This is a genomic window from Micromonospora sp. WMMD729, from assembly GCF_049315225.1.
Classification (GTDB): Bacteria; Actinomycetota; Actinomycetes; order Mycobacteriales; family Micromonosporaceae; genus Micromonospora.
In genome coordinates, this window is the sequence record NZ_CP186059.1 from 400524 (window position 1) to 514796 (window position 114273).

Annotated in this window: 108 protein-coding genes, 1 tRNA gene and 3 pseudogenes (2 of these 112 running past the window's edge); 55 read left to right on the forward strand and 57 right to left on the reverse strand. The window is 69.8% G+C overall.

Going from position 1 to position 114273, the window contains the following annotated elements; translation table 11 throughout:
- From ACN263_RS01845 to ACN263_RS01860, 4 genes are all read right to left on the reverse strand, one after another.
- Positions 1–1968: the 5' portion of a Z1 domain-containing protein gene (locus tag ACN263_RS01845; RefSeq protein WP_422738099.1), read on the reverse strand. 936 nt of this gene lie to the left of the window's left edge; only the first 1968 of its 2904 coding nucleotides appear in the window; its start codon is at positions 1966–1968; the stop codon falls past the left edge of the window.
- The gene (locus ACN263_RS01850; RefSeq protein WP_422738100.1) at positions 1965–2789 is read right to left on the reverse strand and encodes a PD-(D/E)XK motif protein; all 825 of its coding nucleotides are present in this window, start codon (positions 2787–2789) and stop codon (positions 1965–1967) included. Before ACN263_RS01850 ends, ACN263_RS01845 begins: the two co-directional genes overlap by 4 nt.
- Positions 2790–2950: 161 nt before the next feature.
- On the reverse strand, positions 2951–4465 hold the full coding sequence (locus tag ACN263_RS01855) for an ATP-binding protein (protein ID WP_422738101.1): 1515 nt from the start codon (positions 4463–4465) through the stop codon (positions 2951–2953).
- A gap of 43 nt (positions 4466–4508) precedes the next feature.
- Positions 4509–6494: an AIPR family protein gene (locus tag ACN263_RS01860; RefSeq protein WP_422738102.1), complete on the reverse strand. Its 1986-nt coding sequence runs from the start codon at positions 6492–6494 to the stop codon at positions 4509–4511.
- 376 nt (positions 6495–6870) lie between these two features.
- Here ACN263_RS01860 and dcm point away from each other — a divergent pair, with 376 nt between their 5' ends.
- Positions 6871–8835 carry a DNA (cytosine-5-)-methyltransferase gene (gene dcm / locus ACN263_RS01865; RefSeq protein WP_422738103.1) on the forward strand — a complete coding sequence of 655 codons (1965 nt, stop codon included), beginning with the start codon at positions 6871–6873 and terminating at the stop codon, positions 8833–8835.
- Here dcm and ACN263_RS01870 read toward each other — a convergent pair.
- Positions 8825–10141, reverse strand: a complete 1317-nt coding sequence (locus ACN263_RS01870; protein ID WP_422738104.1) for an ATP-binding protein — start codon at positions 10139–10141, stop codon at positions 8825–8827. The genes dcm and ACN263_RS01870 overlap by 11 nt on opposite strands.
- Before the next feature lie 338 nt (positions 10142–10479).
- The gene (locus ACN263_RS01875; protein ID WP_422738105.1) at positions 10480–10995 is read right to left on the reverse strand and encodes a very short patch repair endonuclease; all 516 of its coding nucleotides are present in this window, start codon (positions 10993–10995) and stop codon (positions 10480–10482) included.
- Between the two features lie 1957 nt (positions 10996–12952).
- Here ACN263_RS01875 and ACN263_RS01880 point away from each other — a divergent pair.
- Positions 12953–14689 carry a Shedu anti-phage system protein SduA domain-containing protein gene (locus ACN263_RS01880; protein ID WP_422738106.1) on the forward strand — a complete coding sequence of 579 codons (1737 nt, stop codon included), beginning with the start codon at positions 12953–12955 and terminating at the stop codon, positions 14687–14689.
- 278 nt (positions 14690–14967) lie between these two features.
- Entirely contained in the window at positions 14968–15771 is an 804-nt protein-coding gene (locus ACN263_RS01885) for a DUF5677 domain-containing protein (protein ID WP_422740566.1), read from the forward strand.
- 176 nt (positions 15772–15947) lie between these two features.
- Here the strand turns inward: ACN263_RS01885 and ACN263_RS01890 are convergent, their stop codons facing one another.
- The 3 genes from ACN263_RS01890 to ACN263_RS01900 all read right to left on the reverse strand — a co-directional run bounded on the left by ACN263_RS01890 (position 15948) and on the right by ACN263_RS01900 (position 19706).
- A complete protein-coding gene (locus ACN263_RS01890) occupies positions 15948–16877 on the reverse strand; it encodes a replication-relaxation family protein (RefSeq protein WP_422738107.1) in 930 nt (309 codons plus the stop codon).
- A 583-nt stretch (positions 16878–17460) separates the two neighbouring features.
- On the reverse strand, positions 17461–18429 hold the full coding sequence (locus ACN263_RS01895) for a replication-relaxation family protein (protein WP_422738108.1): 969 nt from the start codon (positions 18427–18429) through the stop codon (positions 17461–17463).
- A gap of 410 nt (positions 18430–18839) precedes the next feature.
- Entirely contained in the window at positions 18840–19706 is an 867-nt protein-coding gene (locus tag ACN263_RS01900) for a hypothetical protein (protein ID WP_422738109.1), read from the reverse strand.
- Between the two features lie 1415 nt (positions 19707–21121).
- Here ACN263_RS01900 and ACN263_RS01905 point away from each other — a divergent pair.
- Together ACN263_RS01905 and ACN263_RS01910 are read left to right on the forward strand one after the other, a co-directional pair.
- Positions 21122–21445 carry a helix-turn-helix domain-containing protein gene (locus tag ACN263_RS01905; RefSeq protein WP_422738110.1) on the forward strand — a complete coding sequence of 108 codons (324 nt, stop codon included), beginning with the start codon at positions 21122–21124 and terminating at the stop codon, positions 21443–21445.
- Between the two features lie 200 nt (positions 21446–21645).
- Positions 21646–23115, forward strand: coding sequence for a tyrosine-type recombinase/integrase (locus tag ACN263_RS01910; protein WP_422738111.1), 1470 nt, complete (start codon positions 21646–21648; stop codon positions 23113–23115).
- A gap of 222 nt (positions 23116–23337) precedes the next feature.
- Here ACN263_RS01910 and ACN263_RS01915 read toward each other — a convergent pair whose 3' ends face one another.
- Entirely contained in the window at positions 23338–23736 is a 399-nt protein-coding gene (locus ACN263_RS01915) for a GNAT family N-acetyltransferase (protein ID WP_422738112.1), read from the reverse strand.
- Between the two features lie 325 nt (positions 23737–24061).
- Between ACN263_RS01915 and ACN263_RS01920 the strand changes: the two are divergent.
- Positions 24062–24591, forward strand: a pseudogene (locus tag ACN263_RS01920) (alpha/beta hydrolase family protein); the annotation flags it as partial.
- Here the strand turns inward: ACN263_RS01920 and ACN263_RS01925 are convergent.
- Positions 24564–25130, reverse strand: a pseudogene (locus ACN263_RS01925) (XRE family transcriptional regulator); the annotation flags it as partial. The pseudogenes ACN263_RS01920 and ACN263_RS01925 sit on opposite strands and share 28 nt — an antisense overlap.
- A gap of 602 nt (positions 25131–25732) precedes the next feature.
- Here ACN263_RS01925 and ACN263_RS01930 point away from each other — a divergent pair.
- The 5 genes and pseudogenes from ACN263_RS01930 to ACN263_RS01950 all read left to right on the forward strand — a co-directional run bounded on the left by ACN263_RS01930 (position 25733) and on the right by ACN263_RS01950 (position 35919).
- On the forward strand, positions 25733–27184 hold the full coding sequence (locus ACN263_RS01930) for a PD-(D/E)XK nuclease family protein (RefSeq protein ID WP_422738113.1): 1452 nt from the start codon (positions 25733–25735) through the stop codon (positions 27182–27184).
- The gene (locus ACN263_RS01935) at positions 27156–28313 is read left to right on the forward strand and encodes a hypothetical protein (protein WP_422738114.1); all 1158 of its coding nucleotides are present in this window, start codon (positions 27156–27158) and stop codon (positions 28311–28313) included. Before ACN263_RS01930 ends, ACN263_RS01935 begins: the two co-directional genes overlap by 29 nt.
- Entirely contained in the window at positions 28306–31821 is a 3516-nt protein-coding gene (locus tag ACN263_RS01940) for a signal recognition particle (RefSeq protein WP_422738115.1), read from the forward strand. Before ACN263_RS01935 ends, ACN263_RS01940 begins: the two co-directional genes overlap by 8 nt.
- 35 nt (positions 31822–31856) lie before the next feature.
- A pseudogene (locus ACN263_RS01945) lies at positions 31857–34735 on the forward strand (pPIWI_RE module domain-containing protein).
- Between the two features lie 737 nt (positions 34736–35472).
- A complete protein-coding gene (locus ACN263_RS01950; protein WP_422738116.1) occupies positions 35473–35919 on the forward strand; it encodes an NUDIX domain-containing protein in 447 nt (148 codons plus the stop codon).
- On the opposite strand, the gene ACN263_RS01955 is transcribed toward ACN263_RS01950, so the two are convergent.
- From ACN263_RS01955 to ACN263_RS02005, 11 genes are all read right to left on the reverse strand, one after another.
- Positions 35902–36489 (reverse strand): histidine phosphatase family protein, encoded by a 588-nt coding sequence (locus ACN263_RS01955; protein ID WP_422738117.1) that lies wholly within the window; start codon positions 36487–36489, stop codon positions 35902–35904. The genes ACN263_RS01950 and ACN263_RS01955 overlap by 18 nt on opposite strands.
- Complete coding sequence (locus ACN263_RS01960; protein WP_422738118.1) at positions 36486–37232, reverse strand: SDR family NAD(P)-dependent oxidoreductase; 747 nt, start codon at positions 37230–37232, stop codon at positions 36486–36488. Before ACN263_RS01960 ends, ACN263_RS01955 begins: the two co-directional genes overlap by 4 nt.
- A 1125-nt stretch (positions 37233–38357) precedes the next feature.
- Complete coding sequence (locus tag ACN263_RS01965; protein WP_422738119.1) at positions 38358–39434, reverse strand: glycosyltransferase family 9 protein; 1077 nt, start codon at positions 39432–39434, stop codon at positions 38358–38360.
- Positions 39431–39985, reverse strand: coding sequence for a phosphoribosyltransferase (locus tag ACN263_RS01970; RefSeq protein ID WP_422738120.1), 555 nt, complete (start codon positions 39983–39985; stop codon positions 39431–39433). The genes ACN263_RS01965 and ACN263_RS01970 overlap by 4 nt, the downstream gene beginning before the upstream one ends.
- Positions 39982–41889, reverse strand: coding sequence for a hypothetical protein (locus ACN263_RS01975; protein WP_422738121.1), 1908 nt, complete (start codon positions 41887–41889; stop codon positions 39982–39984). The genes ACN263_RS01970 and ACN263_RS01975 overlap by 4 nt, the downstream gene beginning before the upstream one ends.
- On the reverse strand, positions 41886–42326 hold the full coding sequence (locus ACN263_RS01980) for a DUF4254 domain-containing protein (RefSeq protein WP_422738122.1): 441 nt from the start codon (positions 42324–42326) through the stop codon (positions 41886–41888). The genes ACN263_RS01975 and ACN263_RS01980 overlap by 4 nt, the downstream gene beginning before the upstream one ends.
- Before the next feature lie 179 nt (positions 42327–42505).
- Complete coding sequence (locus ACN263_RS01985) at positions 42506–43543, reverse strand: hypothetical protein (protein WP_422738123.1); 1038 nt, start codon at positions 43541–43543, stop codon at positions 42506–42508.
- Positions 43515–44108, reverse strand: a complete 594-nt coding sequence (locus tag ACN263_RS01990; RefSeq protein ID WP_422738124.1) for an N-acetyltransferase — start codon at positions 44106–44108, stop codon at positions 43515–43517. The genes ACN263_RS01985 and ACN263_RS01990 overlap by 29 nt, the downstream gene beginning before the upstream one ends.
- A gap of 84 nt (positions 44109–44192) precedes the next feature.
- Complete coding sequence (locus ACN263_RS01995) at positions 44193–44873, reverse strand: GOLPH3/VPS74 family protein (RefSeq protein WP_422738125.1); 681 nt, start codon at positions 44871–44873, stop codon at positions 44193–44195.
- 9 nt (positions 44874–44882) lie between these two features.
- Entirely contained in the window at positions 44883–45887 is a 1005-nt protein-coding gene (locus tag ACN263_RS02000) for an acetamidase/formamidase family protein (protein WP_422740567.1), read from the reverse strand.
- Between the two features lie 5 nt (positions 45888–45892).
- A complete protein-coding gene (locus ACN263_RS02005; protein WP_422738126.1) occupies positions 45893–47299 on the reverse strand; it encodes an APC family permease in 1407 nt (468 codons plus the stop codon).
- Positions 47300–47674: 375 nt separating this feature from the next.
- Between ACN263_RS02005 and ACN263_RS02010 the strand changes: the two genes are divergently transcribed.
- The 12 genes from ACN263_RS02010 to ACN263_RS02065 all read left to right on the forward strand — a co-directional run bounded on the left by ACN263_RS02010 (position 47675) and on the right by ACN263_RS02065 (position 58476).
- Complete coding sequence (locus tag ACN263_RS02010; protein ID WP_422738127.1) at positions 47675–49144, forward strand: helix-turn-helix domain-containing protein; 1470 nt, start codon at positions 47675–47677, stop codon at positions 49142–49144.
- A 15-nt stretch (positions 49145–49159) separates the two neighbouring features.
- A complete protein-coding gene (locus ACN263_RS02015; protein ID WP_422738128.1) occupies positions 49160–49792 on the forward strand; it encodes a 2'-5' RNA ligase family protein in 633 nt (210 codons plus the stop codon).
- A gap of 381 nt (positions 49793–50173) precedes the next feature.
- Positions 50174–50593 (forward strand): hypothetical protein, encoded by a 420-nt coding sequence (locus tag ACN263_RS02020; RefSeq protein ID WP_422738129.1) that lies wholly within the window; start codon positions 50174–50176, stop codon positions 50591–50593.
- Positions 50574–51485 (forward strand): phosphotransferase family protein, encoded by a 912-nt coding sequence (locus tag ACN263_RS02025; protein WP_422738130.1) that lies wholly within the window; start codon positions 50574–50576, stop codon positions 51483–51485. The genes ACN263_RS02020 and ACN263_RS02025 overlap by 20 nt, the downstream gene beginning before the upstream one ends.
- A 287-nt stretch (positions 51486–51772) precedes the next feature.
- Entirely contained in the window at positions 51773–52300 is a 528-nt protein-coding gene (locus tag ACN263_RS02030) for a DUF6244 family protein (RefSeq protein ID WP_422738131.1), read from the forward strand.
- Positions 52301–52506: 206 nt separating this feature from the next.
- The gene (locus ACN263_RS02035) at positions 52507–52893 is read left to right on the forward strand and encodes a hypothetical protein (protein WP_422740568.1); all 387 of its coding nucleotides are present in this window, start codon (positions 52507–52509) and stop codon (positions 52891–52893) included.
- Positions 52894–52908: 15 nt separating this feature from the next.
- Entirely contained in the window at positions 52909–53361 is a 453-nt protein-coding gene (locus ACN263_RS02040; protein WP_422738132.1) for a SitI3 family protein, read from the forward strand.
- 536 nt (positions 53362–53897) lie between these two features.
- Complete coding sequence (locus ACN263_RS02045) at positions 53898–54347, forward strand: SitI3 family protein (RefSeq protein ID WP_422738133.1); 450 nt, start codon at positions 53898–53900, stop codon at positions 54345–54347.
- 33 nt (positions 54348–54380) lie between these two features.
- Entirely contained in the window at positions 54381–55115 is a 735-nt protein-coding gene (locus ACN263_RS02050) for a serine/threonine protein kinase (RefSeq protein WP_422738134.1), read from the forward strand.
- 239 nt (positions 55116–55354) lie between these two features.
- A tRNA-Arg gene (locus ACN263_RS02055) sits at positions 55355–55427 on the forward strand.
- Between the two features lie 398 nt (positions 55428–55825).
- Positions 55826–56278, forward strand: a complete 453-nt coding sequence (locus ACN263_RS02060; protein WP_422738135.1) for a hypothetical protein — start codon at positions 55826–55828, stop codon at positions 56276–56278.
- A 95-nt stretch (positions 56279–56373) separates the two neighbouring features.
- The gene (locus tag ACN263_RS02065) at positions 56374–58476 is read left to right on the forward strand and encodes a tetratricopeptide repeat protein (protein WP_422738136.1); all 2103 of its coding nucleotides are present in this window, start codon (positions 56374–56376) and stop codon (positions 58474–58476) included.
- Between the two features lie 47 nt (positions 58477–58523).
- Here the strand turns inward: ACN263_RS02065 and ACN263_RS02070 are convergent, their stop codons facing one another.
- From ACN263_RS02070 to ACN263_RS02095, 6 genes are all read right to left on the reverse strand, one after another.
- Complete coding sequence (locus tag ACN263_RS02070; RefSeq protein ID WP_422738137.1) at positions 58524–58829, reverse strand: alpha/beta fold hydrolase; 306 nt, start codon at positions 58827–58829, stop codon at positions 58524–58526.
- A gap of 34 nt (positions 58830–58863) precedes the next feature.
- Entirely contained in the window at positions 58864–59244 is a 381-nt protein-coding gene (locus tag ACN263_RS02075) for a VOC family protein (RefSeq protein ID WP_422738138.1), read from the reverse strand.
- Between the two features lie 101 nt (positions 59245–59345).
- Positions 59346–59696 carry a DoxX family protein gene (locus ACN263_RS02080; RefSeq protein ID WP_422738139.1) on the reverse strand — a complete coding sequence of 117 codons (351 nt, stop codon included), beginning with the start codon at positions 59694–59696 and terminating at the stop codon, positions 59346–59348.
- Between the two features lie 93 nt (positions 59697–59789).
- Complete coding sequence (locus ACN263_RS02085; protein ID WP_422738140.1) at positions 59790–60560, reverse strand: hypothetical protein; 771 nt, start codon at positions 60558–60560, stop codon at positions 59790–59792.
- 55 nt (positions 60561–60615) lie between these two features.
- On the reverse strand, positions 60616–61218 hold the full coding sequence (locus ACN263_RS02090) for a ClpP family protease (protein WP_422738141.1): 603 nt from the start codon (positions 61216–61218) through the stop codon (positions 60616–60618).
- Positions 61219–61354: 136 nt separating this feature from the next.
- Positions 61355–61942: a helix-turn-helix domain-containing protein gene (locus ACN263_RS02095; RefSeq protein WP_422738142.1), complete on the reverse strand. Its 588-nt coding sequence runs from the start codon at positions 61940–61942 to the stop codon at positions 61355–61357.
- A gap of 177 nt (positions 61943–62119) precedes the next feature.
- Here ACN263_RS02095 and ACN263_RS02100 point away from each other — a divergent pair, with 177 nt between their 5' ends.
- Positions 62120–63133 (forward strand): potassium channel family protein, encoded by a 1014-nt coding sequence (locus tag ACN263_RS02100; protein WP_422738143.1) that lies wholly within the window; start codon positions 62120–62122, stop codon positions 63131–63133.
- Between the two features lie 10 nt (positions 63134–63143).
- Here the strand turns inward: ACN263_RS02100 and ACN263_RS02105 are convergent, their stop codons facing one another.
- Complete coding sequence (locus ACN263_RS02105; protein ID WP_422738144.1) at positions 63144–63626, reverse strand: MarR family winged helix-turn-helix transcriptional regulator; 483 nt, start codon at positions 63624–63626, stop codon at positions 63144–63146.
- 82 nt (positions 63627–63708) lie between these two features.
- On the opposite strand from ACN263_RS02105, the gene ACN263_RS02110 reads away from it, so the two are divergent.
- Positions 63709–64353, forward strand: a complete 645-nt coding sequence (locus ACN263_RS02110) for an FMN-dependent NADH-azoreductase (protein WP_422738145.1) — start codon at positions 63709–63711, stop codon at positions 64351–64353.
- A gap of 70 nt (positions 64354–64423) precedes the next feature.
- On the opposite strand, the gene ACN263_RS02115 is transcribed toward ACN263_RS02110, so the two are convergent.
- The 3 genes from ACN263_RS02115 to ACN263_RS02125 form a co-directional block, all read right to left on the reverse strand.
- Positions 64424–65458 carry a 2-oxoacid:ferredoxin oxidoreductase subunit beta gene (locus tag ACN263_RS02115; protein WP_422738146.1) on the reverse strand — a complete coding sequence of 345 codons (1035 nt, stop codon included), beginning with the start codon at positions 65456–65458 and terminating at the stop codon, positions 64424–64426.
- On the reverse strand, positions 65451–67298 hold the full coding sequence (locus tag ACN263_RS02120; protein ID WP_422738147.1) for a 2-oxoacid:acceptor oxidoreductase subunit alpha: 1848 nt from the start codon (positions 67296–67298) through the stop codon (positions 65451–65453). Before ACN263_RS02120 ends, ACN263_RS02115 begins: the two co-directional genes overlap by 8 nt.
- Positions 67299–67522: 224 nt before the next feature.
- Positions 67523–68962, reverse strand: coding sequence for a hypothetical protein (locus tag ACN263_RS02125; RefSeq protein WP_422738148.1), 1440 nt, complete (start codon positions 68960–68962; stop codon positions 67523–67525).
- A 128-nt stretch (positions 68963–69090) separates the two neighbouring features.
- On the opposite strand from ACN263_RS02125, the gene ndhC reads away from it, so the two are divergent.
- Positions 69091–69468 (forward strand): NADH-quinone oxidoreductase subunit A, encoded by a 378-nt coding sequence (ndhC, locus tag ACN263_RS02130; RefSeq protein ID WP_421474373.1) that lies wholly within the window; start codon positions 69091–69093, stop codon positions 69466–69468.
- Positions 69469–69562: 94 nt separating this feature from the next.
- Here the strand turns inward: ndhC and folP are convergent, their stop codons facing one another.
- Positions 69563–70432, reverse strand: coding sequence for a dihydropteroate synthase (gene folP / locus ACN263_RS02135; RefSeq protein ID WP_422738149.1), 870 nt, complete (start codon positions 70430–70432; stop codon positions 69563–69565).
- A gap of 153 nt (positions 70433–70585) precedes the next feature.
- On the opposite strand from folP, the gene ACN263_RS02140 reads away from it, so the two are divergent.
- The 4 genes from ACN263_RS02140 to ACN263_RS02155 are packed head-to-tail and all read left to right on the forward strand — an operon-like array spanning position 70586 to position 73047.
- Positions 70586–71278 carry a DivIVA domain-containing protein gene (locus tag ACN263_RS02140; protein WP_422738150.1) on the forward strand — a complete coding sequence of 231 codons (693 nt, stop codon included), beginning with the start codon at positions 70586–70588 and terminating at the stop codon, positions 71276–71278.
- Positions 71275–71772, forward strand: coding sequence for an SRPBCC family protein (locus tag ACN263_RS02145; RefSeq protein ID WP_422738151.1), 498 nt, complete (start codon positions 71275–71277; stop codon positions 71770–71772). The genes ACN263_RS02140 and ACN263_RS02145 overlap by 4 nt, the downstream gene beginning before the upstream one ends.
- A gap of 56 nt (positions 71773–71828) precedes the next feature.
- Positions 71829–72398, forward strand: a complete 570-nt coding sequence (locus ACN263_RS02150) for a DNA-3-methyladenine glycosylase I (protein WP_422738152.1) — start codon at positions 71829–71831, stop codon at positions 72396–72398.
- Positions 72399–72423: 25 nt separating this feature from the next.
- The gene (locus ACN263_RS02155) at positions 72424–73047 is read left to right on the forward strand and encodes a hypothetical protein (RefSeq protein ID WP_422738153.1); all 624 of its coding nucleotides are present in this window, start codon (positions 72424–72426) and stop codon (positions 73045–73047) included.
- Here the strand turns inward: ACN263_RS02155 and ACN263_RS02160 are convergent.
- The 4 genes from ACN263_RS02160 to ACN263_RS02175 are packed head-to-tail and all read right to left on the reverse strand — an operon-like array spanning position 73044 to position 77275.
- Entirely contained in the window at positions 73044–74285 is a 1242-nt protein-coding gene (locus ACN263_RS02160; RefSeq protein WP_422738154.1) for a DUF1501 domain-containing protein, read from the reverse strand. The genes ACN263_RS02155 and ACN263_RS02160 overlap by 4 nt on opposite strands.
- A gap of 17 nt (positions 74286–74302) precedes the next feature.
- On the reverse strand, positions 74303–75601 hold the full coding sequence (locus ACN263_RS02165; protein ID WP_422738155.1) for a DUF1800 domain-containing protein: 1299 nt from the start codon (positions 75599–75601) through the stop codon (positions 74303–74305).
- A 59-nt stretch (positions 75602–75660) separates the two neighbouring features.
- Positions 75661–76452: an enoyl-CoA hydratase-related protein gene (locus tag ACN263_RS02170; RefSeq protein WP_422738156.1), complete on the reverse strand. Its 792-nt coding sequence runs from the start codon at positions 76450–76452 to the stop codon at positions 75661–75663.
- 4 nt (positions 76453–76456) lie between these two features.
- Positions 76457–77275 carry a PaaX family transcriptional regulator C-terminal domain-containing protein gene (locus ACN263_RS02175; protein ID WP_422738157.1) on the reverse strand — a complete coding sequence of 273 codons (819 nt, stop codon included), beginning with the start codon at positions 77273–77275 and terminating at the stop codon, positions 76457–76459.
- A 190-nt stretch (positions 77276–77465) separates the two neighbouring features.
- Here ACN263_RS02175 and ACN263_RS02180 point away from each other — a divergent pair, with 190 nt between their 5' ends.
- The gene (locus tag ACN263_RS02180; protein ID WP_007455245.1) at positions 77466–77633 is read left to right on the forward strand and encodes a DUF3117 domain-containing protein; all 168 of its coding nucleotides are present in this window, start codon (positions 77466–77468) and stop codon (positions 77631–77633) included.
- A 149-nt stretch (positions 77634–77782) separates the two neighbouring features.
- Positions 77783–79258 carry a leucyl aminopeptidase family protein gene (locus tag ACN263_RS02185; protein ID WP_422738158.1) on the forward strand — a complete coding sequence of 492 codons (1476 nt, stop codon included), beginning with the start codon at positions 77783–77785 and terminating at the stop codon, positions 79256–79258.
- 57 nt (positions 79259–79315) lie between these two features.
- Here the strand turns inward: ACN263_RS02185 and ACN263_RS02190 are convergent, their stop codons facing one another.
- Positions 79316–79903: an O-methyltransferase gene (locus ACN263_RS02190; protein WP_422738159.1), complete on the reverse strand. Its 588-nt coding sequence runs from the start codon at positions 79901–79903 to the stop codon at positions 79316–79318.
- Positions 79904–80201: 298 nt separating this feature from the next.
- Between ACN263_RS02190 and ACN263_RS02195 the strand changes: the two genes are divergently transcribed.
- Positions 80202–81596: a S1C family serine protease gene (locus ACN263_RS02195; RefSeq protein ID WP_422738160.1), complete on the forward strand. Its 1395-nt coding sequence runs from the start codon at positions 80202–80204 to the stop codon at positions 81594–81596.
- Positions 81597–81672: 76 nt separating this feature from the next.
- The gene (locus ACN263_RS02200) at positions 81673–82095 is read left to right on the forward strand and encodes a preprotein translocase subunit TatB (RefSeq protein ID WP_422738161.1); all 423 of its coding nucleotides are present in this window, start codon (positions 81673–81675) and stop codon (positions 82093–82095) included.
- 70 nt (positions 82096–82165) lie between these two features.
- Here ACN263_RS02200 and ACN263_RS02205 read toward each other — a convergent pair whose 3' ends face one another.
- The 3 genes from ACN263_RS02205 to ACN263_RS02215 form a co-directional block, all read right to left on the reverse strand.
- The gene (locus ACN263_RS02205; protein WP_422738162.1) at positions 82166–83314 is read right to left on the reverse strand and encodes an Mrp/NBP35 family ATP-binding protein; all 1149 of its coding nucleotides are present in this window, start codon (positions 83312–83314) and stop codon (positions 82166–82168) included.
- Positions 83315–83390: 76 nt separating this feature from the next.
- Positions 83391–83999 carry a DUF1003 domain-containing protein gene (locus tag ACN263_RS02210; RefSeq protein ID WP_422738163.1) on the reverse strand — a complete coding sequence of 203 codons (609 nt, stop codon included), beginning with the start codon at positions 83997–83999 and terminating at the stop codon, positions 83391–83393.
- Positions 83992–85278: a magnesium transporter MgtE N-terminal domain-containing protein gene (locus ACN263_RS02215; protein WP_422738164.1), complete on the reverse strand. Its 1287-nt coding sequence runs from the start codon at positions 85276–85278 to the stop codon at positions 83992–83994. The genes ACN263_RS02210 and ACN263_RS02215 overlap by 8 nt, the downstream gene beginning before the upstream one ends.
- Positions 85279–85311: 33 nt before the next feature.
- Between ACN263_RS02215 and ACN263_RS02220 the strand changes: the two genes are divergently transcribed.
- A complete protein-coding gene (locus ACN263_RS02220; RefSeq protein WP_422738165.1) occupies positions 85312–86187 on the forward strand; it encodes a PhzF family phenazine biosynthesis protein in 876 nt (291 codons plus the stop codon).
- Between the two features lie 12 nt (positions 86188–86199).
- The gene (locus ACN263_RS02225) at positions 86200–86730 is read left to right on the forward strand and encodes a hypothetical protein (RefSeq protein ID WP_422738166.1); all 531 of its coding nucleotides are present in this window, start codon (positions 86200–86202) and stop codon (positions 86728–86730) included.
- Between the two features lie 5 nt (positions 86731–86735).
- Here ACN263_RS02225 and ACN263_RS02230 read toward each other — a convergent pair whose 3' ends face one another.
- A complete protein-coding gene (locus tag ACN263_RS02230) occupies positions 86736–87449 on the reverse strand; it encodes an HAD family hydrolase (RefSeq protein ID WP_422738167.1) in 714 nt (237 codons plus the stop codon).
- 103 nt (positions 87450–87552) lie between these two features.
- Here ACN263_RS02230 and ACN263_RS02235 point away from each other — a divergent pair, with 103 nt between their 5' ends.
- Positions 87553–88509: a DMT family transporter gene (locus ACN263_RS02235; RefSeq protein WP_422738168.1), complete on the forward strand. Its 957-nt coding sequence runs from the start codon at positions 87553–87555 to the stop codon at positions 88507–88509.
- A gap of 6 nt (positions 88510–88515) precedes the next feature.
- Here the strand turns inward: ACN263_RS02235 and ACN263_RS02240 are convergent, their stop codons facing one another.
- From ACN263_RS02240 to ACN263_RS02250, 3 genes are all read right to left on the reverse strand, one after another.
- On the reverse strand, positions 88516–89160 hold the full coding sequence (locus ACN263_RS02240) for a hypothetical protein (protein WP_422738169.1): 645 nt from the start codon (positions 89158–89160) through the stop codon (positions 88516–88518).
- 78 nt (positions 89161–89238) lie between these two features.
- Entirely contained in the window at positions 89239–89514 is a 276-nt protein-coding gene (locus ACN263_RS02245; RefSeq protein ID WP_422738170.1) for a hypothetical protein, read from the reverse strand.
- 10 nt (positions 89515–89524) lie between these two features.
- Positions 89525–90349 (reverse strand): SDR family NAD(P)-dependent oxidoreductase, encoded by an 825-nt coding sequence (locus tag ACN263_RS02250; RefSeq protein WP_422738171.1) that lies wholly within the window; start codon positions 90347–90349, stop codon positions 89525–89527.
- 125 nt (positions 90350–90474) lie between these two features.
- Here ACN263_RS02250 and ACN263_RS02255 point away from each other — a divergent pair, with 125 nt between their 5' ends.
- A complete protein-coding gene (locus ACN263_RS02255) occupies positions 90475–91431 on the forward strand; it encodes an HpcH/HpaI aldolase/citrate lyase family protein (protein ID WP_422738172.1) in 957 nt (318 codons plus the stop codon).
- Positions 91432–91505: 74 nt separating this feature from the next.
- On the opposite strand, the gene ACN263_RS02260 is transcribed toward ACN263_RS02255, so the two are convergent.
- Entirely contained in the window at positions 91506–92051 is a 546-nt protein-coding gene (locus tag ACN263_RS02260; protein WP_422738173.1) for a DUF4190 domain-containing protein, read from the reverse strand.
- Between the two features lie 117 nt (positions 92052–92168).
- On the opposite strand from ACN263_RS02260, the gene ACN263_RS02265 reads away from it, so the two are divergent.
- Positions 92169–93065: an SDR family NAD(P)-dependent oxidoreductase gene (locus ACN263_RS02265; RefSeq protein ID WP_422738174.1), complete on the forward strand. Its 897-nt coding sequence runs from the start codon at positions 92169–92171 to the stop codon at positions 93063–93065.
- Between the two features lie 12 nt (positions 93066–93077).
- Here ACN263_RS02265 and ACN263_RS02270 read toward each other — a convergent pair whose 3' ends face one another.
- Positions 93078–93614, reverse strand: a complete 537-nt coding sequence (locus ACN263_RS02270) for a DUF4190 domain-containing protein (protein ID WP_422738175.1) — start codon at positions 93612–93614, stop codon at positions 93078–93080.
- Between the two features lie 175 nt (positions 93615–93789).
- Between ACN263_RS02270 and ACN263_RS02275 the strand changes: the two genes are divergently transcribed.
- Positions 93790–94986 carry an acyl-CoA dehydrogenase family protein gene (locus ACN263_RS02275; RefSeq protein ID WP_422738176.1) on the forward strand — a complete coding sequence of 399 codons (1197 nt, stop codon included), beginning with the start codon at positions 93790–93792 and terminating at the stop codon, positions 94984–94986.
- Between the two features lie 105 nt (positions 94987–95091).
- Here the strand turns inward: ACN263_RS02275 and ACN263_RS02280 are convergent, their stop codons facing one another.
- Complete coding sequence (locus tag ACN263_RS02280; protein ID WP_422738177.1) at positions 95092–95499, reverse strand: CoA-binding protein; 408 nt, start codon at positions 95497–95499, stop codon at positions 95092–95094.
- A 26-nt stretch (positions 95500–95525) separates the two neighbouring features.
- Positions 95526–96572 (reverse strand): Rv2578c family radical SAM protein, encoded by a 1047-nt coding sequence (locus ACN263_RS02285; protein WP_422740569.1) that lies wholly within the window; start codon positions 96570–96572, stop codon positions 95526–95528.
- 92 nt (positions 96573–96664) lie between these two features.
- Here ACN263_RS02285 and ACN263_RS02290 point away from each other — a divergent pair, with 92 nt between their 5' ends.
- Positions 96665–97084 (forward strand): thiol-disulfide oxidoreductase DCC family protein, encoded by a 420-nt coding sequence (locus ACN263_RS02290; RefSeq protein WP_422738178.1) that lies wholly within the window; start codon positions 96665–96667, stop codon positions 97082–97084.
- Here the strand turns inward: ACN263_RS02290 and ACN263_RS02295 are convergent.
- The 3 genes from ACN263_RS02295 to trxA all read right to left on the reverse strand — a co-directional run bounded on the left by ACN263_RS02295 (position 97048) and on the right by trxA (position 98933).
- Entirely contained in the window at positions 97048–97980 is a 933-nt protein-coding gene (locus tag ACN263_RS02295) for an MFS transporter permease (RefSeq protein WP_422738179.1), read from the reverse strand. The two genes, ACN263_RS02290 and ACN263_RS02295, sit on opposite strands and share 37 nt — an antisense overlap.
- Positions 97977–98417 (reverse strand): hypothetical protein, encoded by a 441-nt coding sequence (locus tag ACN263_RS02300; protein ID WP_422738180.1) that lies wholly within the window; start codon positions 98415–98417, stop codon positions 97977–97979. Before ACN263_RS02300 ends, ACN263_RS02295 begins: the two co-directional genes overlap by 4 nt.
- Positions 98418–98570: 153 nt before the next feature.
- The gene (gene trxA, locus ACN263_RS02305; RefSeq protein WP_387127714.1) at positions 98571–98933 is read right to left on the reverse strand and encodes a thioredoxin; all 363 of its coding nucleotides are present in this window, start codon (positions 98931–98933) and stop codon (positions 98571–98573) included.
- Positions 98934–99481: 548 nt separating this feature from the next.
- Between trxA and ACN263_RS02310 the strand changes: the two genes are divergently transcribed.
- The 11 genes from ACN263_RS02310 to ACN263_RS02360 all read left to right on the forward strand — a co-directional run bounded on the left by ACN263_RS02310 (position 99482) and on the right by ACN263_RS02360 (position 107930).
- Entirely contained in the window at positions 99482–99997 is a 516-nt protein-coding gene (locus ACN263_RS02310; protein ID WP_421474405.1) for a MaoC family dehydratase, read from the forward strand.
- A gap of 97 nt (positions 99998–100094) precedes the next feature.
- Entirely contained in the window at positions 100095–100619 is a 525-nt protein-coding gene (locus tag ACN263_RS02315; protein WP_422738181.1) for a hypothetical protein, read from the forward strand.
- A 39-nt stretch (positions 100620–100658) separates the two neighbouring features.
- Positions 100659–101282 carry a TrmH family RNA methyltransferase gene (locus tag ACN263_RS02320; RefSeq protein ID WP_422738182.1) on the forward strand — a complete coding sequence of 208 codons (624 nt, stop codon included), beginning with the start codon at positions 100659–100661 and terminating at the stop codon, positions 101280–101282.
- A gap of 47 nt (positions 101283–101329) precedes the next feature.
- The gene (locus tag ACN263_RS02325; RefSeq protein WP_422738183.1) at positions 101330–102040 is read left to right on the forward strand and encodes a DUF6758 family protein; all 711 of its coding nucleotides are present in this window, start codon (positions 101330–101332) and stop codon (positions 102038–102040) included.
- Between the two features lie 116 nt (positions 102041–102156).
- A complete protein-coding gene (locus ACN263_RS02330; RefSeq protein WP_007455302.1) occupies positions 102157–102315 on the forward strand; it encodes a hypothetical protein in 159 nt (52 codons plus the stop codon).
- Positions 102316–102321: 6 nt separating this feature from the next.
- Positions 102322–103197: a PH domain-containing protein gene (locus tag ACN263_RS02335; protein WP_422738184.1), complete on the forward strand. Its 876-nt coding sequence runs from the start codon at positions 102322–102324 to the stop codon at positions 103195–103197.
- Between the two features lie 103 nt (positions 103198–103300).
- Positions 103301–104098, forward strand: a complete 798-nt coding sequence (locus ACN263_RS02340; RefSeq protein ID WP_422738185.1) for a SigE family RNA polymerase sigma factor — start codon at positions 103301–103303, stop codon at positions 104096–104098.
- A 56-nt stretch (positions 104099–104154) separates the two neighbouring features.
- Complete coding sequence (locus tag ACN263_RS02345; RefSeq protein ID WP_422738186.1) at positions 104155–105357, forward strand: hypothetical protein; 1203 nt, start codon at positions 104155–104157, stop codon at positions 105355–105357.
- 79 nt (positions 105358–105436) lie between these two features.
- Positions 105437–106309 carry a PHP domain-containing protein gene (locus ACN263_RS02350; RefSeq protein ID WP_422738187.1) on the forward strand — a complete coding sequence of 291 codons (873 nt, stop codon included), beginning with the start codon at positions 105437–105439 and terminating at the stop codon, positions 106307–106309.
- A 41-nt stretch (positions 106310–106350) separates the two neighbouring features.
- The gene (locus ACN263_RS02355; RefSeq protein WP_421474411.1) at positions 106351–106965 is read left to right on the forward strand and encodes a MarC family protein; all 615 of its coding nucleotides are present in this window, start codon (positions 106351–106353) and stop codon (positions 106963–106965) included.
- 44 nt (positions 106966–107009) lie between these two features.
- On the forward strand, positions 107010–107930 hold the full coding sequence (locus ACN263_RS02360) for a RecB family exonuclease (protein ID WP_422738188.1): 921 nt from the start codon (positions 107010–107012) through the stop codon (positions 107928–107930).
- A 32-nt stretch (positions 107931–107962) separates the two neighbouring features.
- On the opposite strand, the gene ACN263_RS02365 is transcribed toward ACN263_RS02360, so the two are convergent.
- Together ACN263_RS02365 and ACN263_RS02370 are read right to left on the reverse strand one after the other, a co-directional pair.
- Positions 107963–108823, reverse strand: coding sequence for an oxygenase MpaB family protein (locus ACN263_RS02365; RefSeq protein WP_422738189.1), 861 nt, complete (start codon positions 108821–108823; stop codon positions 107963–107965).
- A 56-nt stretch (positions 108824–108879) separates the two neighbouring features.
- Entirely contained in the window at positions 108880–109308 is a 429-nt protein-coding gene (locus ACN263_RS02370) for a Fur family transcriptional regulator (RefSeq protein WP_422738190.1), read from the reverse strand.
- Positions 109309–109509: 201 nt separating this feature from the next.
- Between ACN263_RS02370 and ACN263_RS02375 the strand changes: the two genes are divergently transcribed.
- Positions 109510–109992 carry a DUF2231 domain-containing protein gene (locus ACN263_RS02375; RefSeq protein ID WP_422738191.1) on the forward strand — a complete coding sequence of 161 codons (483 nt, stop codon included), beginning with the start codon at positions 109510–109512 and terminating at the stop codon, positions 109990–109992.
- Positions 109993–110024: 32 nt separating this feature from the next.
- On the opposite strand, the gene ACN263_RS02380 is transcribed toward ACN263_RS02375, so the two are convergent.
- Positions 110025–110351, reverse strand: coding sequence for a hypothetical protein (locus ACN263_RS02380; RefSeq protein ID WP_422738192.1), 327 nt, complete (start codon positions 110349–110351; stop codon positions 110025–110027).
- Between the two features lie 106 nt (positions 110352–110457).
- On the opposite strand from ACN263_RS02380, the gene ACN263_RS02385 reads away from it, so the two are divergent.
- Positions 110458–110640, forward strand: a complete 183-nt coding sequence (locus ACN263_RS02385) for a hypothetical protein (RefSeq protein WP_422738193.1) — start codon at positions 110458–110460, stop codon at positions 110638–110640.
- Between the two features lie 55 nt (positions 110641–110695).
- On the opposite strand, the gene ACN263_RS02390 is transcribed toward ACN263_RS02385, so the two are convergent.
- Both ACN263_RS02390 and ACN263_RS02395 read right to left on the reverse strand, forming a co-directional pair.
- On the reverse strand, positions 110696–111076 hold the full coding sequence (locus ACN263_RS02390; RefSeq protein ID WP_422738194.1) for an FmdB family zinc ribbon protein: 381 nt from the start codon (positions 111074–111076) through the stop codon (positions 110696–110698).
- Positions 111077–111139: 63 nt separating this feature from the next.
- The gene (locus ACN263_RS02395; RefSeq protein ID WP_422740570.1) at positions 111140–111778 is read right to left on the reverse strand and encodes a 5-formyltetrahydrofolate cyclo-ligase; all 639 of its coding nucleotides are present in this window, start codon (positions 111776–111778) and stop codon (positions 111140–111142) included.
- A gap of 124 nt (positions 111779–111902) precedes the next feature.
- On the opposite strand from ACN263_RS02395, the gene ACN263_RS02400 reads away from it, so the two are divergent.
- Positions 111903–114273 carry the 5' portion of a diguanylate cyclase gene (locus tag ACN263_RS02400; RefSeq protein ID WP_422738195.1) on the forward strand. It continues 47 nt past the right edge of the window, so 2371 of the gene's 2418 nt are visible here — the first part of the coding sequence; the start codon lies at positions 111903–111905; its stop codon lies beyond the right edge, outside the window.

The following is a 114273-nucleotide window of genomic DNA, read 5'->3' on the forward strand; positions in this document are numbered from 1 at the left end:
GAACCAGCGGCCCATCTGCATGAGGGTGTCGACCTGTGACGTCGCGCGTCGATAGTAGGTCACCGTCAGCCCCTCCACGGTGAAGCCGCGTGCGAGCTTGTTACCACCGACCAGGATGCGCCAGATCTCTCGCTTGTCGAAGTCGAGACTCTCCTGCTGCCGCTCAAGGTCGGTGTCGCTGTTCACGACGATGACCGGGCTGCCGTCACGGTCAGCGGGGCTGATGAGCCCAAGCGCTGCGCCAATGTCGTCGCGCAGGTCGTCGAAGTCGGCGGGTGTAAGCAGTGCTGATGCCTGTGCGCGGGACACGGGCAGGACGTCGGTGAGGTACAGCTCCCGCAACCGGGCCAAGCCGCTGGCTCGGTAGTAGCCGGCGGTGTTCCACAGGTGGCTGATCAGCTCGGCTGTCTGCCGGTGGGAGTCCTTGCCCATGGCTTCATGGACGAGCATGGTGTGGTGCCGGTAGGTGGTTCCGTGTCGTTGGCGGTAGAGCTTGACGGCGCCGGTGAGGACGAACATGTCCATTGCGCGGCGTAGCTCGCCGTCGTCGGGCTCGTCGCCGAGGTGCCGCACGTGTGCCCGTTCCTTGGAAGTTTCGAGAGGGCGCTGCTTGACCGGCAGTTCGGAGTCGAAGTCGTGGAAGTCCTCCGCACCCATGTAGCCGTTGGGTCGCGGCAGGGAGATGAGGAAGTCGCGCGGGAAGATGTCCTCGACATCGGAGGGGTCGATGAACACGTTGGCGTACGGGGTGGCGGTGTAGCCGACGTACTGCGCGCGGGGCATCATCCGCAGTAGCTGGCCGATAAGCCGGTTTATCGCGGTGCGCTTCTTGCTGTCCTCCTTCCACTTCTTCGGGCTGACGGTGTTGACCGAGGCTTGGTCCGACTCGTCGTCGATGATGAGGACCGGCACCTCGCCGAGGCGGTCGCTGATGCGGCCTAGGTCCGCCACCAAGTCCTGAAGGACGCGCGCGTTCTTCTTGGCGACGACGAGACGGGCGTCGCTGGTGTGGAGGTTCACCGCGTCGTAGAACTTACGGTTTCGCTCGCGCCCCTTGAACTCGAGGGCAGAGAATCCCATCTGCAGCCCGCTGTAATCCCTGGCATGCTTGCTCAGGCGGTGGATGTCGGGGTAACCGGCGTCGGACGGTCTACCACCGTGGCGGACGAAGCGGTCGCGTTTCCAGTCGGGGTCGTCGTGGTACTCGTGAGCCTTCTGGTCGTGGGGGGAAATTTCCCGCTCGATGTTTTCTCGGCCGCACAGCTCGATGTCGAGGCGCCGCTGGGTCTGGGCGCGCAGCATGTTGGTGGTGCCGGTAAGCACGATGACGAGCCGGTATCCGGCATCGATGGCCTTGGCCACGACGCCGGTGAAGTTGGCGGTTTTGCCGCTCTGGACGTAACCAACCACGAGCCCTTTGGCCTGGTACGCCACGGGGCGGGTCGGGTCGGACAGCCTACGAACAACCTCCTCGGTGGCCCTGTCCAAGTCGGCAACGGCCTTGGGGTTGCGCCATTTGTCGAGAAGGTAGCCGTGATAGTGCGCCCAGTAGAAGTTGCGTTCGGTACGCCGTTGGGGGGTGCGCCACTCCTCCCAGTCGTCGGCGATGACTATGAGACCGTCGGCGGACGCGTGAGGAAACAGGTCAGCGAAAAGGTTCGCGGTTGGCTCGTCGACGCCGAGTGCGGTGATCACCGCTGCGCGGCGTTCGGCGGTGTTGTGGCTGGTGCCACCGGTCCAAGGGGCGCTGCTTTGTTCGTGGTCCCACGCGGCAAGGGTGTGGGCGAACTGTTGGCGCAGGGCGTCCTCGGGGCCGGCGTCACGCAGATGCGCTTGGAGGGCGGACCCGTCGGCGATACCGAGGACGTCGCCACCCAGCATGACTGCCAGGGCATGCAACGGCTTTGGCCCGGGACGCTGCATGGCGTCAAGGGCGGCGCTGTAGGCGGTGGTCACGGTGTCGCTCATGGCAGCTCCCGTTGTCCCCTCGTGAGTGCGTTGGTGAGGATCTGCGGCGTCGGGTCACCGCTGCGTCCAGTGAGGTCAAGGCGGTAGCGGACGTCGGTCACGTGCGTGGCGTCGACGCCGGCCTCGGTCAGGAGACGGGGGGTGAGACGGGGGAACGCGCTGGTCACCTGGAATGCCTCGGGTGAGGTTCGTAGACGCCACCGGCGTTGGCAGGTGGCGGAGTAGCGGTCCCGCCAGCCGGAGCCGCGGAGCAGATCGTCGATTGCGGCGCGGTGGGCGGTGGACGACAGGTGAGCACGCACACCGGTGATGAGGTCCGGTAGGGTTCGACCGCCGCTGCCTGCTGCGGTGATCTGGAGGGAGACGAGCCAGAGTTGCCGTTCGCCGGTCTCGACCATTTGTGTCAGCGAGGAGATCCAGTGGGCGCGGCGTTCGGACACGGTGGTCTTGACCTCGACGTCGAGGTCCGGGAGCCCGAAGTCGTGCTCCTCGGCCTGTCCGCCGCGCCAGGATGCGAGGGCGGTGTCAGGACCGACCGTCTGGGTGAGGCCAGCGAACAGAAGCAGTTCCCCGACGAGCCCTGTCTCCTTCTCCTGGGAGAGGACGTCCTCGGTCTGCAGGAGGTGTCCGAGGCGGCGCAGTGTCTCGGTCAGCGCGGCGGTCATTGTCTGTTGGTCGAGTTGGACCCGGTCGGCGACGGCGCACAGCAAGGGATAGGCATCGACGAAGAGCCGGGGATCGGTGACGGCAACCTCGATCATCCGCTGCCCGTCGTGGTGCACGACGCGGACAGTGAGGTGCTCCAGCCCGGCTGGAACCACCTCGTGGGAGGTTGCGGGTCCGCGTAGCCCGACTCGCCTGGCGTGGGGGTCGACGAAGAGCACGAGTCGGGGTGACCCGGCGATCGGGTGGTCAATCGGGACACTGCTTCTCAGGTAGTCGCTGAAGCTGTCGGTGCTGAGGTGACGGTCTGCCGGTGTCGTCATGAGCGTGCCTCGAAGGTGGATCTCTCCGCCTTAGCCGCGGTGGTGAGGACCTCCTGCCAGAGGTCGATGTTGTCCTTGTCGCGGGCGCCGAAGTGCGCACCCTCGAAGACGTTGCCGGCGAGCAGGAACAGCAGGGCCTTGAGAACCGGGGCGTCGTTGGCGCCGCCGCGTCGTCCGCCGAGCAGGGCCCGCCGGTACGCCTGGTTGACCCACAGCGTCCTGGTTCCGCGGTCGAATTCGAGGAACGCGTCGGTGGTGAAGCGCTTCCACTGGATGTTGAGGGGTTCCTCGGGGAGTAGCGGCAACTCGTTGCGGACCTCACGCGACACCTTGGGGTGGAAACCCTTGCCGGGTGGTAGCACAGCCTTACGGCGTGCGGTGGTCCGTCGGTTGGCATTGATCCATGCCGCCTCGGCGGCCTGGAGGTAGTCGGTGATCGTGGTGCCGTCGTGGGCGCGTGCCGTGGCGACGGCTTGGGCGAAGCGGGGCCCGGCCGACACGCGAGACTTCTCGGGGTTCATGACGAACAGTCCGGTGGTGTCCCCGTCGATGTCGATGCAGACCCGAGCAAGCTGGAGTCGGGTGTCGGGGGCGTGGATGCCCTCCCAGCCGCCGGCGTGCAGGAGTCGTCCACGGCGGTAGAAGTAGAGGCCCTGTCGGGCCTCCGCCCCGCCGGGCAGTCGGTACTCGGGCGAGTTGGAACGGCGCGGCCAGATGTGACAGCGCATGAGCAGGTCGGTTCCGCTGGTCCGTACCCTCAGGTCCTTGGGCCAGCCGGGCAGTGTGTCGGGGTAGGCGAAGGGGTCGGTGGGTGCCACCGGGTGACGGACGCCGACGCCGAGCTGGATGTCCTCGACATCTATGACGATTCGGATGTCGCGTTCGGTGAGGATGCGGTGGAAGGTCAGGCCCAGGTGTCCCTGCAGGTGTGAGATGGTGCGGCTGAGGAACTCGTCGACCTGCTCGGGGTCGTCGGATGAGGGTAGGCCGTGTACCTGGTCCCAACGGACGATGGTGCCTGACCCGCTGGTGGGGAGTTGCCAGTTGCGGTCGAGCTCGGCGGCGGCGAACATACCGGCCACGATGTCGCAGGTGTAGTCGCGCTTGCCGGAGGTGAGTTTCCAGCGTCTTCCCACGGCTGCGTGTCCGGGTGCGCGGGACAGCACGGTGAGGCTGGTGGCCTGGCTGAACGAGGCCGCCTTGAGTCCGAGGCCGAAGTGCCCGAGGTCCTCGCCGGTGTAGTGGCGGTTACCGCCGACGGTCATCGCCGCGTCGATGTGGTCGGGCTTGATACCCCGGCCGTTGTCGACGACGTAGAGCCCAACCAGGCGGGTGCCGCGTTGGACGAATCGGACGAGGATGTCGGTGGCGCCGGCGTCGATGGAGTTGTCCACCAGGTCGGCGAGGGCGGTCTCCAGGGAGTGGTTGCGGCCCAGGGCGTCCATTGCCCGCGGGTCCGGCGGTAGCTGCACCGCTCCCTCGGTGGGGACCTCCTGAGACCAGACGGACATTTACGCTCCAGGGGGTGTGGCCGGTGTGTGACGGGCGGAACTGTCAGAAGCCGTTGACGGGACGGAAGCCGTGGCGTCGGGCATGGCGCATGGCCTCCAGCGCGCCGCGCAGGTGCTTGCCTGCGGGGTCCCAACCCTGGTGCAGGGCTTGGGCGACCTCGGTCACCGACCGCCGTTGCTCCGGGCTGAGGATCCCTGTGGCGGCGCCCCAGGCGGTCAGGTCGCTCCAGTCGGCCCCGGTGGTGTCCCGGACCAGCTGCAGGTCGTCGCCGTAGGTGTCGACGTCGGCGAGTTCCGTCTCCAGCTGCGGCGGGATGACCCAGTCGAGCTCGCGTACCGCCGTCCAGCACTCCGGTCGTTTGGTCCACTCGCCCACGTTGGTGCGGCCCTCGGGCGGCGACGTGATGACCTTCTGCACAAGCGGGCACAGGTCGGTTATTGCGTCCTGCAGCGCGGGAGTGAGGTCCTGATTGCGCCAGATGCGGTCGAGGTCGACCCTCTGGCTGGTGGCGTGGGCGAGTTTCGCGATGGTGTACGTGACAATGTTGGCCTTGTACCCGCCGAAGTTCTGTCTGGCGACGAGTTTGTCGACCTTCCTGAACAGGATTGCCTTGGCCACCAGGTGTCGGCAGTACTGCTTGTCGACCACCTGTTGCTGCTCGTCCAGCCGCTGCGAGAACAGGGTGAAGTTCTTCTCCGCCCCGAGGCTGACCAGATGCGGTTCCATACTCCAAGAGTGCTCGAACTTGGCCAGGTCGGACTTGGTGAACTTCTGAGCTGACGGGTTGGCGGCCTTGAACACCTTCTGCCGGGCCGGTGTCCCCTCACGGCTGAGAGCGTTGGCGTACTGGCCGCGGGCCCGTTCGTAAAACCAGTGGGTGTCGTGCGGATGGGCGGGGCTGGGCGGTGCCCACAGGGTCCGCATGATCCGCTCGACGTCGACGTGGAAGGCACTGTTCGCCTTCAGGTCCGAGGCGGTGACGCGGTTCTGGGTGTTGGAGTAGGCGGAGATCTGCGGGACGATGTCGTCGAGCCGGTCCGGTGAGACAACCGTCAGCTTCATCTGCACGTGCGCGGCACCGACGTCGACCTTGTTGCGGTGGGCGTGGTGGATGGTCGCGGTGGTCTGGCCTCCGTTGACGATCTGGAGATTGTGGAGGCGGCGGATCACCCGCTGGCCGGACGCCGTGTCGTCGAACTCAACTTTCGAGGCGGTGGCTGCGATCCCGTTGTTGTAGGCGAGGAACCGCTCGGGATTGCTCTTCAGGGTGTCCAGGATCCCTCGATTGACCGCGCCGCGGACCTGCAGGAAGGAGCGCACGTTCAGCTCCAGCAACCGCGCCCCGTGGGCGGAGTACAGCTCGGCCAGTCCACTGGCGGGGACGATGGCCAACAGAACTGAGTAGTCCTCGTCGGTTCGCGGAGTGGCCAGGCAGGGCAGCCCTTCCGGAAACTCCGCGATGATCGGCTCGGCCTTACTCCCGGAGGTCGACCAGTTGGCCAGGCGTCGCAGGTCCCACAACTCCCGGCTGACGTGCCTGCCCTCGAACAGCATCGGCGCGATGCCGTCGCGGACCACGCTGCGAGCGTTGGTGACCAGCACCAGACGCACCGACTCAACCCGACCGAATCTCTCGCTGACGGTGGCACACATACCCGCCACGTCCGAGGAGCGGTCACGCCTGGTCAGGGTGCCGTCGACACAGCGGGACAGGAAGTTCTCCAAGCGCCTGAACGCCGCATCGACCTCAGCGCGGCCGATCTTGTGGCCGTCGTCTGCGCGGGGGCTGTAGTGGGTAAGAAATAGGTCCAGCGAACGGTCATCAGATGCGGCACCGTAGCCACTGACCTCGACACCGTGGTCCTTGAAGCGCACTGCTACGGCGTCCTCGGTGTGTCCGTCGGCGGCCAGCTGGTCAAGCATCAGCTGGGTGAAGGCTTCCTGAAGGTCGCAACCCTCGATCTCAGCCTGGGCCTTGACGTCCTCGATGAGACCGTGCGCGTAGTCGCTGACGTCCGACTCAGTCACGGGCACCCCTGTGCCGCAAGCGGGTACCGGCACAACGGGCCGCACATCCCGGGCGGACTTGTGAGGGGCATGGATTTCTCCGGTGGCTCGTTCGGCATGTCGGGGTGACGGTACGCACCGACTCGGTCGCTGATGGCACCAACTCTCCCTGATGAGGACAGGACCGACAAGACCCACCGGGCTGAGTCTTGATCACCGCATCGGTCCTGTTCCGGGTCGGTCGAACCACCTGTGGCGCGAACGGAGCCCGAGGAGTCTCGTGCGCTCACGTCAGGCAGACGATCCGACGTGACGACGCGGGGGCGGCCGACGCGCGCCGTCGGACTGCAGAGGTAACCTGCGCAGTGCGTTCTGACTGATCGGGGAGGTGACGCGGGTGACGGACGATGCCGTCGAACGGCGTCGGGCGGGTTACGGCGTCAAGCTCGTGCGTGGGCCGTTCGTACGCCTGGCGCCACACCCTGAGGCATGCAAGGACGACGCCGAGTTCCTCCGCTTCGCGGCGGCCTGCCGTGAGCGGGGCGAGCGGCTGGCGGCGGACCTGTTCAGCGGTGCCGGCGGCCTGAGCCTGGGCCTCACCCAGGCAGGGTTCCGTGTGGTCCTGTCGGCCGACCGTGACCCCGAGTCCGTCGAGACGCACCGACACCACTACCCGGGCCTCACCCTCGACTGTGACCTCGGAGAGTCCGCCAACGTCAGGCGGATCGCCGCCCTGGTCAAGGAGGCGGGGATTGAGCTGCTGGCCGGCGGCCCGCCGTGCCAACCCTTCTCCCGGGCGGGCCGCTCACTGATCCGTCACCAGGTCCGCCGCGGCCTTCGCCCCGCGCACGACGAACGCCGAGACCTCTGGCGCTCGTTCCTGGAAGTCATCCAGCTTGCACGACCCGCCGCCGTGATCATGGAAAACGTTCCCGACATGGCGCTCGACCGGGAGATGTTCATCCTTCGCACCATGGTGCACGAGTTGGAGTCGATCGGTTACGCGGTCGAGGAACGAGTCGTCGATACCCTGCGCTACGGCGTACCCCAGTTCCGCCAGCGGCTGATCCTGGTCGCACTGCGGGACGGGATAGCCTTCGACTGGCCTCAGGAGGTGCCGGACCGGGTATCGGTGTGGAACGCGATCGGCGACTTACCCGAGGTCGAGGGCGGCTGGAGGCCCCAGGGTGGCGCCGATGGCTGGTCAGACTACGCCGGCCCCGTGTCTGCCTTCCAAGAGCAGATGCGTCAGGGTGTTGCACCGGCGGACACGGGCAAGGTCTTCGACCACATCACACGACCCGTGCGCGCGGACGACCTGCGCGCCTTCGACATGATGGACGCCGGCACCCGGTACTCGGATCTACCGGAGGACGTCAAGCGCTACCGCGACGACATCTTCGACGACAAGTACAAGCGCCTGAGCGAGGACACCTACTCCCGCACGATCACCGCGCACATCGCCAAGGATGGTTACTGGTACATCCATCCTCGACAGGACCGCACACTGACCGTGCGTGAGGCCGCGCGGCTGCAGACCTTTCCCGACTGGTTCCGCTTCGCCGGCCCACCGTCGGCGGCGTTCCGTCAAATCGGTAACGCCGTCCCCCCGGCGCTCGGCACCCAGTTGGGGCGCGCCGTGATGACCGCGTTGGACGCCCGAAGGCCGGTTTCCTACCGTAGCCGCGACATAGCCCGGGCCCTCGCCACCTGGTTTGACGACCTCGGCGACCCGGCTCTCCCGTGGCTGCGCGCCCGGACACGATGGCAGGTCATATCCGCCGAGATGCTCCTCGACCGGGCAGCACCGGAGCAGGTCCGAATCATCTGGTCACTGCTCGAACGGTGGGCGCAGCCGCAGGACACCGTCGACGGCGGCGGCGAACTTCTCGAGATCGGGCGGTGGATCAACCGTGAACACCGCGCCGAGCGGCTGCTCGAACTGGCGCGCACGCTCACATCGCAACCGGACCTGCTCGACGACGACAAGATCTACAGTCTCCGCGGGGTCGATGCCTCGGTCATCGACCTTGCCGTCCTCGCAGTCCCGACCCGAGACGAGGACGACGCGGAGGAACCTGTGCTAATCACCAAGGGCACCCACCGCGTCGCCGCCCGCTTCACGCACGAGCAGGAGCATGTCGAGCGCAGTCACAGGATGACCGCCGGGCGTCTGGCCGTCGCCCGGATGATCGGCGATGACACCGACGCGCGGCGAGCGCACCTCGGTCTGATCGAGCTGGCCACCTCCCTATGCCGTCCCACCGCCCCCGCCTGTCCCCGCTGCCCGCTGAACGAGGCATGCAGCGAGGCTGCCAAACGGAGCGGTCGGACCGGACGGCAGCCGGCGCTCAGTCCCTGAAGCCGAGTGCGGCGGCGACGTCAGGGGCCTCTGCCCGCAACGTCTCACCGATGCGCTGCAGGGCCGCGTACTCGCCGGCGCGCATAGCAGCGGCGCGCAGCGCCAAGCCGACAACCGGCATAGGCGGCGTCGCCCCCGATGCCTCGCCACGAGACAGGGCGGCCAGCTGCTCGGAAGCCGCCTTCGGGCCCTCGGAGGCACTCCGCGAGTTCTTGCGGTAGGCGTCGTCCGCACGCATACACAGCTCGTGCACCGGGCGTTCAATCAGCTGACGTAGCTGCGGTGGCATCGCCACCCTGATCTTCGCCACGTTGATGTTGAACACCACGTCGAGGTCTGTGTCGAAGTCCAGCGCGACCCGCGCGAGCTTGGTGTGCTCGTCAATGCCCCGCATCCCGTTCCAGCCCCCCCACTGGACCAACCGCTGGGCGCGGTAGACGTACAGACCCTGCTGGCGGTTCCAGTTCAGCGGGCCCGACAGCCGCTCGAACTCCGCCTGCGACGTGAACTGATCGCGGGACGGCAGGACGTACCGCTGTAGCCCTACCGTGCCGGTAGCCTCACCAACGGTGACCTCGAAGCGCAGCGGAGGGAGTACCTCCCGTGCCGGCTCGTCCGGGGCGAACGGGTTCCAGGGCCGGACCTTCTCGCCGTTGACGGTGATCACGAGGCCGTCACCGACCTCACCCTCGAGGAAGCGGTGGAAAACCGTACCCAGGTGGTCGGCAGTTTTGCTCGCCAACGCCTCCAACCGGCGACGTGCCCAACCGCCCTCCGGCTTACGCTCCGGCAGAACTCGGTCGAGTCCGCGCCAGAGCACCACTGTCCCCCCCGTGTCAGCCACCGTCTCGCGAGCCTTGGCGACCTGCTCGTCGTCCGCCGGTTCGGCGACGACCCAGTCATCCATCTCGGCGATGAGATCGAGATCGATCATCCGCGACACGGTGCGGGCCGTGGCCGCCCTCCTGCGACTGACCACCGTCAGGGACCGGCACTGCGACAAGGATGCGGTTTTCAGCCCCAGCCCGTACCGACCCAAGTCTCCACGGCCGTAGTCGCGCCGACTGCCGTAGCGCAGTGCCTCCAAGAGACCATTGGCGCTCATTCCCTCGCCGTCGTCCGCGATCATCACCCACGAGTCGGAACCGTCGAACACAACTTCGATCTCGACCCGACTCGCGCCGGCGGCGACGCTGTTATCGACGACGTCGGCTACTGCGGTCGGGAAGTCGTAACCGATGTCGCGCAGCGAGTCGGTCAACCGCGCAGCCGATGGCGCCACGCTGTACAGGTTCCGAGCGCTCACGACGACTCCTCCGTTCGAAAACGACGACGGGGACCAGGATGTCATACTCCTACGCACCCCATCCCGCGGGACGCACACGTGTGGGCCAGCGATCAGTCTTCTGCCTCAAGAACCGCCGACGCAGGCGTCAGGTGGGCGGATCTGGATGAGGCGCCGAGGCTCACCCACTCCGACGACAGGAGCGTCTAGCGTTCCAGACGCCTAGGTATCGTTCCGCCCGACACGCCAGCGACACTAGAACATAGGTACGACGAAGCCCGCTCATTCGCGACCGATCGTCGCTTGACGGCAACGCTGCGCAACGTTCGAAGAGGGGCGACGCCAAGACCACCCGGAAGTCAGGGATCTCGTCGGCGGCTGCCCGGCGAACCGGGCGCGGGGATGATGTCCGCGGTCAACAGGCCGCGTACCTCGACGGCAACCCGGCTTGCCGCCTCCCCGACCTCTCGACGCACCTCACATTCCCACACTCTGACAACGCGCCAACCGGCCTCGCTCAGCTCGTTGTCAATCCGCTGATCACGAGCCTGGTTAGTCGCGATCTTCGTTGCCCATCTGTCCGCGTTGGGGCCACGGAATCGCGACGGTCCGTGCTGCGGGCACCCGTGCCAGAAGCATCCGTTGACGAATACCGCGACGCGTGGACCGGGAAACACCAGGTCCGGCCGGCTTCGGTTGAACAGGGTTCGTCCGAGGCGGAATCGGAGACCGAGGGCGTGCACGGCACGGCGCAGCGCCATCTCGGGCACTGTGTTGCGTGTGCGCCGTCCTCGCAGGTGAGATCCCTGGGCTGTGGCCACCCATGTAGGGGAGCCGTCGTTCGGCGGGGAGCTGCCACCGCTGGAATTCGTCATCGCACACCTCGACGGGGGGCACTCACCGGCGGCCACCGTTCGCTTTTTCTGCCAGGCAGCCCTCGTGTTCTGAGTACTGAAAGCAGTCGATTGACCCGGGGCCTACTCCGGGTCGGGCGCCGCGGTCCTCAACGCCGACCGATGTACCTCTGGCAGGTATCGAACCTAAACTCTGGATCTCCACGCCTCCCAACGTTGTGTCGCGGGCCCTCCGCCACCCGAGATTGTCGAACACGCCCTCCGTACCGCACCACTCGAGGTACCAGCTCGGGCTTGTGGCGGGCTGGCGACGTCGAGACGGCGGCGGTGTAATCCGCCGCGACGCTGGCGCTACCACCTGCTAGGCGAGAATCAGCCTGTGATGGCCCACCCGACCTGATCACGACTGGCTGCTGCTAGCTGTGCGGCGTAGGCAGCGGCAGGGCCGAGTCGATGGCCATCGAGTCCGAAGCGGGACGAAGGGGTGTGCGTGGCGGCGACCTGAAGCCAAGCCTTGAGAGGCCGCCATCCATGGCGAATGGTCCAAGCCCGTATCCATGTCGCTGGTGCAGCGCGCCACTGCGGCGCTCCGTTCGGAGGCAGTCGTCGTTCTACGCAGCGTAGGCAGCCGGGCCGGGTCGTCGGGGCACCTGCCGTGGCGGGAGATCTGCTACCGGCTGTGGGTGCAGTGGTCGCGAACCACCGCGAAATCTTGCCGGTCGGTGGGTAGTCACGGCGGCACGTCCCCGCGTGCCTTGCGGCGCGGGTGGGGTGGCGGTCGGGCGTGCCTGTTGGGCGAGGTTCATGGCGTGGCGGGCGGTGCGCGCGGCGGGACACATGCCGCGGTAGTTGACGCACTGTAGGTTGCGGCAGTTGCCGTCGCGATCGTGTTGGTGGGCGGCGGTGACGTCGAGGGCGAGCCGCCACAAGAGTGGGTTGATCACTTCGTCGGGTATCGCGGCGGTCAGGCTGAGGCGTTCACGGGACAAGCGGGACTCCTTCGGTCGGTCGTGTTCGCTGTCCGCCGGAACGAGTGGCGGGCGGCGGACCTGATCGACGCTCACCTTTGCCTGAAGGTCAAGTCCTCCGTCCGCTCGTGGCCGTGAGGTGTGGGGATGCGGCGCAGTGTGATGGCGCTCAGGCTGCCGGCGACGCGTTCGTAGCGGTATGGCCTATTCGGCGGCAGGGCGTGGCCCAGACGGTGGGGCCTCGCCTGCGGCGTACGTGTGAGCGCGGATGGCGGCCAGCCGCCTGTCGAGCGTGGCGACCTGATGGTGCTGCTCGTCGTCGGTGGTAGGAACTCGCTGAAGATTGATTGCCGGCTTCCACCCGCCGGAGTCGGCGGCGGGTCGGCGTGCGGTGGCGGACCGCGGACGGAACCACCGACTTCGTGCTTGATATCGATCGCGCCTGGCAGGTGGTCGAGGAGTCTGTTCGCACCGGTGATCCTGCTTGCGCGGGAGATTGGTTCGCGCTGTAGCGATACGCGGCGTGGCTCCGCCGTGCCGACTGTCTGGCGGCGGCCGAGCGGATCGGTTCGGAACCCTGGGAGGGGGAGCGGTTCCGGAGCAGCGAGTTGCCCTGAACGGCCTTGACCTCGTCCAACGGCACCAAACCTCAACTGCACCCACTCCTACCTGCGGCTCCACGTTTTCGCAGGTCAGAGTCAGCTCGGCGTCCTGTTTCCCGCGGAATGCTCCGCGGTTCTGCGGAGCAGTCGACAAGCCCATGTTGTCTTGCAGCGAAGTGCGCAGGTCAAGGCGGTAAAGAGCCGTGGTTGGCCTGACCTTGCAACTGAGAGCAGATTGGGTACAGGTTGGCGAAGAGGTCGCCGCGACGGTAGTGCTCACCGACGCTGGCTACATCCGCCCCTCGAGAGTGTCAGAGCCTGCCGATATCGTGACGCCTTGTCGTCAGCCGGCTTCAACCGCGGCGGTAATGATGATGGCTTCTGGCGCCGACACGGCGAGGAGGATCGTTGGCGTACTGGTTGATGGCGGCGGACCACGGGTCGAGACCCTACGAGGCACCGCCACGGCCGATCCCGGCCGATTGGGAGACATCGCACTGCAACAGCCGAGATGACCACCATGTGGCCGAGGTGGCCGAGGGCGACGCCGTCGCCCTGATCCGCGTGGGCCGCCATGGCGGCGTCGTCGCGCACGGTCACACCACGGCTGTAGTCGCCGACCACACCTTCGATGAGGGGCGCTTCTATCTGCGGTGCGACCCGCGAAGAATCGCCGTCCGGTTCGACGAGACCTACCTGAGCGCACCCGCCCCGCTGCGGTTGCTATCGGGCATCGCCGCCAGCACGAAGGCGCGGTACGCCCGCAGGGCTCAATCCCGGCCGGTGCCGCTACTCGAGATCTCTGACGAGGCATGGCAGACGCTGATGCGAGCGGTTGAAACGCCTGGTCGCCTCGAATGGCCGGTCGCCTGGAATCTCGAGCCCGGCGCAGTGGTCAGCCGCAGGGACGTGCACGACACCTACGGCGGCCAGCGTCAGGGCCCTATCGTGCGCTGCGGCACGACACCCAATACCTTCGTATTCCTCGGGGCAGGCTCCAATGGTGCACCGTTCACCTTTCGGTGGGCCGATGACGGTGCGCTGACCTTCGTCGGAAAGCCGGAGGAGATTACTAACACCGCCCCCACCGCGGACCCGGTTAGCTCTGAGAACCGGCTCGTTCTGGGACACCTGCGCTCCGGAATTCCATTGCGGATCTTTCACAGCAGCGGCAGGAAGCCGGTCATCTATCTCGGCGAGGTGGTTGTTGACCAGGAGCGCCCGGTCGAAGGCTGGATCGACGTCGCGACGCCTCCGCCGATAATGGCTCCACGCCTCCGCACCTGGCAACCCGCCCAGGAGCAGCGGCGTTTCCGGGCACCGCTGTTGCGTGTGCATCCAGTTACCGAGCTCGCTCCATTCTTGTCGCCGGAAGAGCAACCCCGGCGCCGGCGCCAGACGTTACGGCTCGCTGTAACCCGCTCCGTCAACGACGCCGGGCCGTCCACCCAGCCGCCGGCGGCTCAACTGTCAGACGCCGAGGCGATCCAGCATGCCACCGACCGGCTGCGCGCGGTGCCCGACGGCGCGATGCCGGAGCTGGCCGAAGCCGCAGAACTCGCCGATCTGGTGATCCGCCGACATCGGACCGCTGCGCTAGGCGACCTGCGCCGTCTCATCCGCGACCCGGACACCCGAGAACCGGCCATCCAGCGACTGCTCGAGCAACACACCTGGGTGTTCGGCGGCGAGTACATGGGTGCCGCGGCCCGGCGAGCGTTGTCGCTTAGTGACCAGCTGGACATCCCGCTCATCCGCGGGGACGGAACCCTGCACGGCGTCGAGATCAAACAGGCGAATATCCCGAAACTCGTGGTCGTCCACCGCGGCCGGCCCGTTGTCGGAGCACCGGTACATGTGGCTGTCGTTCAGGCAATGAACTACCTGCGCGGCTTGGATGAGCAACGCCATGCGCTGCTCGCCGAGTACGGCGTGGACTGCCGCCGCGCCTCGATGACCGTGGTCATCGGCGACCCAGCGTTTGTCCGAGAGCAGCTCATGGCCGAGGAGATTGCTGAGGCCATCCGCACCTACAATTCGCACCTGAGCCGGATTAAGGTGGTCACTTACCCCGAACTCCTCGACGGTGCCCACCGATCACTGCGCTTAGGCGGAGCGTCGACCCCAGTGCCCCGACGCCAGTAGCAGGCATCACCGGTGGTACCTGTCCTTCGAACTACCACGCGTTGACCAGCTGACGGCCGCCGGACCGTAGGACGGCTCAGTACAGTGGCGCAGTGAGCCAGGTCGCACCACAACCCTGACGTTCACTTGGTCTTTGTCGGTGACATCAGCGCCCATGATCGTCCGTCAGCCGGCGGGCCAGCCTCTCACGCCGACGTCTGGCGCGTTCTCACGCCCGCATTTCTCGGTTGCGCACGGGGTTCCCAACCATTGAAAGTAATGCCGTGACCCCGATTCAGATGCCCGACCCCACCCTGCTAGACGTCGCAGAAGTTGTCCAAGCGGGTACTTCGTCCTTCGTTGGCAAGCGAGTCTCCGCTACCCCATCAGGGGAGTGGGAGGCTCCGATAGAGGCGTGGAATCTGGCAAGCCTTGCGGTTCGATCAGTTGAAGGCGTGTGCCTCATGGCGCGAACCGATATGGGTTTGGCTACTGCGGCAACGCAATGCGCCCGCGCGGCGCTGGAGCACACCGTGCGCGCGATCTGGCTGCTCCATCCAGCAGATCGCTTCATGGGCGAGGTGCGCTGGCTAGCACTTTTGCACGAATGGGAGCGGTTTGAGGAGTCGGCCACTAAGGAGATCGGCGATACCGCGATTCGCGGTAAGCACCTGCAAAGGGCCCGCGCTATTATGGATTTTAGGACAGGGGTTGAGGCGCGCCTGCCAGTTGGTTATTCGTCCCTGCGTCGGCTTCCAAGCATGCGGGACATGATGGTCGAAATAGGCATCGGCTCCTACTACCAGTACTATCGCAAACTCTCGCAGCCAGTTCACGGGACTATGGAGGCGACTGAGACCTACAGACGTAACCTAGGTGATAAGAAATTGTGCGGCGACTTCGGGGGACTGTTCGACTGGATTCTACCCATGCGCCTTTCGTGGGTTTGTATCCGCAACCTCCATGAGATGGTGTTATTTCGTTGCGGGCCGGAGCCGGTCGAGCTACCCCTTCTGACGCCAGGCGAGACCGATGTCGACGGGATCTTTGCCACCATGGCTCATCGGGCGGCCGAGTTGCTTCCCGACGGTCGGGAGGGATAGCAGCAAGGCTTGCCGTCGATTCGGCCTGTCAGTGGCGCTCAAGAGCTAAGGCAGGTTCTGACAGTCAGGTGGTGGCGCCAACGCGGGTTGCGAGATCGCGAAGCCCTGCCGGGGTTGGGTTCGGCGGCGTGTGCGGCCTGGAGGCCGCCACACGCGCCAGTGTCCGCTGCTCGTCATTAGGCGGCCGGCTCGCCCGGGGTGGGCTGGTCGGTGGGGTGGTCGTCGTGGTGGGTGTCGGTGTAGGGCAGGTCGATGAGGCGGTGACGGCCGGGACGGCCGAGTAGTTGCCAGATCTGGTGGGCGGGGCCGGCAGCGAGGGCAGTGCGTAGTTCGGCGGTGGTGGTGGCGATGGCCGCCTCCAGGCTGGTGCCGGCGAGGCGGTGGTGCAGGTTCGCCTCGCGTCGTGCGGAGGGTAGGTGCAACAGCACCGGCCACGCCCAGGTGCTCATCGTGTACAGCCGCTCGTATTTGATGATTTTGTCGATGAGGACCTGCAGGTTTTCACCGCTGGTGTCGTACTCGAGGAAGAACGGCACGGACCGCCCGCCCTCGGTCCATATTCCGGCGCCGTCGGGGCGGGGGAGGCCGGGCGCTCCGGCGATGATGATGTTCGGGTCGCCGCCTTCGCGGTAGAGGGTGCCGGGTTCGTGGTAGGCGGACGCGGGCTGCCAGCGGACGAGGTCGGTGTCGGGGTGGGTGCGGGCGTGGGCGGCGAGGTCGATGAAGACCTGGTTGCCGCCGAGCAGGTGTGGCAGGTCCGGTCGGCGGGTGAGGGAGTGTTTGCGTCGGCGGGCTTGGTCGCGGCGGCCTCGTGGGAGTCCGCGTTGGGCGTGGACGTGGTCGTAGCCGAGTTGGTCCAGGACGTAGTGGTAGGGGTGGGAGCCTCCGTCGGCTTTGTTGGGTCGGAACCGGTCGACCGCTCGCAGGGCGGTGAGGCGGCGTAGGCGGCGTTGGGTGAAGTCCAGGGATGGGAACAGGGCGGCGGCGATCTGGTCGGTGGTGAGCACGCCGTGGTCGTAGAGCCAGCCCAGGAGCCGGTCGTCGCGGGCGGTGATGCTGGCCTGCAGGCGCAGCAGCGGGTCCGCGGCGGGTAGGTGTTTACCCATGGGCACCAGCCCTGGGGGAGAGACCCCAGACTGGAGGGTCTGTCTGGAGCGTTCCCGGATTGCTGACAGCGGGGTTGACCTGGACTGTGAGCGGCTGTGGGGGGTCAGGTTGGGGGTCAGGATCAAGACGGACGGTAGAACGGAGATCGGCACTGACCGCTGAAGCGCCGGGCACAACGGGTTCGGCGTGACGCTGCGGCGAGGCTGGGTGTGAGTCGGGCTGGTGAGGTTCGCGATGCGGGGTGATCATTGTTGTTGCTCCAGGGTCAGAGGTGCGACTGGGTGTGAGGACCGGAGGTCCGCGGTCGCTGTGCGGAGGCCGGGTTGGACATGCCAACCTGCCTGGTCTCGCGCGTGTGGCGAACGTCCGGTGACACGGGCGGTGCCAGTCGCCGCGATCGAAGTTGGTTACAGCGGCTGCGACCTGCGGTGTGAGAGCCGTAGTGGTTGCCGTTCGGGTTCGAAGCGAACGGCAACCTCCGATTGGCCCTCTGACAGTGACCGGGTAAGCGCTTCGTTGGGTCGCCCCGGTCTGCTCCTCGACCGGCCCGGGTGGGCCGGTCGAGGAGCAGCGCTCGGTTGGTCAGGGGCGCGGCGGGTAGTGGTACTCGCCGTTGGCGACGGATTCCTCGGAGGGGCGTTCCGGGTCGTAGATGGGGTGTGGAACTCGGGGCCGTACCTCCTTGAACGTCAAGGTGTCGGGCGGCCACTGCTCGGGGGTGCGGGGAAGGTCGGTCAGAGTGAGGCGGTGTGTCTCGCCGATCGGCTGCCAGACCGGGTCGGCCGGATGGCCGCGCTCGGGGTTGCTGGTGACGACGGTGAGCTGCCGCGTGTTGCGGCGCTCGAGGTAGCGGCGCAGTTCCTGCTCACGCTGCGGGTCGGCGGCGTGGAACATCAGGGTCGCCAGGCCGGTTTGTCCGGCCAGGTGTCGGTAGCCGTGGACGCGGTCGGCGAGGTCGGCGGGACGGATCTCCCCAGGGTCGGGCTGGTACCAGAACGCGTGGCGGTCGCGGTGGTGGATGTACTCGCCGTGCCAGGCGGTATGCCGGGCCGCGGTGACGTATCGGCAGGTGCGCGGTGACCACCAGGTGCGGAGGTCACTCCCGGGTTCGGTGAGCGCGCGGGTCGCGAGGTTGACGAAGAAGTCGTTGGCCTGCAGCAGGCCGGGCAGGTTCGGATGTTCGCGGAGCCGGTCGCGGGCCCGGTACACCTGCGCCGGTGTGACGTCGCGGTCTTCGCCGATCGGGGTGAGTTGGGCGCCGATCGGGCCGAGGCACCACCAGGTGTCGGCGGTGGCCGCGATGCCGGTGTTCCAGAGGCGGTCGATCCAGCCGCGGCGGGCGAGGATCGTCAGACGTCGGGTGGCCGACGCCGTGGTGGTGGCGAAGCCGAGTGCGGTGAGCTGCGCGGTGGTCAGGACGCGGTGCTCGGCGAGCATCTCGACGGCCCACCAGTCGGGCAGGCGCATGCGGCCGCTCTCGGCCAGGAGCAGCTCCGCCGGCATCGGTCGGGTGGACGGGACAGTGAACTGGGGATGGTAGGTGGTCGCCATGACCGGTACCTCCAAGATGGCGCCACCCCGGCGGGGGTGGCAGGGGTGGATGAATGCCCGGGCGACCGCATCGGTGCGGCGCACTACGGGCGGATCACGCCACCGCGGTCGTGCGTCGCGGTGGGTGACAGGGCAACGGCTCGCCGGTTCCGTACCCGGACGGCAGCCCGGGCACGGAGCTGGCTGGTCCGCGCAGCCGGATCACCGGCCGGTCGTGCGGTACGGCGAGAATCCGAGCGCGGCTTGTGGCGCCGTCATTAAGGAACCGCCGTTTGTGTGCTCTGGCGAACGCCTGCCCCACTCACAGCCACTCACAGCCACTCACAACGAGGGGTTTTCTCAGTTGAGGTGATCCGTCCCAGGAGCCCTCACCGGGGGAAGTGACGGCGCCGCGAGAAAAGGGAGCCGGCCTAGGCGACTGCCGTTGACGTGGCGGCAGTGGTGGCGAGGCGGCGACGGCTGGCGGCGCGCAGACTGGCCCGGCGTTCGGCTCGCGCCGCCAACGCCTCGGCGGCCTGCGGCGACGCCACGCCGGTCAGCATGCCGTTGGCGAGGGCTTCGGCGAGGCGGATGTCGATGCGACCCAGCCGCATGCGCAGGGCGTCGGTGCTGATGCCCATCCGGGCCGCGATGGGTTCCATGGCTCGCCGTCCCAGCCGTACGTCGATGTAGGGCTGCTCGTCGTCGGCGTCGAGGATCCCCAGGCGTGCCGCGCGGCGTACCAGCACGTCCGGATGCCCGTAGGGCACCTGCGGGGTCCGCGGTCCCGTTACGCGCTCTACGTCCTCGACCGGAACGAACTCATTGGCCTGCTGGCGTAGCGCGTGCCCGGCGCGCCACCCAGCCCGGCACAACGACGCGTACGGTGCCCGGCGGGCCACGTCCACGTGGTCCCGCAGTGCCGCCAGGAATCCCGCGAGGATCTCCGCGCTGATGTCGTCGGGGTCACCGCGGTATCCGTCGGACAACCGCCGCGCGTAGCGGCGTAGCGCCGGCATCGCCATGCCGACCGCGGCGATGACCCACTGCGGCCCGGCCAGGCGGGCTCGACGGATCAGCTCCCGCCACACCGCGTCGCGAGCGGTGTAGGCGCGCGGGTTGGCCAGTAGCCAGTCCCGCAGCGTCGGCAGCGCCACGACGCCTCTTGGCAAGCCGTCATCCGGACTGAACCCGTCGAGGTCGAGGGACAGGGGCGCCGGGTCGCTGGTCAGCGCGGCGAACGCGACATCGACGGCGTCCAGGGGTGCGGCAGGGAAGATCGTGTCGGACACACTCATGATCAGTACTCCTAGGCCAGTGAGGCCATCGGGCGTCGCCGCCGTGTTCTGGCGACGCTGGAATGCCGATTACGCCAGGACTGACTCACAGGCACTCACAGCGCAGGTCAAGCCGGCTTTCGCGCCCAGCCGGCCGCTGCGGTGTCTCGAGCGAACTCCGGACGCGAGGCGGCACTAGACAGGCGATGCGGGACGGGTCGCGGTACGCCTGAGCAGGGCTGTGAGCCGCTGAGGCACGCCAAGCGCGGCACTCAGACGGCTCAGCGACGAAGCCGCGATCGTCGGGCCGCCCCACCACTCACAGCGACTCACAGCCGCTCACAAAGACTCACAGCAACTCACAGCCGCTCACAAAAGGCTCACAGCGGCTCACGGCGGCGTTGCACCCGCTGCCGGCGCGCGAACGCCGACGGCGACGCCGGTGGTGGCGCGAGCCCCGACCACCTCCTGCGTCCCCGGGGCGGGGCCATCGTGCCGTGTCGGTCGCCGGTGCAGGCACCAGTGATGAGGACTCCACCGGCGCCGGCTGCCTTGTCCGGGAACGGGCGACCCGGTGTCATCGATGGTGATCGATGGACATCTTGTCCCTGCATCCGGCGGTGACCGTGTCCGAAAGGACAAGAACGTCGGCAGTGGCGCTGCGCCACCTTGTCGGGCCACGCGATCGGCGGGCGGTCACATGACGTCGAGATCTGTTGACCGTTTCCGTGCGCGCGGCCATGGCCGCAAGGCGGGAGGAAGGTGTCCTCAACGTCCGGCCGGAGTGTCCGCGGCGTCGCGCATGTCATCGATGTTCGTCGTTGACAACGTGTCCGGCGTGTTTGCTGAGCAGGGCGGGGACAGTTTGGCCACGCGCGTGTCCCTGGCCCGGAGTGACGCTGGCGCCGACCGCAGCAGTCCGTCCCGTGGTGGCGGTGGCCAAACCGGCATGACATACCTGCGCCGCATGGACGAGCGTGTCAACCGTCCGCAGGCCGTGTCCGCGCCTACCGGGTAAGGACATGTCCGCGGACATCTTGTCCATCGACCTACATGAGTGTCCGACCGGTCGCCGCCGCTGGGCGTGTGACACGTAGGCACCCTGGCCGAGCCGTCGGTGGACACGGTGTCGCAGCATTCGCGAACCGTCGCACCACCCACCGTGTCATCAACACCTGTCACTGTTCGGGTGGTGGGTGCCGAGGCGGTGGCCCATCCGCGTCGGATCGGCGCCGGCCCGGGACGCATGGCCGGACGGGCAGCCCTGTGAGCCTCTGTGAGTGGGTGGTGAGTCACATAGGCGTTCGCCAGAGCACACAAGCGCGGGTTTACAGATGTCAGCGCCTCACCGGCGCGACGTGAAGCGCATCCGGCCTCACCGCGGTGCGCCCCGCGCCTGAGCCTGTACGCCCTTACTCACCGCCGAGGAGATGACGATGAGATCGTCCAGACGCACTCGAACCCTGTCACCTCAGCCCGTTGAAGGGCCGGCCGGCGGTGAGCGGGAGCCGACGTGGACGGCCGAACGGGTCCGCGCCCTGGGCGCCAGCACCGACCTGGCCACCGCCGCGGCGGTGCTCGGCATGTCCCGCTCCGCCGCATACAAGCTGATCCGCCGCGACGCGTTCCCCGTGCCGCACTTCCGCGTCGGCGCCCACTACCGGATACCCACGGCCCCGCTGCTGGCCACCCTGCACCTGAACGACCGCGACACGTCCGCGCCTCAGCGAAACCCCGACGCCCTGGACTCACCGCCATAGGCGCCCTCCCGTGCCGACGGACACCACCCGTGCAGCCTTCGGGCCGCAGCCACACGGGCCCCTCTGCTCCAGCCCTCCCACTCTTCAGCCGGACCCTGTCGTGACGGGATGTGGCGACTTGATCGTGCCCGCGGATGACGCGTGGATGTCGATCAGCGGAAACCGATGCACCCCAACCTGATCGAGGAGCACCACCTGCCATGCCTGACGGAAGCATTTTCAAGCGCTGCGGCTGCCGCCACCCTGACACCGGCAAGCCACTCGGCAACGACTGCCCGAAACTGCGCCGCCCGAACCGCTCCTGGAGTTTCGAGCACGGCCACTGGACCTACCAACTCGAACTTCCACCCACCGCCGACGGCGGGCGCCGGCAACTACGCCGCTCCGGCCTACCCACCCGCCGGGCCGCCGCCGACGAACTCGACCACGCCCGCGAACTGCTCGCCCTCGCCAAGGGCGACCGGCGCCGCCGGACCGAGATCGGCGACCTGCTCCAGAACGCCGCACGCACCAAACGGCCCCTGCCCGAGGTCGACCGGATCCGCCAGCGGCTGCGCGGCGACGGCCCCCTCGCTGACGCGCCCACCATCGCGGACTACCTCACCGGCTGGCTGACTCACCTCAGCGTGGACGACAACACCCTGGGCGGCTACGAGTCCATCGTGCGGGTGCATTTGATCCCGCACCTCGGCGAGATTCCGCTGGACAAACTGCGCACCAGCCACGTCCGTGCCATGTTCGCCGCTATTGAACGCCGCAGCGACGACATCCGCGCCGCAAAAACCAGCCCCGACCCGGCGGTGCGCAGGTCCGTCGCCGGGGTACGGCCCACCGGCCCCACGACCCGCCAGCGCATCCGCGCCTGCCTGCGCAAGGCCATCAACGACGCCCTCGCCGACGAACTGATCGTCGGCTCCAACCCGGCCGCGCTGGTCAAGACCCCGGGTGACCGACCGCTGCCGATCGTGTGGGAGGACGAACGCGTGCAGCGTTGGAAGGACACCGGCCAGGTGCCCGGACCGGTGATGGTATGGACCGACGTACAGGTCGTGGACTTCCTCGACCACGCCGCCCGGCACGCCCCGGACCTGCATCCCATGTGGCATTACATGGCCTACCGCGGACCCCGCCGCGGCGAGGCCTGCGGACTGCGCGACAGCGAGGTCCGCCTGCACCGCCGGGAAACCACCATCAACAACCAGATCGCCACCCACGGCTACACCCCCGTGCAGAAACCCCCCAAGAGCAGGGCCGGAAACCGTGACGTCGCCCTCGACACCGACACCGCGAAAGTCCTCACCGCCTACAAGGCCCGCCGCGCCCAATGGCAACTCGCCGCCGGCCCGGCGTGGCCCGACACCGGCCTGTTCTTCGTCCGCCCCGACGGGCAGCCCTGGCACCCCAACGCCGTCACCCAACGCTTCCGCCGGCTCATCCGCAAGGCCGGCCTACCGCCGATCCGGCTGCACGACCTGCGCCACAGCGCCGCCACCATCGCCCTCGACGCCGGCGTCGACATCAAGGTCCTTTCCGACCAACTCGGCCACTCCACCACGACCCTGACCCGCGACACCTACCAGAGCGTCACCAAGCAGCTGCACCAGGACGCCGCCGACGCCGTCGCGGAGAAGATCAACGAGAGGCGCGGCGGTCCCCGCAAGGCGGGGTGAACCCACCGTCACCGAAGCGGTAGCGGCCGGACTCCCGGTCAGGCGAGCGAACACGCGGGGCGCTGTAGGTCCTGGACCTGATCTCTGGGATCAGCGGGGCGCGGGGGCATCGCGGCGGGCGGGCGACGCTCGTCGCGCCCGGCACCGGGACAGTCCCGTCCGAGACCACGGGTTACATGGCGCAGGATCGGCCACGTTCGGTTCGCGAGACCATCGCGCGGATCAGACGCCCAGACCTCTTGCCTGCGAGCTACCGGCCGCGCTGATGGTGTCCAGGGGATGGGATCCCGCCGTAGGGGTGCGGCGCATCGGGGTGACGGCCGGGCCGTCGGGCAGCCGGATGGCTTGCTGCGGGGTGTAGCCGTAGCGGGTGTAGATGCCCTGGGGGTCGCCGGTGGCTTCGGTCCACGAGGGCAGGTCGACGCGGTCGAGTCTGTCGCGGTGGTGGGCGAGCATCGGCGCGCCGGTACCTTGCCGCTGCGCGGCGGGCGCGACGGCGAGGAACGCCAGGTGGTAGTGCGGTTCGGTGGACCGGCGCGCGCTGAGCAGCCCGTCGAGGATCTCGAACCGCTCCGCATGGTCGTCGGCCGCTGCCTCGGGAGAGCGATCGGGCGGAGGCAATTTGTGGGGTGATCGGGGGGCAGGTACAAGGCGCTCAGACGTAGCGTCGGCCACGTCTAGACACTCACACCGATCCAAGGCTTAGCCCTGCAGGTGGCCGCGCGGTTCCCGGCGACGGTTGACGAGCCCGCCGTCGTCCGGCCCGCCGGAAGTTGTTCGAGGAGGATTCGTGAGGCTAGGCGACAGGGTCGCTGAAGTGTCGGTGGATGACGCTGTCCGCGCCTCGGTGAGCTACCACCAACTGCGTACCGGTGATGACGGCCTGTTTTGGCTAGAGACTCCCGACGCTGGCGGGGGTATGACGGTGACACAGTGGCGGTCCGGCGGCCGGTGGGGTGTGGACGATGTAGGCGACTGCGCTGCGGTGGCGGGTCACCTGTTGTCGACGGGACGAGCGGTGCCGGGGCAGGTGTTCATCCGTGGTGCCAGTGCCGGCGGCTACACCGCGTTGCACGCGGTGGCCCAAGAGGCCCGTTCGCTGCTGCCATGGCCGTATCGGCGAACGTGGATCCTGGCCGATGGGCGGAGACGGTGCCCCGTTTCCAGCGGCCGCACGCGATGCGGTTGCGAGGTGGTGCCGGCCGGGTCAGTGCCGCCGTCCAAGGACCGGTGCTGCTCATTCATGGCACTGCCGACGAAGTGGCCGTGGTCGAGAATGTTCTCGGCCTCGCCGAGGAGTTGAGGTCTCTCGGTATGGCGCCCGAGGTATTGCTTCTTGCTGATGTCGGCCACTACGTGGCGTCGTCCGACCGAGCGGGCGTGGCGCTGGAGGCGGAGCTGGCTCACTACGGCTCGGTGACGGCGGATGCCGCCAACGATCAACAAGGTTACACAGAGGCCAGCGGTAGTCGGTGACGCAAATACCCATCGAACTCGCGGACCTCCGGCTCGCACCGGTAGGGCTCGAGGTAGGCCTGCACCTCGACCATGCGCTGCAGGCAGCGGTGTGAGGTGGTTCGTGCGGCGTGATCGACTGTCTCGCGTGCGGTGACGCAGGCTTCGTCGATGCGGCCGGCGGCGGCAAGCGATGAGGCCAGGAGCGCGGTGTCGATTGCGAGTCTCCGGACATGAGTGGGGCTGAGCGCGGTGAGGGCGTCACCCAGGTGGTGCCGTTGGGTGTGCTGCGGTCGGCCCAGGTCGTGAAAGCAGTGGGCGATCTCGTCGGCGGGGTAAGCCGCGTCGAAATATCGAATCCACGCCGGCTCGTCGTCGCGCTTGCTACGGGCCAGTTGCCTCTCCGCGATCTTGAGGTGGGTCAGGCAGTCGTCTTCGCGTCCAAGGCGGGCGCGTGTCCGCGCCACCACCGCTTGCAGCGCGGCTGTCACAGCGGACGTTGCCCGGGTCTCGCTTCCTCTCACCGCCGTCAGCGCCATCCTGCGTGCCGGTCCGGGGTAGTCAGGCGTCGGAAAAAGCCAGCAGGTCAAATTCTTGACAACCGTCTGGCTGGCATCGGGCTCACGAGATAGACAGGGTGATGCGTATTGCTGTAAGGCGGTGGGCGATCAGGGAGAACGTAAGACGAGAGCCATCGATGATGGACGCACCGCTCTGTGCCAGCCCGCGCCGAGTTGGGGTGCACCTGATCACGACATCACGGACGCGACACGTCGGCGGCTACTCGCATAACGGGGTCTGCTAGCGTAACTACGCCCCGTCATCAATAGCTCACACTTTGCGATCACGCCTCAGTGCCCCGCCGCGCGTACACCACCGTCATGGGAGCGCGATGTCAGACAGGAAGCCGTCACCCCTGGAACAACGCGGCACCCTGCCCCTCGTTCCCAATCAGAGAAGCCGCGAGGACACACCGCCTACAAGGTCTTGGACCGCGCCGCCTGAACTCGTCGGCAGCACCTCGCCCATGCGGGTGGCCTTGAGCGTCTTGACTGGGGGAGAACATAGATGCGCGATGCACCTTGCGGTTAAGTCGAGGCCAGGGCTTAAGCCTGCCGCCTGGCCGCGTCGAGACAAGTCGCCGGTCCCAGTGCGGCTGGTCATGGACGTATTGGACGCTGTGGAGTTCGACCGCCGACCGCTTGACGAGGCGCTGAACTCGGTGCTGGCGAAGCGGCCGCTTCACGAAGGCCTCGCAGCCTACATCCAGCATGCTGCAGGCAGCTACCTGTCGATGTGTGAGGCGGAACCATCGATGTTGCCGGTCGCCCGCTGGTGGGTGGTCCAGCATGTCGATCAAGGTGTACGCGAGCTATGGGCTTGGGGCCGGCGCTACCGCTCGGCTGACGGTGCGGTGCGTGAACTACGGCTAATTCGCCTCGCGAACATGCTAGAGCGACAGCGCAGCGAGGCCGAGGTGGCGGTCGCGGCCTACACGGCCGCATACGGCCGTCCCGCGCCGTGGCCTGATGAGTGGGAGAAGAAGTTCTTTGTCCGGGCACGCGAAGAGGTTTCTCGCGTAGTGGTCGCCGACATCGACCTCACCGAAGGCTTGAGAAGAGTCCTTTTTGACGGAACCATCGAGGATGCCGCCACTCTTTACGAGAAGCATGGACGCCGGGCTGCGGTTCAGGTCCTTCATGGCCAGACGCGCCGCCCAGGCGGCGATTGTCTCAAATGCCGTCTCTTGCTGGCCTGTGACGAGGTGATGCGAGCTCCGGGACTGCTGGGACTGCGGTCGGACCGGCGAGCGATGCTGCGCCAAGTGTCGATCACCGACTTGCGCTATTACGACAATTGCCCGGCCCAGCATTACCTGCAGACGTTGCGTCTGCCGAAGGTCAACGAGTACGCCACTCCGGCCCGGCTCGGCCAGGCAGTTCATCGCTATTTGGAGACGCTGCACGCGAAAGCAAGCGGACCGTGCCAGCACGCGGACATGCCAGGTGACATCAGCTGGCCCGACCCGCGCTGGGAGCTCGACGCTGATGCAGCCGAGGCCGGCATGCGGATGCTCGCGCATCACCCGTCCGTGTGCCCTCTTGAAGAGAGCACCGGAGACCTCAGGATCGAAGAGACTTTCGTCTTTCATGACACAGCTGCCCAGTCGCTGGTGATCGCCAAGCCCGACCTCGTCTACCGCGACGATGGCGCCTGGGTGTGGCGCGAGACCAAGACCACCCGGCGCCGCCAGCGTGGTGGCGAGGATGTCGTCACAGAGTTCCCGCAGGTCGCACTCGCGACGGCCATCCTCGGGCGAGGCCTGCTTGGCGGACCCGTTGACGGTTCCCGAGTGGAGCTGGAGATTCTCCGGCCGGCCGGGGCGGATCTCATCATGGTCGACCCGTCAGATCCGCAGGAGCTTGATAAGGCGTACGCAGCCCTGCGGAAGTTGGCGCAGCCATGGCGCGAGGACAACACCTTCGCCGCGGTGCCAGGAGATAACTGTCGTACCTGTCCGGTAAGTAGGTGGTGTCCCAGCGCGGCGGAGACGGACCCGCCGCCGTCCTCTCAGGAGGCCGCTCGTGGTGCTGATCCAGAACAGCCCGCCTGATCTGTCTACCTTCACCGGGGTGACGCTGCTGCGCATGGTCGCGACCGCTCTGGTCGACCTGTCGCGTCACGACAGGTCCCCGGATCCGATCTACTCCGACAAGGTGCAGAAGGCCTACAACCATCTGGTCCTGCAATGCCTGCTGCGCGAGATGGAGCCGCCGGCCAGCGTCGCAGGCATGGCGCGCTGGGCGGCGACCAGGCCGATCGGACAATGGCCGTTTGACCTGCCGGCGGAAGCCGAGAACCTGGACGAGTTCCTAGTCGACGCGCAGACCGGGGTCCCCACCCAGCGATGTTACGAGTGGGAGGTCTCGGGTCCCGATGCCGCAGCCGAACTCTTCGAAAACGAGATCATCCGTACTGTCTTCGCACAGTGCGAGACGGCACGATCGCCACAGTCCTACACCGCGTTTCGGCGTCTTTTGATCGACAAGCCGGTCCTAACCGGTATCGACAAGGCGACGCTGATCGGTGAGCATCCCGAGCTGGGCACCGTTTTGGAGACGGTGAATCGGTGCTACGAGCCGGCCCCGGCCGCCTACCGAGGCACCGACGGACGCTTCGCTACGTGCGCACGCTGCCACTGCCTGCTCAAACCCGATGGGCGGTCCTGGCGGTGCGAGCTGGACCGATGCCGCCGCGAAGCCCACGCCATCCCGAAAGAGTTCATCGACGATCGCTCGGCCGGCGGGCTGTATTTACTGCGAGCGCCGCTGCGCATGTTCATCACCGGCCCGGGGCTGGCCGAGGTCGAGCTGGAACAGAAGCTCATCGGCAAGGGCCTCGTCCCGGAGATGTGGCCGGGCTGCGACGTCTATGACCTGAGGATCACGCTACCGAACCGGCAGGTTTGGGCCATCGACGTGAAAGACCGCGCCAACCCGGCCCTGCTCGGGCACAGCGCCACCCGGTTCCGGCCGGAGCCGCCGTACAACCGGGCCTTCCTGGTGGTGCCGCAGTACCGGTTCGACGACCGCGAGGACTACAAGATCGTTTTCGAGCATTTCTGCCCGCCGGAGGTCAAGGAGCAGGTGACCCTGCTCAGCGACCAGGCGTTTCTCCGCATGTTGACAACCACCTTGACCCGGCTGCGCAAAAACGGCTCTGCGGGAGGCGACGATGCGTGATCGCAGTAGCTGGCACGGCGACCTTGCCGCCGAATTCCGTGGTGGGTGGAAGGCACCTGCCGGGTTCGGCATCGGTGACCTGCTCGACGTCGAGCTGGCAATCTACCTCGGCACGCGGGTCATGCCGACCCGGCCGGTGCGCGACATTTGGACGCTGCTCAGCGGCTACCCCTATGAGGAAGTGTTCGGCGACGTACGCACCAGCGAAGCGCGGCTGATGATCCGGCGGGCCCGGCATTTCCTGTGGGACCGCAGCCGCCGCTACACCTGGCACAACTCGCTGCACATGTATCTCGACGTCGACATCACGCTGCGCGGCTACACGTTCGCGACCATCGACGATCTGCCCAAGGCGCTCGAGCCCACGCGCGCGCACGACCGCAGGGACGTCTATGAAAGTTTGCTGACCCAGCCGCCTCCTCTGGAGCGTCGCGAGCTGCCCATCGCCGGCGCCGGAGACCAGCTGTTCTACGTCCGCGACCAGCGCCACTCCGTGAACATCCCCGTCGAGCTGATCGGCCTCAAGCGCTGGATCGGGCATGACATCGGGGCGGCGCCGGCAGGCAAAGGCGAGCCGATCACCGTCACCATGACCGAACTGGAAGCCGCAGCTAATGCTATGGATGCCCTGGAGGTCGCCGCCAACGCCGCAGATCTGGCAGAGAACCGCGCGCCGCGCAAGCCCAACGATTGGAAGAAGCGCCTACGGCGGGTCGAGTTGCTGCTGCGCGACGAAGCCGCCGGGGCGTTCCAGACCCATCCCCGGCTGCGCATCGACAGGCTGATGAACCTGGTCGGCATGGTCGGCGCCGGCAAGTCCACGATTCGCGACATTCTGGCCTTCCAGCTTGCCACCCGCGAGCGCCCGGCCGACCGACGCCGGACAACGATCGTCGTGGGTGACGTCGCCGAAGTGCTGACCATCACTGAGCAGTTTCGCCGCCTCGGTGTGCACGCCGCGCCGGTCCTGGGAAAGTCCACCCTCGAACGCAACATTCAGCGGTTGCACCGGCGCAGCGAGTCTGCCACACAAAGCATGCTGAATCATGACAACCCGGGTTTCGCGCACCTGTCGAGCGCCTGCCCGCTCGACGCCCTACGGGGGTTCGAGGCACGCCGGGCGCTGGCGATCACCGCTGCGCCATGCACCGCTTTGTACAACGCTGACGATGTCGAGAAGGCCGAGATCGAGCACGACGATCTCAACTCCGCCAGCACGGGGTTCCGGCGTCGCCGTAAGCCAGCCAGGCCGAAACGTCACGGATGCCCATTGTGGACTGCATGCCCGCGGCATAGTGCGGCCCGCGACCTGGTCGACGCGCAGATCTGGGTCGCCACGCCGGCATCGCTGGTGCACAGCCGTGTGCCCGACCATCTCAACGACGAGAATATGCGCTACCTGGAGCTGACCTGCCGCCGCAGCGACCTGATCATCGTCGACGAGGCCGACCGGGTACAGATGCAGCTCGACACCGCGTTCGCGCCGGCGGCGACGCTGGTGGCCCGTGGTGCGGAGTCGTGGCTCGACGAGGTCGGCAAGCACAAGCTCACCGAGCTGGCCGCACAGGGCCGGCTGCAGTTGTCGAGTGACGAGATCGACGATTGGAACAACGCGCTCAACACGGTCATCACGGCCACCGACCGGATCTACTCGATGCTGATCAACGACGAGCCGCTGCGGCGATGGATCACGCAGGACTACTTCAGCGCGATGACCTTGCACCAGTGGCTGATCAATGAGTGGTTTCCCGAGCTACGCAGGCGCAACCGCAACGATGACGAGAATGCCGTGGCCCCCGACGAGGACAAACTTGCTTCCCAGCGGCCCGAGCTCCAGCGTGTCGACACCGTTCTCGGCAGTTTCCGCGACTCGCCGCTGACCCCGTTGCGCGGGCATGGTCCCGAGGATACGACCACGGACCTGGTCAACGCGCTCGTGGCAATGGCGACGGAGTTGCTGCACGCGCCCCGCGGGGTATTCGTTCGCGAGTTCAGCCGTGAGCGGCTGAAGAAGTTGCTGCGCCAGCTGGTCCCGAACAACGCCTCCGTCGCCGGTGACCTTGACGCCAACCTGCACCGCTTCGAATTCACCCTCGTGCTGGCGGTCCTGCACGATCGTCTTGACCGCATGACCATTCTGTGGCCTCGCGTCGAAGCTGCGCTCAACCTGGACTCGACCTCCAACGTGTTGTCGCGCCGGCCGCCCAAGGACTACATGCCGGTGGTTCCCGAATCCCCCATGGGTAACGTGCTGGGCTTTCAGTTCCAGGCCGGCGACCGCAACGAGGACGGCGATCAGAGCGGTGAGCTGCGGTTCTTTCGCTGCAACGGTGTCGGCCGCGAGCTGCTGCTGGAGCTGGCCGACATCCCTGCCGTGGACAACCGGCCCGGGCCGCATGTGCTGTTGATGTCGGCCACCAGCTGGGCCGGCACCTCCAGCCGCTACCACCTACATGCCGAGGTTGACGCCGTGCTGCGGCCCCACGAACACGAGGTCGCCGCCATCAAGAAGAGCACCTTCCGCAAGCTCTTCCTCTACCCACCCGGCGTCACCACCGCCCTGCGGCTGTCCGGCACCGACCCTCGGCAGCGTCCCGCTCAGCTCGAGCAGATGCTGCACCAACTGGCCGTACCTGACCGCAGCCTGACCGGCGCGACCTCGCTGCTACAGCAGGAACTGGACGACATCGACGACCCACAACGCCGCAGGATCCTGTTGCTGGTCGGCAGCTACGCCGAGGCACACCGTGCCGGGCACTACCTCAACAACCTGCCGGAATGGACCGGCAACGTCACGGTCCTGGTATCCGACGACACCGACCTCGACCACTCCTGGAGCAACCTGCCCGCCGACACCCGCCAGCTGCACCTTCGCCGCGGCGAGCTGGCCAAGTTCCCCGACATCGGCGGGCAGTTGCTGATCGCGCCGCTGCTGGCCGTCGAGCGCGGGCACAACATCGTGGTTCCCGGCGGTAAAGCCGCCATCGGCAGCGTCTACTTCCTCGCCCGCCCGCATCATCGCCCTGACGACATCTCCCTGGCTACCCAGGCAATCAACGACTGGGCGGTCCGCCAAGTCCGCGGCCCAGGCCGTCGTTTCACTCAGACCGCTCTGGCCGCCGGCAGCCCGGACGACGCCGGACTGCGCTTTCGGGCCGAAGCCGCCCGCAAATGGCACCGCTTCCTCACCCGCCGCCTGTCCTGGACCAGCCTGCCTCCCGATGAAAAGTCGGCCTTTACCTGGGATCAGCTCGTGGTCATCTGGCAGGTCATTGGACGACTCGTGCGCGGAGGTGTCGCCGCCCGCGTCTACTTCGTCGACGGAGCCTTCTCACCCCGCGAGGCCGGCTTCACCGGAGACGACACCCCAGCGACCAGCCTGCTCGCCAGCATGCTGCACGAACTCGCTCCCTATTTCGACCCCGAGTCGGCGCAGACGGCGATCGACCGATCGCTGGTTCAAGCCCTCTACGACCCGCTCTACCGCGCCCTGCGCGACATGAACTGACCGCCCACGCTCGGACCGGTTCAGAAAGGCCCTCGATGCGCTACGACCGCACGCAGACCGCAGCCTTCGTGGCAGCAGGCGATCTCAAAATCCCGCTGCACACGCTTACCTTCCCCATCTCTTGGCGCCGCCCCATCCTCGACCTGCGCACTGCCGGTTGGCGTGAGGAGTCACGCGCACGCGCCCAGCAGGTGCCGATCGGGCGCCTCAACGCACTGATGCGCACTGTCGCCCCCGATCTGGTCTCCACCGCTACCTGGGCAACGCTCGATGAAGGCAACCCCTGGCTGTTCGCAGCAAAGCCGTTCCCGCCGGCGATCATGCGGACCTTCATCAATGCCTGGCTTTATGACCTGCCTACCACCGACGACGGCAAAGCGCTCGTGATGCCGACAATCAGGAAACTCGACTCGGGCACCTTGCAATGGACGCAGAAGATCGTCGACCTGCTCGCCCACGAGCTCTCCGATGGCAACACTGCCGTGCCGCAGCCTCACCTGTTCAGCCTACTGCCTGACTACGCCGCAGCTAAAATCGTTGGCCAGTCCTACCAGCACGGCAGCAAATCCATTCGGTTCCGGCAGGTCGCGGCCAATCCTGCCAACGGCTACGCCGAACTCGTCTCCTGGCCGCCGCTGGAACACCACACCGGCAAAGGCAGCAACATCCGGACCTGGTACTACAGCGCCACGATCAAGATTGCGCTGCGTACAAAGGCGTTCGACCCCACCCTGCGACTACACGTCGACACCGGCATCCGCCGCTGGACCAGCGGCGAGCTACACACCAAGGGCCGCTGGGGAGCTTCTACCCTCCTACAGTCGACTAGCCCCTTCGTAGCCGACGCACCAGCATCGCAGAAATTCGCGGTCGCCCACCTCCTCTGGGACCGAGACAGCCGAGAAATGGGCTGGCGCAACGGCGGCACCGAACAGATCCTCAACCGGATCGGCGCGGTGGAAAATCTCCCGGCTGCCGAGCAGCTCGCCGGTAAGTCAGACGCCTGGATCTTCGGCCGAGATGGCGTCACTGCCGCCGTCACCTACCACACCACCATGCGCGGGCCCGACCACCAGGTCGGCACCGGCGTCATGCCATCCGAACGCAGCCGTCTCATCCGCTGGATCGGCCAGTGCCTGCAGCCCGACTTCGACCTCGACCAGCCCCTGACCCGCGTCCTCATCGGCGGCAAGGCAAGCCGAAGCCTCAGCAAGCTCGAAAGCGTCCCCAAGGGGAAGAAGGACCAGACCGACGCCGAGCGCGCCCAGCTCGTCGAAAGGCAGGAAGCCGCCCAAGCCGCAAACGCTCAAATCTCGAAGGCGAACGCGCTCGTCCGGCGCCAGCAACTTGCCACCGCGGTCGACGGCCGGCTCTCCGTCGTCTTGCTCTACCAGGGCGACGGCAAGGGAATGCGTGACCGCCTGCTCGCTGCCGTCGAACGACTACTCGACCTGCCTCATCAGCAACCCGCCAGCAACGACACCTGGACATGGAAGGTCGGAGATCTCAACCTCACGATCTACGCCCGTCCCCTCGGCAGGCTCGGCGCAGCGCTCGGCGAGGGCTCCGTTCCCAGGCGCGGCCGGAAGCACGACGAAGCCGTCGACACGCACCGGAAACTCGTCGCATCCGCGATGAAGGACCTGGCTGAAGAAGTCGATGACACCCTGCAACTCGCCCTCATCGAGCTCGACGGTGCGAAGGCTTTCAAGGCACGCACCACCGACCCGAAATTTGCGATCCGCATGGGCTGCGCCGACGCCGACATGGTCAGCCAGTTCATCCGCCCCGACGAGTTCCCCGGCAAAGATCTCGACAAGGAAGAGGCCAGCAACCAGCACCGGGCCGAAGCCGCCTGGGACGACTGCCTACGGCAGCTCGGCGTCCGATTCGTCCCGCAGCACAAACTCAAGAGCGCCATCCCCGAGGACCTCGAGCAGCTGGCATTTTGGGTCGTCAAAAGGCGCAACGACGACACCAACACTCACCAGATCTTCGTTCCGATCGCCGTCCTGATCCGGCCCGGCCAAAAGCACATCATGGGCAAAGCCGAAGGTATGGCCGACTGGGTGCCCTACCCGACCCTGCTCAAGACCCTAGCCGGCACGACTACCACGCTAGCCCTGCCAGGGAAGACGAACAGAAGGAGCGGCTCGCTGCCTTTATCCGAAGTACCCTAACCCGGTTCCGAAACACGCAGACCCTCATCGTGACTGAAGCCCACAACATCCGGTATCGACTCACCACGGTACAGAACGCTCACATGCTGCCCGACCACCTCCAGCTCGGCGAATTGCGTCCTCAGAAAATCAGCCTCTTCGGCAAGAAAATGAGGCTGGTGCGGATCTGCGGCAACGATCGCCTCGAAACCCCCGAGTCATGGGCTTTCGAGGGCGATAGCATCGGCATCTCCGATGGGCTGTGGCGACACGACAACGGAACCGGAGACACCGAGCAGACGCGCGTCTACTACAGCACGGTCGACAAGCCAGCTACCCACAGCTCCATCGTCATCGACTTGGCCAAACTTACGCCTCATTACAAGGAGAACCCGGCAAAGGCCGATGCTACCGATCCCCCAGAGGGTCGTTCTCCCGACGGGAAGCTAGAAGGCGCGAGAAACTATCTCGATCCTTCTAAAAACGCCTGGAACGCGGAACTACTTGAGTTCGTCGTCGCCGCTCACCCCGAGGGTGAAGACCCTGCAAACTGGGCCGGTTTTCTGCATCAGCAACGCCACTGCTTTGACGACTACCGGGCAGCCCTCAGCAGGCCCCTGATCATGCACGTCGCACGACTCACCAACCAATACGCCCTACCCGCCGACGACACCCTCGAAGACGACGGCGACAACATCGATGATCAACCCGAACCCGAAGGCGATGTACAGCTCACCTTCGACTTCGAGCTCTGAAGACCCTCTCAGAACGCAAGCGGACGGGCTGGACACCTCCTCACTCCGCAGGAGGTGCTCAGCCTGGCCACGACGGCCGATGCCCTGGAGCCAGATCAGACCACCCCCTCATATTTGTCGAGCGGATCCCCGACCCCAAGCCCGGATGGAAGGACGTCCTCGATGCCAGCCGGCGCGAAATCCGCATCCGTCAGATCGCCGCAGTGGTCCGATCCAACCCGGCAACTGCGGTCGCGACGCTCAAGCGACTCGGCTACGAAGTCCGCAACCCAGTGACTATCCGGCAGCAGCCGCCCCCGACAACGGGCTGACGCTTAACGAATCCAAGATCCGCACACCGTCGTTCCGCGCCTACTGGGAGGAGAATGAGGTACCCGAGTACGCCGATGATGACGACGACAGCGACCCGCAGCGGGCGCTCGACACGCTCAACTCGACCGTCCCCCCGGCGACCTGCCAACGAGCACGGTTGCTGACCACCAGATCAACCTGCACGAGGCCGACAGCGCCGCGATCCGCGCCATCCGGAGTGCCCTGATCAGGCTCGTGTGGGCTGTGGGGGTTCGTCACGAAGAAAGGGTCTCAGTCTCCGCCTGGGAGGGTCAGTTGCTACTGGCTGGCAGGGCGGGTAAGGCGGAGTTCGAAGAGCGCCGTCAGGTTAGGGTTTGGGTCCTTGGTAGGGCACGCGGTGTAGCGTCGATTCGCCTGCACCCTGCCAGCTGTCGATAGGGGTTTACATGCGTGAGGTTCTACGTCGGTCGGTACGGGCGATCCTGTGGGACGAACGCAATCAGCTCGTGTTGATCAAAAGGACGAAGCCAGGCCAAGCCCCTTACTGGACTGCGCCCGGTGGCGGCCTTGAACCGACTGACGCATCCCTCGATGCAGCCCTGCGCCGCGAGCTGCGGGAGGAGTTGGGCGCGGAGGCAGAGCACCTTAGCCAGGTCTTCTTGTTCAGCTCGCCGTCCGGCGAGGGGGTGTCTGTACAGCACTTCGTCTCCTGCCGGCTCACCCAGGTAGACGAGAGCGCTCGCACGGGTGCGGAATTCACTGATCCGGGCCGCGGTGGCTATGCCCTGGACCGAGTGGCCGTCGACCGCCTTTCTGAGGTGGATCTGAAACCTGAGGCTCTAAAAACTTTCATCCTTGCGAACACTGACGCGTTGCTATCGGACTTCAGCTAAGGCGGGCCAGGCCCCTGCCGGTGCGAGCGTGAATCGGCGCGCAGCTTCGAACACGTCCTGAGGGCGATTCGCTCCGGCGGTGATGGCTGCGACCGCGCCGATGAACACTCGGTGCGAGACGATCAAGGCGGTGTTTCGTCCGGCGAGGTGTCCGAGGATCACTGCGGCGGCCATCGCCCGTCCGTAGAGCGCTGTGAGGCTCTCGCCCCCGGCCAGGGCTGAGTCCGGGTCGCGGAGCCGGTCCGTACGCCAGGTCTGGTACTCAGATGGGTACTCATCAGGTCCTTTACCGAGGACACAGTCGGGGGCGCGCCACTCGGCGTAGAGCGGGTTTGGGGTGGCGCGCGGCACGCCGAGCAGCGCGGCCAAGATCTTTGCGCTTGTGGCGGCGCGCGGATGCGGGCTGGTCAACACGATTGCAGGATGGACACCTCGGTCACGAAGTGCGTGGGCCGTGGCGGCAATCTGTGCCGCGCCGCGCGCGCTGAGGGGTGTGTCGGGGCGGGCATGGGCGTGGGGGCGGGTGATTCCGTCGCGGCTGGTTCCGTGGCGGATCCAGAGGGTCGTCATGACAGGTGCCAGCCGCCGTCGACGTTGATCGCTTGGCCGGTGATGAATCCCGCTTCCGAGGTGGCCAGGAAGGCGATGGCAGCGGCGACGTCCGAGGGTTGCCCCCGTCGTTTGATGCATTGTCGGTCGAGCTGGCGTCGGACCATGGCCTCGTGATCGGGTACGACGCTGTGCTCTGCAGGGACCTCGATCGAGCCGGGCCGCACGGTGTTGACGGTGATGTTGTGGGGGCCGAGTTCTCGGGCGAGCGCGCGGACGAGTCCTTCCAGGCCGCTTTTCGCGGCGACGTAGCCGGCGAGGTCGACGCGTCCGAGCTGAGTCATGACTGAGGAGACAGCGACGATGCGGCCGTAGTTGTTGCGGATGAGGGCTGGTGTGGCGGCGCGGATGACAGCGGCGTGCGTGACGAGGTTGAGTTCGAGCTGGTCGCGTAGGACGTTGAGGTCCGTCCGGCTCCACGGGATGCGGGGGTATGCGCCGGCGTTGCTGACCAGGACCGCGAGTTGGTTGGCGTGTTGCTCGATGGTGGCGCGGAGTGCGGTCTGGGTGTCGGCGGCGGTCAGGTCTCCGGTGACGGTGTGGGTCTGTGCGCCGTGGCGGCGGGCGGCCTCGACGACCGCGGCGAGGTTGGTGTCGTCGTATCGGTGGGTCAGGACGAGGTCGAAGTCGGCTGACAGTCGGGTGGCGATGGCTGCTCCGATGCCTGTGCCTGCTCCGGTTATGACGGCGATGGGGCGGCTCATGCGGGCGGCTCCGCTGGCGTCTGAGTGGTGAGTCCGAGGATCTGCTCCAGGTCGGCGTCGGGTGCGTAGAGGTCGGCGAGTAGGCCCAGCGACAGAGCGGCGTCGCGGGTTCCAGGAGCTGTAGTGGGTAGACGGCGAGGATCCGCATGGCGAGGTATGGGCGTATCCAGGTGAGTAGGTCGGTGGCGGCGGAGAGTGCGAGCGGCCGGGCGAGCGTCGTGAGGTATCGGGTGATGGCTTGCTGCCGGGCCGGCGATGGTTGGTGCTGGTAGTCGATGCCGATGGCTCGGTGGGAGAGTGTTCTGAGCCGTACGGTGGGTTCGACAGCTTCGGCGAGTGCCTTCCTGTGGTCGGCGTAGGCGTCGGTGTTGTAGTGCGGGACGAGCCAGGCGCCGTGCAGTCTCTGGTACCAGAGGAAGCAGGCGATCTCGCCGGGGAGGGCGTTGAGGCCTGCGGTGTCGTAGTCGAACCAGACGGGTTGGTTGTCGGCATCGAGGCCGATGTTGAAGTCGGTGGGGTCGCCCTGGGTCATCGCGGCCCAGACTTGCTCGTCCGGGTGGAAGGCGTCGCGTAGCTCGCTGACGAGGGCAGGAAGGTCGAGCCGTCGGGGCCGTCCGTTGACCATGAGGATGGTCTCCCGCAGGTCGGAGGGCCGGAGACCGTCGGCGCCGGTCAGTTTGAGCACGATCGGGTCGTGGCCGTAGTAGTCGTCCAGCCTGCCGCCGGGCTGGGTCCGGTCGCGGTAGAGCTTGCTGTTGGCGCGCGAGGCCGGGACTCGGCAGATGGTCGCGTCGATGGTTCGGCGGTAGTGCCGGAAGATCGCGTCGAGTCCGCAGTCGAGGTTGGCCGCGCTGCCGGGGCCTGTGGACGTGAGAGCGTCGAGGAGCAGGCCGGTGTCCGGAAAATCGGGTTGGTGGCGGTCGTAGAGGGTGAGGGTCCAGTGCCCGACGCGGTGTTGGGAATGCAGCCTCGGTAGCCGGTAGTGGTGACGGATTCGGTGGTACCCGGCGATTTCGGCCGCAGCCTCCATGGGGTTCGGGTTCAGCTTGGCGAAGAGGCGGTGTGCGCCGATGTCGAGGTGGAAGGTGCGGTTCATGGTGAAGCGGCGGTAGCGGCCGACGCGGATCATCGTTGCCACCAGCCGGCGCACTGCCCCGCAAAATCGGCTACGACCTTGGCGGGGATGGCGCGAAGGTCGCTCGCGGTGGCCCAGAGAGTGTCGTCGTAGCGGTCGCGCACGGGACACGCGTCGGCGAGCGACATCAGGTGCGAGAACGGGGTGGCCACCGCGTGGTGGCCTGGTGATCCGGTGATCCACTTGGCGTAGCCGTGCCGTCCGTAGAGGCCGACCACATGCGGCTGGGTGCCGTCCGCTCGGATGGTGAGCGCGGCGAGATGGGTCAGGCCGGTGTCGTTGCCGATGACCAGCTCGGCGGCGGCGAACAGGTCAATGCAGTCGACCGCCGTTGGTCCGTGAAGTACCTCAATCTGCCCTACGGATGCCGGAGGCTGGTGGCCCGGTGGTGTCACCAGGCTGAAGCGCCAGGCATCCGAGTGGCGGGCCGACAGATGTTCGGCGAGGGCGACGAAGTTGTCGATGCCGTAGTCCTTGCGGTCGGGGCGACTCGTCGTGGCTACGAAGATCACGTGGAGTGGCTTGGGCGCTGCGACCGATGACCGGAACCTGGGGGACGGGTCATCGGATGCAGGGAGCCTGATGCCGAGGGCTTGCTCGACGTGGAGGTAGTAGCGCATCGGCAGCGCGGCATGGACCTCGACAGTGTCGGCGTCGATGAGGTCGAGCAGCGTTGGAGGCGATTCCGGTACCGCGTCGAATTCCAAGGCGTCTTCGCTGCCGAGCGTGCCCAGTTGGTGCCCGTCGCCGCCCGTGACCGTTACTGGAAGGGTGCACCGGGCGATCAGTTCGGCTCGGCTGCCGGCGTACTCCAGGGTTCCGAACTGATCGTGTGTGGCGTCGTGAAGCGCCTGTGCCATGGCGAGGCCGAGCAGCAGGTCGCCGAGTCCGCGAGAGCCGAAGTCGGCACGCCACCCGGTCTGACGCACCGCGTCGAGGTGTGCCCGCCGGGGTGGGGTCTCTCCGTTGGCCCGGCGGTACGGCAGGAGCCGGCCGAGTGGCGCCTGTTCACGTCGGACGAGGTACCGCCCGCCGCGGTGGCACACCGGTTCCTCGACGAGGGTCACAGCGTTGTCAGTACGCACAGCGGGACCCCATCGCGCTCGAGTAGCTGTCGGCCCTCGCCAGCGGTGTCTTCGACGAGGCAGAGCGCGCCGGTGATGTCGGCGCCGGCCGCGCGGAGTGCCTCGACGAGATTGGCCAGGGTGAGCCCGGTGGTGATCTCGTCGTCCACGATGAGGACGCGCAGTCCTTCGAAGTCGCCGTAGGCGAAGACCTCAAGACGCCGGGCATGCGGCTCGTGGAACACGACCTTCCCGGGTAGGTCGAGGTTGACTTTCCAGGCGAGCCGGTACTGGCTACCACTGGCCCAGGCCACCGCGATTGTCGGCACGATGCCGCCGGCGTCTAGGCCCAGGAGAAGATCGTGCGGCCGGTACGCCGGGTGCTCGCACCATCGCTTCCACAAGTTGCGTCCCGTCGCCAGGACCTGTCCGGCGGCCACGTCGGTGCGGATGCCATCAAGGCCGTGGACGACGCGGATCGGACGAGTGGTGTCTCCCACCCCGAGCCGGGTCACCCGATCGGCGTGCAGAACATCGTCAAAGGCGGTGGTCATCGAGGATCTGATCCTTCCGTCTGGGGCGTGTTGGACGCGACCGAGCAGCCGAGCACGTCGTGGTAGGCGAGGATTTTGGCGGCGGCTCCGCAGACCCGACGGGAGAGGGTTTCGTCCTGCCGCCACCGGTCGCCACTGACCTCGGCCACCGACGGGAGGTCGATGTCGGCGTCCGGATGGCTGGTGGTGAAGGCGAGACGGACCTCCTCGCTGGCGTCGAGGTCCACCCCGTCGGCGCGCAAAATGATCTTCATGATCAGCACGACGTGCTTGTAGACAGCGCGGACATCGGGCTCGGGATTCGCGGCGAGCCGCCGCAACACCATCGCCACGAGCGGCAGCTCGCCGCGTGAGGCGCGGTCGTCGGTTGGTGCGTCGAAGGCGTTGAGGACGAGGTCACTTCGGCGGTAGAGCAGGCCGCAGCCATCGCGGGCTATCTGCCGCACCGCGTGCAGTACTCGGGGTGGGACCAACCCGGCGAGCATCTCCCGGGTGGTGAACCACGACAGTGCGATCTTCTCCCCGGCCGGTCCGCTCTGGGGTACACGCCTGGTCTGGAGCCAATGCAGCGGCAGCGTGTCGCGTACGACAAGGAGGTCGATGTCGCTCCACCCCGATTGCCAGCCCTGATGGGCGAGGCTCCCGGTGGCGGCGACGAGCGCGGTCTCAGAATCGGTCAGTCCGGCGACGCAGTCGGCGAGTACCGGTTGCAGGGCCTCGGGGATGGCCGTGCCCGCGTGCGGCGGAATCCTGGCCCCGGACCTGGGGTGAACAACTTCCGTGACCGCCCTCTTCAGCGCGGCCAGGCTGTGGCCGTTATCGATGACCGTGTCGGCGATCGACGCGATGAGGTCTCCGCCCCGGCTTTGCTTGATCGAGTCGCGGGCGGAGAGTGACTCTATTGCCTCGGTGGCGCGCTGCGCGCGAAGCCTGTCCGGAAGGCGGAGGAACACAATCTCGCAGCGCTCACCCCAGATCCTGCGGAGGTGTGCTGTGGCGTCGAAGCGGTGCGCGCTTTCCAGGCTGATCCGGTGCGAGCCCGGGTTCATCGCGGCGAACCGCAGGATCTCTTCTGTGAGCATCTGCGCCTGGGTTAGCTCGTCCCATTGGCGATACGGATCTGCCGCACCAAGCCGATCGGCGGCAAGCTGCATGAGGTAGCCGATCTTCAGCCGGGTGGCTGTGTGCTCCGTGCGTAGCAACTCACCGGCCGTACTCTTACCACTCTCAGACATACCAGCGAGCACCCATAGGTGCTGGATCCGGTCTGGCTGCAGCGGAACGACGGGCACGTCGAGTTGCGTCAGGACTTTGCGGATTTCGCACTGCACATCAAGGAGTGGGCGATGCCCGCGCACCACGATGGCCTGGTACTCCCCGCCATCGACTTGAAGGTCGATCGCCTCGGCCAGTCGCCGCTGGTACTCGACGTAGCGTTCGGTAGTCGGCACAGGCTCGCGTGCCACGGCGTGGTGCGCCTCGGCGACCGGCTGGTCGCTGTGGCGCAGCAGCAGGTGCAGCTCACGGCGCGGCGCGGGGGCATAGCGACGTGCTTTGGCCTCAACTTGGGCGAGCGCCTCGGCGGTGGAGATGCCGTCCTTGACCGCCGCTGTCGCCGCGCAGGTCGCCACAAGCATCGGCCAACCGCGGTCCTCCAAAGCCAAGGGGCCGCCACCGGCACACCGTGCGGCGTGGGAGCTGAACACGAGGTCGATGTGTTCGTCGGTGGTGCTGTCGACGAACCACCACTGACTGAAGTCTCGTCGCGACACCTCGGCCCATCGCCGGTCCCACCGATCGACTGTCCCGGTGAACTCGACGTTCGGCATCGCCGACGCCAGCCAACGGGCGTTCGTGGTCTTGCCGACGTTGTCGGCGCCGTTGAGGGTGACGGCGATCCTCATCGCGGCTCCCGATAGCTCTTGAGCGCGCGCCAGTGAGGAATCCGGCGGCGACCTTCATGGATGTCGAGCACAAGGGTGTCGAAGGCTTCGGTGAGTTCGGTGAACTGCTGGAGCGCCAGCGAAGGATCGACTTCGTTCGGGTCCAGCTGGGCGGTCTCCGAGAATCGCCTCCACCGAACCCATGCGATGGCCATGCGGTCGATCACGGAGCCGATCGTCTCGGTGTGCAACGGTGCCCCGCCCGCAGGCCGGATCACACGCTCAACCCAGGAGTCGATCTCCCCGATGAGAGCGACGCGCGTGGTGTTGAGACGATCGATCGATCTCTTGGCAGCAGCCACCACGTGGTCGTCAACGGCCGGGTCGCGGGAGATTGTCTCCGCCGCCCATTGTTCGCGGTGGTGCGAGGCGAGCCGGGACGCCGCGTGAAGGGGCACCGCCCATACCTCTGGCAGAACCCGCGGACGGCCGCCGAACGTGCTGGTGATCAGGTCTGAGCGGGGCAGCGGTGGACAACGCTGCGGGTTGGGGGTGAGTGGTGGGTGACCGACGGAACGGAGGGGCATGGGTGAGCCTCCTTGATCCTTGGTAGGGCGGCGGCCGGTGGTGCGGCCTGTCAGGGCCGGAGGGTGGTGGCGGTGTCGGTGGTGTGGCCGCGTTCGAGGATGAGGACAGCGGAGAACAGGCCCGGCCGACGCCCGCTCAGCCGCTCCTGCGCGGCGAGGATCTCGCCACTGTGCTTATTGACCAGCAGCTGGGACGTGGATCCGTCGGCGGTGATCGTGAAGGTCAGGCCGGTGCGGCCGACGATGTCGGCGCTCGGTCCTCGATAGGTGATGCCGGGGATGGCCGCGAGGACGCGCAGGCTTGTGGCCCGTTGGGCTTGGTTGAGGTACTGGGTGCTCGCGAGTGCGACGACGCCGTTGGCGAGTAGCCGCGGGTAGGCCGGTTCGTTGGCCAGTTCCCTGGGCGCGAGCATGTCGGCGAGGGTGTGCGCATCACTGGGCAGCGGCTCGGACAGGTACGGATGTAGGCCGCCTGACAGGTGCTTGGTCGTTGCCTCAGGCGCCTGCGTGAACAGGGCCGGCTCGTGGCGCTCGGGTTGGTGGTTCAGTCCCGGCAGGTCGGGGAGGCGTCGAACCTTTTCCTGGCCCGAGCCGTCGATGTCGCGGCGCCATTGGCGCAGGTCGGTGCGGGTGATGCCGTTGGTGGCGCGGGTCCAGGACTGGGTGTGCAGGTAGGTGTAAGGGCGAGCGGTGGTGGTGTCGCCGGGCGTGGCGGTGACGGTGTTGGCGAGGGCGGTCAGCCGTTCTGACGGCGTGAGACCCGGCCCGGTAGTGGCCGGCTGCGTGGCGACAGTCCGGCTGTCGGCTATTGCGGGCGGCGTTGACGCGGGCTTCTGGTGGGCCGGGGTGGTGGTGTGGCAGCCGGTGAGGAGGATGCTGCCGAGCAGGCTGACGGCCAGGCGGCGGGCGGGGGCAGTCGGGGTAGCTATCACGGTGTCGGGGTTCCTCCCTGGCACTGAGCAGTCGGTGGCGACGGCAGTGCTGGCGTTGTGAAGGTGAGGGCGCTGACGAGTCCGGCGAGTGCAGGGAAGGCGATGATCTGTCCGATGGGTGGGCGGGTTAGGCGTGCTGGTCTTGCCAGCGGTCATCGACCGGGCGCGCCGGATTGGCCGGCATGGTTTTGCTGGCGTGGTGGGGGTTGCGGCGCATAGGTCGCAGGCTCGGCCCGTTCGGCACGGTGAGGGGCGGGCGGAGCATGTACCCATAGCGGGCGAGCAGGTGCTCCGGTTCTGCGGGAACGGCGGTCCAGGAGGGTAGGCCGATGCGGTCGAGGCGGGCGCGGTGATGGCTGAGCAGGGCACTGCCGCAGCCGGCCTTCTGCTGCTTTGGGGATACGGCGAGGAGCGCCAGGTGGTAGTGCGGTTCGGTGGGCTGCTGCTGTGCGATCAGGCACTCAAGGGCGGTGAAGCGCTCAGCGTGTGCTCCGGCGGCCTCCACGAGGCGGGTCGGGTAGTTGGCCGGTGGCGGGATCGGTCGGTAGCGGTGAAAGCCGACGATGGCGGCGGTGAGGTCGTCGGTGAGGTGTACGTCGCCGAAGAACATCGCGTGCTCCACCCACACCGCGATGACGTCGGTCATCACCTGGCGGCGCTGCGCCGCGTCCGGTACCAGCCAGGCTCCGAGCGGGCTGGGGTGCAGGGCGTCGGCGATCAACGCGGCGACGGCCTGTCTGTCTGTCCAGCGGGCGGCGCGGATACGAACGCTTGAGTCCACGGCGTTGTCGTCCCTCTCGACGGTCTATCGGTAGGTGGCGGTGGCGAGGTCACCGATCGCGGCGTCGACGACGGCGGTGATCTCCCGGATGGGGCGGTGGTGTTGGGCGGCGATTGTCTTCAGGTGAGCGGTGAGGGTGGCGGTGTCGTCGTCGAGGTAGAGATGGTCGGCGAGGCCGAGGACGGCGACGAGTCCGGCGAGCGCGGCGGTGTGGTTGTCCGGTTGCTCACGGCCGGCGGCGAGGTAGCGCAGCCGGGCGCGGGCGACGACGGCCCACTTGGTGTCGGTGGCGAGGTAGGCGTCGGCGCGGACTAGGCCGCCGAGGCGGCGGCGGGCGGTATGGCGCAGGATCCCGGCGGCGACGAGTCCGGCGCGGGTGCGTTCGTACAGGTCGTCGGCGAAATCTCGCAGGAACGCCTTCACGGTCGGGGTGGTCCGGGAGTGATGGATCGCGGCGAGGGCGGTGTCGGCGATCAGGTCACCGACTGCCCGGTCGGAGTTCAGGCGTAGCCACCGGTCCGCGGCCGGATGGTCGCCGTAGGAGTCGAGGGTGACCCGTCCGGCGAGGAACAGGTCGATCAGCACTGCGCCGGCCATGCCGAGGGCCAAGGCTTGACGATGCAGGTGCGGCTGGCCGGTGTCGTCGTGGTGCCCGAGCAGGAACAGCTCGTCGCGCAGCGACAGCTGAGGTATCGACGCGGTCATCACATGCCCCTATGCCTGGACTGCGGCAAGGGCCCGCAGCCGGGCGTGCGCGTCGCGGTAGGCAGGCTGCGGCTGCGGGAGGAGGGCTTTGTCGATGGCGGCCAGGACGGTGTAGTTGGGGTCGCAGACGTTGCCGATGGGTGCCCGCCCGGCCTGCGAGATGAGCTGATAGGCGTCGAGCACCTGTAGGCCGCACAGGTCGACGGTCCAGGCGGTGAGGTCCTGGTGGGCCATGCGGTAGGCGTCCTCCAGGGGGCGGGCGCAGCCGACCGACATGATGGTCTTGTAGCTTTCCATGCGCGGCCAGGCGGTGGCGGCACCCTTGATGACCTCGACGGCGAGGGTGGTGACGGTGGCGATCTCCACGCCGACGCCGCAGGCTTCGCCGTGGCCCTGGCGGGCGTGACCGTCGCCGAGGGCGAGCATCGCCCCGTGCACGTTCACCCCGAGATACAGGGTGGTTCCGGCGCGCAGTTCCGGGGTGTCGAGGTTCCCGCCGTAATAGTCCGGAACGATCGTGGAGCGGGACTCCATGCCACCCGGGGCTACGCCGATGGTGCCGATCATGGGATCCAGCGGCAGCTCGACGGTGTGCTCGCTGGCGGTGGCCCGATAACGGACGATGCCCGCGTGCCGGTCGATGTCGTACACCCACACCCGCTCGTCCAGCGGTGGCTGCAACGTCGCTGTGTGCGAGGTCGACGTGAGTGCCCCGAAGTACGGGAAGGTAGCCGATACACCCCAGTCCCGGGCCGGTTCGATCGACACGAGGTGCACGGCGAGGGTGTCGCCGGGCTCGGCGTCTTCGACGAAGAACGGCCCCGACACCGGGTTCAGATACGGCATCTGGCACACCTGCGACGGCCGGTCCGCCGGCCCCCGCACGAGACCGCCGAAGCAGTCCTGCGTGTGCACGGTGAACACATCGCCGGAGCGGACGTGGGCCACCGGGAGACGGCCGCCAAAGGTGTAGGCCAACTCGTCGCGGGCGGGCCGGTAGGTGAAGTGGCTCATCGAGATCACACCCGCTCCATGTCACGCCCGGCGGCCTGGGTGGGGGCCAGGCCGGACAGCACCGGCCGGCGGCCGGTCAGGTACAGGCCGGCCAGGACCACCACGCCGAGGCCCAGCCAGGCCAGGCCGAGGCGCTGGGCGGCGATGTTGGCGTTGACCACGACGTAGGCGAGGATCACGAACCCGATGGCGGGCATGAGCAGGTGCGCGAACCAGTTGCCGCTGCGACGGCGGATCAGGTGGTGCACGACCACGGAGACGTGCAGGACCAGGAACGCCACCATCGCCCCGAAGTTGATCAGCGACGACAACAGCGTGATCCCATCCGCCCGCGTCGCCATGTACAGGCCCAGGGCGAGGGACACGACGCCGGTGAGCAGGGTCGCGTTGATCGGCACGCTGCGGCGCACCGACACCTTCGCCAGGAACGCGGGGAGCTGCCTATCACGGGCCATCGCGTACAGCAGCCGGGACGTGGCGACCTGCGCGACCATCGAGTTCGGCAAACCCCAAGCGATCGCGGTCGCCACCGCACACACCGTCGCCAGCCAGCTTCCGCCGGCCACTGCGGCGGAATCGTAGAAGGCGTTGCCGTTCACATCGCCCTCGGCCCGCAGCCCGCCGGGGTTGGGCACGAGCATCGCCGCGAGCCACGTCTGCGCGATGAACAGCACCCCCGCCAGGACGAGCACGGCCGCCATCGCCCGGCCGATCTGCCGGGCGCCGTCACGGGTCTCCTCCGCCAACATGGAGATGCCGTCGAAGCCCAGGAACGACAGCACCGCGATTGACACCGCCCCCGCCACGAGGGACCAGGTGAAGGTGTCGGCGTTGTAGAACGCGTCCCAGCTGAACCGGCCCCTACCCGTCGCGAGGGCCCAACCGGCGACGACCAGGAACAACGCCAAGACGATCAGCTCACCGACGAGCATCACCCGAGTGACCACCGCCGTCATGCGGATGCCGACCGAGTTGACGATGGTGTTGACCGCGACGAACCCGAGCAGCCACAGCCACACCGGCACCGTCGGCACCGTGGAGTGCATCGCCACCGACGCCACCAGGTACAGCAGGCCAGGAACGAGCACGTAGTCGAGGAGGATCACCCAGCCGGCGAGGAACCCCACCGGCGGGCTGATGCCCCGACCGGCGTAGTTGTAGACGCTGCCTGACATCGGGAACGCCTTCACCATCTGCGCGTACGAGAACGCGGTGAACACCAGGGCCACCACACCGATGGCGTAGGCGAGGGCCACCATGCCGCCGGAACCCGCATAGACGCTGCCGAAGATCGCCATCGGCGCGATCGGCACCATGTACACCAAGCCGTACGCCAACAGGTCCCGAAACCGCAGCTGGCGGATGAGTTCCTGCCGATAGCCGTAGCGGGCCAGGTCGTTCGAGGTTGTCATCGGTAATCCTCACGAGGATGAGAAGCGCGGGCAGGGCGCGGAGAGACGCCTGCCGGGTGGTCGTCAACGACCCGACAGCGACGGGCATTCGCGGTTGACGTTGCTGTGGCAGCCACCCCACTCGTCACTGGTGGTGGCTACATCCGGACCGACGGTGATCCGGCTCGGCAAGCTTGCCAAGCGCATCCACGTGAGTGGATCCCCGGTGGTGGTGAGATTTTTCCCCACCCGCGCACGCCCACGACCTGCAGATACTTTGATCAATTAGCGGCGAGCTACCCACCCCGGGGCCGCTGGCCTCGCCGCGCCCCATACCGATTCCGGTGAGAGGGGCGATACCGTGCGATAGGAAGCCGTACGTAGGAGGTGACCGCGATGGCAAGAACGACGGGCACCAAGGCGCAGCGTGATCACGTACGCCAGACACTGGCCGGTTTCGGAGCGACACCCACAGCCATCGCCGCCGAGCTGCAGCGCCGCTTCGGGCTGCGCCCCCGGGATGCCTTTCGCCAGGCCCATGGTTGGACCCAGGACGCGGTAGCCGAAAGATTGAACGCCAAAGGAAACGGTTCGGCGACGTTCACCGGGGCGCGGATCAGCGACTACGAGCGGTGGCCCTTCGGCGGTCGTCGGCCCACCCTGGCTGCCTTGAACGCGCTGGCGCAGGTCTTCGGCACCGAACCGGGCAGTCTGGTCGATCTCGACGACCTGACCGCTATGCCGGAAGCAGACCGAGCGGCGCTGAGCGGCGGGAACGCCGCCCCGATGCCTGCACCACTGGTCGCATCCTCGGCACCGCCTGGCGCGATTGCTGAGCCTCTGCGGTGGGACCTCGGCGCTCTGCAGGACGAGACGGAACTGGTGATAGCGGTGGCAGAACGCACGGCGAGCTTCGGCACATGGGCGCAGGCCTCCAACGTCGGGCCTTTCACCCTCGACGATGTCGCTGCCTCCACCCGCAGGATCGCCGTCGACTACCTGACCGAGCCGCCCGTCGTCGTCTACGCGCGGGCTGGGCTCCTGGCCGACCGCGTTTTCCGCCTTCTGCAGACCGGGCGTCAGAACCCTGATCAGTCTCGGGAGCTCTACACCTGGGCGGGCTACCTCTGCACACTGCTCGCCTGGATGGCAGGCGATCTCGGACACCCGGCTGCAGCCGAGTCCCAGGCACGTACCGCCTGGATGTGCGCCGAGACCGTCCGCGACAACACCCTCCGCGCCTGGGTCCTCTCGACGATCAGCAAGACCCACCTATGGGAGCGGCGGTTCGAAGATGCGGCCAACGCCGCCGTGCGCGGCTACGGTCATGCCGCCGAGGGCAGTGCGGCGGTCATGCTGGCGTGCCAGGAAGCGGACGCGTGGGCGGAGATCGGCGCTGTCGAGCCGGCGCGGGCAGCACTGCAACGCGCCGAAGAGGCCCGCCAACATGCCAGCAGCGACCCGGTGGGTGGCCTTCTCGCCTGCGGAACGGTACGTCAACACAACTACGCTGGTTCTGTGCTGCTCCGCATCGGCGAGGCTGCCAACGCCATCCAGCACGCCGAGCACGCCCTGACGGAGGCCGCCGCAGACCCCTCGATCGCCTACGGCACGCTCGCCCAGATTCGCATCTGGGCCGCCGCAGCACATCTCAAAGCCGGCAGCCTCGACGGCGCGGTCTCGGTCCTCTCACCGGTGCTCGCTCTGCCACCCGAACAGCGGCTCGACCCGCTGGTGCACCGCCTGCGCGGCATCGGGCGCAACATCGCCGGCAACCCGTCGCTGCGCACGAGCATCGAGGCCCGCAGTGTCCAAGCAGCCATCACCGAGTTCTGCGCCACCGGCGCCGCCCGGCAACTTCCATGAAAACCTGGAGAACCCATGGCAGTCCCGCACGCCACCAATATCCGTAACCACTGGTACTGGCGACCGGGTTGGGGCATCGGCTCCCGCTTCTACACCTGGCATATCACCTTCGACGGGCAGCCCGAGGTCGAGAAGCTCGCTGACCAGTACCGGTCCCTACTGTCTTCGCAGCCCAGCCTCGACGTCATTCCTAACCGATGGCTTCACCTAACGATGCAGGGCATTGGCTTCGTCCAAGACGTCGTCACCGACGACGTCAACGCCATCGTGGCCGCCGCCACCGACCGCTGCTCGCGCCTGTCACCCTTCGAGCTCACCATCGGCACCCCCCACGTCGATCCCGAGTCCGTCCAGATCGCTGTCGACCCGATCGAGCCCGTGCGGCAACTCCGCGCCGCCATCCGTGCCGCCATCGCCGACGTCTGGGGGCAGGACCGAGTACCCGAGGCCGCCGAGGCCTACAACCCTCACCTCAGCCTGGCCTACACCAACGCCGACGGTCCTGCGGCGCCGCTCATCCAGGCACTCTCCGGCGCCCCGAAGATCAGCGCGGACGCTCTGATCACCTCGTGCCAGCTCATCGTCCTCAACCGCGACAAGGGCATGTACGTGTGGGAACCGTACGCCACCGTAGAGCTCGGTTCCTGAATCATTTTCTACGTCCGCCGGGACACCTCGTAGTGGTGGTGATCGTCCAACCCATGCCTCCTGGCTTCGCACCTCATCGAGGGCGGGCAGGAGTCGCCGCCTGCGATGGCTGCTCACTCGGCCGGCGATCCGTGAAGGAGCCTGCGCCCGCTCCGACGGGGAGCGGGCGCAGGTGACGCGGCGCCTGGCGGTGCGGGTTGGTGCAAGCGGAGCCGGCGGGCGAGGGTGGCGGCTTGGTCGACGGTGGGGAGGCCGGTTTCGGCGGCCAGAGCTTGGATCTCGGTCTCGGTGGCGGGGTCGGTCAGGTAGCGGGCCATCAACAGCGTCCCGGGGGAGAGGATTCGGGAGAACGAAGTGCGGGGATCTCGTTGAGCACGGCCCGTGGCTGGTGCGCGCGCTGGCATCGTCCTGCACTTCGGACTGCTGGGCGCCTGGATCGGCGCGGGCACCATGCGGGACCTGGTCTGGAGCGAGCGCTACGGCTGCGGATTCGACCCTTCGCTGGTTCGGGACCTCGACGTTGTCTTCCTCGACCCGACGCCTTCAGCCCTTACCGAACAGATGTGGTGTGGCTGGCCCGCCCGCACGCCCAAGGCGCTGCACTTTCGGCTGTATATCGCCGTCATGTATTGGCACTCGTTGGGGCGCCTGCCGGCCGGTCATGCGCTCGGCGACCAGTACTTTCAACGCTGGGGCGCAGAGATCGCCGCGGTCTGGCACGGGGAGCGCTCCGAGACCGGCCTTCGTCAGCGGGTCATCGACTCGATCAAGGAGACTGCCGATGTCGCGCACGCCGCCTGATCTGCCTGGCTCAGCAGCCGCGATCGGGCTGAGCATCGACGCGGTGCTACGGCGCACGAACAAGACTCTGCTGGCACGAGGCTCATTCCGCGGCGAACCGGCAGCGGTGAAATACCTGATTGACCCGGATCCGTTCTGGGCGGCCAGGTGGCGACACGAGTTGAACGTGTACGAGGTCTTTGGTGACACCACCCCGCCGGTCCGTGTTCCTCGGCTGCTCCACACCGACCGTGACCGGCTGCTGGTCCTGGAATGGGTCGACGCATCGCCCCTCGCGGTCGAACGCTACCCCCAGCGTGAGCTCGATACCCGGGAGGTGGATGCCGTCCTGGACGGCATCGCCGCGTTGAATGAGTGGACCTACCCCGCCGCCCGGTTCTCGCCCACCTTCGACTACTCGCAACGGGTGGCTCGGTACCAGGCCAAGGGATACCTCAGTGAGGGACAGCGAGAGGCTCTGGACAGGCTGCTGACCCGCTGCGGCGCGCCGGCACAGCTCAATCACGGCGATCCCCTGGCCAGCAACATCCTTCTCACTGCCGGCCGTTCCGACAGCGGTGACGAGGCCGAGACCACGGCGGTGTTGGTCGATTGGGAGTTCACCGGGCTGTTCCTTCCGGGCTTCGACCTTGCGATGCTCCACACCCAGGCCGGCGCAAGCACGCCAGTGATCCGCGAGCGTATCGAGGCGATCGTGAGTGAGACGGGCATCGAGGCCGCATTCGCGCTCAACCTCGCTGTGGTCCTGACCCGCGAGCTGCGCCTGCACCACGAACTGCCCGAGGACGACCCGACCCGGACGCGGTGTCTGCCGATCATCGAGGCCGCCTGGATCTCGGCCAGCACTCGCCTACAACGGATCGCCGCCGCGAGGCCAGCATGGCCCAAGTAGCCCTGGTCCACCGGGACCTCTACGTAGTGAGCCGCAGCGGCATCTGCACCCTCTACCGCACCCTGGCCCGCCAGCTGACCGACCGGAGTGGCCCCATCGTCGTGACCGCCCCGTGGATGCTCACCGATGACGGTTCCACCGGAAAACTGCACCTCGGCCACTATGTCGGCAGCATCGCCAACCGGGTCAAGCTGCACCGGGGGCGACCACGTTGGGCTGACCACCGACGCGATTGCACTACGGGTAAGTGATCCAACAACATCATCGCCGATTGGAGACCGCTCCACTTGTCGAACATCGAGAAGGTTGACGCCGAGCTGCGTGCCCTGACAGCCGGCGTCGACAGAGCTCGCGGCCTCACCGCCGCAGCCGGCACTCAGGCGCAGGAGGTCGGGGTTCGTGCCGCGGGCGCCGGCTTCGCCGCGGTGGCTGCCGGCATGGCCCGGGTCCATAGCGCGATCAATGAGATCCAGGTTGGTCTGGGCCGCCTCTCCGCCTCGATCGGGGAGGCGGCGCAGGCCACCGCGGCGGTTCCCCGCCAGGGCACGCCGCAGGAGACAATGTCCGGGCTCGCGCCGGTGCGCAGCGCGGTGGACGGCGCCCGCGACGCGGCGACCGCAGTGATCAGTCAGGCCGGCGCGGCGCAACAACTCGTCACGGCCGTCCTCCTCGGCGGGCAGCCGGGACCCCTGTTGCAGGCCTTGGACGGCGTCAAGCAGGTCATAGTGCTCATCGTGCAACGTACCGGCACCGCCCGGCAGTTCGTCGACGCGGCAGCCGCCGAAGCACGACAGCTGGGATCAGCGGGAAACTGACGAGGGCTGGCGGTCGCTCGCCGGCCAGCCCTTCCTTCGACCCTGATGGCAGTACGGCCGCAACCACTCCCGCCAAGGAAGCCGCCGATCTCCCCGGATCGGCCTTCACCCGTTGGAGCAGGCCACCCACAGGCGTTCCCGGCGGCTCACCAACCGGACCACGAACCAGGATCCCACCGCGCGAGGACGAAGCGGTACGGCGCTCACTGGAGTTGGAGAACGAATGCGCCGACACCCTCGCCCACGACGGCTACCGCGTACACCAAAACCCGACACGGCGGGAGATCGCCGATGCACGCCAGAGCACCGGCGACGTGGGCAAGCCCGACAAGGAACCCGACTACCTCATCGAGGGCCACGTCTTCGACTGCTACGCGCCCACCCCCGGCAAAGCGGTACGCGGGGTATGGACGGAAGTGTCGCAGAAGGTGGCGAGGCAGCAGACCCAGCGGGTGGTGTTGAACCTGCAGGACTGGCGCGGTGACATCACCGCCCTGCAGAAGCAGTTCGACGACTGGCCGATCCCACAGCTCAAGGAACTGGCCGCGGTAACCCGAAGCGGTGCGATCATTCAGATCGTCCGACGAGACTGAGAAAGCAGGCAGCACGTGGGCATTGAGTACCGACTAACCCTGGCCGGCGACATCCCGCTAGAGGACCTCGCCCCCCTCGTCGCCCCACACGGCGTCGAGGAGTCGACACAGCCCGGCTACCCCCGGCTGCTCAGCGCCGACCTCCGGGGGGAACTCGGCTACACGGTCACCATCTACGCAGGCAGCAACGGCTACTTCGACGCCGAAGTCGACCGCGGCGCCCGATGGGAATGGGAACCCGACACGTACACCAACATCGTCTTTGACCTGCGAAAGAACGACCCACCCGACGAGGTGCTCCCCACCATGGTGTCGGCCGTCGGCCGTGTTCTCGCCAGCCGGCAAGAGGATGCCGCGCTCCTGCTCAATGGCAACTGGCTCCTGCTGACGCGAGTCGCGGGAGAGCTACGCGAACACCGACAATCGTGGTGGGACTTTTACGGCGTTCGGGAGATGATTGTGCGGTAGGCCGGTCCACGGCGGACACCACCCGTCGGCTGTTCCTGCCGGACTTGGCGGTGGGCAGCGACGGAGGCAGCGGGCCCTGAGAATTCGGGGTGTACGCGGAACGGTGTTGTGCCGCCTCCAGACTGGCGGATGAGGCCGTGGCCAGCTCGCCCGAGGACCCGACGGCGTCGGCCGATGTCCTAGTCGGCACGCTGCGACGCAGGCGGACCCGTGACCGCCTACGCTGAGTCTTCCTTTCTGCGACCGGCGGATCGAGCCGCCGGTCGTCCTCTGCCGTCGCCAGGGGTATGTCTTCGACTGCTACGCGCCCCACTCCTCCCGTGCCGGGCCGGGCAATCTGGAGCGCGGTATCTAGAAAAGTCGACGCCGAGCAGACCCAACGCGTGAATTTGAACCTCCACGCCTGGCGAGGAAACCTCGCCGCCCTGCACAAGTAGATCCATGACTGGCCCGCGACAGGGCTGAAGGAACTGGCGGCGGTAACGCGCGACGGTGCGATCCTTAGATCATCCGGCGAGGCTAACGAAGGGACGCGGATGGCTGTCGAGTACCGGTTGACGCTGGCGGGCGATATCCCACTCGAGCAGGTGGCGCAGCTTGCTGCTCCCGGAGCGGTCGAAACGTCCACGGCGTCCGGCGGCAGGATGCTCAGCGGCGACCTGAACGACGAGCACGGGTACGTCGTGGACATCACCGGCGGCCGGCGCGGCTACTGCAGCGCCGAGGACGACGGTGGTGCTCTGTGGGAGTGGGAGCTGGAGGCCTACGTCGAAGTCAGCTTCTACATGCGCAAGGACACCCTGGTCGACAGGGGTAAACCCCAGATGCTGGCGACGGTGGCCAGGATCCTCGCCGGCACGGCCGAGGATGCGGCCCTGACTCTCAACGGCGACGTGCTGATGCTGACGCGCGTCGCGGGCAGCCTTCGAAAGCACAACACCGACGGCTGGAACGACGAAGACGACGACAGGATTCTCCATCCCTGAAGGGCGTACGCCTACCTGCCTTACTCTCTCTGCGTGGAACTATCCCTGGACTCTGCGTTCGCGATCTTCGACGCCCAGGACTCCGGGTGCCTCTCCTACGGCGTCGAGGCGTCCGGGCGCCGCTGGTTCGTCAAGACAGCCACCACCGCGCCCAGTCGCCGTTCCTTGCTGCGAGCCGCCCAGTTCCACGCCGCGGTCCAGCACCCGGCGATCGTATGCCCCGAGCAGGTCCTCGACGGGCCGACGCTGGTCTACCCATGGCATGACGGCAGCGTGCTTAACCACGCCGCCGTCCACGGTTCGGACCGCAGCGCACTGCACCGGTTTCAGCAACTTCCCCTGCCCGACGTTGAAACAGCCATCAACACCATCCTCGACGCACACCTGGCCGTAACCGCCGCCGGATATGTCGCGGTCGACCTCTACGACGGCTGCTTCCTCTACGACTTCCACGCCCGCCGACTCCGCCTGATCGACCTCGACGAGTACCGGCCCGGGCCGTTCACCCTCGGCACAGACCGTCTCCCCGGATCCCGCCGCTACATGGCTCCCGAAGAATTCGTCCGCGGCGCCGTCATCGACCAGCGCACCACCGTCTACACCCTCGGCCGCACCATCCACCACCTCCTCGACTCCCCAACCGGCTGGCGCGGCTCCCACCACCAGATGCAAGTAGCCGTTAACGCCACCGCCACGACACCTGCCGACCGATACCCCGACGTGGCAGCACTCACCGCCGCCTGGCGCACAACCCTGCCGAACCCGTAGCTCGGAGTGCACATCATGATCCTCATTGACGTGCGCGATGTGTGCTCTCCAGCGGATGTCAACCCGGGTGAACCGGTGCCAACGCGGGTCACCGCCGCCGACCGCCGGTCGCAAACCGGGGTTCGTGTGCTCCGGATGTGGTCCTGGGCTGGGCGAACGGCGGTCCGGGGAACGTGGGTGAACGTGGGCCACGCCCTGCCACCCCAGGTGAACCCCAGGTCGCTAGACTAGGCGCTCGCGCCCCCGTAGCTCAGGGGATAGAGCATCGGTTTCCTAAACCGTGTGTCGCAGGTTCGAATCCTGCCGGGGGCACCTCAATACACAGCCGAAATGCCATCTGAACTGGCAATATGCATGCTGTTCGATTAGCGCGAGTGTTCAGCAATACGCCATCGGAAGTCGCCGTTGTCGCTGACCACCGTGCCCGACACGGCGGTCAACGGCGCCCGTCAGCTACACCCGCCGCAGCCTCCAGGTGGGGCGTGCAGGCAGGGCGGCTGCCAGGGCATGGATCGAGAAATCCCAAGCCGACAGTGCCCGCTCAAGAGGAGCGAGGATGCGGAGCGTCAGCGAATCGGCGCACAGTGTGATGCTGGTCTGAGTGGTTCGCTACTGCTGCACAGCCGGGGCGTCGGGTTGCCGACATCGGACCGGGGCGGGTGGGAAGTGCGCTTATGGTCCGGTGGCCGACGATCCACGAGGAGGACCGGTTGGAAGCGGAGTTGGTGGCGTTGGCCGCGAGCGCGGCGACGTCGGTTGTCAGCGCGATGGCGACGGACGCGTGGCAGTCCATCCGGGGGCGGATCGCGCAGCTGTTGGGACGTGGTGACACGCGTTCCGAGCGGGTGGCGTTGGAGACGTTGGATGAAGACGCCGTGCTGTTGGCGGCAGGGGCGGCGGTGGAGACGCGGCAGGAGGTGACGGCGGCGTGGACGGTACGGCTTCGGGACCTGTTGCGCGCTGATCCGAGCCTGGCAGCCGGGCTTCGGGAGCTGGTCGCCGATGTTGACGCATCGACAGGTTCCGCGTCGGCGTCCGGACATGGGGTAGCGGCTGGACGGGACATGACGATCGAGGCCAGCCATGGTGGTGTTGCGGCCGGCACGATTCATGGTTCGGTGAATCCGCCGGGCCCTTCGCTGCCGGGGACGGATCGGGCCTGACTGTCCCCGGGCTTCTCCCCGGGCCCCGACAGCCGGTGTCGGTGGGCGCTCATTCTGCGGTGGTAGCCACCGAGGGTGGGATTGCGGTCGGCGGAGTGTTCTACCAGCAGCGGCGGGTCGCGGGACATCCGGTACGGCTGGATCCCCGCCCGGCACGGATAGCCGGCCGCGAGGAACTGCTGAACCAGATCGCCGACCGGCTGACAGTCGGGCCGCAGCCGGTGGTGGTGGCGCTGTCCGCCCTGGGCGGGGTGGGAAAGACGACAGCGGCGGTGGAGTTCGCGCATCGTCATCTCGACCGCTACGAGGTGGTGTGGATGTTCCACGCCGAGGACTCGACGGCCCTGGTGCAGCAGTTCCACGACCTGACCCAGCTGCTGGACCCCGCGGACCTGTTGGACCATTCAGACCCCGTGGCGCGGATGCACGCGGCGTTGGCGGCCCGCGACCGACCGTGGCTGCTGGTGCTGGACAATGTCCGCGATTACGCCATGGCCCGGCGATGGCTTCCGCCACGGGGCAGCGGGCATGTCCTGGTCACCACTCAGGATGGACACTGGCCGGCCGAGCAGACCGTGCCGATCGGACCGCTGTCCGTCGAGGCCGCCGCCGGGTTCCTCCTCAGCTGCGCCGGTGAATACGACGAGGAGGCCGCCCGGAAGATCGCCACCGAGTTGGGCTCGTTGCCGTTGGCGTTGGCGCAAGCCGGCGCCTACGTGCAGACCACCGGACGCAGCCTGGCCGAGTATCTGACCCTGTTGCGCACCAACCGAATGCAGCTCCTGCGCCGGGCCGCTCCGACCAGCCACCAGGCCCCGGTCACCGCGACGTGGTCCGTCGCCCTGGCCGAGTTGGCCGACACCAGCCCCGACTCGATCACCCTGTTGCGATTGTTGTCGCATCTGGCGCCGGAGGACATCCCCCATCGACTACTACTGGCCACCGGAACACCACTACCTCCTGAGGTGCACCCGGAGATTGCGCACGCGACAGATCGGTTGCGAAGCGACCAGTTCGCCCTCGATGACGCTGTCGCTGGGCTTCGGCGACACAGCCTCATCGGGCCCCCCGCCGAGGTGGTCACCGTGCACCGCCTCGTGCAGCACATCACCCTCGAACAGATCGACCCCGACCATCGCCAGGGATGGCAGACAGCAGCTACCGCGCTGGTCGAAGCAGCAATACCCGCCGACACCAGCAGGCGGGAAGCATGGCCGATCTGCGCCCTACTGCTGCCGCACGCCTTGGCACTGCTTGACCCGATCGGTGTCCCGATCTGGCGACTCGCGAGGTCGTTCGGTCATGCTGGTGACTACCCCACCGCGGTGGCGGTATGGAGCATCCTCGCTGAAGCGCACACCACCCAACTCGGACCGGAACACCCGGAGACACTGTCTGCTCGACACGAGCTCGCGTCCTGGACAGGGGATGCGGGGGATGCGGTGGCGGCGCGGGACCTGTACGCGCAGCTGCTGCCGGTGCGCCAGCGGGTGTCGGGTGTGGAGCATCCGGATACCTTGTCCACCCGAGCCAACCTGGGCTATTGGACGGGAGAGGCGGGGGATGCGGTGGCGGCGCGGGACCTGTACGCGCAGCTGCTGCCGGTTCAGGATCGGGTGTCGGGGGCAGAGCACCCGGACACGTTGACCGCCCGAGCCAACCTCGCCTATTGGACGGGCAAGGCGGGGGATGCGGTGGCGGCGCGGGACCTGTACGCGCAGCTGCTGCCGGTGCGCCAGCGGGTGTCGGGGGCAGATCACCCGGACACGTTGTCCGCCCGAGCCAACCTCGCCTATTGGACGGGCAAGGCGGGGGATGTGGTAGCGGCGCGCGACGTGTTCGCGCAGCTGCTGCCGGTTCAGGATCGGGTGTCGGGTGTGGAGCACCCAGACGCCCTGTCCATTAGGGACAATCTCGCCTATTGGACGGGCAAGGCGGGGGATGCGGTGGCGGCGCGGGACCTGTTCGGGGAGCTGCTGCCGGTGCGGGAGCGGGTGTTGGGGGCGGAGCACCCGGACACATTGGCGACCCGGGCCAACCTCGCGTACTGGACGGGGATGGCGGGGGATGCGGTGGCGGCGCGGGACCTGTTCGGGGAGCTGCTGCCGGTGCAGGAGCGGGTGTCGGGGGCCGAGCACCCGAACACATTGTCGACCCGGGCCAACCTCGCCTACTGGCGAAACCAGGCGGACGGATAGAGGCAGGGGTAGCCACCGCTCGTAGTGGGATCGTTCACGCCGCCAAGTTAATGGCCCAGCACCGCCACCGGGCCGACCTCCAGGCGCTGGTGGAACGCGGCGACATCGGCGACGTAGTCGTCACGCTCATAGCTTCCGGTACGGTCCGATGCTCCGTGGCCGCGCTGATCGAGCGCGATCACCCGCCACTCCGGCGCCAGTGCCTCGGCCAGTGGTGCGAATGCCGACGCCTCGTTGTAGTGCGCGTGCAGGGCCAGGAGTGGGGTGCCCGGTCCACCGAAGTCCAGATGGGAAAGCTGTCGACCCTTGACCTCGAAGAACCCGCGAATGGTCGGCGATCCCAGCCCGGTCATTGTCGCCGGTCGCGAGGCGCTGGGCGGGCGGCCGTCAGAGGGGGTCGAGGCGACGCCGGAGCAGGCAGAACTCGTTGCCTTCCGGATCGGCGAGGACGTGCCAGGACGCGTCCGCGGGCTGGCCGATGTCGACCTGCCGCGCCCCGGCGGCCAGCAGGCGCTCGAGTTCGGCGGCCTGGTCGCGGTCGGTCGGGTTGACGTCGATGTGCAGCCGGACAGGGCCGTTCTTCGGCGCGTCGTCGCGGATGAGGAAGATCGTCGGCTGTGGGCCGCCGAACCCTTCGCGTGGGCCTACCTCGACGTAGACCCCCTCTTCGCGGTCGAGCTCCACGAAGTCGAGGACCTCGCACCAGAACCGCGCCAGCACCTCGAGGTCGCGGCACTTGAGCACGAGCTCACCGATACGGCATGCCATTGACGGGACCTACTTCCAGCAGGGGACCCGCCGGGGCGACCCTCATGGGCTCCCAGCAGGGCGAACAGGCTCGCGATCGTACCGGGAGGGCGGCTCGACGGTCACCAGTGGTAGGCCAGGTTGACCGCCAGCGCGGCCAGCACGGTGACGAAGAAGACCGCCCATCCCACGAGTTTGCGTGACCCCACGCGCAGGTGCGCGATCAGCGCCCCGACGAAGTACAGCACCAGTCCCGCCGCCGCGAGCGTGCCCAGCAGCGGTACGGCGAAGCCGGCCAGCAGCCCCATCGAACCGGCGGCCAGCAGCGTGCCCAGCACGGGCAGCCAGGAGTGCGGCACCCGCTTCATGTCCGCCTGGGCCTTGGGATAGTCGTGACCGATCAGGTAGGTGACCGCGGCGATGGCGGTGAACACCGAGGCGATGATGGTGACGGTCACGTAGATCGCGAACATGAGCCCTCCCTGCGAACGGAACAGCGCCGCGAGGCATCGAGCGGGGTGGGCGCCCTCCGGGTCGTCCCCGGAGGGCACCGCGTCATCGCAGGGTCAGAGGAACTTGTACATCTCGGCGGAGGCGGCCTCGGTGTCGGCGGCCGGCGGGGCGGTCACGGTGACCTTCTCGCCGAAGCCACTCATCTTCATGTCGGTGACGAGGTCACCGAGGCTCTTCGTGGCGACCGTGTAGGACAGGGCGGTGAGTCGGCCGTCGGCGTCGACGGTCGCCTCGAAGGGGATGGCCTTGGGGTCCTTCGCCAGCTTGGCGGTCGACTCGAGGCCCTCGCGCATGCCGCCGTCGCTGCTGGCGGCCTCGGCGGCCTTGTTCAGGTCGGCGGTGCCGCTGTAGCGGCCGGGGCTGACCTCCTGGGCGGTCACGATGCCGCCGATGAGGCCGGTTTGTGACTTCAGGTCGAACGACTGGCGCAGCGAGCTGGTCGGCCGCAGCTTCTTGAGGTCGATCTTCATCCAGGGCTTGTCGCCGTCGAGCGAGTCCGACTTGATGTAGGCGGCGTCGCCGATCAGCCGGGCCTCGATCGGCTCCGGGGCGGTGCCGGTGACGTGGATCGCCTTGGCGGCGGGGTCGACCTTGCCGCTGAGGCTGATCGACTGGCCGCCGGCCTTGACCGAGGCGTCCATGGTGACCGTGCCGGCGAGGCTGCGGTCCATGGCCTGCCGTACGGCGGCGGCCGGTTCGAGTTTGGGCGTGGTGGGGGCTGCGGCCGGGCCGGACGACCCTCCGCTGTCGCCGGACGTGGTGCCGCAGCCGCCCACCAGGGCGGCGGCGAGGGCAATCGAAAGGACAGGAATCAGTCGACGCATAGACGCGACCCTAACCAACAAGGTCCACTCCCGGGGGCCCGGCCGTGACGCTGGGTCAGTCCGCCGGCAGTTGCTCGGCGTTGGTGAGCACGCGGTCGACGAGGCCGTACTCCCGGGCCTGCTCGGCGGTGAACCAACGGTCCCGGTCCCAGTCGCGCTGGATCTCGTCGAGCGTGCGTCCACTGTGCTGGGCGATCAGCTCCTGCATCGTCCGCTTGACGTGCAGCATGTTCTCCGCCTGGATGGTGATGTCAGCGGCGGTGCCGCCCATCCCGCCGGATGGCTGGTGCATCATGATCCGCGAGTGCGGCAGCGCGTACCGCTTGCCGGCGGCACCGGCGCAGAGCAGGAACTGCCCCATCGAGCCGGCGAAGCCGAGCGCCAACGTGGCGACGTCGTTGCGGACGTAGCGCATCGTGTCGTAGACCGCCATCCCCGCACTCACCGAGCCGCCCGGCGAGTTGATGTAGAGGTAGATGTCCCGGTCGGTGTCCTCGGCCGCGAGCAGCAGGATCTGCGCGCAGATCTGGTTGGCCGACTCGTCGGTCACCTCGGTGCCGAGGAAGACGATCCGCTCCCGCAGCAGCCGTTCGAACACCTGGTCGCCGAAGGTCGGCTGGCCGCCGTCCAGCATCCGCACGCCGTCGTACCCGATCATCGGTCGCCACCTTCCGCCGTGCCGGCGGGCGGCGGGACCGCCCGGTGGACCGGCCCTTCCAGCGTGCGCGCGGCGCCGGTCGCGGCCCAGGGATTCTGCCGGCGGCAGATCGGCCCAGGGCAGAAACCCGGCCGGCCTACACCCGGGTCAGCCGCCGCCGGCCCGCTCGGGCCCGGCGGCAGGCCAGCATCTTGGAGGTACGCGGACCGGGGCGCCCGGCCGGTGCGGAGGCGATCAGCCGAACCCGCAGCCCCGATCCTGGAACGGTCGACCCGAAGGGCGTGGCTGGACCGCCGACGTGCAGGATCGGCCCGCCCAGCCGCAGCACCGGCCCGGCCGTCTGCCGGACGGGAGCCGGGGTGACGGCCGCGGGTGGGGTCGCCCCGCCGGGGTGGAAGCCGATCCGGAGCGCGGGGCCGGTCCCGGTGCGGGCCGAGGGCGCCCGTTCCAGCCGGGCCAGGGCGGCGCGGGGCGCGGCGGGGATGCGCCGCTCGACCCGGCGCAGATCGTCGCGGGCCGCTTCGAGCAGGTCGGAGAGTTGGATGCCGAGCGCGCGGCAGATGGCTGCCAGGACCTCCGACGAGGCCTCCTTGCGCCCTCGCTCGACCTCGGACAGGTAGGGCACGGAGACCCCGGCGGCGGCGGCGACGTCGCGCAGCGTGCGGCCCTGGCTCTGGCGTAGTCGGCGCAACACTCCGCCGATGACTCGTCGCAGCAACGACATGCCGGCCTCACTTTCGCGGTCGTCGTCGGGAACACCCTCATCATGCCTGTCCCCGGCCGGCGGGGCCGACCCGTACGCGACCGTGACCGGTTGTCCCCGAGCGACCCGGACGTGCGAACCGCGGCGTACCCGCTATGTTGTGGGCGTGCAGGCGACGGCGGGGGAGCAGGTTCGACGGTGATCCATTTTCCCGCGCAGCGCCGGGGTCCGCTGAGCGCGCTGAGCCTGCGGCTCGCGGCGGCCCTGGGGCTGGTCTTCGCCGTGGTGGCGGCGGTCTACCTGGACCGGGACGGCTACCGCGACGTCAACGAGGACGGCCTCACCCTGCTCGACTGCTTCTACTACGCGGTGGTCTCGCTCTCCACCACCGGCTACGGGGACATCACCCCGGCAGCGCCGTCGGCCCGGCTGGTCAACGTCCTGTTCGTCACCCCGGCCCGGGTGCTCTTCCTGATCATCCTGGTCGGCACCACCCTGGAAGTCCTGACCGAGCAGTACCGGACCGGCCGTCGCCTGTCCCGGTGGAGGAGAATCGTGAAGGACCACGTCATCATCTGCGGGTACGGCACCAAGGGGCGCAGCGCGGTCAACGCGCTGCTGGAGAACGGTCTGGACCGGTCGCGGATCGTGGTGGTGGAGCGCAGCGGCGTCGCCCTGCGGCAGGCCACGTCTGCGGGTCTGGTGGCGATCGAGGGCTCGGCGACCCGGTCGTCGGTGTTGAACGAGGCGCACGTCAAGAACGCGAAGGCCGTGATCATCGCCACCGACAGCGACGACGCCTCGGTGCTGGTGGCGTTGACCGTTCGGCAGCTCACCGCCGGGCAGGTCCGGATCATCGCGGCGGCCCGCGAGGCGGAGAACGCCCCGCTGCTCAAGCAGAGCGGCGCGCACCACGTGATCGTCTCCTCGGCTACCGCCGGGCGGCTGCTCGGTCTCTCGACCTCGGCGCCGCCGCTGATCGACGTGGTGGAGGATCTGCTCACCCCGGGGCAGGGGATGGCGTTGGCGATGCGCTCGGCGGAGCGGGACGAGGTGGGTCGTTCACCGCGCGAGCTGGACTCCCTGGTGATCGCCCTGGTCCGGCGGGGCAAGGTGGTCACCCTCGCCGACAAGGCCGGCGCGGTGATCGAGACCGGCGACATGCTGGTGCACGTCCGCGACGACCGGCCGCAGTCCACGGCCACGGTCTGACCCCCGCGCGTCAGCAGGCGTCCGCGTCCACCTCGCTGAGGGCCTCGGTGCAGGTGATCGGTGTCGTGGTGGCCGCCCGCCGGAGCAGGTTGTAGAGCGTCTCCCGCTCGGCCGGTTCGAGCGCCCCCAACACCTCGTCCTCGGCGCCCGCGAGGGCGCATTCGGCCTCGTTGAGGCTTTTTGCCCCGTTTTCGGTCAGTTCGACGACGTGCCGTCGACGGTCCTGGGGTGAGCGCCGCCGCTCGACGAGGTCCTTCGCCTCCAGGTCGTTGAGCAGCCCCACCACGTTGGTGCTGTCCATCTCGAGGGTGCTCGCGAGCGCCTGCTGGCTGATGCCGCCACCCGCGCGCAGCACGGTGAGCGCGACCAGGTGTCGCGGTCGTAGCCCCAGTGGCGCGAGCACCGACTCCGCCCGCAGGCGCATCCGCCGCGCCAGGTGGTCCAGCAGGGCGCCCGAGCGGTGCTCCGAGGGATCCAGCGGCAGGGCGGACATGTGACCCAGTCTACCGGCGCGGCGGAACATCTGCCTGCTATAAATAGTTGGCGCTACACAGACGATCCTTGGAGGAGGAATCATGAACCTGCTGCATATCGATTCGAGCATCCGGGGTGACTGGTCGGTCAGCCGGCAACTCACCGCCCGGGCCGCCGCGGCCTGGCGTGCCGCGCACCCCGACGGCACCGTGACCTACCGCGATCTGGGCGCCGAGCCGCTGCCGCACCTGGACTCCGACGGCGGGCTCGCGCGAATGACGCCGCCGGACCAGCACACCCCCGCCCAGCGCGCGTCGTGGGAGCTCAGCCTGGCCCTCGTCGACGAGGTGAAGCAGGCCGACGTGGTCCTGCTCGGGCTGCCGCTCTACAACTACGGTGCGCCGAGCAGCGTCAAGTCCTGGGTCGACCACCTGATCGTCGCCGGCCTCACGTACGACCCGGACACGCAGGAAGGCCTGCTCAGCGGCCGTGAGTTCGTGGTGGTGGCCACCCGGGGCGGCGGCTACGGCGAGGGCACCCCACGGCACGGCTGGGACCATGCGGAGCAGTGGCTCCCGCACGGTCTGTCGATGACCGGCCTGGAGCCGCGCTTCATCAGCACGGAACTGACCCTGGCACCCACGGTGCCGGCGATGGCCGAGCTGATCCCGCTGCACGAGGCCAGCCGCACGGCGGCCGAGAAGGAGATCGACAACCTGTGGACGCCGGCCTCGGCGCAGCGCTGAGACGGCACCTGAGACAACGAGAGCGGCCGCCCCGGATCGGGACGGCCGCTCTCGTTTCAGGTCGTACGGGTCAGATGATCGTCCAGGTGTCGCCACTGCCCAGCAGGCCGGCGAGCTGCTGCTCGGGCGTCTCGGTGACCTTCGCCTTCGCCGTGGTCAACTGCTCCTGCACCACGCTGTCGTAGGACGGCCGCTCGACGGAACGGAACACCCCGATCGGCGTGTTGCGCAGGTCCAGACCGGGCAGCCGGGACAGCGCGAACGCGTACGCCGGGTCGGTCACCGTCGCGTCGTGCACGACGATCTCCTCGGGGCGTACGGAATTGGTCTCCCGGACCTCCAGGCCGAACGCGCCCGGCGGGTGCACCACGCAGAACCGACCGTCCGCCCCGAAGGTGATCGGCTGGCCGTGCTCCAGGCGGATCAGGTAGTCGTCCCGGGTGGACGGGTCCTTGAGCTGCTCGAACGCCCCGTCGTTGAAGATGTTGCAGTTCTGGTAGATCTCCACGAACGCCGAGCCCTGGTGCTCGGCGGCGGCCCGCAGCACCGACTGGAGGTGCTTGCGGTCCGAGTCGATGGTGCGGCCGACGAAGCTGGCCTCCGCGCCCAGGGCGAGCGAGAGCGGGTTGAACGGCGCGTCTGCCGAACCGGCCGGCGTCGACTTGGTGATCTTGCCGACCTCGGACGTGGGCGAGTACTGCCCCTTGGTCAACCCGTAGATCCGGTTGTTGAACAGCAGGATCTTGAGGTTGACGTTGCGGCGCAGCGCGTGGATCAGGTGGTTGCCACCGATGGAGAGCGCGTCGCCGTCGCCGGTGACCACCCAGACCGACAGGTCCGGCCGGGACACCGACAGGCCGGTCGCGATCGCCGGAGCCCGACCGTGGATCGAGTGCATCCCGTACGTGTTCATGTAGTACGGGAAGCGCGACGAGCAGCCGATCCCGGAGACGAACACGGTCCGCTCGCGGGGGATGTTCAGCTCCGGCATGAACTGCTGGATGGCCGCCAGGATGGCGTAGTCACCGCAGCCGGGGCACCAGCGCACCTCCTGGTCGGACTTGAAGTCCTTGGCGGTGAGCTTGAGGGCGACGGGCTCAGACATTCTTCAGGACCTCTTCCAGCGTCGTCTCCAGCTCGGCGGCCGTGAACGGCAGGCCGCGGACCTGGTTGTAGCTGATCGCGTCGACCAGGTAGCGGGCCCGGATGACATGGGCGAGCTGGCCCAGGTTCATCTCCGGGATGACCACCCTGTCGTAGGAGCGGAGCACCTCGCCGAGGTTCGCCGGCATCGGGGCCAGGTGCCGCAGGTGCGCCTGGGCGATGGACAGGCCGCGCTGGCGGACGCCACGGCAGGCGGCGCCGATCGGTCCGTACGTCGAGCCCCAGCCGAGCACCAGCACCCGGGCGTCGCCGTCCGGGTCCTCCACCTCGATGTCCGGCACCGGGATCGTCTCGATCCGAGCGGCTCGGGTACGGACCATGAAGTCGTGGTTCGCCGGATCGTACGAGATGTCACCGGTCTTGTCGGCCTTCTCCAGACCGCCGATCCGGTGCTCCAACCCGGGGGTGCCGGGGATGGCCCACGGGCGGGCCAGGGTCTCCGGATCGCGCAGGTACGGCAGGAAGGTGGTGCCGTCCTCGCCGTTCGGCGCGGTGGCGAAGTCGACGCGCAGGTCGGGCAGCGACTCCACGTCGGGCAACAGCCACGGCTCGGAACCGTTCGCCACGTAGTTGTCCGACAGCAGGATCACCGGCGTGCGGTAGGTCAGCGCGATCCGGGCCGCCTCCAGCGCTGCGAAGAAGCAGTCCGACGGCGACCGGGGCGCGATCACCGCGACCGGTGCCTCGCCGTGCCGTCCGTACAGCGCCATGTTCAGGTCGGCCTGCTCGGTCTTGGTCGGCATGCCGGTCGACGGGCCGGCCCGCTGCACGTCGACGATCACCAGCGGCAGCTCCAGCGCCACCGCGAGCGAGATCGTCTCGCTCTTCAGCGCGACACCCGGGCCGCTGGTGGTGGTCACGCCGAGCGAACCGCCGTACGACGCGCCCAGCGCCGCGCCGACCGCCGCGATCTCGTCCTCGGCCTGCATGGTCAGTACGCCGAAGCGCTTGTGCTTGCTCAGCTCGTGCAGGATGTCCGAGGCCGGCGTGATCGGGTACGCGCCGAGGAAGACCGGCAGCCCCGAGCGGACCCCGGCGGCGACCAGCCCCAGCGACAGCGCCGCGTTGCCGGTGATGTTGCGGTAGGTGCCGGGCTGCATCTTCGCCGGCTTGACCTCGTAGCGGACCGCGAAGTCCTCGGTGGTCTCGCCGAAGTTCCAGCCGGCCTTGAAGGCGGCGACGTTCGCGGCGACCAACTCCGGGCGGGCCGCGAACTTACGCTCCAGGAAGCGCAGGGTCGACTCGTACGGCCGGGAGTACATCCAGGAGAGCAGGCCGAGGGCGAACATGTTCTTGGACCGCTCGGCGTCCTTCTTGGACACCTGGTGCTCGGCCAGAGCGCCGACCGTCATCGAGGTCAGGGCCACCGGGTGCACGACGTAGCCGGCCAGCGAGTCGTCGTCCAGCGGGCTGGTCTGGTAGCCCACCTTGGCCAGGTTGCGCTTGGTGAACTCGTCGGTGTTGACAATGATGTCCGCGCCGCGCGGCAGGTCGGCCAGGTTGGCCTTGAGCGCCGCCGGGTTCATCGCCACCAGCACGTTCGGCGCGTCACCCGGGGTGAGGATGTCGTAATCGGCGAAGTGCACCTGGAAGCTCGACACGCCCGGCAGCGTGCCGGCGGGGGCGCGGATCTCGGCGGGGAAGTTCGGCAGCGTGGAGATGTCGTTGCCGAGCTGCGCCGTCTCGGAGGTGAACCGGTCGCCGGTCAACTGCATGCCGTCGCCGGAGTCACCGGCGAACCGGATGACCACCCGGTCGAGTTGACGGATCTGCTTGGTCACTGTGCCACCTTCGTTCGCGACTGCGGGCTCGCAAGCGCTGTCGTTCCCCACCCAGAGCCTACGTCGAACGGACCCCCGACCCTGCCCGGAGGTCCGCCGACTGAGACTGGTTCAACGCCGAAAATGCTCTGGATTGCGGGGTTTCGCACCGGCCGCCGTAATTCAGATCACCGTACGGCGACCGGCGACGACCCGGGCCGGTGGCGGTCAGGGTCGTCGATCGGTCAGTCCGCGGGCGGGGCCGTGGGTTCGGCCGTCGAGCCGCCGAACCGGCGACGCAACGAGGTGGTGGCCAGCGTGAGAGCCAGGATCACCAGCAGCGCGGAGATCGCGATCAGGACGACCGCGGTGCGCTGGACCGAGGTCATGCCGTCGTCCGTGGTGGCGCCCGCCGGGAGGACGCCCTGCGAGCCGGTCGGCGCGGGCGGCGAGACGACCGGCGTGGCCAGCGCCGCCGCCGCGGTGATCCGGAAACTCATCTGCAACCGCCGGGTCGCGCCGTTGCGGGGGTCGAGTTGACCGACCACCGCCCCGGACAGCGGCGCCTCCCGCTGGGCCTGTGGCGTCGCCTCCACCGGTAGCCGCAGCTCCCGGGTCTCACCGGCGGACAAGGGACCCGCGTCACACCGGGTACGGGACGCGTCGAGGACCACGCAGCCCATCGGTGGCGCGGGCACGCTCACCCCGGCCGGCAGGACCACCTCCACCAGGCCGGCGGCGTCCACCGTGCCGGTGTTGCCCAGCCGTACCGCCAGGGTGCTCTGCGCGCCACTGATGTCGAACGCGACCTCGTCGGCGGCCAGCGAGATCCCGGGCACCGGCGGGCCGGGCGGGAACAGCACCGCGAAGCCCTGGTCGTCGGCCACCTCGCCGGGCATCCCGGGCACGTCCGCGAGGACCCGGACGGTGCCGCTGAGCGGCATCCGCTCCCAGGCCGCGCCGGCGACCCGCAGCCGGATCAGGCTGCTGAACCGGGTGCCCGCCTCGGTGGTCCACGCCCCGCAGCGGTACGCGCCGACGCCCTCGGCGACGCAGCCGTTCGTGCCGGCGTCGGTCAGACCCGCCGGCAGCGTGTAGGACAGCCGGACCCGCTGCGTGGCGGTACCGGTGTTCGTCACGGTGACCCGCAGCGTGGTGGTCGTGCTGGGCGCGTTCCAGTACGCCTCCGACAGGGTGACGTCCTCGGTGGTCACCTGGACGCCGAGCGGACTCGGTGGTGGCGCCTGCGTTCCGCCCGGCGCGGGCGGGTTGACCGGTGGGATCCCAGGCGCGGGCGGCCCGAGCGTCGGCGGTCGGCTGGAGCCGCCCGGGGCGGGAGCGGTGCTGGCCGGTGGCGGCGGCACGGTCGTCGGTGGTGGGGCCGGCGGCGTGGTCTCCGGCGGCGGCGCGGTGGTCGGCGGGGGCGGGTCGGTCGGTGCGGGGTCACCGCCCGGCTCCACGGTCGGGGTGGGCTCCTGCGCCGGCGTGGTCTCCGGGTCCGGATCGGGTTCCGGTGCCGACTCCGTCACGGCGGCTACCGGGTGGGTGCGCGGTGCCGTGGCGCCGGCGAGGGCCGGTGCCACGGCGAGCGTCGCGAGCAGCCCGAGTGCGAGCGCGGTCGCCAACAGGCGGGTGGGATGCCGCCCTGCGGCCCAGCGATCGGGCGAAACCTTCACGCGGGCCATCTGTCCTCCGGTGGCGGGGTGGGGAGTCCAATATTGTTAATAGTTGCCTCGGTGCACTAGTCCCACCTGGAAACAAATCCGTAACGTGTTGGGGACGGTCCTTCCGGGGCGGGCGGTAGGCTCCGGACGTGACCGGTTACCTGGGCTCGTACGCGACGCTCGGGCTCTTGCTGCTCGTGAGCGTCCTGTTCTTTGTGACGGCGTTCTCGGCCAACCGGGTGTTACGTCCCGCCCGTCCGGCGGACCCGTTCGGCAAGCGGGCCAGCTACGAGTGCGGGCTCGATCCGGTCGGCGCGGACTGGGCGCAGATGCAGATCCGCTACTACGTCTACGCGTACCTCTACGTGCTGTTCGCGGTCGAGGCGGTGTTCCTCTTCCCCTGGGCGGTGGTCTTCGACCGGCCCGGCTTCGGCCTGGTCACGGTGGTGGAGATGGCGATCTTCGTGGCGGTGCTGGCCCTCGGCATCCTCTACGCCTGGCGTAGGAACATCCTGCGCTGGACCTGAGCGCCCAGTCGCGTTGATCATGAAGTTATTGTCCCGACACGCCGCACGGCAGGGCAATAACTTCATGATCAACGGGGGTCGGACGGGGTTGGCCTCAGGCCAGGCCGCGTCTGGTGGAACTGGGCGGCCGGTCGCCGCGGATCGAGGCCACCATGTCCAGCACCCGACGGGTGGGCCCGACCTGGTGGGCCCGGAAAACCCGAGCGCCCAGCCACGCGGAGACCGCCGTCGCGGCGAGCGTGCCCTCCAGGCGTTCGCCCACCGGTAGGTCGAGCGTCTCGCCGACGAAGTCCTTGTTGGAGAGCGCCACCAGCACCGGCCAACCGGTCGCGGTCAGCTCACCCAGCCGACGGGTGATCTCCAACGAGTGTCGGGTGTTCTTGCCGAAGTCGTGCGCCGGGTCGATGAGGATCCCGTCGGGGCGTACCCCCGCCGCCACCGCGCGCTCGGCGAGCCCGGTCACCGTCCCGACCACGTCGGCGACCACGTCGTCGAAGGCGGCGCGGTGCGGCCTGGTCCGGGGGGCCAGGCCGCCGGCGTGCGAGCAGACCAGCCCGGCGCCCGTGCGCGCCGCGACCCGGGCGAGCGCCGGGTCGACGCCCGACCAGGTGTCGTTCAGCAGGTCCGCGCCGGCCGCCACGGCCTCGGCCGCCACCTCGGCACGCCAGGTGTCGATGGAGATCACCACCTCCGGGAACGCGGCCCGGACGGCGCCGATCGTGTCCACCGTGCGGCGGATCTCCTCGGTCACGTCCACCTCGGTGCCCGGGCCGGCCTTGACCCCGCCGATGTCGATGATGTCGGCGCCCTCGTCGACCGCCCGCTGGACCGCCCGCAGCGCGCTGTCCGCGGCGAAGGTGGCGCCCCGGTCGAAGAACGAGTCCGGTGTGCGGTTGACGATGGCCATCACCACCAGCTCACCCGGCGCGAACGACCGCGCACCGAGCCGAAGTGCACCGGCCATGCCGCCTCCCGCCTCTCGCGCGCCGTCGCCGCTGCTCCGGCCGTTCCCGACGCTAGCCGGTCCGTGGCGGTGCCCGCCGGGCGGGCGTGGGCGTCGATGGCTGATCGGGGTGGTGGGGTCGCTACCAGCCGGCTGTCGTGCCACGATCAGTGCATGGGTCAGCTTCTGCTCCTCCTGGTCGTGGCGTTGACCGTCGCGGCGGTGGTTTTCGGCGTGACGGTGCTGGTCGGCGGGCGCGATCCCGGTCTCGCTCCGACAGAGCCGGATTCGCAGGCCGTGCCGCTGCCGGGCACCCGGCCGCTGCGCGAATCCGACGTGGGCGCGGTCCGCTTCGACACGGGTCTGCGGGGCTACCGGATGGCCCAGGTCGACCAGGCGATGCGGCGCGCCGCCTACGACATCGGCTACAAGTCCGAACTGATCGGCGTGTTGGAGGCGGAGGTCATCGCACTGCGCGAGGGCCGGACCGACGACGCGGACGCGCTGCGCCGGGCGCGGGAGCAGGCTGCCGCCTCGAAGACCGCCGCCGACGTCGACGCGACCACCCCGTCCGACGACGAGGCCGCTTCGATCGGTGGCGGCTCTCTTCCGGCCGCCACCTCCTCGCCGTCGGACGCCGACGGCGTGGCTCCGGCCACCGACGACGGAGCGCCGGCCACCGACGACGAGACGGCTCCGGTCGGTGCCGGCTCGCTTCCGGCCGCCACCTCCTCGCCGTCGGACGCCGACGGCGTCGCGCCGGCCACCGACGACGCGGGCGTCGGTACGCCCGCCGACGACGCCGCGACCGAGGCGACCCGGGGTGTCGGACAGCAGGGCGCGGCGGTCCGGTCGGAGTCGGCGTGACCGGCCCGGAGGGCGCCGACGCCCTCCGGGAGGCGGCCCAACCCGGCGCCGGTGAGGTGACCGCCACGGTCATCGTCAACGCGCCGGCGGCCCGGGTCTTCGCCGCGCTGCTCGCCTGGGAACGGCAGTCGGACTGGATCCCGTTCACCCAGGTCCGGGTCGTCGAGGGTGACGGGCGCGAGGGCAGCCGGATCGAGGCGGTGACCGCGCTCGGCCGGGCGACGCTACGCGACGAGATGCTGGTGGTCCGGGTGGACGAGCCGTACGAGATCGGCGTGGTGCACCACGGCCAGGTGCTGCGCGGCCCCGGCGTGCTGCGCTGCACCGAACTCGGCCAGGCCCGCACCCAGGTCGTCTGGCACGAGTGGTTCCACCTGCCCGGTGGCCGGGCCGGACGGCTGGCGTGGCCGGTGCTCTGGCCCGGTTCCAAGCTGGGCCTCACCCAGGCATTGAAGAGGTTCGCGCGCCTGGTCGAGCAGGGCCGACTGCCCTGACGGCGTTGTCGCCCGGCTGAGCCCGGCTGTCGGTGCGATGGCCTAGCGTGTGCGACGTGAGTGACCTGGTGATCGGCGCGGACGGGCTGGCCCGCTGCGCCTGGGGGGCGAGCACCCCCGACTACGCCGTCTACCACGACACCGAGTGGGGGCGGCCGTTGCACGGCGACGACGCGCTCTACGAGCGGATGACCCTGGAGGCGTTCCAGTCCGGCCTGTCGTGGCTGACCATCCTGCGCAAGCGGCCGGCGTTCCGGCTCGCCTTCGACGAGTTCCACATCCCCACCGTCGCCGGCTACGACGACAGCGACGTGACCCGGCTGCTCGCCGACGCCGGCATCGTCCGGAACCGGGCCAAGATCGAGGCGGCGATCGCCAACGCCCGCGCCGCCCTCGAACTGCCCGACGGGCTGTCCGCGCTGCTCTGGTCGTTCGCGCCGGAGCGGCGGCCGGCCCGTCCCGCCTCGTTCGCCGAGCTGGCGCCGATCACCGCCGAGTCGACGGCGATGGCCAAGGCGCTCAAGAAGCGCGGCTTCCGGTTCGTGGGTCCCACCACCGCGTACGCCCTCATGCAGGCCACCGGGATGGTCGACGATCACATCGTCGGCTGTCACGTCACCCGCTGACGGTCGACGTGATGGGATGGCAGGCATGACGACCGAGACCGCGTACCGGGCCGACGGGGCCGGCCAGGCAGACGGGCCGGGCACCTGGGCGGTGCTGCTGCCCGCCGAGCGTTACGAGGCCGAGCGGCTCGTGCACCACGACGCGCTGCGGCTGACCGGCCTGACCGACGTCGGCCGGCCGGCGCCCGGTGACCGGGTGGCGGTGCTGGCCGACGCCCCGCCGCGCCTGGTGGCCCTGGGCCGGGTCAGCGCCCCGGCGCAGCGGCACCGGGAGGACCCGGACGACCCGCAGTCCCCGGTCGAGCCGGAGACGCTCGTCGTGACGTACACCCGGCGGGCCTTCGACGAGCCGGTGCCGGCCGACCTGCTCACCCTCGACGGGCCCCTCACCGCGTTGGACCCGGCGACCTTCCGGGCGTTGGCCGACCAGCTCGGTCCGCCCCCGGCGCGGCGCACCTGGCTGGTCAGCCTGGACCTGCCGATCGAGGCCGGCACGCCGGCCGAGGCGGTACGCCTCTTCTGGTCGTACGTGCAGGAGCTGGGGCCGCGTGAGCTGCCCGCGTTCGTCTCACCGTCCGGTGACGAACTGGCCATGCAGGCGTTCGTGCTCGGCGCGGAGGCCAACCAGGACCCGGAAGAGGACGACTAGAACAGTTTGTCGAGGCGTCCCCGCCAGTCGGCGAGCACCGGGCCCGGGTCGGTGTCCAGCACCCGTTCCAGCAGCGTGGCATAGACGTCCCGGAAGTCGGTGGTGTACTTCAGGTCCCCGTCGTCCAGGTCGGTGAGGCTGGGCGCGTCCCCGTGCCAGCCGCCGCGCACCCCCGCGCCGAGCAGCAGCATGTCCGAGGCGGTGCCATGGTCGGTGCCGTCGGAGGCGTTCGCCCGGACCCGACGGCCGAACTCGGAGTAGACGGCCACCACCACCTTGCGGCCCGCCTCGGTGCGGCTCATCCGGTCGGCGAACCCGGTCAACGCCCGGTCGAGCTGGCCCAGCAGGACGGCCTGCAACTGCTTCTCGTCGGCGTGCGTGTCGAAGCCGCCCAGCGAGACCGAGAAGACCCGGGTGGACACCCCGGCCTCCACACACTGCGCCACCAGGTCCAGTTGCGCGTCCAGCGGCGTACGGGCCCCGCCGGTGGCGGTCGCGGGCGCCTGGTCGCCGTCCGGGTCCGTCGTGTCCGGGTCGGCTGAGTCGCGGACCTCGCGGATCATGTCGTCCACCGAGCGCATGTCAGCGAAGCAGGCGGCGGCCCGGGCGCGGGCCGGTGACTCGCCCGCCTCGGCGGCGGCGAACGCCTCCAACGCCTGGGCGGGCAGACCCTTGGTGGCCTTGCGGTCGGTCACCGGTACGGCCGCGCCCGCGCTGCGCTCCCCGGCCAGCAGGGGCGGCAGCGCCGGCTCGAACGAGACGGCCAGCCGGGGGTCGCCACCCGCCCGGTCGAGCCAGCGACCGAGCCAGCCCGTGGTGCCCGGCCGGTCCGGTTGCGCGGTGTGCCAGATGTCCATCGACCGGAAGTGGCTGCGGTCCGGCTTCGGGTAGCCGACCCCGCGCACGATCGCCAGCCCGCCGGTGGACCAGCGCTGGTGCAGCCCCGCCATCGCCGGGTTGAGGGCGAAGTCGTCGTCGAGGCGGCGCACCTCGCCGTCGGGGTACGCCAGCTCGGGGCGTGCCGCCCGGTAGGCCGGGTCGCCGTACGGGATGACGGTGTTCAGGCCGTCGTTACCGCCGTAGAGGGTGACCAGCACCAGCGTCTGCGACTGCGGGTCCCGGTCTCCGGCGGTGTCCAGCAGGTCGCGCAGGCCGTACGCGCCGGCACCGGCGGCGAGCGCGCCCGCGCCGACCACCCCGCTGGTGAGCAGGAACCTGCGTCGGGTCAGGGTGTCCATCTTCTCGACTCCTCCGCTCAGCTGACGGTGTACTCGGGACTGACCAGGCCGGCTGCCAGCAGCTTGCGGGGTTCGCCGGCCAGCGGGGTGAGGGCGGCCCGGGTACGGGCGCCCCAGCCGTCGACCACCAGTAGCCGGGCCAGGGCGTCGGCCCGGCCGGCGACGGGCGCGGCGGTCAGCCGGGCCAGCACCGTCGGGCTGGTCGCGGTGGCGAGCGTCCCGGCCAGTCGGATGCGGGCCTGCAACGACGACGTGGTGAGCCAGGCCGCGCCGGCCGGCCAACCACCCACGCTGGGCGGTCGCAGCGGCACCTGATCCAGCGCGTTGAGCCCGCTCAGCAGCTGCTTGCGCTGCTGCTCAGGCATCGTCCGGGGGCGAATGCCGAGCTGTCGCAGCGCGCCGACCAGCCACTCCACCGGCTGCTTGACCAGGGTGCCGCGGGTCTGGGCGAAGGCCGGCGACGAGAACAGAGCCCGCAGGGTGGCGACGGTGTCCGCGCCCGCCAGGCCGTCCGGCACGGGGACGTCGGCGCCGGCGTAGCGGAACCAGAGCCGGCGGGCCACGAACGTCGCCGCCGCCGGCTGGGCGGTCAGCAGTCCGGCGTACGCCTCGGCGTCGAAGCGGCCGGTCTGCCCGAGGATGGTCTTCTCGCCGGGGTCGTGCCGTTTGGCCTCGAAACGGGCCGTCCCGGTCCGGCGGTCGACCGTCCAGCCGGTGAGCGCCCGCGCGCCGGCCTTCACGTCGGCCTCGGTGTAGCTGCCGATGCCGAGGGTGAAGAGCTCCATCAGCTCGCGTGCCAGGTTCTCGTTCGGCGCCTTACGGGTGTTCTTCTGCCCGTCCAGCCAGAGGATCAGTGCCGGGTCACGCACCATGGCGGCGACCAGCGGGGCCAGGGGTCCGCGCCCGTGCCGGCGCAGCGTCTCCAACTGGCCGAGCATCATCCGCGCCGACTTGACCTTCTGGGCGCTCGTCGCCCAGTGCCCGTGCCAGAAGAAGAGCAGCTTCTCGGTCAGCCCGTCCTCGGCGGCGACCATTCGGTCCAGCCACCAGAGGGTCACCTGCGAAAGCTGCTCCTTGCGCTGGGCGTTGGCCTGCTGCCGCTGCTCGCGGGTGGAGTCCTTGGTCAGTGCGGCGTACGGGTCGGCGGGAAGGGCCGGCGGTGGGGTGGCCGCCGCACCCTTGTCGGCCCGTCCCGGGGTGAGCAGCTTGTCCAGGGTCGCCGCCGCGCCGGCCCGCTCGGCCGCGTCCACCTCGTCGGCGGTCGGCCCGAAGGTGGCCCGGCGCAGCAGGTGCGCCACGGCTTCACGATCGCTCATGGGGACCGACGCTAGGCGGCCCGCGTACGAGGACGGTAAAGACGCGGTGCGAATCGCGTTCAGTGTCCCTCGAAGACCGGTTTCTGCTTCGCGACGAACGCGAGGGTGGCCGCCTTGTGGTCGACGGTGGCGCCGCAGATCGCCTGGGCCTGCGCCTCGGCCGAGAGCGCGTCGGCGAGCGTGCCGGCATCGGCGATGGAGAGCTGCCGCTTGATCGCCCCGTACGCGACGGTGGGGCCGGCCGCGAGGCGGGCCGCCAGTTCCTGCGCGGCCGGCAGCACCTGCTCGTCGTCGTCGGTCAGCCGGGTGAGCAGCCCGAGCCGGCAGGCCTCCTCAGCGCGGACCGGCTCGGCCAGCATCAGCAGCTCCACCGCCTTGGCGTGGCCAACCAGCCGAGGCAGCGTCCAGGACGCGCCGGTGTCGGCGGCCAACCCGACCTTGGCGAAGGCCATCAGGAAGCTGGTGCTCGGCCCGCCGATTCGGATGTCGGCCAGGAAGGCCAGCGACGCGCCCGCCCCGGCGGCCATCCCGCGCACCGCGGCCACCACCGGCTTGGGCAGGTTGGCCAGCCGGGCGGCGATCGGGTTGTAGTGCACCCGGACGGTGCCCAGCGGGTCCGTCGAGCCGTTCTCCAGGGTCGACACGTGCTCGCGCAGGTCCTGCCCGGCGCTGAACGACCCGCCCGCCCCGGCGAGCACGACCGCCCGGCAGGACCGGTCGGTCTCCAGCTCCGCCAGGGTGTCCCGGAGCGCCTCCTTCAACGCGACGTCGAGCGCGTTCATCGCCTGCGGCCGGTTGAGCGTGAGGGTGACGACGGCGTCGGTCCGGTCGACGAGCAACGGCTCGGTCACGTGTCTAACGACCCTTCTGTCGAACGATGCGGTTGCCGGCGTCGAGGCACTGCTCGACGTACCGGTCGGCGGCCGGACGCAGGCGGGCCGCGTGCCGGTCGAAGAAACTGGCCGCGGCGGTGCCGGGCCAGCGCTCGGGCAGCAGCGCCGGGGGCAGCTGCGGGTCCCGGAACAGGAAGGTACGCCACGCGTGCACCAGCCGGAACCGGGCCGCGTACGCCTCCTCGTCGCTGCTGCGCACGGTGACCGCGCTCAGCAGTGGGCGCTGGTCGGCGACGAACCGCTCGTACGCGCGGCCGATCTCGGCCAGGTCCCAGGCGCGACGGACGACGCCCATCGCGCCGGGGGTTCCGGAGAAGTGCGACGCGGTGAACCGCTCGAACCGGATGCCGGCCTCGGCCAGCAGCAGGTCGACGTCCTCGGCGGGGCGGGTGGCGACCCACGTCTGCTCGTCGAGGGTGCCGTAGCCGAGGAAGCTGAGGGTGGCGGCGAGTCGTTGCCGGTCCCGCCGGGAGCCCGGGGCGTCGAGGACGAGCAGATCGAACCGGCCGTCCCAGGTGACCCGGCCGGTCCGGTAGATCCGGGCCGCCGCCTCGTCGAGTCGTCGGGCGGCTTTTGGTGTGATCGAATATCCCGGTCCGGAGGCCATCCGGAGCGGGTCGAGCCAGCCTTGACGCACCATCCGGGACACGGCGGTGCGAACGGCGGGCGGCGCGATTCCCAACGGCGCCAGTAGCTTGACCAGGGCGGCGACCGGTGCGCGGCCACCCCTCGGCCGGAGGTGGTCGCCGTACAGGTCGAAGAGTGCCGACCGTGCCTGCATGACCGCACATTGTGACAGGCCTTCTCAAGATAAGCTAGATGCTGTTACATCAATGCTGCTCCGGTTTGGGTCCGGCGGTGTTCATCAGGGAAAATCGTCTGTCGACACCCCCGTGAGCGTTGCGGGTGGTCGTGACGAAGTGGCTGTGGGGCAACCCACCGACCCTGGTGTAGGTCTGAGGGGAGACAACATGGCGGCGATGAAGCCGCGGACGGGCGACGGTCCGCTGGAAGTCACCAAGGAGGGTCGGGGCATCGTCATGCGGGTCCCGCTGGAGGGCGGTGGCCGGCTCGTCGTCGAGATGACTCCCGACGAGGCCAACGCGCTCGGTGACGCGTTGAAGGCAGCCGCCGGCTGAGTGAGGGACGACCCGGACGGCGTACGCCGGTCGGAGCGTTTCTTGGACCCTGAGCCACCGGGATCGCCGGTGGCTCAGGGTCTTCATCGCTGTGGGCGGGCAGTGGCCCGATCCATGTGGGGGAAAACTTCCTGGAGGTGCGGTTCCGCGTGCTCGCCATCCGTCCGCTCGCCGAGCCCGAGCGGCTCGACGTCCTCGTCCTGCCCGTGCGCCCCACCGATCCGGCGGCGGGAGGTGACGCCTCGGCGGAGCTGGCGCCGACCGCGGTGACGCCACCGGGCGGTACCGCCGAGGAGGCGGCCGCGCTGGTGCCGGCCGCCCGGTTGAGCGGACGGGCCGGCGAGATCAACACCCAGCTTCGTCCCGGGCGTGACCCCGGCCGGCTGGTGCTCCTCGGTATCGGCGACGGCGGGGAATCGGCGTGGCGGACGGCCGGCGCGGCCCTGGTCCGCGCGGCGTCAGATGAGACACACATCACTATCGCGCTGCCCGCCGGGGTGACCCCGGCCACGGTGCGTGGGCTGGTCGAGGGACTGTTGCTCGCCTCGTACCGGTTCCGGCTCACCGACGCGGACGAGCCGCCCGCGCTCGACGGCATCGACCTGCTGCTCACCGACCCGGAAGCCCACGAGGACGCCCTCGCCACCGCGCGCACCACCGCGGCGATGACCCGCCTCGCCCGCGACCTGACCAACATGCCCTCGTCGGTGAAGACCCCGCAGTGGTTCGCCGACCAGGCGGCCGTCGCCGCCGCCGACCTGCCGGACCTGCGTCTGACGGTCCGGGGCCCGGCCGAGCTGGCCGCCGAGGGCTTCGGCGGAATCCTCGCCGTGGGCGGCGGCTCGGCCAGCGGCCCACGGCTGCTGGAGATGGACTGGCATCCCACGAACGCGCGTACCCACGTGGTGCTGATCGGCAAGGGCATCACCTTCGACACCGGCGGCATCTCGATCAAGCCGGTGCCCGCGATGAAGCTGATGCGCAAGGACATGGCCGGCGCGGCGGCGGTCGTCGCCGCCACCGTCGGCGCGGCGGCGCTGCGCCTGCCGGTCCGCGTCACCACCCTGGCCCCGCTCGCCGAGAACATGGTCAGCGGCTCGGCGTTCCGTCCGGGCGACGTCATCCGGCACTACGGCGGGACGACCAGCGAGACGACCAACTCCGACGCCGAGGGCCGCCTGGTCCTCGCCGACGCGCTCGCCTACGCCGTCGAGCAGCTCAAGCCCGACCTGCTCGTCGACCTCGCGACCCTCACCGGCGCGAACGCCGTGGCGCTGGGCAAGCGGACCGCCGCCCTCTACAGCGAGAACGACGACCTGGCCGCCGACGTGCTGAACGCGATCGAGGCGGCCGGCGAGGCGGCCTGGCGGATGCCGCTGCACGGCGACTACGTCGAGTACCTGGGCAGCGAGATCGCCGACCTGTACAGCGCGCCCGTCCAGGGCGCCGGATCGGTGACGGCCGCGCTCTACCTGCGCGAGTTCACCGGCGACCTGCGGGACCGCTGGCTGCACCTGGACATGTCCGCCCCGTCCTGGGCGGACGGCGACCACGCGGAACTGAGTCGCGGCGCCACTGGTTGGGGCGTCCGCTCGCTGCTGCGCTGGCTGGCGGCCGTCGACTGACCGTCAGCGGCGTACGGCGGCCAGGACCCGTCAGCGGCGTACGGCGGCCAGGACCCGTCAGCACTTCACGGCGGCGAGAACCCCATGGCCGACCGGGAGCAGCGCGGGAATCCAGTGCTCCGACTCCCGTAACGCCTTGATCGTTTCGCGTACGGTCACCGTCTCCGCGTCCCGGGCGGCCGGGTCACCGATCCGGCCACCGGCCAGCATGCCGTTCAGCGCGAGCACGCCACCCGGGCGGAGCAGCCGCAGCGCCGCCTCCACGAAGGCGTGGAAGCCGGTCGCCTCGGCATCGACGAAGACGAGGTCGTACGCCCCGTCGGCCAGCCGGGGCAGCACGTCCGACGCGCGCCCGGTGATGATGCGGGTACGGCCGGCGGGAAAGCCCGCCTCGGTGAAGATCCGTCGGGCGATCCGCTGGTGCTCCACCTCCACGTCGATGGTGGTGAGCACACCGTCGGCGCGCATGCCACGCAGCAACCAGACGCCGCTCACGCCCGTACCGGTGCCGATCTCCACGACCGCGCGGGCGTTCCCGGCGGCGGCCAGCAGCCGCAACGCCGCCCCCGCTCCGGGCGTGACCGCCTCGAGGCCCACCTCGCGGGCCAGGCTGCGGGCGGTGCGCAGCACGAGATCCTCGGTCACGTACGACTCGGCGAACTGCTGAGCCTGGGTCGTCGAACTGCCGGGACCGGCGACCGTGGCGATGGGGCACCTCCGGGCGGTGCGTGGTGCGAGGGGCGGGTGGGCACTGTGAGCGTAGAGGCGACCGGCGCGAGGCGCAGCCGCGCCTCCGTCCCTCCACGATCACCGGAGGCAACCGCTGACTCCACCGCGCGCATCCGTGCAATCCTGGAAGCGGTATTCCGTCAGCCTCGACCGCGCTGAAGCGTGGCCGGGTGACGCCGTACGGGATCCGGGGGACGGACTGGGAGGCACCGACGTGACCGACGGCTGGGAATGGCGCCGGGACGGTGAGACTCCGGCTCCGGCGCGCGCGGCGGGGGCAGGAGTCCCGCCGGTGGGGCCGCCGGCCGCGCCGGGGAGCGGCACCGCGCCCGAGCCCTCGGCGGGCGACACCGCGTCCGTGGCCGGACCTCCGGCGTACGCCGGTCCGCCGCCCGCCACCGCGCCCGGCCCGTCGCCGTGGTGGTCCGACGCGCTCGGCGACCCGTGGCGTGACCCGGCGGCCCCCGCCGCGGTCGTGGTGCCGTCGGTGGTGCCCGCCGGCACCGAGCCGGAGCCGGTCACCGACCCGGACGCGCCGGGCCGACCGACGTTGCGGCACCTGCTGCTCATTCCGGTGATCACCGCGCTGCTGGCCGGCACCCTCGGCGGTGCCCTGGGCTACGCGTTCGCGGTGCGTGGCGGCGCGGCCGGCACGGTGCTCGGTGCCCAGGCCGCGGACCCACCGGCACTGGCCCAGCGCAAGCCGGAGTCGCTGGCCGGGGTCGCCGAACGCGTCCTACCCAGCGTGGTCACCATCCGCGTCAGCAGCCTCGGCGGGACCAGCGAGGGCTCGGGGTTCATCGCCAGCGCCGACGGGCACGTCATCACCAACGACCACGTGGTGGCCGGCAGCAACGGCAAGGCCTCGGTGGTCTTCAACGACGGCAGTTCCGCGGCGGCGACCGTCGTCGGTCAGGACCCGGAGTCCGACATCGCGGTGATCAAGGTGAACCGGACGGGCCTGCGGCCGGTGGAGTTCGGCGACTCCGACGCGCTGGCCGTCGGTGATCCGGTCCTCGCCATGGGCTCGCCCCTGTCGCTGGCCAACACGGTCACCGCCGGCATCGTGAGCGCCCTGGACCGGACGATGCAGGCCGGTGAGCCGGGCGGCCCGGTGCGCTACTACGCGGCGATCCAGACCGACGCCGCCGTCAACCACGGCAACTCGGGCGGCCCGCTCGTCGACGGCGCCGGACGGGTGGTCGGCGTCAACTCCACCATCAAGTCGCTGGTGGCCGAGGGGCAGGAGGCCGGCAACATCGGTCTCGCCTTCGCCATCCCGATCAACCAGGCCAAGCGGGTCACCCAGGAGATCATCGGCACCGGCAAGGCCCGGCGTACGGTCATCGGCGCCCAGGTCGGTGGACCGGGCGCGGGTGCGGGCGGCGGCGTACGACTGGCCGCCGTGGAGCCCTCCGGTCCGGCGGCCGAGGCCGGGCTCAAGGTGGGTGACGTGATCCTGAAGCTCGACGGCCGGCCGATGACCGACCCGATCGACCTCATCGCCCTGGTCCGCAAGTTCGCCCCGGGGTCGGTGGTGACCGTCGAGTTCCGGCGGGGAACGGCACGACGGAACACGTCGGTGACCCTCGCCGCGGATGCGAAGTGAACAGCGGGTCACCCCCTGCCGGAAAGCGGCCCGACGTGCGTAGTCTTGCTGCTGACGCCGAGAGGAGGCCCGCGGGATGCTCGACAACCTGAACTGGTGGGAGATCGGTGCGCTGCTGCTCCTGGCGCTGCTGATCTTCGGTGACCGGCTGCCCGCCGTGATCAACGACGGCCTGCGGCTGGTCCGCAACCTGCGGAACATGGCCCGTAACGCCACCGGCGACCTCAGTCGTGAGCTGGGCACCGACATCCAGCTCGAAGATCTGCACCCGAAGGCCTTCATCCGCAAGCACCTCCTCAGCGAGGAGGACGAGGCGGCGATCCGCAAGCCGCTCCAGGGCGTCTACGACAACCTGCGCGCGGACGTCAACGGCGTGCACAACGACCTGAAGGACGTGGCCAACGCCGCGGACCTGCGGTCGAACGGGACGCGACCGGGCACCGCCACCGGTACGCCCGTCACGCCGGCGCCCCGAGTCAGCTACGACGACGCCACCTGACCCGACCCTGAACGAGCGCGCCCCGCAGGCCCTGAGTGGCCGGCGGGGCGTCGTCGTGGTGGGGTACTGCTCAGCGCCCGGCGGGCTTGAGGCCCAGCGGCTTGCCGAGCAGCGACTCACGGCGCAGCGCGAGCCGGTCGGCGACGCCGCCGAGCGCCTGCGCGGCCGGCGACTCCGGCTCGGCCAGCACGATCGGGTTACCGGCGTCGCCGGCCTCGCGGACCCGGGTGTCCAGCGGGATCTGTCCCAGCAGCGGCACCTGCGCGCCGATCGTCCGGCTCAGCGACTCGGCGACGGCCGTGCCGCCTCCGGCGCCGAAGACCTCCATCCGGGAACCGTCCGGCAGTTCCAGCCACGACATGTTCTCGATGACGCCGACCACCCGCTGGTGGGTCTGCAGGGCGATCGCCCCGGCCCGCTCCGCCACCTCGGCGGCGGCGGTCTGCGGGGTGGTGACGATCAGGATCTCCGAGTTGGGCAGGAGCTGGGCCAGCGAGATCGCCACGTCACCGGTGCCCGGCGGCAGGTCGAGCAGGAGCACGTCCAGGTCGCCCCAGTAGACGTCGGCGAGGAACTGCTGGAGCGCCCGGTGCAGCATCGGGCCGCGCCACACCACGGCCGCGTTGCCCGAGGTGAACATGCCGATCGAGATCACCTTCACGCCGTGCGACTGCGGCGGCATGATCATGTCTTCGACCCGGGTCGGCCGGCCGTCCGCGCCGAGCATGCGGGGCACCGAGTGGCCGTAGATGTCGGCGTCCACCACGCCCACGGAGAGCCCACGGGCGGCGAGCGCCGCCGCCAGGTTGACCGTCACGCTGGACTTGCCGACGCCACCCTTGCCGCTGGCCACCGCGTACACGCGGGTGCGCGAGCCGGGCTGGGCGAACGGGATGACCGGCTCCTCGCTGGCACCGCCGCCGCGCAACTGCGCCTGTAGCGACTGCCGCTGCTCGGGGCTCATCACGCCGAAGTCGATCTCCACGCCGGTCACCCCGGGCACCGCCGCCACCGCGGCGGTGATGTCGGTACGCAGCTTGTCCTTGAGCGGGCAGCCGGCGACGGTGAGCAACAGCTCGACCCGGACGACGCCGTCCGCGCCGATCGTCGCGGACCGGACCATGCCCAGCTCGGTGATGGGCCGGCGGATCTCCGGGTCGTTGACGGTGGCCAGGGCGGCCTGGATCGCGTCCTCGACGGTGCTCACGGGTGCTGACATGCCCGCAATGCTACGTCGCGGGGCATCCCGACCGGCCGCTGGCCGAGGGTGGTGTGAGCCAAACGATGGGCCTTCGTCAACGCTCGGGCCGGGCGTCGCGGGCGTAGTCGTCGTCCAGCTCGTCGCGTGGCTCGTCCAAACCCGGGTCGCCGCTCGACCGTTGGCCGCCCTTATCCTGCTGCCGGCGCTCCAGGCGTTGCCGGCGCTGCCCCGCCTCGTCCAGCTCCTCGGCCAGCCGGGCCAGTTCGGAGCGGAGGAAGTCGCGGGTGGCCACCTCGCCGAGCGCGATCCGCAGCGCGGCGATCTCCCGGGCCAGGTACTCGGTGTCCGCCTTCTGGGCGGTGGCCCGCCGCCGGTCCTCCTCCAGCGCCAGTCGGTCCCGGTCGGCCTGCCGGTTCTGGGCCAGCAGGATCAGCGGCGCGGCGTAGCTGGCCTGCAACGACAGCACCAGCGTCAGGAACGTGAAGGTGTACGGGTCGAAGCGCAGCTCGGCCGGGGCGAGGGTGTTCCAGCCGAACCAGATCGCGATCACCACCGTCATGACGACGATGAAGTTCGCGGTCCCCATGCCCCGGGCGATCCCCTCCGACCAGCGGCCGAACGCCTCCGCGTCGAAGCGGGGGAGGGTGATGCCCCGAGGCTCGCGGGGCTGGTCGAGCCGCTCCGTCCGCCGCTGCTCAGCCACCGTCGCCATCCAGTACCGCGTCCGCGGTGCCCGGGGCGTTCACGGCGTCCCGGTCACGCCAGTCCCGGGGCAACGAGTGATCCAGGACGTCGTCGACCGTGACCGCGCCGACCAACCGGCTGTTCCGGTCGATCACCGGCATGGCGACCAGGTCGTAGGTGGCCATCCGGCGGGTGATCTCCGGCAGGGGGGTGGTGGGACGCAGCGGGTCGATGTCGTTGACCACCACCTTGCCCAGCAGGTCGGCCGGTGGCTCGCGCAGCAACGCCTGGAAGTGCACCATGCCCAGGTAGCGGCCGGTCGGGGTGTTCTGCGGCGCCCGGGTCACGAAGACCTGCGCGGCGACAGCGGGGGAGAGTTGCGGCTCCCTGATCCGGGCCAGCGCCTCGGCCACGGTGGCGTCCGGCGGCAGGATGACCGGCTCCGAGGTCATCACGCTGCCCGCCGTACCCGGGGTGTACTTCAGCAGCTGGCGGACCGGGTCCGCCTCGTCGGGCTCCATCAGGTCCAGCAGCACGTCCTGCTCCGGTGGGGGTAGCTCGTTGAGCAGGTCGGCGGCGTCGTCCGGGTCCATCTCCTCCAGCACGTCGGCGGCGCGTTCCCGGTCCAACGCGGCGAGGATCTCCACCTGGTCGTGCTCCGGCAGCTCGCTGAGCACGTCGGCCAGCCGCTCGTCGTTCAACGCGGCGGCCACCTCGTTGCGCCGGGCGTCGGGCAGGTCCTGCAGGGCGTTGGCCAGGTCGGCGGGGCGCATGTCCTCCAGGACGGCGAGCAGGTTCGCCGTACCCCGGTTGTCGGCGATGCCGCTGAGGCCGCGTACCCGGTCCCACTCGACCTGGTGCAGGTGGCCGCGGCGGCTGAGCCGGCCGGTCTGCTCGCGGACCGCGACCCGGGTCAGCGACCACTCGCCACCCCTGGTGCACTCCATGGCGACGTCCACCACCGCGCCGGGCTGGCCGCCCGGGTCGAGCTGTACCCGCCGGTCCAGCAGTTCCTGAAGCACCAACAGCTCGTTCGGGCGCTTCTCGAAGCGCCGCAGGTTGAGCGTGCCGGAGCCGAGCACCACCGCGTCCGCGTCGATCGACGTGATGCGGTTGATGGACAGGAAGATCCGCCGACGCATCGGCATCTCGGCGACCAGACCCACCACCTCGGGCGGGCGGGTGGTCGCGCGCAGCCGGGCCACGGCGTCACGGACCCGGCCCACCTGGTCACCGTTCGGATCGAAGACGGCGACTCCGGCGAGGCGGGCGATGTAGACCCGGGTCGGCGTGCTCACGGGCACCAGCCTAAGCGCCTAGTGTTTATCAACATGTCGACCTTGGCCTACGAGATCGTGGACGTCTTCACCGACCGCCCGTTCGCCGGCAACCCGCTGGCCGTGGTCTTCGGCGCCGAGGCGCTGGCCACGGAGCAGATGCAGGCGCTGGCGTTGGAGTTCAACCTCTCCGAGACGGTGTTCGTGCTGCCACCGACGCAGGTCGGCGCCACCTACCGGGCCCGCATCTTCACGCCGGTCGAGGAGCTGCCGTTCGCCGGGCACCCGAGCGTCGGCGCGGCGGTCACCGCGAGCCGGCGCGGGATGTTCGGTGTGGGGCAGGTCACCCAGGAGTGTCGGGCGGGTGTGCTGCCGCTCGAGGTGACGGCGTCCGGGGCGACGCTCACCGGGGGCAGCCCGACTCTCGGCCCCGAGTTGGATCCGGAGCCGCTGCTGGAGATCGCCGGGCTGGGCCCGGACGACCACGACCGGAACGGGCCCGCCCCCCGGGTGGCCGGCTGCGGGTTGGAGTTCCCCTACCTGCCGGTCCACCCGGACGCGGTGGCCCGGGCACGGGTGAACCCGGCGGCGGCGGAACGGTTGGGGGTGGCGCACGTCAGCGTCTTCTCCTGGGACGCCGCCACGCAAACCGCGCACACCCGGGTCTTCGTGCCGGGGATCGGCGTTCCGGAGGACCCGGCGACCGGTTCGGCGGCTCTCGGGCTGGGCGTCTGGCTGGTGGCCAGCGGGCTGTTGCCGGCGCAGGGGTTGTCGCACTATTCGGTGAGCCAGGGTGTGGAGATGGGCCGCCCGTCCGCGCTGGCCTGCACGGTGACCGCCGCGAACGGCGTGGCGGTCGGCGCGACCGTCGCCGGCCAGGTGATGCCGGTGGCCCGGGGTGAGATCGCCGTACCGCCGTTCGTGGGCTGAGCGGCGGCGTCGATGCGGGAGGATGCGGGTGTGACGGACGAGGACGCCGCCGGCGGCACGCCGCTGGTCGACGAGGCGATGAAGAAGGCCGCGGTGGCCTGGGTCAGCGTGTCCGGTGGGCCGGCACTCGCGCTCTGGTGCGCCCCGCTGGAGGGCGCGCTCCTGGTGGTGAGCGGGCCGGGCGAGCAGCAGGCGCCGGGCCTCGCCGACGCGACCGAGGCGCAGGTCACCCTGCGCGGTGACCACGGTGGGCGGATCGTCACCTGGCCGGCCCGGGTGACCCGGCTGGTGCCGGGCACCGAGGCGTGGGACACCGCCGCGCCGCTGGTGGCGGGCAAACGCCTGAACGCGCCCGGCCCGACCGCCGACCTGGTGGCCCGCTGGGCCGCCGACGGTTGCGCCCTGAACCGCCTCGCCCCGGCCGGTACGCCCCTGGCCGGCACGGAACTGCCCTCCGACGCGCAGGCCGAGCCGCCCCGGGAGACCCCGGCGGTCCGTGCCACCCGCAAGCCGTTCCGGCTGCACCGGGTCCGTCGCCGCTGAGCGGGTCAGCCCGCCCGGACAGCGGCCGCAGTGACCCCGGCGTCCACGAGGTCGAGCACCTCACGCAGTGTGCCGAGCGTCGGGCCGCGCCACTGGCGGTCGGCGTTGAAGACCATGTGTTCGGTCAGATCGGGCGCGGCCAGCCGGACCGCGGTCATGCCGGCCTGCTCGGCGCCGGTCAACTCCTGGCTGCCACCGTCACCCACGTACAGGCAGTCCGCCGGCGCGAGCCCGAGTCGACGGCAGGCGGTCAGGTAGAGCGCGGCGTCCGGTTTGCAGCGTCCGACCTGCACCGAGAAGACCCGCACGTCGAGCAGGGGGGCGACGGGGAGTTGCGGCAGGAAGGCCGGCAGTTCGTGCGTACAGTCGCTGATCACTCCGGTGCGGACGCCGCGCCCGCGCAGCGCCGCCAGCACCGGCACCGCGTCGGCGCGCAGCCGGGTGTCCGCGCGGATCGCGCGGTGCCGGGACACCACCGCCGCCCGTAGGGCGCCGTCACTCGGGTGTACGCCCGCCTGGGCGCACACCCACCGCATGGTTGTCTCGGCGTCGCCGAGCCGTCCGGTGGCGCGCTCGTAGTAGGTGCGGTTCAGTACCTCGCTCAACGTCTCGCTGGGACAGCCGAGCAGTTCGGCGGTGCCGAGGTGCGCGGTGCCGCGCTGCACCGAACGGGTCAGCGTGCCGAAGAAGTCGAACAGCACCGCCTGGTAGTTGGGCATGGGCGAACGCCTCCGGGCGGTCGTGGTCGCCGGCATGACCGCGTGATCGTAACGGGATGCTGACCCTCCGTGTTGTCCGTCATACGTGTGAGGATTACTGCTCGTGTCTCCATCCTCCGACCGCCCATCCCTGGACCCGCTGACCACCGGCGCGGTAGGTCTGGCCGTCGTCGCCATCTCGTCGTCCGCGCCGCTGATCGCGTACGCCGCCGCTCCCGCGCTGGCCATCGCCCTCTGGCGCAACCTGCTCGCGGTGGCGGTGCTGAGCCCGTTCGCGCTGGTTCGACGACGCGCCGAGTTCCGTGCGCTCATGGCGCCCGCAGGCCGGCGGGAGGGGTTGTTCTGCGTACTTTCCGGGGTCGCGCTCGCCGGACATTTCGCGACCTGGGTCCCGAGCGCCCAGCTCACCTCGGTCGCGGCGGCCACCGCGCTGGGTGCCACCCAGCCGGTCTGGCAGGGGCTGATCGCGCGTGCCCAGGGGCGGCGGCTGCCCACGGTGGTCTGGGTCGGCGTCGCGGTGGCCGTCGGCGGCGCGGTGATCGCCACCGGGGCCGACGTGGGCATCTCCGGTCGAGCCGTCGCCGGTGACCTGCTGGCGGTGACCGGCGGCATGTTCGCCGCGGTCTACACCGCCTTCGGCGAACGGGCCCGCGCCAGCATCAGCACCACCACCTACACGACGATCTGCTACGGCATCTGTGCGGCGGTTCTGTTGGTGATCTGCCTACTGGGCGGGGTCCGCACGGTCGGCTTCGACGAGCGCACCTGGCTGGCGATCCTGGCCCTGGTGGCGGGTGCCCAACTGCTCGGGCACTCGATGTTCAACTACGCCCTGCACAAGATCTCGGCGACGACGGTGAGCGTGCTCGTCCTGCTGGAGGCCCCCGGGGCGGCGCTGCTCGGCTGGGCCTGGTTGCACCAGGTCCCCCGCCCGTACGCGCTGCTGGGCATGGCGCTGCTGCTGGTCGGAGTGGTCGTCGTCGTGGTGGGCGGTTCCGGGGCGGGCCGCCGCGCCACTCCCACCGCGCTGCCGGCGGCCCCGGCGCCCCTGGCCGATTGAGGCCGTTCAGAGGTACGCGGCGAAGTGCTCCTCGACCAGCTCTGTCAGCTCGTCGCCGTCGCGACTGCCGTCCACCCGGATCACCCGTACGCCCAGCCTTTCGGCCTGTTCCACCGCGTCCGCCGCCACCAGTTCGTCCCGCGCCCACCTGTTGCGCAGGGCCCGCTCGGGATCGCTGACGGCGGTGGCGGCGACGCTGGCTCGTGGCAGCCGCGCGATCTGATGGGCACGGAAGTCCGCGGTCGGCACCAGGACGACCATCTGGCGTACCGACTGGACGACGGGTGCCACCAGTTCGGGACGCAGGCCCCAGCCCTCGGCCACGATCCGGCGGCCCGGGACCAGCGCGCTCAGGTCGTCCAGTACCCAGGAGAAGCGTTGCGGGAAGCCGGCAAGCGTCTCGGCCGCCATGCGGGCCGGGTCGGTGCGTACCCAGGTGGTTTCCGGATCGGGGCCGGTGGGTGGTTCCCCGCGCCGAACCCGTTCGGCGACCCTCCGGTCGTCGTGGCCGCGGGCGTCGGGTCGGTCGTACAGGTACGCGGTCAGCCCGTGTCGCAGGGCCAGGTTGACGGCGACTGTCGACTTGCCGGCCCACTGTCCGCCGCCGATCCACAGAGCCCGTCGGGCAGTGGCTGTCGCATCGAATTCCATGAACCAACCCTGGCCGTGTCCGCGATCAAGATCAAGTCTTGTTTTCGGAGCTGAGCAGTGATGAAGTCAGAGGAGGAACTACACCTCGTCGACTTCGATGACCCGGGTGGTCGGGGCGGCGTCGCCGAGGTCGGCGCGCAGCGCGGCACGCTCCGGGTCGACGAGGAACGACTCGTAGCCGGTACGGGCCACGAAGGTGATCACGTGTACCTCGCTGCGCCCGTCGGTGCCGCGCAGCCGCCGTTCCAGCCGGCCGCCGTGCCGGTCGAGCAGGGCCAGCACGGTGTCCTCGTAGCGTTGGCCGGCGGTCTCGGCCCCGTCCGCGTACTCGACGATCGCGACAAGCGTCAGCATGGTCGCCACGCTACCCATCGATGCCGACGGCCGTGGCGCTGGCCGCCCAGAGTCGGGCCGCGAGCTGCGGGTCGGCGGCCTTGCGGTACGGCCGACGTGGCCGGCGGTTGTAGTAGTAGCCGCCGTCGACGAGTCGCGCCGGGTCCTGGTTCGCCAGCCAGACGAGCGTCTCGGCGCCCTTCTCCGGGCTGCGGAACGGCATGAACCGCATGCCGAAGGCGACGAGTCGACTGTCGTTGGCGAACCGGGTCCGGACCACTCCCGGGTGGAAGCTGTACGCCGAGATGCCCGGCCAGCGCCGGGCCGCCTCGGCGGCGAACAGGATGTTCGCCTGCTTGCTGGTGCCGTACGCGCCCATCGGCCGGTAGTCGCGCAGCGGCCTGTTGAGGTCGTCCGGATCGAGCGCGCCGAAGCGGTGCGCCCCCGAGGCGGTCACCACCGTCCGGGCCACCCGGTCGGCCAGCAGGTTGGTGAGCAGGAACGGGGCCAGGTGGTTGGCCTGGATCGACAGCTCGAAGCCGTCGACGGTGGTCAGCGGTTGCAGCGCGATGGCACCGGCGTTGTTGGCCAGCACGTCGATCCGGTCGTACGCGTCGCGCAGCCGCTGTGCCAGGCCGCGTACGTCGTCGAGCACCGCGAAGTCGGCCCGGAACAGCTCCGGGCGCTCGCCGGCCGTCTCCCGTACGCGCTCGGCCGCGGCCTGCAGTCGGGCCGGGTCCCGCCCGACCAGCACCACCTGGTCACCGCGGCAGGCGAAGGCCACCGCGGCGGCCAGCCCGATGCCGGAGCTGGCACCCGTCACGACCACCAGGCGACGCTCAGTGAGATCTTCCACAGGTCCATTCACCGCGGTCATGGCGCGAGGTTACCGTGGCGTCACCACGCCCTTTGGGATCGTTAAGTTTTCCTCGCATTCAGGTGGCGTCGGCGTGCCCGCCGGTCGCTGGAAGGAGCGCATCCATGGCCGCAGTCGGTCGTCCCCGCCGGTCGTGCCTGGCCGTACCGGGTTCCAGCGTCAAGATGCTCGGCAAGGCGCAGGGCCTCCCCGCCGACCAGGTGTTCCTCGACCTGGAGGACGCGGTGGCCCCGCTGGCCAAGCCGGAGGCGCGCAAGAACATCGTGGCCGCCCTCAACGACGGGGACTGGGCCGGCAAGACCCGGGTGGTACGCGTCAACGACCTGACCACCCCGTGGACGTACCGGGACGTCATCGAGGTGGTCGAGGGCGCCGGCGCGAACCTCGACTGCATCATGCTGCCGAAGGTGCAGGACGCCGGCCAGGTGCAGTGGCTGGATCTGACGCTCACCCAGATCGAGAAGACGCTCGGCCTCGAGGTCGGCCGGATCGGCATCGAGGCGCAGATCGAGAACGCGGCCGGTCTGGTCAACGTGGACGCCATCGCGGCCGCCTCGTCCCGGGTCGAGACCATCATCTTCGGCCCGGCCGACTTCATGGCCTCGATCAACATGCGGTCGCTGGTGGTCGGCGGGCTGATCCCGGATTATCCGGGCGACCCGTACCACTACATCCTGATGCGCATCCTGATGGCCGCCCGGATGCACGACAAGCAGGCCATCGACGGCCCGTTCCTGCAGATCCGGGACGTCGACGCGTTCCGTGAGGTGGCGAAGCGGTCGGCCGCGCTGGGCTTCGACGGCAAGTGGGTGCTGCACCCGGGCCAGATCGACGCCGCCAACGAGGTCTACCAGCCGGCGCAGGCCGACTACGACCACGCCGAGCTGATCCTCGACGCGTACGAGCACTACACGTCGGAGGCCGGCGGCAAGCTCGGCGCGGTGATGCTCGGCGACGAGATGATCGACGAGGCGTCCCGCAAGATGGCGCTGGTGATCGCCGCCAAGGGCCGCGCCGCCGGCATGAGCCGTACCTCGTCGTTCACCCCGCCGGCTGAGTGAGTGGCCGGGCCGGGTCGACCGCCGCCGGGCGGTGACCCGGTCCGGCATCCGGCGGTACGCCCACCGGCCCCACCTCAGTAGCTACTGCTGCTGCTGGAACTGCCGTTGGCGACCGCGAAGATGATGATCGCGACGTACGCGGCGATCACCAGCACCATCAGCGCGGTGACGATCCAGCCGACGATGATGCCGGCCTTCGCCATCCCCTCGCCGTCCTCACCGCTGACCCGGATCTGCTTCTGCGCGACGTGCCCGAGGATCGCCCCGATCGGCGCGGTGATACCGCACGAGGTGAGGCCGACCAGGGCCAGCACCAGCGACGCGATGGCCAGCCCGTTGGTCTTGCGCGGGGCCGGGTAGCCGTAGCCGGGGTACTGCGGCGGGTACCCCGAGGGGGCGTACCCGGGCGCGGGGTAACCGGGCGGCGCGTAACCGGGCACCGGCGCGCCGGGTGCCAGCTTCGCGCCCGCGTACGGGTCGACCGGCGCGTACGGGTCCACGGGCCCGGGCTGGGCGGGCACCGGCTGACCGGCCACCAGGGTGGGGTCCGGCGGTGTGCTCGACGGCTGGGCCGACCAGGTGGGGTCGTTCCAGTCGCCGGGAGGCGGGGGATTGGTCATGCGTGATCTCCGTCGGCTCGGTTGCGCCGTCAGAGTAGCCAGGAGTGACCAAACCCGACGCCCCCGCTCCCGGGTGCCGCGTTGCCCGGGCCGGTCGCAACGGGCAGGATCGCGGGCATGGCAATCGACGCGCGTGCCGCGGACCGTTCCGGCAGCCGACCGCGACGGGACGTGAGCCGCCCGGGCGCTGCGCGGCGCGCTCGGGTGGCCCCGTCCACCGGCGCCGACGAGCCGGTGGCGCTCGCCGATCCGGTGACCATGCGGCTCGACGGTCGGGTCGCCCTGGTGACGGGCGCGGGCAGCGCGGACGGCATCGGGTACGCCACCGCACGCCGGCTCGTCGACCTGGGCGCGCGGGTGGCCATCGTGTCGACCACCCGGCGCATCCACGAGCGGGCCGGTGAGCTGGGCGTGACCGGGTTCGTCGCGGACCTCACCGACGAGTCCGAGGTCGGCGCGCTGGCCGACGCGGTGGCCGAGCAGTTGGGCGACGTCGAGGTGCTGGTCAACAACGCCGGCCTGGCCAGCCGGGCCAGCCAGGGGGTGCTGCGCCCGGTCGCGCAGCTGACCTACGACGAGTGGCGCGGCGAGATCGACCGCAACCTGACCACCGCGTTCCTGTGCAGCCGGGCGTTCATCGGCGGGATGGCCGAGCGGGGCTGGGGACGGATCGTCAACCTGGCGGCCACCGCCGGGCCGGTCAACGCCCTGCCCACCGAGGCCGCGTACGCCGCCGCGAAGGCCGGTGTCGTCGGGCTGACCCGCGCGCTGGCCATGGAGATGATCGCCGACGGGGTGACCGTGAACGCGGTCGCGCCGGGCACCATCTACACGGCGGCGTCCACGATGGCCGAGATCAAGCAGGGTCTGGGCACCCCGGTCGGCCGACCGGGCACGCCGGACGAGGTTGCCGCCGCGATCAGCTTCCTCTGCTCGCCGGCAGCGTCGTACATCACTGGTCAGATGCTCGTGGTGGATGGCGGTAACAGCGTCCGGGAGGCTCGGTTCCGCTGACGTCGCGGCGGGTCAGTAGCCGCGGCTGTCGCCGGTGTTGCCCAGGATGACGAGCGCCAGCCAGCCGCAGCAGGCCAGCAGGGTCAGCGCGGTGAACACGTAGCCGAGGATCAGGCCCCAGGTGGCGAGCTGGTCACCCTCCTCGCCGCTGGTGCGGAGCTGCCGCTTGGCGAGGTGGCCGAGGACGACGCCGGCCGGGGGGAACACGAAGGCGAACACCAGCGACAGGATCGCCAGGATGTTGGTGGGCCGGCCGGGCCCGGGCTGCGGCGGGCCGTACTGACCGTAGGGGCCCTGTGGGGGGTACGGCGGCTGCTGGCTCCAGTGCGCCGGCTGGTGCGGCCCCTGCCGCTCGTACGGTGACGGCTCGTCGGCCGGCGGCCCGTACGGAGAGCGTTCCGGTGGCCCGAACGACGACTGGTCCGGCGGCGGCGCGTACGGCGACTGGCCGGGCGGCGGTGGCGCGTACGGCGACTGGTCCCGGGGTGGCTCGTACGGCGACGGCGGCGGCTCGTCCCCGGGCGGGCCCGACGGCGGCGGGTGGCTCACGGCTGTCCTCCTCCTGCCGTGCCGGAAAAGTCCCTCTTGCCGGACGCTACCCGCAGCGGTGAACCTTTTCACAGCGGTTGTGTGGACTGGTCACCTTGGCCTGGTCGGCCCGGAGACCGATACTGACCGAGCGTTCAGTTACCCACGAGTAGTGCGCTGATCCCCGGAGGCTGAGATGGCCCGACTCGCCCAGACGCCCGGCCTCACCGACGTGCAGCAGTCGATCCTGGAGACCGTCCGGGAGTTCGCCGACAAGGAGATCATCCCGCACGCCCAACGGCTGGAGCACGCCGACGAGTACCCCACCGACATCCTCGACGGGATGCGCGAGATGGGGCTGTTCGGTCTCACCATCGACGAGGAGTACGGCGGGCTCGGCGAGTCGCTGCTCACCTACGCCCTCGTGGTGGAGCAACTCTCGCGGGGCTGGATGTCGATCTCCGGGATCGTCAACACCCATTTCATCGTGGCGTACCTGATCTCCCAGCACGGCTCCGCCGAGCAGAAGGCCCGCCTGTTGCCGAGGATGGCGACGGGCGAGGTGCGCGGCGCGTTCTCGATGTCGGAGCCGGAGACCGGCTCCGACGTCTCGGCGATCAAGTCCAGGGCGGTCCGCGACGGCGACACCTACGTCCTCAACGGGCAGAAGATGTGGCTGACCAACGGGGCGTACTCCTCGGTGGTCGCCACCCTGGTCAAGACCGACACGGGCGCCGACTCGGTGTACGGCAACATGAGCACGTTCCTGCTGGAGAAGGAGCCGGGCTTCGGCGAGACCGCGCCCGGCCTGACCATCCCCGGCCGGATCGAGAAGATGGGCTACAAGGGCGTCGAGACCACCGAGATGGTGCTCGACGGCGTGACCGTGCCGGACTCCGCGATCCTCGGCGGGGCCGACCAGGTCGGCCGCGGCTTCTACCAGATGATGGACGGCATCGAGGTCGGCCGGGTCAACGTGGCGGCCCGCGCCTGCGGCATCTCGCTGCGCGCCTTCGAGTTGGCCGTCAGCTACGCCCAGCAGCGCAAGACCTTCGGGCAGCCCCTCGCCAAGCATCAGGCGATCGCCTTCAAGCTCGCCGAGATGGGTACGAAGATCGAGGCCGCACACGCTCTCATGGTCAACGCCGCCCGCCTCAAGGACGCCGGCCAGCGCAACGACGTCGAGGCGGGCATGGCCAAGCTGCTCGCCTCCGAGTACTGCGCTGAGGTCGTCCAGGAGGCGTTCCGCATCCACGGCGGCTACGGCTACTCCAAGGAGTACGAGATCGAGCGGCTGATGCGCGAGGCCCCGTTCCTGCTGATCGGCGAAGGCACCTCGGAGATCCAGAAAACCATCATCAGCCGAGGCCTCCTCAAGGAATACAAGCTCTAACCCCCCGCTGCATCCCGCGATCTTGCAGTTTGTGTGGCGACATAAGGTGCATCGCGGGGCAGAACGTCGACAGAAAGTGCAAGATCGCGGGGAAGGACGGCGGGGTCAGGGGAGGCGGGTCAGATTTCCGGCGGCGCGTTCGATGATCAGGCAGCGGTCCTCGACGTAGTCCATGCCGGACTCCTCGGCGATCCGCCGCGCCTCGGCCGACACGATGCCCAGTTGCAGCCAGACCGCCGGCGCGCCGATCGCCGCCGCGTCCCGGACCACCTGCACGGCGTCCGCGGCCGGCCGGAACACGTCCACCAGGTCGACCGGGTGCGGGATGTCCGCCAGCGAGGCGTACGCCCGCTCGCCGAAGAGTTCGTCCACGGTCGGGTTGACCGGGATGATCCGCCAGCCGTACCGCTGCATCTGCAACGGAACGCTGTGCGCGGCCTTCAACGGGTCGCGGGACGCTCCCACGACGGCGATCACGGCGGAGTCGGCGAGGATCTGCTGAGCGGTACGCACCCGCCGACTGTAGCGCCGCCCGATGGCTAGAGCAGGGCGAGCTGCTCGGCGACCGGTGGTGGTGGCGGTTCGGGCAGGCGGCGGTTGTCGCCCACCTCGCCCCGGAGCAGCCCGTGGCGACGGGCGGCGATCCGTACCCGCGCGGTCAGCTCCCGCTGGTACGCCTGCGGGGCGTACGCGCCCGAGCGGTACAGCTCGCGGTAGCGCGGGACGAGGTGCGGGTGCTCCCGGGCGAGCCACTGCGCGTACCACTCGCGGGCACCGGGGCGCAGGTGCAGCGCCAGTGGGGTCACGCTCGTCGCCCCGGCGGCGGCGACCGCCGAGACCGTCGCGTCGATCGACTCCTCGCCGTCGCTGAGGCCGGGCAGGATCGGTGCCATCAGCACCCCGACGGCGAAGCCGGCGTCGGTGAGCCGGCGGACCGCGTCGAGCCGACGGTTCGGGTGTGGTGTGCCCGGCTCGACGCCGCGCCAGAGCTGGTCGTCGACGAAGCCCACCGAGAACGAGATGCCGACGCTCGTCACCTCGGCCGCCTGCCGCAGCAGGGGCAGGTCGCGCAGGATCAGCGTGCCCTTGGTGAGGATGGAGAACGGGTTGGCGAAGTCCCGCAGGGCCGCGATGATCTGCGGCATCAGCCGGTAACGACCCTCGGCACGCTGGTAACAGTCCACGTTGGCGCCCATCGCGACGTGCGCGCCCCGCCACTTCGGCGCGGCCAGCTCTCGTCGCACCACCTCACCGGCGTTGACCTTGACAATCACCTGCCGGTCGAAGTCCGCACCCGCATCGAGGTCGAGGTAGGTGTGAGTGTTTCTCGCATAGCAGTAGCGGCAGGCATGACTGCATCCTCGGTACGGGTTGATGGTCCACTCGAAGGGGACGCGGGACTGGCCCGGCACCCGGTTGAGGATGGATTTGGCCTGCACCTCGTGGAACGTCATCCCGGCGAACTCGGGGGTGTCGAAGGTGCGGACGACGGCGCCGGGCAGCGCCAGCGGCAGGGGTGGCGTCGCTGGCGCTGCCCTCTCGGGGTCTCCCTCGACCGGGGGAGCGGTGAGGTTGTCCCAGCGCATGGGCACTATCCGAACATGTGTACGAGGTCTGCGCAAGTGACCCGCCGGACACCCGTGCGTGATCGGCGTCGCCACAGGGGAGGATGGACGGCATGGACACGTCGACCTTCGTCTACGACGGTGACTGCGCGTTCTGCACGACCTGTGCAGAGTTCATCGAACGTCGGATCCCCACCAGCGCACGGGTGGTGCCCTGGCAGTTCAGTGACCTGGACGCGCTCGGTCTCACCGTGGCGGAGTGCGAGGAGGCCGTGCAGTGGGTGGGCGCGGACGGCGCCCGCGCCGCCGGTCCGGACGCCATCGCGAAGCTGCTCGCCGCGAGTGGCCCGCTCTGGCGGGTCGCCGGGGCCGGCCTGAAGTTTCCGCCGGTGCGGGCGGCGGCCTGGCCCGTCTATCGCTGGGTGGCCCGTAACAGGCACCGCCTCCCGGGCGGTACGGCGGCGTGTTCCCTGCCCCAGGAGGCCAGGGAACGGCTCTACGGCCCGGCCGGCCGGCCGACCACCGGCGCCTGAGCCTCGCGGGGCGGCGGCCCCGCGTCGTCGTCCGGCGCAGGTACGGCGGGTTCCGTCGTCGGCGTCGGAGGCTCGCGGCCCGCGAGCCGGCGTGCCCAGACCAGCGGGCGTACCCGTTCCAGGGGCAGGAAGCTGGTCATCGCGGCCAGGTGCGGCGCGAACGAGATCGTGATGGTCGCGATGGTGACCACGTGGAACGAGTAGAAGAAGCCGACCATGGCCAGTCGCCAGCGCGCCGGCAGCAGGAAGACCACGGGGCTCAGCAGCTCGAAGGCCACGATGCCGAACTGGGCGATGATCAGCAGGTACGGCACCTGGGCGATGAGGTCGGCCAGGTCGGTGCCGCGTCGGATGATGGCCCGGGCGAGCACCGAGCCGGTCAGCCAGTCCAGTCCGCCGAAGCGCAGCTTGGCGAAGGCGGCCAGGAAGTACGTGCAGATCACCGCGATCTGGGTGACGCGCAGGGCCCAGCCGCCGGCTTCGGTGCGGGTGGTGTCGCCGTGCCGGGCCCGCCCGGCGGTCGGCAGCACGGCCAGCGCGACGAGCAGGCCGAACCGGTCGTGGTCGACCTTCCCGTAGCTCATCGCGATGATCATCCACTCGAGGTACAGCGCGCAGACCGTCCAGCCGAGCAGCCGGGGCGCCCGGCCGGTCGCGGCGAGCAGGGCGGCGAGCAGGAGGCCCCAGAAGATCACCGCCACCACCGTCGGGGTCGGTGTCGGCAGCGGGAGCAGTCGGCCGACCAGCAGCGGCTGGTACAGCTCGCCGGGCACGCTGGCCCTGGTGCGTACCCATGGGGTGAAAACCACCAGGTCGGCGGCGACGAAGAGGTAGATCAGGGTCCGGAAGGCGGCGACCCGTCCGCGCGGCACCGCCTCGGTCAGCCAGCCGGTCATCGGGGGACCTGCCAGCTGACGACCGTCTCATCGGTGTGCTGTCCGGTGGGTCGGCCGGCGCGGATGCCGTGCCAGCGGATGACGATGCGGACCTCGACCAGATCGGCGGCGTCCGGGTGACGTTCGGCGTACGCGTCGGCGACCTCGGCGAGCAGCGCGGGGTCGGCGGCGTAGCGGCTCTGCTGGCCCTCGATCTCGGCGCGCCGGATGCCGGTCGCGTTCTGGTCGAGGTCGACCACCGCTCCGGTGCTGTTCACGCCCTCCACCCGGGTGTCCGGTGCGGGCGCGTTTGGCGGGTTCGAGGTGGCGTACATCCGGAACGGGCCGAACGGGAAGTCGTCGTCGCTACCCCAGAACGTGCCCAGCAGCAGCAGGACGAGACCGAGTGCGGTCACGCCCAGCCGGGTCATGCGCCCACGGGTGGTCAGGGTCTCCATCGGGTGGTGACGATACGGGATGTACCGGCCGTCTCGGGTCCCACCGATGGTCAGTTCCGGATACCCGGGTCGGTGATCATGACTGAGTGTCGGGGTACGACGAGAGGCCGGACCCGAACCGGGTCCGGCCTCCGCGTGCCGTCACGGGACGGCTCAGTGGTTGTGCTCGGCCAGCTGCTTGCGGACGTCGTCCATGTCCAGCGCCTCGACCTGCTCGATCAGGTTCTCCAGCGCGGACTCGGGAAGGGCGCCCGGCTGGGCGAAGACGATGACGCCGTCACGGATCGCCATGATCGTCGGGATCGACCGGATGTCGAACTTCGCGCCCAGCTCCTGCTGCGCCTCGGTGTCGACCTTGCCGAAGACGATGTTCTGGTGCTTCTCCGAGGAGCGCTCGTAGACCGGGGCGAACCGCTTGCACGGACCACACCAGTCGGCCCAGAAGTCGACCAGGACGATGCCGTCGCTGCCGGTCACCTCGTCGAAGTTCGCCGAGGTCAGCTCAACGGTTGCCATTGCACTCTCCGATCACCGCGGGTTGTCTGCGTCCCGTAGAACCAGGGCTGACCGTAACGAATTCCCGGGCCGGTGCGGGCGAAACGTGCGCGGGGCTGCTCGGGGGCGCCGCCGACCATCGAGCGACATCAGTTCATCTCCTCCTGCGGAACGCAAGTGCACGACGCACTTGCGTGACCTGCGGTAATGGGAGCGTTTCCAGGGAGATCCACCCGATTGAGCGCTACGAATCGGTAACTTGAGCCCTGACAAGGAGGTATCCGGCCTGCGGAGATCGCTGATCAACCTCGCTATGGTCACCGAGGGTAGTGTTACAAAAAGATAAATGTGACCGCGATCTCTGTTGAAGCTACGGCACCGTAGGGCAGACTTCTTCACATCAGAGCGTGGGCGGCGGGTGCCGGGGAGGGCCCCGCCGCTCATTGCGTCTCCCCCCGGGTGAGTGACCGGTGTGACATTTCCGCCGAGGTCCCGCCCCGACCGTCGCCTTAACCACCGGTAAGGCATGCTGTGCCGAACTCCATCGCCGCCCGTCGAAGGGGACCAGGATGCAGTTCGGCCGCTACTACGAGGAGTTCGAGGTCGGCGCGGTGTACCGGCACTGGCCGGGCAAGACCGTCACCGAGTACGACGACCACCTCTTCTGCCTGCTCACGATGAACCACCACCCGCTGCACCTGGACGCGCACTACGCCGAGACGTCCAGCCAGTTCCAGCGCAACGTGGTGGTCGGCAACTACATCTACTCGCTGCTGCTCGGCATGTCGGTGCCCGACGTCAGCGGCAAGGCCATCGCCAACCTGGAGGTGGAGTCGCTGCGTCACGTCGCGCCCACCTTCCACGGCGACACCATCTACGGCGAGACGACGGTGCTGGACAAGCGGGAGTCCGGCTCCAAGCCCGACCGGGGAGTGGTCTCGGTGGAGACCCGGGGCTACAACCAGGACGGCACGATGGTCTGCGTCTTCCGCCGCCGGGTGATGGTCCCCAAGAAGGAGTACGCGGCCAGCGCCGTGCCGGACGGGGTGGACCCGGAGCGGCCCAGCTTCCCCACGCCGCGCTGACCGCGCCCGGCGGGGCGAACGTCGCCGGAACAGGGCGCCACCGGACAGCGGACGGCATGTTCCGCCGGTGGCGGCCCTGTTGCCGTTACGGGGGCTTATGCTGACGCCGGAGGTTCCGATGAGCCACTCCGTCGCCGGAGAGCCGCCCTCTGCCGGTCGCCGTGCCGCACCCTTGACCACCGCCGTCTACTCCGCCGCCGAGTGGGATCTGCTCACCAGCCTGCCCGCCCGGGTCCTCGTGGCCGCCGCCGCGCCCGGCGCCGGCCGCCCCGAACGCGGGGTGCGCGCCGGACTGGCCGGCCTGGACGCGGTGGCCGCCGGCCGTGGGTTCGACAGCGACCTGGTCCGTGCCGTGGTCGCCGCGATCTACGCCCGCCACGACGGCGCGCCGACCTCCGCCGAGCGGCTCACCGATCTGGTGGACCTGCTGGCCGCCTGTCGGGCGGCGACCCGGGTGCTGCGTCGGCGCGCGGATCCGGCCGATTCGGCGGCGTACCGCCAGTGGGTGCAGTCGGTCGCGGCCCGCGTCTGTCGGGCGGTGCCCGGCCTCGACGGGCATCCGGCCAGCCCGGCGGATCGACGCTTCCTGGACCGGCTCGGTGACGCGCTCGGCCTGGGCTGAGATCGCGGGGCGCCGGGGTGGCCGTACTCTCTGATGACCGTGACTGACGACCAGCCTGAGGTGGGTGTGGGCCCCTGGCCGGGGGACCTGCCCGAGGATCCGCGCTACGACCCGCGACTGCTGGCCGAGGGCGACCGGCGCAACGTCGTCGACCGCTACCGCTACTGGCGGCACGAGGCGATCGTCGCCGACCTGGACCGGCGGCGGCACGGCTTCCACGTCGCCATCGAGAACTGGCAGCACGACTTCAACATCGGCACGGTGGTGCGTAACGCGAACGCGTTCAACGCCGCCGAGGTGCACATCGTCGGTCGGCGTCGGTGGAACCGACGTGGCGCGATGGTGACCGATCGCTACCAGCACGTCCGGCACCACGAGACGATCGAGGAGTTCGTCGCCTGGGCGGCCGGGCGGGGGCTGCCCGTGCTCGGCATCGACAACCTGCCCGGCTCCCGGCCGATCGAGACCGCCGTCCTGCCGCGTGACTGCGTGCTGTTGTTCGGTCAGGAGGGTCCGGGGCTGTCCGCGCCCGCCCGAGCCGCCTGCGTCCAACTCCACTCCATCGCGCAGTACGGCTCCACGAGGTCCATCAACGCGGGCGTGGCCAGCGGCATCGCCATGCACGCGTGGATCCGGACGCACGCCGGCCCACCGCCGGACTGATCCGCGTCCCACCGGCGCGATCGGCGCTCCGGCTTGACGTGCCGGCGATGCGGGGTGACGGTGGGGATGTGAGTGTCGCGGTGAGTTGTCCGAGATGCGGGGGCCCGGTGCGGGCGCCGGATCTGATGCACACCGAGTCGAGGTGCCTGCGCTGCGGACCGGTGCCGCCGCTGCACGTACCCGAACACATCGGTGCGGAGATCGTCGCGAGCGTGGTGGAACGGATCGCCGCGACGCCCGGTCCATCCGGGACGCCACTGTGGTGTCCGTGGCCGTTGCCACCCGGCTGGACCCTCACCGGCGTGGCGTACGCGGGGGACGACCGCACCGGCGTACGGGCCACTGCGGTGGCCTGCGCGGGGCCCGCGCCGCTCGACGACGGCCCGGCGGATCTGGTCTTCGTCGCCGAGGAACCGGGCGTGGGCCTGGGTACGCGACTCGCCGGCCTGGCCGGGCCCGATCCGGGACCGGAGCTCGCCGAGGCGCTGACCGACCCCGGGCCGGGGCACCCCGAGCACGTCGGGCAGGCCAGGATCAGGGTCGGTGGTCATCCAACTCCACTGTGGTTGGTGAATTCTCCGACGGATCGAAGCGCGTACGCCGGCGAGGCTCGGGGAATGTGGCTGCATGCGATAGCCTGGCCGGCGAGTGCGGGTCATCTGCTCGCGGAGGATGTCGTGTTGCACGACCTGACCGAGTGGACTCCGCCCGAACTCGTGTACGGCGCACCGTCCCCGTACCTGTCCGGAAGAGCTTGACAACTTTTCCGGGTTGACGGAGAACGGACGCAGATATTCACTGTACGACACCACACTGATACTCTGGGTGCCGCTGCGGTAATGGGACCCGGCGCCGCGCGAGAGGATGGCCCGCCATGGTCAAGAAGGTCCTCACCTGGGCCGGAATCGCATTCTTGATCTTCTTCGTCGCCTATCGGCCAAACTCTGCGGCTGATGTGTTCAAGTCGCTGGGCGGCGGGATCATGGACATCGCCCAGGGGTTCGGCGACTTCTTCACCAGCCTCGTCGCCTAACCGCCGATGGGCAGCCCCTCCGGTCCACCCTTCGACCCGGACGACCCCGACCGGGAACGCCGCGAGCGCGACACCGAGCCGATCCCGCGGATCGGGCCCGATGACGGCCCGGGCTACGGAGCCGGTCCCGGCCTGTCCGACGGGCCCTCCCTCTCGGACGACGTCGGCTACGGCGACGGACCCGGCTATGCCGGCGAGGGGCGGTCCGGTCGGGCCTGGATCCGTGATCCCGACGCCGCCAACCAGCCGCCCCAGATCTCCGAGGAGGAGCTGGCGGGGCTGCGCGCCGACGCCATGGGGTCGACACCCCGCCGGGTCCTGCCGCTGGAGGACGAGCCCAGCTCGCTGGTGGCCCGCTACCTCTTCCCCACCGAGCGCTACCGGGGCGAGTGGAAGCGGCACTGGATCCACCTCACCAACCCGCTGCTGATCGGCATCGCGGCGACCTTCGTGCTCGGCTACCTGTCCGGCTTCCTCGCGGGGCAGAACGTGGGCGCGTTGACGACCATCGCGGTGCTGCTCTGGTTCGCCGTCATGGGCTGGGTGGCGTGGAAGGTCGCCGACTGGTGGTACGACCGGTTCATCCTGACCAACAAGCGGGTCATGGTGGTCAACGGCATCGTCACCCGCAAGGTCGCCATGATGCCGCTGGTCCGGGTCACCGACATGAAGTACGAGCAGACCCCGACCGGCCGGGCGCTCAACTACGGCACCTTCGTGCTGGAGTCCGCGGGCCAGGAGCAGGCGCTGCGGGAGATCAAGAATCTGCCCAACCCGAACGAGCTCTACCTACGCGTCGTCGAAGAGATGTACGAGCCGCAGGCGGTCGAGGCCCGGTTGGGCAAGGAGGCCGACGAGGCCAAGGCCGACGACGGGGCGTGAAAGTTTTCGTCCGAACATCGGAGTAAGTGCGCACCTTTCGTCATGGACCGGAACGCCGCTGACGTGGCACTCTTCCAGGACGGTTTGGGTGCGGAGGTGTGTGGTGGCGAGCAGGGATCCCCTGGAGGAGGAGTTCCGCGAGTTCGTCGCGGCTCGCTCCGCCGCCCTGCTCCGTACCGCCTATCTCCTCGCCGGCGACTGGGCGACGGCCGAGGATCTGCTCCAGACGGCGCTGACGAAGACCTACCTCGCGTGGAAGCGGCTGGGCGGGATCGAGGCGGTCGAGGCGTACGCCCGGCGGGTGATGGTCAACACGTCGACGAGCTGGTGGCGGCGGCGCTGGCACGGTGAACGTCCCACCGAGGTACTGCCCGAGCGCCCCGGCCTCGACGAGATCGAGCAGCAGCTCGACCGCGACCTGCTCTGGCGGCACCTCAGGGAGCTGCCCAGCCGGCAGCGCGCCGTGCTCGTCCTGCGCTACTACGAGGACCTGTCGGAGGCGCAGACGGCGGCGCTGCTGGAGATCTCCCCCGGAACGGTGAAGAGCCAGGCGTCCAGGGCGCTGGCCACGTTGCGCCGCCGGATGGGCACCGACACGCCGGATCTGGCCGCCGCACCCCGGTCTGCCGGGACCGGCACCGTCCCTCGGCCCGGCCGGGGCGCTGCTGCCGCCCGGGGCCGCGAGGGCGCCGAGGTTGCCCGGTCCGGCGGGAGTGTCGCGGCGACCCCGTCCGGTCCGGTCGGCGGGATGACCGGAGCACTCCCGGCGGTGACGCCGCCGCCCGACGCCGGTCAAGCAGAGCCCGGGCCGTCCGCGCCCCGTCCGATCGCCCCGGTGGTCGAGTTGCCCACCGCTCCGGTGGCCGTGCCGGTCGGCACCGGCCCCGGAGAGCAACAGTGAGCGGTTTTTCGCGGCTCCCCGACAACCTGACGGGCGGTCCGCAGCGTCCTTCTCAGGTGCGACGTGACCAGCTCGAAGGTGCGGTGCGGGAGGTCCTCTCGCGCCAGGTCGCCGTCACCCGTCCGCTGGCCGCCGACCCGGCGGGTCAGGCCATCCGACGTGCCAACCGGATCCGTCGGCGGCGGGCCGGAGCCGGTGTCGCGCTCGGAGTGGTCGCCACCGTGCTGATCGGCGCCGGCATGACCCACCTCTCCGGTGGTACCGACCAGCAGGGGCCGCCCATCGTCGTGATCGGCGACCCGGACCTGTCGGCCCGACCGCTCCCCACGGCCAGCGTCGGCGCACCCCCGCCCACTCCGGATGCGCCCAACCGCCTGCTCCTCGCCGGGGCGTTGATCGACGCCGACGGCAAGCGCGTGGCGCTGCCGGGTGTCGGCCCCGCCGAACGCGCGCACCGGCTGCCCAACGACCAAGGTCTGCTGGTGGTCGGGGCGCCCACCACCGCCGGGCGCTCCCTCTGGGTGGCCCAGGACGACGGCCTGGTGCAGGTGCTGCTGGCCGGCGCGGGTCAGATCGTCCTCGCGCCCGACGCCACCCAGGTCGCCTGGCGGGACGGCGGCGACCTGCTCGTGGCCGGAGTCGTCGGCACCCAGCTCATCGGTTCGGTGCGTATCGCGGTGCCGGACAGCGCGCAACCCGTCCGGTTCGTCGGCAACAGCGTGCTGGTCCGGCTCGACCCGAACCGGCCGGGTCACGCGCTGTGGCGGCCCGGTGCGGACGAGCTGACCGCGGTGCCCGAGCAGGACACGCTGAACGTCTACGGTTCGCTGCCCGACGGACGGCTGGTCGGCCAGGTGCCGGCGAACTCCGTGGCCGGGACCTGCCTGGCGTTGCTCGACCCGAAGCGGGCCACGAAGGCGGCACGTACCGCCTGTGGCACCCAGTTGAGCCCGGACGGCCTCGGCGGGATGTCCGACGACGGGCGGTGGCTCCTGGTGAACGGCAGGGTCGGGGCGGCCGAACGATCCCTGCTGGTCGACCTGGCGCGGCTCGGTACGACGCTGGACGCCGTACCGGCCGGACCGGCGGTGAGCGGCGCGATCGCCTGGACCAGCGGCTCGGACGTCTGCTACGTCGACAACTCGGGCCAGCTGGTCCGGGTCGACGTCCGGCGGGTCCGCGCCGGCGAACAGGCCGAGCCGATCCCCGTGGCCGGCCTCGAACCCGGCGACCGGCCGGTCCTGGTCAGCGGCCCCTGACCCGTACGGGCCCGGGTGGGTGCCGGACTCGCTCCGACCTACGCGAGTCTGCTTCGGGTCCGCTCGGTAGCGTCGGGAGGTGACCTCGCGTACCGGCTCCGCGCCCCGGATCGACCTGCACGCCCACTCGACCGCCAGCGACGGCACGCTGACGCCGGCCGAACTGGTCCGCGCCGGTGCCGAGGCGGGTCTGGACGTGCTGGCCATCACCGACCACGACACCACCGCGGGCTGGGCGCCGGCCGTACGGGCGTTGCCGCCCGGTCTGCTCCTGATCCGGGGCGCCGAACTGTCCTGCCGATGGGCGGGCGTGGAGCCGGCGATACCACTGCACCTGCTGGCCTACCTGTTCGACCCGGCGCACCCGGAGCTGGTCGCCGAGCTGGCCCGGGTGCGGACCGCCCGCGAGGAGCGCGGTGAGCGGATCGTGGCGTTGCTGCGGGCCGACGGCATCGACGTGAGTTGGCCGGACATCCTGGCCGGCGCGGCCGGCGGGACGGTGGGTCGTCCGCACATCGCGCAGGCGCTGATCCGCGCCGGCCTGGTCGCCGATACCCGTGCGGCGTTCGGGCCGGACTGGCTGGGCGAGCGGTACCGGCTGCCGAAGGAGGACATCGACGTCTTCCGGGCGGTCCGGCTGGTCCGGGCCGCCGGGGGCGTACCGGTCTTCGCCCATCCCCGGGCCACCCGACGCGGCCGGGTGGTGCCGGACGAGTTGATCGCCGAGCTGGCCGCCGCCGGGCTGGCCGGGCTGGAGGCCGACCACGAGGACCACAGCCCCGCCGAGCGGGCGCACGTACGGGCGCTCGCCGCCGAACTGGGCCTTCTGGTGACCGGCTCCTCCGACTTCCACGGCACCCACAAGACCGTCCAACTCGGCGCGTTCAGCACGAGCGTCGAGGCGTACGAGCGGATTGTCGACGCCGGGGTGACCGAGGTCGCTTCGGGGTGATCCGCGTATTTCGCCCATCACGGCGCGGCTAGGTTGATCGCGTGGATCTGAAGCTGTTCGGCGAGGTTTTCGTGACCCTGCTGGTGATCACCGACCCGCCGGGCATGATGCCGATCTTCCTGGCGCTGACCGGGCCGCTGCCGGCGCGCGACCGTAACCGGGCGGCGTGGCAGGCCGTCGCGCTGGCCCTCGGGGTGATCGTGATCTTCGCGGTGGCCGGGCAGACGCTGCTCGACTACCTGCACGTGGATCTGCCCGCGTTGCAGGCCGCCGGTGGACTGCTGCTCGTACTTGTCGCCCTGGAACTGCTGACCGGCAAGGCCGACGATCCCAGCCAGCAGGTCACCTCGAACATCGCGCTGGTGCCGCTGGGCACCCCGCTGCTGGCCGGACCGGGCGCCATCGTGGCGACCATGCTCTTCGTCCAGCAGGCCGACGGGCTGGGCGACTTCACCGCCATCGCCGCCGCGATCCTCGCCGTCATGGTCGCCGTGTGGATCGTCCTGCGCTTCTCCGGCGGCATCGTCAAGATCCTGCGCCCCGGAGGCATCGAGGTGCTGACCCGGATCGCCGGCCTGCTCCTGGCCGCGATCGCCGTCCAGCTCATCGCCGACGCGGTGGCCGCCTTCGTCACGCACTACGTGAACATGACCTGACCGGGACAGTCCGGATGTCGGGGGTGGATGGCAGGATCGCAGGCGTGCGACGAGCCTCCTCATCCCCACGCCCCGCCGCCGGCGGTCGGGCGCCTCAGCAACGCCCCGGCGGCGGCGAGCAGCTCGGCTTCGAGGGGATGCCGGAACGGCTGTTCGTCTGCACCCCGAGCAAGCTCGGGACGTACGCCGACTGTCCGCGCCGCTACCGCTACTCCTACGTCGACCGGCCCGCACCGCAGAAGGGTCCGCCCTGGGCCCACAACTCGCTCGGCGCGAGCGTGCACACCGCCCTGAAGAACTGGTACGCGTTGCCCGCCGACCGACGCCGCCCCGAGGCGCTGGCCACCCTGCTCAAGGGCACCTGGGTCCGGGAGGGCTACCGCGACGACGAGCAGGAGCGGGCCGCCTACCGGCGGGCGCTGAGCTGGCTCGAGGCGTACGTCGAGACGCTGGATCCGGAGACCGACCCGCTGGGCGTCGAGCGCGTGGTGGCGGTGAAGACCGCTGTCCTGGCCTTCAACGGCCGCGCCGACCGCATCGACTCCCGCCCCGGGCCCGAGGGGCCGGAGCTGGTCATCGTCGACTACAAGACGGGCCGTACCGGGCTGGACGCCGACGACGCCCGGGGCTCGCAGGCGCTGGCCCTCTACGCGTACGCGGCCGAGCGGGTGTTCCGCAAGCCGTGCCGCCGGGTTGAGCTGCACCACCTGCCGACCGGCACGGTCGCCGGTCACGACCACACCGTCGAGTCGCTGGCCCGCCAGTTGACCCGCGCGGAGGACACCGCCCGCGACATCATGGCCGCCGAGCGGGTCGTCGCCGACGGCGGTGACGCCGACGAGGCGTTCCCGGTGGCACCCGGGCCGCGCTGCGGTTGGTGCGACTACCGGCGGCACTGTCCCACCGGGGCGCAGACGCCGGGCAAGGAGCCGTGGGCGGCCGTGGAACGGTCCACCGACGGCTGACCGCTCTCGGAAGCCCGCGCGCCGCCGCTCGGTCAGCCGGCCAGCGCGGTGGTTCGGCGGGCCGCGCGTTGCTTGGCGGCCTGGATCAACGGCCCCTCCAGGTACCGGCGGGGCACCGCGGCGAGCGCCAGCCGTAGCGCGCGGACGGTGAGATCCGCCGACAGTTCGGTGGTCGGCAGCCCCAGCCCGCCGTACATCCGGCGGGCCCACGGGGGGAGCAGCGCGAACGCGGTGCCCGCGATCCCGAGGTACGCCCAGCGCGGCGGGCCCAGGTTGAGGCCCAGCCGGGCCGGCAGACTGAGCTTCCACGGCAGCGGTGGGGCGGTGAGGAAGACCGCCGTCTCGGCGGCTTCCCGGGTCATCCGCAGCTCCGGTCGAACCGCACGGTAGTACCGCTCGACCTCGGCGGCGGTGCCCGGCACCGTGGCCGGGTCCAGCCCGACGAGGGCGGCCGAACGGCGTTGCTCGGTGTAGTAGCCGTCCACCTCGTCGTCGGTGAGCGGCAAACCGGCCCGTCGGGCCGTGCTGAGGAACGATTCGACCTCGGTGACGTGCACCCAGCGCAGCAGGTCCGGGTCGTCGATCCGGAACTCCTCGCCGGTGGCGGGGTCGGTGGCCCGGAGCCGGGCGTGCAGGCGGCGCAGCCGCGCCCCGGCCTGCTCCGCCTCCGCGGTGGTGCCGTAGACGGTCGTCGCCACGTAGGTGGCGGTGCGGACCAGCCTTCCCCACGCGTCCGTGCGGTAGTTGCTGTTCTGCGCGACGCCGGCCATTGCGCGGGGGTGCAACGCCTGGAGGTAGAGCGAGCGCAGGCCGGCGACGATCAGGATCGGCTCCTCGTGCACCTTCCACGTCGCCGAACCCGGACCGAAAAGGCCGAGGTCATCGGAGTCCACCGACCAAGCGTGCCACGGCCCGCGCGTCGGTGCCGGCCAGCGCGGGCGGGCCGGGGTCAACCGTCGGCGGCGCGGCGCGACTGGCAGTTCGGGCAGAGACCCCAGAAGGTCACCTCCGCCTCGTCCACCTCGAACCCGTGCGCGACGCCCGGGTCGAGGCAGGGCGCGCTGCCGACCGCGCAGTCGATGTCGGCGATCTCGCCGCAACCCCGGCAGACCACGTGGTGGTGGTTGTCGCCGACGCGTGCCTCGTACCGCGCCGGGCTGCCGGCCGGCTCGATCCGGCGGGACAACCCGGCTCTGCTCAGCGCCCCCAGCACGTCGTACACCGCCTGGGTGGAGACCGAGTCGAGGCGTTCGCGGACCCGACGGGTGATCTCGTCGACCTCCAGGTGCCCGCCGTCGGCGAGGACGTCCAGCACCGCGAGGCGCGGTCGGGTGACGCGCAGGCCCCTCGATCGCAGTAGTTCCTCACCTCTGGACACGCGCCAATGACAGCACGGACGCCCAGCGACGACAACCGTCGCCCAGGGGCCGTGGTCACGAACACAAGTCGTGAAGATCGATCCGGGTGCTGAACCTCATCGCCGCCGTGTGCGTGTCCTTCGAGGGAGAGCCCGGGGACGACCAGCAGTGCAGTTCGTACGCTGGCGCTTCCACCGACCGTGATCCGCCTGGAGGTGTCGATGTTCGAGGAGATCCTGGGTCTACCGACACACGTCTTCGTCGTGCACGCGATGGTCGTGTTCGTCCCGCTGCTGGCGGTGCTGGCCATCGCGTACGTGGGGCTGCCGCGCTGGCGGCACCGGCTGGACTGGGCGCTGGGCATCCTCGCCCTGGTGACGCCGGTGACCGCGTTCGTGGCCATCGAGTCCGGTGAGGCGTTCACCGACGCCCTGGTCGCCCGTGGTTACCAGGGACAGATCCTCGACCAGATCTTCGAGCACTCGCGCTACGGCGACATCCTGTTCCGGATCGTGGTGCCGCTGGGGATCGTGGCCATCGCGCTGCTCGTGGTGACCAGCGGCCACCCGCGGGTGCCGCGGCTGCCGGCCCTGGTGACGCCGGTGCTCGCGGTGGCGGTCGTCGCGCTGTCGCTCGCAGCCCTGGTCTACGTCGCCCTGACGGGTCACACCGGCGCGCAGGCCGTCTGGGGCACCACCCTCTGACGCGGCCGGTCGGAGGGTCGGCGGCGTGCCGGTCAGAAGACGATCCGCGAACAGAGCAGGCAGACGAGGGCCACCACCACCACGGCGGCCGCGGCCCCGAAGCCGTAGGTGACCCGCTGCGACCGCTGCTCCGCCGCGTCGAGGGCGGCCATGTCCTGCGGGGGCAGGCGTCGTGGTGGTGCCGGCTCCAGGTGTACGGGGGGACGCCAGCCCGCCGGCGGCGGCACGCTCGGAGGCGGTCCCGGATACCCGCCGGTGGGTGGTGTGGTGGGCGCCGGGTCGTCCGCCGTCGGGCCGTCGCCGGTTCCCGGCCGACGCCAGTAGTCGTCCGGGGTGCTGCCACCGCTGGGGGTCGTCACGCCGTCCGACGCTACCAACGGAGTCGGCCGTCCGGTCGGTTCTGACCGGTGTGCCGACGGTCGTCGAGCGGTCCGCCGGGTGCGGCCTGCGTTACCCTTGCCGGTCGTGAGCACCCAGGACCCTGGCGCCGCGGGCGTGCGCGGCGATGACGACCGCACCGTCGACCTCAGCGACGACTTCGTGGTGCTGCCCGAGCAGACCTCGGACGACACCGACTACGGCTGGGGCGAGCGCGGCGGCGGAAACGACGACTGGCTGCTCGCCCAACGCCCCCCGCACTGGGACTGAGCTCCGGGCGCGGTCGACCGCACCCGGGGATCAGTGGCGTACCGGCGGACCGGGATCAGGACGCCGAGCTGGCCGCGGGCGCCTTGCCGCCGCCGCTCGACCCGCCGGACGACGACGAGGACGACCCGGACGACGACGTCCCGGACGAGGTTGAGCCCGCCGACGAGGACGAACCGGCGGAATCCCCACCCGAGGACGCGGACGACTCGGACTTGGCCGGCTTGCTCGCGGTGCCGCCGGCAGACGTCTCCGAGCCGGACGCGCGGGAGTCGGTGCGGTAGAAGCCCGAGCCCTTGAAGACGATGCCGACGGAGTTGAAGACCTTGCGCAGCCGTCCCGCACACGCCGGGCACTCGGTCAGCGGCTCGTCAGAGAAGGACTGGACCGCCTCGAGCTGGTGACCGCACGCGGTGCAGGCGTACTGGTACGTAGGCACGTTCTCCTCCGGTATCTGGACTCGGCCAGTTGGCACTCGACGTATTCGAGTGCCAATGGTGCGTCATGCGGGCCGGGTTCGTCCAGCGGACGTGTGGGGCGCGACACCCCGCGCCGTATCCAGGCCGCCGTCAAGCGTACGCACTCCCCCGGAGGGGGTGACCACCGCGCGGACCGGACGGTCGTGCGGCTCGGCGGGCAGCGCCTCGACCAGCTCACCGTCGTGCAACGGCACCACGGTCAGGCTCGTCGTGGGCACCCGGGCCAGCGCCCGGTCGTAGGAGCCGCCACCCCGGCCCAGCCGCCGGCCGTCGTGGTCGACGGCGAGCGCCGGCACGACCACCAGTTCCGCGCCGGCGATTGCGGCCACGCCGAGGCGGGGACCGACCGGCTCCCGGATGCCCCGGCCGGCGGCGACCAGCGCGTGCGGACCGGTGTACGCCGCCCAGTCCAGGTCGAGATCCGCGCGGAGCACCGGGAGCAGCAACTCGGCGTCGGCCGGTAACGCGCCGCGCAACACCTCCGCGAGGTCGGCCCCGCCCGGCTCGGTGCCGACCGGCACATACGCCGTCATCCGGGCCGGGCGCAGCCGGCGTACCAGGGCGACCAGCTCGGCCTGGACGCGCCCGGCGGCCGCGGCCCGCGTCGTGTCGTCAAGTGTCCGCCGGTGAGCGAGCAGCCGGACCCGGGTGTCCCGCTTCATCACTCGGGTCACTTCCGCTTCATGAGAAAAATCTGACACGCAACACTCCTGACGCAACGCCACTCCCACGGTTGCTCTGTGTCAGCATCGCAAGCAACGGAGGCGGAACTTCCGGGGGGACCGAGTGACGCTACGCGGGCGGTTGACGGCAGCCTTCCTCGTGGTGGTGCTCGGCCCGGTCCTGCTCGGGGCGTTCTTCGTCGCCTCCACCGTCACGGCCGTGGACCGCACCCGGTCCACCGAACAGCTCGCCGTGGCGGCGTCCACGGTGCGTACCTCGGTCGACGCGCTCTGCCAGCAGCTCCGCGCCGCCGCCGACGCGGTCGCCCTCACCGGTGACCCGGCCGTCGTCGCCGGCCAGCTCGTGGGCCGTGGCCTGGCCGCCGCAGTGCTGATCAGCGACGTCAGCGGGCGGGTCACGTACCTCTCGCCGGGCGCGCCGTCGACGCCCTGGCGGGACTGTGCGGAGCCGGCCGCCGCGACGTCCGGCCCGGTCCGCGCGCTGGCGGCCCGCGTCGACCGCCGGGACCCGGCCGGCACCCTGCTGGGCAGTGTGGCCGCCGCGCAGCTCGTCGATCCGGCCTTCGTGGCCCGGCTGGCGGCGGTCAGCGGAGTCGCGGTCACGTTGCTCGACGGCGGCGCGAGCGCCGCCCGGTTCACCCACACCACCGAGTCCCGCGAGGTACGCGACGGAGTGCTGGCCGCCGCCGGCCACAGCACCGGCGAGCGGGTCACCGAGACCGCCAAGGGCCGGTACGTGCGGCGGACCGGGCCGTCCGTGGGCCAGCCGCTGCCGCTGGTGCTGTCGGTGCCCAGCAGCAGGCCACCGGGGCTGCACGTCACGCTGGCCGGCGTGGTCGTCCTGGCCGGGCTGCTCGCCGTGCTGACCGCGTGGCGGCTGGCCCGGGTGACCACCCGGCCCCTGGTGGAGCTGGCCGGAGCGGTCGACCGGGTGGCGCACGGCGATCTGACCGCCCGGGTGCCGGTGCGCGGCCGGGACGAGCTGGGCCGGCTCGCCGAGGCGTTCAACCGGATGACCCGCGAGACCGGTTCGTACGTCGCGGCGCTGACCAGCAGCCGTGACCAGCTTCGTGGGCACCTCGCGGTGCTCGGCGACACCCTGGCCAGCACCCACGATCTGCAACGCATCCTGCGGGTGATCCTGCACAGCGCGATCGCGGCCACCGGCGCCCGGGCCGGCGCGGTGCTGCTGGTGGAGGCCGGCGGGGTGCTTGTCGCACAGTGCAGCGAAGGTCTGGACGGGCGCTGGCCGGCAGCGGACCCGGACGGGCCGGAGTCGCTGCGGGTGCCGGTGGGCGTCGGCGTGGTCGGCGCGGTGGCCGCGACCGGCGAGCCGCAGCGGGGACGGGTGGAACCGACCGAGACGCCGACCGGCGAGCCGCGCTGCCGCACCTACGTGGCCGTCCCCTTCGCCGCCCCGGGCACGACGACGGTCGCCGCCGGCACGCCGACGGTGCCGGGTGGCACGACCGGGCTCGCCGCCGGCACGCCGACGGCGCCGGGTGGCACGACCGGGCTCACCGCCGGCACGACGACCGCACCGGGTGGCACGCCGACTGCCGACGAGCCGGGTGCGCCGGCGGTGGCCCTGGGCGTGCTGGCGCTCTACGACCGGGTGGGCGCGGACGAGTTCGACGACGACGACCTGGTCACCCTGCGCACCTTCGCCGGGCACGCGGCCGTGGCGGTGGAGAACGTGCGGGTGCACGAGGAGGCCCAGCGGCTCTCCCTCACCGACCCGCTCACCGGGCTGTGGAACTACCGCTACCTGCGCGAGTCGATCCGCCGGGAGGTCGAGCGGGCCAGCCGGTTCGGCCGGATGCTCAGCGTCCTCGCCCTCGACCTGGACCGCTTCAAGGACGTCAACGACACGTACGGGCACGCGGCGGGGGACACCGTGCTGGCCGAGTTCGCCCGGCGGGTACGCGGGGAGATCCGCGAGGTGGACCTGGCGTTCCGGCAGGGTGGGGAGGAGTTCGTGCTGCTCCTGCCGGAGACCGACGCCCGGGGCGCGGCGATCGTCGCGGAGCGGCTGGGCGCGGCGGTACGCGAGACCCCGATCGCCGTCGAGGCGTACCCGGGGCCGGTCGTGGTGACCGTGTCGGTGGGTATCGCCGTCTACCCGGACCACGGCAGCACCGGGCGGGAGGTGCTGGAGGCCGCCGACGACGCCCTCTACGTGGCCAAGGCCGCCGGCCGGGACACCTATCGCGTGGCCGTGGCCCGCCCCGACGTGCCGAGGAGGGAGATACCCGTGCCGACCGGCGCGGTCAGCCCACCCGACGGACTGCCGCGAGCCGGCCGGCACGGGCCGGTTCCGCGGGAGCCGGGCGGCCACGCCCGGTCGGAGTCGGCTGCGGGCGTACCCGATGCGAACCGGTCGGGGCCCGCGCACGCCCGGCCGGAACCGGCGGACGGCCCGGCGGATGCCGCGCGAGCCGGCCCGGACGCGGCCCGGCCGGGGCCGGGCGGCG

Coding starts and splice junctions, on each gene's coding strand:
- ACN263_RS02080 (WP_422738139.1), bottom strand. CDS start 59,696: ATGTTCGCGATCTACGTGACCGTCACCATCATCGCCTCGGTGTTCACC.
- ACN263_RS02245 (WP_422738170.1), bottom strand. CDS start 89,514: ATGCTGACGCTTGTCGCGATCGTCGAGTACGCGGACGGGGCCGAGACC.
- ACN263_RS01855 (WP_422738101.1), bottom strand. CDS start 4,465: ATGTCCGTCTGGTCTCAGGAGGTCCCCACCGAGGGAGCGGTGCAGCTA.
- ACN263_RS02265 (WP_422738174.1), top strand. CDS start 92,169: ATGGCAATCGACGCGCGTGCCGCGGACCGTTCCGGCAGCCGACCGCGA.
- ACN263_RS02165 (WP_422738155.1), bottom strand. CDS start 75,601: ATGAGCGATCGTGAAGCCGTGGCGCACCTGCTGCGCCGGGCCACCTTC.
- ACN263_RS02045 (WP_422738133.1), top strand. CDS start 53,898: ATGGCTGTCGAGTACCGGTTGACGCTGGCGGGCGATATCCCACTCGAG.
- ACN263_RS02240 (WP_422738169.1), bottom strand. CDS start 89,160: ATGGAATTCGATGCGACAGCCACTGCCCGACGGGCTCTGTGGATCGGC.
- ACN263_RS01895 (WP_422738108.1), bottom strand. CDS start 18,429: ATGGCGACCACCTACCATCCCCAGTTCACTGTCCCGTCCACCCGACCG.
- ACN263_RS01955 (WP_422738117.1), bottom strand. CDS start 36,489: ATGACGACCCTCTGGATCCGCCACGGAACCAGCCGCGACGGAATCACC.
- ACN263_RS01960 (WP_422738118.1), bottom strand. CDS start 37,232: ATGAGCCGCCCCATCGCCGTCATAACCGGAGCAGGCACAGGCATCGGA.
- ACN263_RS02015 (WP_422738128.1), top strand. CDS start 49,160: ATGGCAGTCCCGCACGCCACCAATATCCGTAACCACTGGTACTGGCGA.
- ACN263_RS01890 (WP_422738107.1), bottom strand. CDS start 16,877: ATGGGTAAACACCTACCCGCCGCGGACCCGCTGCTGCGCCTGCAGGCC.
- ACN263_RS02315 (WP_422738181.1), top strand. CDS start 100,095: ATGCTGACGCCGGAGGTTCCGATGAGCCACTCCGTCGCCGGAGAGCCG.
- ACN263_RS02230 (WP_422738167.1), bottom strand. CDS start 87,449: ATGCCCAACTACCAGGCGGTGCTGTTCGACTTCTTCGGCACGCTGACC.
- ACN263_RS02220 (WP_422738165.1), top strand. CDS start 85,312: ATGTCGACCTTGGCCTACGAGATCGTGGACGTCTTCACCGACCGCCCG.
- ACN263_RS01940 (WP_422738115.1), top strand. CDS start 28,306: ATGCGTGATCGCAGTAGCTGGCACGGCGACCTTGCCGCCGAATTCCGT.
- ACN263_RS02310 (WP_421474405.1), top strand. CDS start 99,482: ATGCAGTTCGGCCGCTACTACGAGGAGTTCGAGGTCGGCGCGGTGTAC.
- ACN263_RS02290 (WP_422738178.1), top strand. CDS start 96,665: ATGGACACGTCGACCTTCGTCTACGACGGTGACTGCGCGTTCTGCACG.
- ACN263_RS02260 (WP_422738173.1), bottom strand. CDS start 92,051: ATGACCAATCCCCCGCCTCCCGGCGACTGGAACGACCCCACCTGGTCG.
- ACN263_RS02255 (WP_422738172.1), top strand. CDS start 90,475: ATGGCCGCAGTCGGTCGTCCCCGCCGGTCGTGCCTGGCCGTACCGGGT.
- ACN263_RS02075 (WP_422738138.1), bottom strand. CDS start 59,244: ATGGCATGCCGTATCGGTGAGCTCGTGCTCAAGTGCCGCGACCTCGAG.
- ACN263_RS02070 (WP_422738137.1), bottom strand. CDS start 58,829: ATGACCGGGCTGGGATCGCCGACCATTCGCGGGTTCTTCGAGGTCAAG.
- ACN263_RS02275 (WP_422738176.1), top strand. CDS start 93,790: ATGGCCCGACTCGCCCAGACGCCCGGCCTCACCGACGTGCAGCAGTCG.
- ACN263_RS01970 (WP_422738120.1), bottom strand. CDS start 39,985: ATGACCACCGCCTTTGACGATGTTCTGCACGCCGATCGGGTGACCCGG.
- ACN263_RS02300 (WP_422738180.1), bottom strand. CDS start 98,417: ATGGAGACCCTGACCACCCGTGGGCGCATGACCCGGCTGGGCGTGACC.
- ACN263_RS02180 (WP_007455245.1), top strand. CDS start 77,466: ATGGCGGCGATGAAGCCGCGGACGGGCGACGGTCCGCTGGAAGTCACC.
- ACN263_RS02335 (WP_422738184.1), top strand. CDS start 102,322: ATGGGCAGCCCCTCCGGTCCACCCTTCGACCCGGACGACCCCGACCGG.
- ACN263_RS02285 (WP_422740569.1), bottom strand. CDS start 96,572: ATGCGCTGGGACAACCTCACCGCTCCCCCGGTCGAGGGAGACCCCGAG.
- ACN263_RS02205 (WP_422738162.1), bottom strand. CDS start 83,314: ATGTCAGCACCCGTGAGCACCGTCGAGGACGCGATCCAGGCCGCCCTG.
- ACN263_RS02140 (WP_422738150.1), top strand. CDS start 70,586: ATGGGTCAGCTTCTGCTCCTCCTGGTCGTGGCGTTGACCGTCGCGGCG.
- ACN263_RS02295 (WP_422738179.1), bottom strand. CDS start 97,980: ATGACCGGCTGGCTGACCGAGGCGGTGCCGCGCGGACGGGTCGCCGCC.
- ACN263_RS01985 (WP_422738123.1), bottom strand. CDS start 43,543: ATGACCGCTGGCAAGACCAGCACGCCTAACCCGCCCACCCATCGGACA.
- ACN263_RS02325 (WP_422738183.1), top strand. CDS start 101,330: ATGCGGGGTGACGGTGGGGATGTGAGTGTCGCGGTGAGTTGTCCGAGA.
- ACN263_RS01975 (WP_422738121.1), bottom strand. CDS start 41,889: ATGAGGATCGCCGTCACCCTCAACGGCGCCGACAACGTCGGCAAGACC.
- ACN263_RS02125 (WP_422738148.1), bottom strand. CDS start 68,962: ATGGCCCGCGTGAAGGTTTCGCCCGATCGCTGGGCCGCAGGGCGGCAT.
- ACN263_RS01910 (WP_422738111.1), top strand. CDS start 21,646: ATGCCTGACGGAAGCATTTTCAAGCGCTGCGGCTGCCGCCACCCTGAC.
- ACN263_RS02160 (WP_422738154.1), bottom strand. CDS start 74,285: ATGGACACCCTGACCCGACGCAGGTTCCTGCTCACCAGCGGGGTGGTC.
- ACN263_RS02155 (WP_422738153.1), top strand. CDS start 72,424: ATGACGACCGAGACCGCGTACCGGGCCGACGGGGCCGGCCAGGCAGAC.
- ACN263_RS02110 (WP_422738145.1), top strand. CDS start 63,709: ATGAACCTGCTGCATATCGATTCGAGCATCCGGGGTGACTGGTCGGTC.
- ACN263_RS02175 (WP_422738157.1), bottom strand. CDS start 77,275: ATGCAGGCACGGTCGGCACTCTTCGACCTGTACGGCGACCACCTCCGG.
- ACN263_RS02095 (WP_422738142.1), bottom strand. CDS start 61,942: ATGTCGTTGCTGCGACGAGTCATCGGCGGAGTGTTGCGCCGACTACGC.
- ACN263_RS02000 (WP_422740567.1), bottom strand. CDS start 45,887: ATGAGCCACTTCACCTACCGGCCCGCCCGCGACGAGTTGGCCTACACC.
- ACN263_RS02005 (WP_422738126.1), bottom strand. CDS start 47,299: ATGACAACCTCGAACGACCTGGCCCGCTACGGCTATCGGCAGGAACTC.
- ACN263_RS02225 (WP_422738166.1), top strand. CDS start 86,200: ATGCGGGAGGATGCGGGTGTGACGGACGAGGACGCCGCCGGCGGCACG.
- ACN263_RS02105 (WP_422738144.1), bottom strand. CDS start 63,626: ATGTCCGCCCTGCCGCTGGATCCCTCGGAGCACCGCTCGGGCGCCCTG.
- ACN263_RS02115 (WP_422738146.1), bottom strand. CDS start 65,458: ATGTCTGAGCCCGTCGCCCTCAAGCTCACCGCCAAGGACTTCAAGTCC.
- ACN263_RS01930 (WP_422738113.1), top strand. CDS start 25,733: ATGGACGTATTGGACGCTGTGGAGTTCGACCGCCGACCGCTTGACGAG.
- ACN263_RS01995 (WP_422738125.1), bottom strand. CDS start 44,873: ATGACCGCGTCGATACCTCAGCTGTCGCTGCGCGACGAGCTGTTCCTG.
- ACN263_RS01900 (WP_422738109.1), bottom strand. CDS start 19,706: ATGAGTGTGTCCGACACGATCTTCCCTGCCGCACCCCTGGACGCCGTC.
- ACN263_RS02025 (WP_422738130.1), top strand. CDS start 50,574: ATGTCGCGCACGCCGCCTGATCTGCCTGGCTCAGCAGCCGCGATCGGG.
- ACN263_RS02330 (WP_007455302.1), top strand. CDS start 102,157: ATGGTCAAGAAGGTCCTCACCTGGGCCGGAATCGCATTCTTGATCTTC.
- ACN263_RS02375 (WP_422738191.1), top strand. CDS start 109,510: ATGTTCGAGGAGATCCTGGGTCTACCGACACACGTCTTCGTCGTGCAC.
- ACN263_RS02200 (WP_422738161.1), top strand. CDS start 81,673: ATGCTCGACAACCTGAACTGGTGGGAGATCGGTGCGCTGCTGCTCCTG.
- trxA (WP_387127714.1), bottom strand. CDS start 98,933: ATGGCAACCGTTGAGCTGACCTCGGCGAACTTCGACGAGGTGACCGGC.
- ACN263_RS02395 (WP_422740570.1), bottom strand. CDS start 111,778: ATGAAGCGGGACACCCGGGTCCGGCTGCTCGCTCACCGGCGGACACTT.
- ACN263_RS01875 (WP_422738105.1), bottom strand. CDS start 10,995: ATGACGAATTCCAGCGGTGGCAGCTCCCCGCCGAACGACGGCTCCCCT.
- ACN263_RS02085 (WP_422738140.1), bottom strand. CDS start 60,560: ATGCGTCGACTGATTCCTGTCCTTTCGATTGCCCTCGCCGCCGCCCTG.
- folP (WP_422738149.1), bottom strand. CDS start 70,432: ATGGCCGGTGCACTTCGGCTCGGTGCGCGGTCGTTCGCGCCGGGTGAG.
- ACN263_RS02090 (WP_422738141.1), bottom strand. CDS start 61,218: ATGATCGGGTACGACGGCGTGCGGATGCTGGACGGCGGCCAGCCGACC.
- ACN263_RS01885 (WP_422740566.1), top strand. CDS start 14,968: ATGCCCGACCCCACCCTGCTAGACGTCGCAGAAGTTGTCCAAGCGGGT.
- ACN263_RS01950 (WP_422738116.1), top strand. CDS start 35,473: ATGCGTGAGGTTCTACGTCGGTCGGTACGGGCGATCCTGTGGGACGAA.
- ACN263_RS01905 (WP_422738110.1), top strand. CDS start 21,122: ATGAGATCGTCCAGACGCACTCGAACCCTGTCACCTCAGCCCGTTGAA.
- ACN263_RS02010 (WP_422738127.1), top strand. CDS start 47,675: ATGGCAAGAACGACGGGCACCAAGGCGCAGCGTGATCACGTACGCCAG.